This window comes from Spongiactinospora sp. TRM90649, from assembly GCF_029382225.1.
Lineage (GTDB): Bacteria > Actinomycetota > Actinomycetes > Streptosporangiales > Streptosporangiaceae > Spongiactinospora.
In genome coordinates this window covers 1-112,629 of the sequence record NZ_JARLTC010000031.1, presented here as the reverse complement: position 1 = coordinate 112,629, position 112,629 = coordinate 1, and the positions used below count along the sequence as shown (strand labels likewise).

Annotated in this window: 104 protein-coding genes and 1 pseudogene; 55 read left to right on the top strand and 50 right to left on the bottom strand. The window is 73.0% G+C overall.

What is annotated here, in order from left to right; all coding sequences use genetic code 11:
- Positions 1-2,167: 2,167 nt before the first annotated feature.
- On the bottom strand, positions 2,168-2,923 hold the full coding sequence (locus tag P3X83_RS31415; protein WP_277308916.1) for a DUF72 domain-containing protein: 756 nt from the start codon (positions 2,921-2,923) through the stop codon (positions 2,168-2,170).
- Between the two features lie 125 nt (positions 2,924-3,048).
- Here P3X83_RS31415 and P3X83_RS31410 point away from each other — a divergent pair, with 125 nt between their 5' ends.
- The gene (locus tag P3X83_RS31410; RefSeq protein WP_277308915.1) at positions 3,049-3,222 is read left to right on the top strand and encodes a hypothetical protein; all 174 of its coding nucleotides are present in this window, start codon (positions 3,049-3,051) and stop codon (positions 3,220-3,222) included.
- 17 nt (positions 3,223-3,239) lie between these two features.
- On the opposite strand, the gene P3X83_RS31405 is transcribed toward P3X83_RS31410, so the two are convergent.
- The 12 genes from P3X83_RS31405 to P3X83_RS31350 form a co-directional block, all read right to left on the bottom strand.
- On the bottom strand, positions 3,240-4,166 hold the full coding sequence (locus P3X83_RS31405) for a Ppx/GppA phosphatase family protein (RefSeq protein WP_277308914.1): 927 nt from the start codon (positions 4,164-4,166) through the stop codon (positions 3,240-3,242).
- 37 nt (positions 4,167-4,203) lie between these two features.
- A complete protein-coding gene (gene soxR / locus P3X83_RS31400) occupies positions 4,204-4,719 on the bottom strand; it encodes a redox-sensitive transcriptional activator SoxR (RefSeq protein ID WP_277308913.1) in 516 nt (171 codons plus the stop codon).
- A 56-nt stretch (positions 4,720-4,775) separates the two neighbouring features.
- A complete protein-coding gene (pgm, locus tag P3X83_RS31395) occupies positions 4,776-6,425 on the bottom strand; it encodes a phosphoglucomutase (alpha-D-glucose-1,6-bisphosphate-dependent) (RefSeq protein ID WP_277308912.1) in 1,650 nt (549 codons plus the stop codon).
- 63 nt (positions 6,426-6,488) lie between these two features.
- Positions 6,489-7,034, bottom strand: coding sequence for an NUDIX hydrolase (locus tag P3X83_RS31390; protein ID WP_277308911.1), 546 nt, complete (start codon positions 7,032-7,034; stop codon positions 6,489-6,491).
- A gap of 11 nt (positions 7,035-7,045) precedes the next feature.
- Positions 7,046-8,236, bottom strand: coding sequence for a non-homologous end-joining DNA ligase (ligD, locus tag P3X83_RS31385; RefSeq protein WP_277308910.1), 1,191 nt, complete (start codon positions 8,234-8,236; stop codon positions 7,046-7,048).
- Positions 8,237-8,240: 4 nt separating this feature from the next.
- Positions 8,241-9,614: a hypothetical protein gene (locus tag P3X83_RS31380; RefSeq protein WP_277308909.1), complete on the bottom strand. Its 1,374-nt coding sequence runs from the start codon at positions 9,612-9,614 to the stop codon at positions 8,241-8,243.
- A gap of 46 nt (positions 9,615-9,660) precedes the next feature.
- The gene (locus P3X83_RS31375; RefSeq protein WP_277308908.1) at positions 9,661-10,164 is read right to left on the bottom strand and encodes an anthrone oxygenase family protein; all 504 of its coding nucleotides are present in this window, start codon (positions 10,162-10,164) and stop codon (positions 9,661-9,663) included.
- A 114-nt stretch (positions 10,165-10,278) separates the two neighbouring features.
- Positions 10,279-12,681 (bottom strand): GMC family oxidoreductase, encoded by a 2,403-nt coding sequence (locus tag P3X83_RS31370; protein WP_277308907.1) that lies wholly within the window; start codon positions 12,679-12,681, stop codon positions 10,279-10,281.
- Between the two features lie 3 nt (positions 12,682-12,684).
- Positions 12,685-13,788 (bottom strand): alpha/beta fold hydrolase, encoded by a 1,104-nt coding sequence (locus P3X83_RS31365; RefSeq protein ID WP_277308906.1) that lies wholly within the window; start codon positions 13,786-13,788, stop codon positions 12,685-12,687.
- Positions 13,789-14,100: 312 nt separating this feature from the next.
- Positions 14,101-14,400, bottom strand: coding sequence for a hypothetical protein (locus P3X83_RS31360; RefSeq protein WP_277308905.1), 300 nt, complete (start codon positions 14,398-14,400; stop codon positions 14,101-14,103).
- Positions 14,401-14,559: 159 nt separating this feature from the next.
- Positions 14,560-14,790 (bottom strand): hypothetical protein, encoded by a 231-nt coding sequence (locus P3X83_RS31355; protein WP_277308904.1) that lies wholly within the window; start codon positions 14,788-14,790, stop codon positions 14,560-14,562.
- Between the two features lie 102 nt (positions 14,791-14,892).
- Positions 14,893-16,134 carry a helix-turn-helix transcriptional regulator gene (locus P3X83_RS31350; protein ID WP_277308903.1) on the bottom strand — a complete coding sequence of 414 codons (1,242 nt, stop codon included), beginning with the start codon at positions 16,132-16,134 and terminating at the stop codon, positions 14,893-14,895.
- Between the two features lie 431 nt (positions 16,135-16,565).
- Here P3X83_RS31350 and P3X83_RS31345 point away from each other — a divergent pair.
- Positions 16,566-16,727, top strand: a pseudogene (locus P3X83_RS31345) (transposase); the annotation flags it as partial.
- 26 nt (positions 16,728-16,753) lie between these two features.
- The gene (locus P3X83_RS31340) at positions 16,754-17,374 is read left to right on the top strand and encodes a GNAT family protein (protein ID WP_277308902.1); all 621 of its coding nucleotides are present in this window, start codon (positions 16,754-16,756) and stop codon (positions 17,372-17,374) included.
- Positions 17,375-17,685: 311 nt separating this feature from the next.
- Here the strand turns inward: P3X83_RS31340 and P3X83_RS31335 are convergent, their stop codons facing one another.
- Both P3X83_RS31335 and P3X83_RS31330 read right to left on the bottom strand, forming a co-directional pair.
- Positions 17,686-18,594 carry a transglutaminase domain-containing protein gene (locus P3X83_RS31335; RefSeq protein WP_277308901.1) on the bottom strand — a complete coding sequence of 303 codons (909 nt, stop codon included), beginning with the start codon at positions 18,592-18,594 and terminating at the stop codon, positions 17,686-17,688.
- A gap of 260 nt (positions 18,595-18,854) precedes the next feature.
- Entirely contained in the window at positions 18,855-21,710 is a 2,856-nt protein-coding gene (locus tag P3X83_RS31330; RefSeq protein ID WP_277308900.1) for a LuxR family transcriptional regulator, read from the bottom strand.
- A 154-nt stretch (positions 21,711-21,864) separates the two neighbouring features.
- Between P3X83_RS31330 and P3X83_RS31325 the strand changes: the two genes are divergently transcribed.
- The gene (locus tag P3X83_RS31325; protein WP_277308899.1) at positions 21,865-22,872 is read left to right on the top strand and encodes a sulfotransferase; all 1,008 of its coding nucleotides are present in this window, start codon (positions 21,865-21,867) and stop codon (positions 22,870-22,872) included.
- A gap of 7 nt (positions 22,873-22,879) precedes the next feature.
- On the opposite strand, the gene P3X83_RS31320 is transcribed toward P3X83_RS31325, so the two are convergent.
- Together P3X83_RS31320 and P3X83_RS31315 are read right to left on the bottom strand one after the other, a co-directional pair.
- Positions 22,880-23,791, bottom strand: coding sequence for a hypothetical protein (locus P3X83_RS31320; protein WP_277308898.1), 912 nt, complete (start codon positions 23,789-23,791; stop codon positions 22,880-22,882).
- Positions 23,792-23,923: 132 nt separating this feature from the next.
- Entirely contained in the window at positions 23,924-25,303 is a 1,380-nt protein-coding gene (locus tag P3X83_RS31315) for a lanthionine synthetase LanC family protein (RefSeq protein WP_277308897.1), read from the bottom strand.
- 240 nt (positions 25,304-25,543) lie between these two features.
- Here P3X83_RS31315 and P3X83_RS31310 point away from each other — a divergent pair, with 240 nt between their 5' ends.
- From P3X83_RS31310 to P3X83_RS31285, 6 genes are read left to right on the top strand one after another with little or no spacing between them, the layout of a single operon-like run.
- The gene (locus P3X83_RS31310; protein WP_277308896.1) at positions 25,544-27,118 is read left to right on the top strand and encodes an NAD(P)-binding domain-containing protein; all 1,575 of its coding nucleotides are present in this window, start codon (positions 25,544-25,546) and stop codon (positions 27,116-27,118) included.
- Positions 27,115-28,218, top strand: coding sequence for an alpha-hydroxy acid oxidase (locus P3X83_RS31305; protein WP_277308895.1), 1,104 nt, complete (start codon positions 27,115-27,117; stop codon positions 28,216-28,218). The genes P3X83_RS31310 and P3X83_RS31305 overlap by 4 nt, the downstream gene beginning before the upstream one ends.
- Before the next feature lie 2 nt (positions 28,219-28,220).
- Positions 28,221-28,892, top strand: a complete 672-nt coding sequence (locus P3X83_RS31300) for a sulfotransferase family protein (RefSeq protein WP_277308894.1) — start codon at positions 28,221-28,223, stop codon at positions 28,890-28,892.
- Entirely contained in the window at positions 28,889-30,232 is a 1,344-nt protein-coding gene (locus tag P3X83_RS31295) for a cytochrome P450 (RefSeq protein ID WP_277308893.1), read from the top strand. Before P3X83_RS31300 ends, P3X83_RS31295 begins: the two co-directional genes overlap by 4 nt.
- Positions 30,233-30,274: 42 nt before the next feature.
- Positions 30,275-30,736, top strand: a complete 462-nt coding sequence (locus tag P3X83_RS31290; protein ID WP_277308892.1) for a PPOX class F420-dependent oxidoreductase — start codon at positions 30,275-30,277, stop codon at positions 30,734-30,736.
- 11 nt (positions 30,737-30,747) lie between these two features.
- Complete coding sequence (locus P3X83_RS31285; protein ID WP_277308891.1) at positions 30,748-31,260, top strand: DUF2087 domain-containing protein; 513 nt, start codon at positions 30,748-30,750, stop codon at positions 31,258-31,260.
- A gap of 22 nt (positions 31,261-31,282) precedes the next feature.
- Here the strand turns inward: P3X83_RS31285 and P3X83_RS31280 are convergent, their stop codons facing one another.
- On the bottom strand, positions 31,283-31,948 hold the full coding sequence (locus P3X83_RS31280) for a GntR family transcriptional regulator (protein WP_277308890.1): 666 nt from the start codon (positions 31,946-31,948) through the stop codon (positions 31,283-31,285).
- A gap of 104 nt (positions 31,949-32,052) precedes the next feature.
- On the opposite strand from P3X83_RS31280, the gene P3X83_RS31275 reads away from it, so the two are divergent.
- Positions 32,053-33,357: a CoA transferase gene (locus P3X83_RS31275; protein ID WP_277308958.1), complete on the top strand. Its 1,305-nt coding sequence runs from the start codon at positions 32,053-32,055 to the stop codon at positions 33,355-33,357.
- Entirely contained in the window at positions 33,354-34,526 is a 1,173-nt protein-coding gene (locus tag P3X83_RS31270; RefSeq protein ID WP_277308889.1) for an acyl-CoA dehydrogenase family protein, read from the top strand. The genes P3X83_RS31275 and P3X83_RS31270 overlap by 4 nt, the downstream gene beginning before the upstream one ends.
- A gap of 45 nt (positions 34,527-34,571) precedes the next feature.
- On the opposite strand, the gene P3X83_RS31265 is transcribed toward P3X83_RS31270, so the two are convergent.
- A complete protein-coding gene (locus tag P3X83_RS31265; RefSeq protein WP_277308888.1) occupies positions 34,572-34,970 on the bottom strand; it encodes a PPOX class F420-dependent oxidoreductase in 399 nt (132 codons plus the stop codon).
- 110 nt (positions 34,971-35,080) lie between these two features.
- On the opposite strand from P3X83_RS31265, the gene P3X83_RS31260 reads away from it, so the two are divergent.
- Positions 35,081-35,641, top strand: coding sequence for a hypothetical protein (locus tag P3X83_RS31260; protein WP_277308887.1), 561 nt, complete (start codon positions 35,081-35,083; stop codon positions 35,639-35,641).
- Here the strand turns inward: P3X83_RS31260 and P3X83_RS31255 are convergent.
- A complete protein-coding gene (locus P3X83_RS31255) occupies positions 35,638-35,898 on the bottom strand; it encodes a hypothetical protein (RefSeq protein WP_277308886.1) in 261 nt (86 codons plus the stop codon). The two genes, P3X83_RS31260 and P3X83_RS31255, sit on opposite strands and share 4 nt — an antisense overlap.
- Positions 35,899-36,053: 155 nt before the next feature.
- Here P3X83_RS31255 and P3X83_RS31250 point away from each other — a divergent pair, with 155 nt between their 5' ends.
- Positions 36,054-36,365, top strand: coding sequence for a Fe-S cluster assembly protein HesB (locus tag P3X83_RS31250; protein ID WP_277308885.1), 312 nt, complete (start codon positions 36,054-36,056; stop codon positions 36,363-36,365).
- A gap of 15 nt (positions 36,366-36,380) precedes the next feature.
- On the opposite strand, the gene P3X83_RS31245 is transcribed toward P3X83_RS31250, so the two are convergent.
- Entirely contained in the window at positions 36,381-37,091 is a 711-nt protein-coding gene (locus tag P3X83_RS31245; RefSeq protein WP_277308884.1) for an HNH endonuclease family protein, read from the bottom strand.
- Between the two features lie 34 nt (positions 37,092-37,125).
- Here P3X83_RS31245 and P3X83_RS31240 point away from each other — a divergent pair, with 34 nt between their 5' ends.
- Entirely contained in the window at positions 37,126-37,257 is a 132-nt protein-coding gene (locus tag P3X83_RS31240; protein ID WP_277308883.1) for a hypothetical protein, read from the top strand.
- 14 nt (positions 37,258-37,271) lie between these two features.
- Here the strand turns inward: P3X83_RS31240 and P3X83_RS31235 are convergent, their stop codons facing one another.
- Together P3X83_RS31235 and P3X83_RS31230 are read right to left on the bottom strand one after the other, a co-directional pair.
- The gene (locus tag P3X83_RS31235) at positions 37,272-38,351 is read right to left on the bottom strand and encodes a ScyD/ScyE family protein (protein ID WP_277308882.1); all 1,080 of its coding nucleotides are present in this window, start codon (positions 38,349-38,351) and stop codon (positions 37,272-37,274) included.
- Positions 38,352-38,477: 126 nt separating this feature from the next.
- Positions 38,478-39,464, bottom strand: coding sequence for a zinc-binding dehydrogenase (locus tag P3X83_RS31230; protein WP_277308881.1), 987 nt, complete (start codon positions 39,462-39,464; stop codon positions 38,478-38,480).
- Between the two features lie 324 nt (positions 39,465-39,788).
- On the opposite strand from P3X83_RS31230, the gene tuf reads away from it, so the two are divergent.
- Positions 39,789-40,961 (top strand): elongation factor Tu, encoded by a 1,173-nt coding sequence (tuf, locus tag P3X83_RS31225; protein ID WP_277308880.1) that lies wholly within the window; start codon positions 39,789-39,791, stop codon positions 40,959-40,961.
- Between the two features lie 89 nt (positions 40,962-41,050).
- Positions 41,051-41,371, top strand: a complete 321-nt coding sequence (locus P3X83_RS31220) for a hypothetical protein (protein WP_277308879.1) — start codon at positions 41,051-41,053, stop codon at positions 41,369-41,371.
- A 208-nt stretch (positions 41,372-41,579) separates the two neighbouring features.
- Here the strand turns inward: P3X83_RS31220 and P3X83_RS31215 are convergent, their stop codons facing one another.
- The 3 genes from P3X83_RS31215 to P3X83_RS31205 form a co-directional block, all read right to left on the bottom strand.
- Positions 41,580-43,424, bottom strand: a complete 1,845-nt coding sequence (locus P3X83_RS31215) for an N-acetylmuramoyl-L-alanine amidase (protein WP_277308878.1) — start codon at positions 43,422-43,424, stop codon at positions 41,580-41,582.
- Positions 43,425-43,712: 288 nt separating this feature from the next.
- Positions 43,713-44,117 (bottom strand): TIGR03668 family PPOX class F420-dependent oxidoreductase, encoded by a 405-nt coding sequence (locus P3X83_RS31210; protein ID WP_277308877.1) that lies wholly within the window; start codon positions 44,115-44,117, stop codon positions 43,713-43,715.
- 2 nt (positions 44,118-44,119) lie between these two features.
- Positions 44,120-45,010, bottom strand: coding sequence for a TIGR03620 family F420-dependent LLM class oxidoreductase (locus tag P3X83_RS31205; RefSeq protein WP_277308876.1), 891 nt, complete (start codon positions 45,008-45,010; stop codon positions 44,120-44,122).
- A 119-nt stretch (positions 45,011-45,129) separates the two neighbouring features.
- On the opposite strand from P3X83_RS31205, the gene P3X83_RS31200 reads away from it, so the two are divergent.
- Positions 45,130-46,332, top strand: a complete 1,203-nt coding sequence (locus tag P3X83_RS31200) for a DUF5925 domain-containing protein (protein WP_277308875.1) — start codon at positions 45,130-45,132, stop codon at positions 46,330-46,332.
- 223 nt (positions 46,333-46,555) lie between these two features.
- Here P3X83_RS31200 and P3X83_RS31195 read toward each other — a convergent pair whose 3' ends face one another.
- Positions 46,556-47,461: a superoxide dismutase gene (locus P3X83_RS31195; protein WP_277308874.1), complete on the bottom strand. Its 906-nt coding sequence runs from the start codon at positions 47,459-47,461 to the stop codon at positions 46,556-46,558.
- A 147-nt stretch (positions 47,462-47,608) separates the two neighbouring features.
- On the opposite strand from P3X83_RS31195, the gene P3X83_RS31190 reads away from it, so the two are divergent.
- The gene (locus tag P3X83_RS31190; RefSeq protein WP_277308873.1) at positions 47,609-50,140 is read left to right on the top strand and encodes a LuxR C-terminal-related transcriptional regulator; all 2,532 of its coding nucleotides are present in this window, start codon (positions 47,609-47,611) and stop codon (positions 50,138-50,140) included.
- 6 nt (positions 50,141-50,146) lie between these two features.
- Here P3X83_RS31190 and P3X83_RS31185 read toward each other — a convergent pair whose 3' ends face one another.
- Positions 50,147-51,241, bottom strand: a complete 1,095-nt coding sequence (locus tag P3X83_RS31185) for an MFS transporter (protein ID WP_277308957.1) — start codon at positions 51,239-51,241, stop codon at positions 50,147-50,149.
- Between the two features lie 190 nt (positions 51,242-51,431).
- Here P3X83_RS31185 and P3X83_RS31180 point away from each other — a divergent pair, with 190 nt between their 5' ends.
- Positions 51,432-52,073 (top strand): HNH endonuclease family protein, encoded by a 642-nt coding sequence (locus P3X83_RS31180; RefSeq protein WP_277308872.1) that lies wholly within the window; start codon positions 51,432-51,434, stop codon positions 52,071-52,073.
- A gap of 16 nt (positions 52,074-52,089) precedes the next feature.
- On the opposite strand, the gene P3X83_RS31175 is transcribed toward P3X83_RS31180, so the two are convergent.
- From P3X83_RS31175 to P3X83_RS31165, 3 genes are all read right to left on the bottom strand, one after another.
- Positions 52,090-55,107: a glycoside hydrolase family 38 C-terminal domain-containing protein gene (locus tag P3X83_RS31175; protein ID WP_277308871.1), complete on the bottom strand. Its 3,018-nt coding sequence runs from the start codon at positions 55,105-55,107 to the stop codon at positions 52,090-52,092.
- Positions 55,108-55,141: 34 nt separating this feature from the next.
- A complete protein-coding gene (locus P3X83_RS31170; protein WP_277308870.1) occupies positions 55,142-56,176 on the bottom strand; it encodes an alpha/beta hydrolase-fold protein in 1,035 nt (344 codons plus the stop codon).
- Between the two features lie 100 nt (positions 56,177-56,276).
- On the bottom strand, positions 56,277-56,516 hold the full coding sequence (locus P3X83_RS31165; protein WP_277308869.1) for a hypothetical protein: 240 nt from the start codon (positions 56,514-56,516) through the stop codon (positions 56,277-56,279).
- Positions 56,517-56,863: 347 nt separating this feature from the next.
- Here P3X83_RS31165 and P3X83_RS31160 point away from each other — a divergent pair, with 347 nt between their 5' ends.
- The 12 genes from P3X83_RS31160 to P3X83_RS31105 all read left to right on the top strand — a co-directional run bounded on the left by P3X83_RS31160 (position 56,864) and on the right by P3X83_RS31105 (position 67,672).
- A complete protein-coding gene (locus P3X83_RS31160; RefSeq protein WP_277308868.1) occupies positions 56,864-57,790 on the top strand; it encodes a phosphate/phosphite/phosphonate ABC transporter substrate-binding protein in 927 nt (308 codons plus the stop codon).
- Between the two features lie 4 nt (positions 57,791-57,794).
- Positions 57,795-58,565: a phosphonate ABC transporter ATP-binding protein gene (phnC, locus tag P3X83_RS31155; protein WP_277308867.1), complete on the top strand. Its 771-nt coding sequence runs from the start codon at positions 57,795-57,797 to the stop codon at positions 58,563-58,565.
- Positions 58,562-60,208 carry a phosphonate ABC transporter, permease protein PhnE gene (gene phnE, locus P3X83_RS31150; protein ID WP_277308866.1) on the top strand — a complete coding sequence of 549 codons (1,647 nt, stop codon included), beginning with the start codon at positions 58,562-58,564 and terminating at the stop codon, positions 60,206-60,208. Before phnC ends, phnE begins: the two co-directional genes overlap by 4 nt.
- Before the next feature lie 74 nt (positions 60,209-60,282).
- The gene (locus tag P3X83_RS31145; protein WP_277308865.1) at positions 60,283-60,999 is read left to right on the top strand and encodes a GntR family transcriptional regulator; all 717 of its coding nucleotides are present in this window, start codon (positions 60,283-60,285) and stop codon (positions 60,997-60,999) included.
- Positions 60,996-61,436 carry a phosphonate C-P lyase system protein PhnG gene (locus P3X83_RS31140; protein ID WP_277308864.1) on the top strand — a complete coding sequence of 147 codons (441 nt, stop codon included), beginning with the start codon at positions 60,996-60,998 and terminating at the stop codon, positions 61,434-61,436. The genes P3X83_RS31145 and P3X83_RS31140 overlap by 4 nt, the downstream gene beginning before the upstream one ends.
- The gene (gene phnH / locus P3X83_RS31135; protein WP_277308863.1) at positions 61,433-62,047 is read left to right on the top strand and encodes a phosphonate C-P lyase system protein PhnH; all 615 of its coding nucleotides are present in this window, start codon (positions 61,433-61,435) and stop codon (positions 62,045-62,047) included. The genes P3X83_RS31140 and phnH overlap by 4 nt, the downstream gene beginning before the upstream one ends.
- Complete coding sequence (locus P3X83_RS31130) at positions 62,047-63,213, top strand: carbon-phosphorus lyase complex subunit PhnI (RefSeq protein WP_277308862.1); 1,167 nt, start codon at positions 62,047-62,049, stop codon at positions 63,211-63,213. The genes phnH and P3X83_RS31130 overlap by 1 nt, the downstream gene beginning before the upstream one ends.
- Entirely contained in the window at positions 63,210-64,091 is an 882-nt protein-coding gene (locus P3X83_RS31125) for an alpha-D-ribose 1-methylphosphonate 5-phosphate C-P-lyase PhnJ (RefSeq protein ID WP_277308861.1), read from the top strand. Before P3X83_RS31130 ends, P3X83_RS31125 begins: the two co-directional genes overlap by 4 nt.
- Positions 64,088-64,915: an ATP-binding cassette domain-containing protein gene (locus tag P3X83_RS31120; RefSeq protein ID WP_277308860.1), complete on the top strand. Its 828-nt coding sequence runs from the start codon at positions 64,088-64,090 to the stop codon at positions 64,913-64,915. Before P3X83_RS31125 ends, P3X83_RS31120 begins: the two co-directional genes overlap by 4 nt.
- Positions 64,912-65,664, top strand: coding sequence for an ATP-binding cassette domain-containing protein (locus P3X83_RS31115; protein ID WP_277308859.1), 753 nt, complete (start codon positions 64,912-64,914; stop codon positions 65,662-65,664). The genes P3X83_RS31120 and P3X83_RS31115 overlap by 4 nt, the downstream gene beginning before the upstream one ends.
- Positions 65,661-66,848: an alpha-D-ribose 1-methylphosphonate 5-triphosphate diphosphatase gene (locus tag P3X83_RS31110; protein ID WP_277308858.1), complete on the top strand. Its 1,188-nt coding sequence runs from the start codon at positions 65,661-65,663 to the stop codon at positions 66,846-66,848. The genes P3X83_RS31115 and P3X83_RS31110 overlap by 4 nt, the downstream gene beginning before the upstream one ends.
- Positions 66,842-67,672, top strand: coding sequence for an inositol monophosphatase family protein (locus P3X83_RS31105; RefSeq protein ID WP_277308857.1), 831 nt, complete (start codon positions 66,842-66,844; stop codon positions 67,670-67,672). The genes P3X83_RS31110 and P3X83_RS31105 overlap by 7 nt, the downstream gene beginning before the upstream one ends.
- A gap of 21 nt (positions 67,673-67,693) precedes the next feature.
- On the opposite strand, the gene P3X83_RS31100 is transcribed toward P3X83_RS31105, so the two are convergent.
- The gene (locus P3X83_RS31100) at positions 67,694-67,870 is read right to left on the bottom strand and encodes a hypothetical protein (protein ID WP_277308856.1); all 177 of its coding nucleotides are present in this window, start codon (positions 67,868-67,870) and stop codon (positions 67,694-67,696) included.
- A 104-nt stretch (positions 67,871-67,974) separates the two neighbouring features.
- On the opposite strand from P3X83_RS31100, the gene nfi reads away from it, so the two are divergent.
- Positions 67,975-68,646 (top strand): deoxyribonuclease V, encoded by a 672-nt coding sequence (gene nfi, locus P3X83_RS31095; RefSeq protein ID WP_277308855.1) that lies wholly within the window; start codon positions 67,975-67,977, stop codon positions 68,644-68,646.
- Here the strand turns inward: nfi and P3X83_RS31090 are convergent.
- Positions 68,629-69,210, bottom strand: coding sequence for an NADAR family protein (locus P3X83_RS31090; protein WP_277308854.1), 582 nt, complete (start codon positions 69,208-69,210; stop codon positions 68,629-68,631). The two genes, nfi and P3X83_RS31090, sit on opposite strands and share 18 nt — an antisense overlap.
- Positions 69,211-69,462: 252 nt before the next feature.
- Here P3X83_RS31090 and P3X83_RS31085 point away from each other — a divergent pair, with 252 nt between their 5' ends.
- The gene (locus P3X83_RS31085) at positions 69,463-69,837 is read left to right on the top strand and encodes a nuclear transport factor 2 family protein (protein ID WP_277308853.1); all 375 of its coding nucleotides are present in this window, start codon (positions 69,463-69,465) and stop codon (positions 69,835-69,837) included.
- 16 nt (positions 69,838-69,853) lie between these two features.
- Here the strand turns inward: P3X83_RS31085 and P3X83_RS31080 are convergent, their stop codons facing one another.
- Positions 69,854-70,261, bottom strand: coding sequence for a hypothetical protein (locus P3X83_RS31080; protein WP_277308852.1), 408 nt, complete (start codon positions 70,259-70,261; stop codon positions 69,854-69,856).
- Positions 70,262-70,367: 106 nt separating this feature from the next.
- Positions 70,368-71,582, bottom strand: coding sequence for a cytochrome P450 (locus P3X83_RS31075; RefSeq protein ID WP_277308851.1), 1,215 nt, complete (start codon positions 71,580-71,582; stop codon positions 70,368-70,370).
- Between the two features lie 366 nt (positions 71,583-71,948).
- Here P3X83_RS31075 and P3X83_RS31070 point away from each other — a divergent pair, with 366 nt between their 5' ends.
- Entirely contained in the window at positions 71,949-72,680 is a 732-nt protein-coding gene (locus P3X83_RS31070) for a GAF and ANTAR domain-containing protein (protein ID WP_277308850.1), read from the top strand.
- 151 nt (positions 72,681-72,831) lie between these two features.
- Here the strand turns inward: P3X83_RS31070 and P3X83_RS31065 are convergent, their stop codons facing one another.
- A complete protein-coding gene (locus P3X83_RS31065; RefSeq protein WP_277308849.1) occupies positions 72,832-73,206 on the bottom strand; it encodes an STAS domain-containing protein in 375 nt (124 codons plus the stop codon).
- Positions 73,207-73,382: 176 nt separating this feature from the next.
- Complete coding sequence (locus P3X83_RS31060) at positions 73,383-73,955, bottom strand: GNAT family N-acetyltransferase (RefSeq protein ID WP_277308848.1); 573 nt, start codon at positions 73,953-73,955, stop codon at positions 73,383-73,385.
- 278 nt (positions 73,956-74,233) lie between these two features.
- On the opposite strand from P3X83_RS31060, the gene P3X83_RS31055 reads away from it, so the two are divergent.
- Both P3X83_RS31055 and P3X83_RS31050 read left to right on the top strand, forming a co-directional pair.
- Entirely contained in the window at positions 74,234-75,007 is a 774-nt protein-coding gene (locus tag P3X83_RS31055; RefSeq protein WP_277308847.1) for an SDR family oxidoreductase, read from the top strand.
- A 74-nt stretch (positions 75,008-75,081) separates the two neighbouring features.
- Positions 75,082-75,702 carry a TetR/AcrR family transcriptional regulator gene (locus P3X83_RS31050; protein WP_277308846.1) on the top strand — a complete coding sequence of 207 codons (621 nt, stop codon included), beginning with the start codon at positions 75,082-75,084 and terminating at the stop codon, positions 75,700-75,702.
- A gap of 66 nt (positions 75,703-75,768) precedes the next feature.
- Here P3X83_RS31050 and P3X83_RS31045 read toward each other — a convergent pair whose 3' ends face one another.
- Complete coding sequence (locus P3X83_RS31045) at positions 75,769-76,233, bottom strand: MarR family transcriptional regulator (protein ID WP_277308845.1); 465 nt, start codon at positions 76,231-76,233, stop codon at positions 75,769-75,771.
- 163 nt (positions 76,234-76,396) lie between these two features.
- On the opposite strand from P3X83_RS31045, the gene P3X83_RS31040 reads away from it, so the two are divergent.
- Both P3X83_RS31040 and P3X83_RS31035 read left to right on the top strand, forming a co-directional pair.
- On the top strand, positions 76,397-77,110 hold the full coding sequence (locus P3X83_RS31040) for an ABC transporter ATP-binding protein (protein ID WP_277308956.1): 714 nt from the start codon (positions 76,397-76,399) through the stop codon (positions 77,108-77,110).
- 4 nt (positions 77,111-77,114) lie between these two features.
- Positions 77,115-79,703: an ABC transporter permease gene (locus tag P3X83_RS31035; protein ID WP_277308844.1), complete on the top strand. Its 2,589-nt coding sequence runs from the start codon at positions 77,115-77,117 to the stop codon at positions 79,701-79,703.
- A 48-nt stretch (positions 79,704-79,751) separates the two neighbouring features.
- Here P3X83_RS31035 and P3X83_RS31030 read toward each other — a convergent pair whose 3' ends face one another.
- Complete coding sequence (locus P3X83_RS31030; RefSeq protein ID WP_277308843.1) at positions 79,752-81,326, bottom strand: PQQ-dependent sugar dehydrogenase; 1,575 nt, start codon at positions 81,324-81,326, stop codon at positions 79,752-79,754.
- 377 nt (positions 81,327-81,703) lie between these two features.
- Between P3X83_RS31030 and P3X83_RS31025 the strand changes: the two genes are divergently transcribed.
- Positions 81,704-83,827 (top strand): hypothetical protein, encoded by a 2,124-nt coding sequence (locus tag P3X83_RS31025; protein WP_277308842.1) that lies wholly within the window; start codon positions 81,704-81,706, stop codon positions 83,825-83,827.
- Here P3X83_RS31025 and P3X83_RS31020 read toward each other — a convergent pair.
- The gene (locus P3X83_RS31020) at positions 83,815-84,363 is read right to left on the bottom strand and encodes a DUF6886 family protein (RefSeq protein ID WP_277308841.1); all 549 of its coding nucleotides are present in this window, start codon (positions 84,361-84,363) and stop codon (positions 83,815-83,817) included. The genes P3X83_RS31025 and P3X83_RS31020 overlap by 13 nt on opposite strands.
- A gap of 26 nt (positions 84,364-84,389) precedes the next feature.
- Positions 84,390-84,719 carry a helix-turn-helix transcriptional regulator gene (locus tag P3X83_RS31015; RefSeq protein WP_277308840.1) on the bottom strand — a complete coding sequence of 110 codons (330 nt, stop codon included), beginning with the start codon at positions 84,717-84,719 and terminating at the stop codon, positions 84,390-84,392.
- Positions 84,720-84,805: 86 nt separating this feature from the next.
- Between P3X83_RS31015 and P3X83_RS31010 the strand changes: the two genes are divergently transcribed.
- From P3X83_RS31010 to P3X83_RS30975, 8 genes are all read left to right on the top strand, one after another.
- Positions 84,806-85,993 (top strand): cytochrome ubiquinol oxidase subunit I, encoded by a 1,188-nt coding sequence (locus tag P3X83_RS31010; RefSeq protein ID WP_277308839.1) that lies wholly within the window; start codon positions 84,806-84,808, stop codon positions 85,991-85,993.
- 9 nt (positions 85,994-86,002) lie between these two features.
- Complete coding sequence (locus P3X83_RS31005) at positions 86,003-86,773, top strand: cytochrome d ubiquinol oxidase subunit II (protein WP_277308838.1); 771 nt, start codon at positions 86,003-86,005, stop codon at positions 86,771-86,773.
- Positions 86,774-86,819: 46 nt separating this feature from the next.
- Positions 86,820-88,499, top strand: a complete 1,680-nt coding sequence (cydD, locus tag P3X83_RS31000; RefSeq protein WP_277308837.1) for a thiol reductant ABC exporter subunit CydD — start codon at positions 86,820-86,822, stop codon at positions 88,497-88,499.
- A 25-nt stretch (positions 88,500-88,524) separates the two neighbouring features.
- Positions 88,525-90,246 (top strand): thiol reductant ABC exporter subunit CydC, encoded by a 1,722-nt coding sequence (cydC, locus tag P3X83_RS30995; RefSeq protein ID WP_277308836.1) that lies wholly within the window; start codon positions 88,525-88,527, stop codon positions 90,244-90,246.
- Positions 90,247-90,331: 85 nt separating this feature from the next.
- Complete coding sequence (locus P3X83_RS30990; RefSeq protein WP_277308835.1) at positions 90,332-90,955, top strand: hypothetical protein; 624 nt, start codon at positions 90,332-90,334, stop codon at positions 90,953-90,955.
- The gene (locus P3X83_RS30985) at positions 90,952-91,278 is read left to right on the top strand and encodes a transcriptional regulator (RefSeq protein ID WP_277308834.1); all 327 of its coding nucleotides are present in this window, start codon (positions 90,952-90,954) and stop codon (positions 91,276-91,278) included. Before P3X83_RS30990 ends, P3X83_RS30985 begins: the two co-directional genes overlap by 4 nt.
- Positions 91,275-92,192, top strand: coding sequence for an ABC transporter ATP-binding protein (locus P3X83_RS30980; protein ID WP_277308833.1), 918 nt, complete (start codon positions 91,275-91,277; stop codon positions 92,190-92,192). Before P3X83_RS30985 ends, P3X83_RS30980 begins: the two co-directional genes overlap by 4 nt.
- A gap of 31 nt (positions 92,193-92,223) precedes the next feature.
- On the top strand, positions 92,224-92,961 hold the full coding sequence (locus tag P3X83_RS30975; RefSeq protein ID WP_277308832.1) for an ABC transporter permease: 738 nt from the start codon (positions 92,224-92,226) through the stop codon (positions 92,959-92,961).
- Positions 92,962-93,038: 77 nt separating this feature from the next.
- On the opposite strand, the gene P3X83_RS30970 is transcribed toward P3X83_RS30975, so the two are convergent.
- The 3 genes from P3X83_RS30970 to P3X83_RS30960 all read right to left on the bottom strand — a co-directional run bounded on the left by P3X83_RS30970 (position 93,039) and on the right by P3X83_RS30960 (position 97,101).
- Complete coding sequence (locus P3X83_RS30970; RefSeq protein ID WP_277308831.1) at positions 93,039-94,406, bottom strand: trypsin-like peptidase domain-containing protein; 1,368 nt, start codon at positions 94,404-94,406, stop codon at positions 93,039-93,041.
- A 139-nt stretch (positions 94,407-94,545) separates the two neighbouring features.
- On the bottom strand, positions 94,546-96,072 hold the full coding sequence (locus P3X83_RS30965; RefSeq protein ID WP_277308830.1) for an AMP-binding protein: 1,527 nt from the start codon (positions 96,070-96,072) through the stop codon (positions 94,546-94,548).
- A gap of 36 nt (positions 96,073-96,108) precedes the next feature.
- Complete coding sequence (locus tag P3X83_RS30960; protein ID WP_277308829.1) at positions 96,109-97,101, bottom strand: YbaK/EbsC family protein; 993 nt, start codon at positions 97,099-97,101, stop codon at positions 96,109-96,111.
- A 215-nt stretch (positions 97,102-97,316) separates the two neighbouring features.
- On the opposite strand from P3X83_RS30960, the gene P3X83_RS30955 reads away from it, so the two are divergent.
- Complete coding sequence (locus tag P3X83_RS30955; protein WP_277308828.1) at positions 97,317-100,055, top strand: LuxR family transcriptional regulator; 2,739 nt, start codon at positions 97,317-97,319, stop codon at positions 100,053-100,055.
- A 38-nt stretch (positions 100,056-100,093) separates the two neighbouring features.
- Here P3X83_RS30955 and P3X83_RS30950 read toward each other — a convergent pair whose 3' ends face one another.
- The 4 genes from P3X83_RS30950 to P3X83_RS30935 all read right to left on the bottom strand — a co-directional run bounded on the left by P3X83_RS30950 (position 100,094) and on the right by P3X83_RS30935 (position 104,003).
- Positions 100,094-100,690 (bottom strand): hypothetical protein, encoded by a 597-nt coding sequence (locus P3X83_RS30950; RefSeq protein WP_277308827.1) that lies wholly within the window; start codon positions 100,688-100,690, stop codon positions 100,094-100,096.
- A 187-nt stretch (positions 100,691-100,877) separates the two neighbouring features.
- Positions 100,878-102,008 carry a Fic family protein gene (locus tag P3X83_RS30945; RefSeq protein WP_277308826.1) on the bottom strand — a complete coding sequence of 377 codons (1,131 nt, stop codon included), beginning with the start codon at positions 102,006-102,008 and terminating at the stop codon, positions 100,878-100,880.
- Between the two features lie 67 nt (positions 102,009-102,075).
- Positions 102,076-103,092: an alcohol dehydrogenase catalytic domain-containing protein gene (locus tag P3X83_RS30940; protein WP_277308825.1), complete on the bottom strand. Its 1,017-nt coding sequence runs from the start codon at positions 103,090-103,092 to the stop codon at positions 102,076-102,078.
- Positions 103,089-104,003: a dihydrodipicolinate synthase family protein gene (locus P3X83_RS30935; protein ID WP_277308824.1), complete on the bottom strand. Its 915-nt coding sequence runs from the start codon at positions 104,001-104,003 to the stop codon at positions 103,089-103,091. The genes P3X83_RS30940 and P3X83_RS30935 overlap by 4 nt, the downstream gene beginning before the upstream one ends.
- A gap of 123 nt (positions 104,004-104,126) precedes the next feature.
- Here P3X83_RS30935 and P3X83_RS30930 point away from each other — a divergent pair, with 123 nt between their 5' ends.
- From P3X83_RS30930 to P3X83_RS30915, 4 genes are all read left to right on the top strand, one after another.
- Positions 104,127-104,912: an IclR family transcriptional regulator gene (locus P3X83_RS30930; protein WP_277308823.1), complete on the top strand. Its 786-nt coding sequence runs from the start codon at positions 104,127-104,129 to the stop codon at positions 104,910-104,912.
- A gap of 97 nt (positions 104,913-105,009) precedes the next feature.
- Positions 105,010-106,197 (top strand): mandelate racemase/muconate lactonizing enzyme family protein, encoded by a 1,188-nt coding sequence (locus tag P3X83_RS30925; protein WP_277308822.1) that lies wholly within the window; start codon positions 105,010-105,012, stop codon positions 106,195-106,197.
- A complete protein-coding gene (locus tag P3X83_RS30920) occupies positions 106,194-107,033 on the top strand; it encodes an amidohydrolase family protein (protein ID WP_277308821.1) in 840 nt (279 codons plus the stop codon). Before P3X83_RS30925 ends, P3X83_RS30920 begins: the two co-directional genes overlap by 4 nt.
- Positions 107,034-107,068: 35 nt before the next feature.
- On the top strand, positions 107,069-108,388 hold the full coding sequence (locus tag P3X83_RS30915; protein WP_277308820.1) for an MFS transporter: 1,320 nt from the start codon (positions 107,069-107,071) through the stop codon (positions 108,386-108,388).
- Positions 108,389-108,449: 61 nt separating this feature from the next.
- Here the strand turns inward: P3X83_RS30915 and lon are convergent, their stop codons facing one another.
- A complete protein-coding gene (gene lon / locus P3X83_RS30910) occupies positions 108,450-110,822 on the bottom strand; it encodes an endopeptidase La (protein WP_277308819.1) in 2,373 nt (790 codons plus the stop codon).
- Positions 110,823-111,086: 264 nt separating this feature from the next.
- Between lon and P3X83_RS30905 the strand changes: the two genes are divergently transcribed.
- Positions 111,087-111,722 (top strand): biliverdin-producing heme oxygenase, encoded by a 636-nt coding sequence (locus P3X83_RS30905; RefSeq protein WP_277308818.1) that lies wholly within the window; start codon positions 111,087-111,089, stop codon positions 111,720-111,722.
- Between the two features lie 48 nt (positions 111,723-111,770).
- Positions 111,771-112,367, top strand: a complete 597-nt coding sequence (locus tag P3X83_RS30900; protein ID WP_277308817.1) for a TetR/AcrR family transcriptional regulator — start codon at positions 111,771-111,773, stop codon at positions 112,365-112,367.
- Positions 112,368-112,376: 9 nt separating this feature from the next.
- On the opposite strand, the gene P3X83_RS30895 is transcribed toward P3X83_RS30900, so the two are convergent.
- Positions 112,377-112,629 (bottom strand): hypothetical protein (locus P3X83_RS30895; protein ID WP_277308816.1); only part of this gene is annotated, 253 nt, incomplete at its 5' end.

Below are 112,629 nucleotides of genomic sequence, written 5' to 3'. Positions count from 1 at the left end.
CCTGGCCGCCGTCGCGGGCCCCCGCTGAGGCGTCACCACGCCCGGCGCCCTCCGGGGCTCCCCCACGGTCGGCCTGGTCGGCGTCGCCCACCGGGGCCACGCTCTCCGAGCCCTGCTCGGCCTCCGGGGACGTCCGGGGGCGGCCCGCCGTCCCGGACGCCCGCCCACGCGCCGCACTCCCCCCGCTCCGCCGACGCCCTTGCACAGGCCCCCCGGCAACGTCCACAACGCCCCCTGACGAGCCCCCCTCGTCATCGCCATCGCCCCCAGCGCCCCTACGCGCCCGAGCAGGCCCCTTCTCCCCGGCACCCGAGCCCGGACGGCCAGCGGCAGAATCCCCGCGCACCACGGTCTCCCCGGCCTGACCGCTCTGATCGAGTGCGACCGCATCGGATTCTCCCGAGGCAGCCGCAGGCCGTCCCTCATCGGGGCCGCCGGCAGCAGCCACGGCTCGCCCGTTCCGACGGGGCCGAGCGGGCTTCGCGGGCGCGTCGGCGTCCGGCGACGCCATGGCGGTTTCGCCGGTACGGCGTCCGCTCGCTCGGCGAGTCCGCGCGGGGCTTTCGGCCGTGTCGGCGGCCTTGGCGGCCTCGGGTCGCTTTGCCGTCCTGGCCCGCCGCGCGGGCGCTGCGGGTTCGCGAGATTCCCCCGTTTCGGACGGGCTCTCGCCGGACGGCTGCGGCGCGGCATCCTCGGCTACCGGGATCGGGATCGATGCCACACCCACGCCGTCGCCGACAGAGACGCGCATCGCCACGGCGGCACGACGCGGCTTCCGTGGTGCCGGATGGGCCTTTCCGGGCTCGGCATTCTGGGACGCGACCGGTGCCACTGCGGCGGGATTCGCCTCGCTCGGGGGCGAGTCCTGCGCCGCCGAGCCGGGGTCCTCGTCGTCCGGCGCGGTCCGCCTGGTCCGTACGGCCTGGCGGGTGCCACGCGCGGACCGGGCCGGCTCACCTTCGCCGCCAGTGGCACGGGTACGGCGTGCGCCCTGCTGCCCGGCACCCGCCGGAGTACGACCAGTGGTGGCCGTCTTCCTCGGCGCGGCCTTACGCGGCGGGCTCTTCCGGGGCCGCCGTTCCTCGTCAGCGCCCTCCCTGGGATCGTTCCCACCTGGGACCGCCGCGTCCTCGACCGGCACGGGGCGAGGAATCGGGCCCCCAGGCGCGGGAATCCGGAACACGCGGGTGGCGTTCGGATCCTCCGCCTCGGGCGCCTCGGAGGGGACATCGTCACGCGCGTCACTGAGCACAATCGGCGCGAACACCACGGTATCCGTCATATCCGGAGAATCACCCGGTCGCGCCTCCTGAGCCGAAACACCCCCACGGGCGATCGACCCAGCAGCAGGGGCGGCCTGCACGGCCTCCCGGCTGGACTCACCTGTGAGCTCCGATGCGGCGGCAGATCCCACCGCCTCTTCCGCCTCGCGATCCATGTCGCCCTCGGTGCCTGCGGGGAGGGAGGCAGGGTGCGGTGAAGCGGACGCTGCCACGGGCTGCGGGGCCCCCGCCGTCCTGGTTTCAGATGAGCCGACGGGTATGGACGGCATGGCGGAATCCGCCGTCGTTTCCGCGGCTGCGACCTCGGGGGTGGACGCGGGCTTCACTGTCGCCGTCGGCTCGTCGGTGCGGGTGGCCGCCGACGGGGCGGCATGCGCTTCCTGCGGGATGCGGAGGGAGCGGAGGGACTCGTGGTCGAGGTGGATGGACGGGGCGCTCTGGAGGACGGGGAAGCGCAGGCGGCCGTCGTCGGTCGAGGACTCCTCGGACGTGGCCGGGTGCGAGGCGGGGGCAAGGGTCCGGGGGGAGCGGCCGAAGCGTTTGGGGCGGAGGAGGCCAGGGTTCTCCAGGCCGCCGGTGGTCTTGGCGAGCAGGCCGAGTACCGCCAGGGTGATCACGGAGATGATCACCATGGCGACCGGGATCAGCGCCAGCACCAGGGCCAACGAGATGGCTATCCCCACCAATTGCCACATCATCGTCGACACCCTCCCTCGCCCGCTCGAACGACGATGTTGCCCGTTTTAGCCACCATTACACGGCACAAACACATTATTGAGTGTTACAAGCACCTAACCAGGCACCCCCCGCTCGATACGTATAATCCCAGCTCACGCGGCCCGCATGGCAAAGTCCACCTCATCCATACCCCTGCCTGTGCCCGGTCATCCGAGGATGTGTCCCTCTCTCCGGGCAAGGCGCGCAAAACGGTTCGCGTCTCGGACGGCGGCGCCGCCGGGGTCGTTGTTGAAGTAGACGTAGACGATGGCCTCATCGTTCCACGTCTCACCCAGTCGCCGGACCCATGCGGCGAGGGCCGCGTCGCCGTACGACGGCCATGGGTTCGCGGCCCCCTCGTGCAGGCGCAGATAGCCCCAGGGCGCGGTGCGCCACAGCGGGATGATCGGGCGGCTGGCACGGTCGGCCCAGCACAGGGCGGCGCCATGCGCGGCGAGGGCGTCGCGGACCCGTTCGGCGTGCTCCTCCTCCCACCACGACTCGTGGCGCGGCTCGACCGCCACCCGCACGCTAGGCGGGAAGCACTCCAGGCACTCGGCGAGGAGGGCGGTGTCGCGGCGCAGCGTGGGCGGGAGCTGGAGCAGGACGGGGCCGAGCCGGTCACCGAGGCCCGAGGCGGCGCGCATCAGGCGTTCCACCGGCTCGCGCGGCTCCTTGAGCCGCTTGACGTGGGTCAGGTACCGGCTGGCCTTGACGGCCATCACGAACCCCTCGGGAGTGCGCTCGCGCCAGGCGGCGAAGGTGTGCTCCTCGGGGAGGCGGTAGAACGCGTTGTTGTTCTCCACGGTGTCGAACGACTCGGCGTATCTCTCCAGCCAGAGCCGCTGGGGCAGGTCCACCGGGTACAGCACGCCGCGCCAGTCGGCGTACTGCCAGCCGGAGGTCCCCAGGTAGATGCGCACGCCCCTCCCCTACCCCGCACCCGGAGTTCACGCCGTCACCCGCCGCCCCAGGGTTACCCTGACTTGTCCCTGACTTCGGCCCGCGACGCCCGCACAGATCGGGCAAGCCGCCTACCGTGGGATCCATGGGACGAATTTTGCTGGGCATAGCGGTGGTCATCGTCGGTTTCATTCTGCTGGGCTGGGTGATCGGACTTCTCGGCACACTGCTGAAGTGGGCCCTCATCATCGGCGTGATCGCCGTCGTCGCCGGGGTGGTGATGCGCCTCGTGCGGGCCAACCGCGGCAGCGACGCCTGACCGGGGCCGTCGATGGCTCAGGGCATCACGTCGAGCCGTCGCAGGATCACGCCCTCGCGCAACGCCCACGGGCAGACGTCGAGCTCGGCGAGCTCGAACAGGTCCAGCACGGCGTCGGCGACGATCGCCCCCGCGGCGAGTTGCGGGGCTCGCCCCTCCGACACACCGGGCAGCCGGGCGCGTTCGGCGGCGGGCATCTCGCCCAGCCGTCCGGCCAGCTCGGGCAGGGCCGCGCGCGGCAGCGCGCGCCTGGCGTAGAGGCCCTCGCCGGAGTCGGCGGCCCCGGCGATCCTGGCGAGCTGGCGGAACGTCTTGGACGTGGCCACCGCGCGGTCGGGCCCGCCGTACCTGATCACGTCGCCCACCGATCGGGCGATCTCCGCGCGCACGTGCTTGCGCAGCTTGCGGATCTCATCCGAGGACGGCGGGTCGGCCGGCAGCCAGTCGCGCGTCAGCCGCCCGGCCCCCAGCGGCAGCGAGACCGCCACGTCGGGCTCCTCGTCGATGCCCGAGGCGATCTCCAGCGAGCCGCCGCCGATGTCGAAGACGAGCAGCCGCCCCGAGGACCATCCGAACCAGCGGCGCACCGCGAGGAAGGTCAGGCGGGCCTCGTCCTCGCCGGTCAGCACCTGGACCGAGACCCCGGTGCGATCCTTGATCGCCGCGAGGACCTCCTCGCCGTTCACCGCCTCGCGGACCGCGGAGGTCGCGAAGGCCATGAAGTCCTCGACCCCCTTGTCCTCGGCGACCTGGCGGGCCTCCTCGACGAAGTCGCCGAGGCGGTCGGCCCCGCTCTGCGAGAGCCGTCCGCCCTTCTCCAGGTGCTCGGCCAGGCGGAGTTCGAGCTTGTGGGAGAAGGCGGGCAGCGGTTTGGCGCCTCGGTGCGCGTCCACGACGAGCAGGTGCACGGTGTTGGAGCCGATGTCGAGGACTCCGAGTCTCATGAGGCGCGTCCGCCGATCGTCCGTTCGCGCGGTGCCGTCACGACGCCTCGCCGGCGCAGGCGGCCGTGGCCTGGCACACCTGCGGCGAGCGGGCGGGCTTCGCGGACAGCAGGCGGCGCGGGCCCGGTCCCTCGTCGCCGAGGCGGTCGTGCGGGTTGGCCAGCAGGCAGCGGTCGAGCGACAGGCAGCCGCAGCCGATGCAGTCGGTGAGGTCGTCGCGCAGTTGCAGCAGCCGCTCGATCCGGCCGTCCAGCTCGGCCCGCCAGGTCTCCGACAGTTTCGCCCAGTCTTCCCTGGTCGGCGTCCGGCCGGCGGGCAACTGGTCGAGCGCGTCCTTGATCTCGGTGAGCGGGATGCCGACCCGCTGCGACAGCCGGATGAACGACACCCGGCGCAGGGTGTCGCGGGAGTAGCGGCGCTGGTTGCCCGCCGTGCGACGGCTCTCGATCAGCCCTTTGGCCTCGTAGAAGTGCAGCGTGGACACGGCCACGCCGGTACGCTCGGCGAGCTGACCCACGGCTAGTTCACGTACGTTGAGTGGTACCTGTGCCACGAACTCACCATATCTGGCTTACCGTATCCGCCCATAACGCCGGTGTACCCGGAAGATCAGCCGCCCAGCGTCGTGGTGACGAGCGCGCGCGCCTCCTCCTGCACCCGCGCCAGGTGCTCGGGTCCCTTGAAGGACTCGGCGTAGATCTTGTAGACGTCCTCGGTGCCGGAGGGCCGGGCGGCGAACCAGGCGCTGCCGGTGACCACCTTGACCCCGCCGATGGAGGCGCCGTTGCCGGGCGCCGCGGTGAGCACGTCGGTGACCGGCTCGCCCGCGAGGGTGGTCGCGGTCACGTCGTCGGCCGAGAGCGCGCCGAGCCTGGCCTTCTCCTCGCGGGTGGCGGGGGCGTCGATGCGGGCATAGGCCGGGTCGCCGAACCGGGCGGTCAGCTCGCCGTACAGCTCGCTCGGGGTGCGTCCGGTGACGGCGGTGATCTCGGCGGCCAGCAGGGCCAGCGTGAGGCCGTCCTTGTCGGTGGTCCACACCGAGCCGTCCCTGCGCAGGAACGAGGCCCCGGCGCTCTCCTCGCCGCCGAAGCCCAGGGAGCCGTCGAGCAGCCCGGGGACGAACCACTTGAACCCGACGGGGACCTCGACCAGGCGCCGCCCGAGGTCGCCGGCCACCCGGTCGATCATGCCGCTGCTCACCAGCGTCTTGCCCACGCCCGCCGCGCCGGGCCAGCCGGGGCGGTTGCGGTAGAGGTAGGAGATCGCGACGGCCAGGTAGTGGTTGGGGTTCATCAGCCCGCCATCGGGGGTGACGATGCCGTGCCGGTCGGCGTCGGCGTCGTTGCCGGTGGAGATCTGGTAGGCGTCGCGGTTCGCGATCAGCGAGGCCATCGCGTACGGCGAGCTGCAGTCCATCCGGATCTTGCCGTCCCAGTCGAGCGTCATGAACCGCCAGGTGGGATCGACGTCGGGGTTGACCACGGTGAGGTCGAGCCGGTGCCGGTCGGCGATCTCGCCCCAGTACTCCACGCTCGCCCCGCCCAGCGGGTCGGCCCCGACGCGCACCCCGGCTCCCCTGATCGCGTCGAGGTCGAGCACGGACGGCAGGTCGTCCACGTAGGCGGCCAGGAAGTCGTAGCGGCCGGTCGTGTCGGCGGCGAGGGCCCGCTCGTAGGGGATCCGGCGGACCTCCTTCAGCCCGCCCGCGATCAGCGCGTTGGCGCGGTCCTGGATCCAGGAGGTGGCCTCGGACCCGGCGGGGCCGCCGCTCGGCGGGTTGTACTTGAAGCCGCCGTCGGAGGGCGGGTTGTGCGAGGGGGTGACCACGACGCCGTCGGCCCTGCCGGGGCCGCCGTCGCCGAGGCCGCGGTTGTGCGTGAGGATGGCGTGGGAGACGGCGGGCGTCGGCGTGTAGCCGTCCCTGGCGTCCATCAGCACGCGCACGCCGTTCGCCGCGAAGACCTCCACCGCCGACACGCGGGCGGGCTCGGACAGGGCGTGGCTGTCGATGCCCAGGAACAGCGGGCCCTCGACGCCCTGGCTCGCCCGGTATTCGCAGATGGCCTGGCTGGTGGCCAGGATGTGGTCCTCGTTGAAGGCGGTGGCGAGGGAGGAGCCGCGATGCCCCGACGTGCCGAACGCCACGCGCTGCCCGGGCGCCCCGGGATCGGGGTGGCGCGCGTAGTAGGCCGTCACCAGCCGGGCCACGTCCACGAGATCGGCCGGCGCGGCCGGTTCACCCGCGCGTTCGTGCACCATGTCGACAACTCCCTGGGTCGCGGATGGGGATGTCTGGCTCCTATTACCCACCGCCGGGCGAACTCACCCGGCGGCCCTCTCGTGCAGCGACAGCAGCGCGTACGCGGCCACCGAGCACCCGTCGCGGATCTCGCCGCCGCGGACCATCTCCTCGAAACGGGCACGCTTGACGTGGCGCTGGATCATGTCCTGCTCCTCGCGCTCACGTCGCGGCGGGCCCGGGGTCAGGCCGGTGGCCAGATAGACGTGGAAGCGCTGGGCCAGCGTGCCGTGGGCGTTGTCCAGGACGCCGAGCAGGAGCAGCTTCTCGGCCCGCAGCCCGGTCTCCTCGGCCAGCTCGGTCGCCGCCATCGCCTCGGGCCCGGCTCCGGCCACGGTGCCCTGCGGGAAGCCCCACTCGCGCCGCCCCACGGGATAGCGGTATTCCTCCACCAGGTGGAATCCGTCATCGTCCATCGGGATGACCAGTGCGAAGTCGGGTTTGTCCACCACGCCGTAGATGCCACGGGATCCGTCGGGACGCTCGACGCCGTCCTCCCGCACGCTCATCCAGGCGTTCGCGTACACGACCTTGGATGACACCTGCCTGACGATCCCGTCTGGGGTCATGACGGTGGATACTACCCGTCGCCCTCGCGCTGGCGGGCCCAGGGGTCGTAGTCGACCTCCAGCGGCTCCTGGCCGGGCCGCTCGGGCTCGGGGACGTCGGTCAGGTTGACGCGGATCCGGTACCAGACGGAGCTACGGCCGCGCATGCCGTCCACCAGTACGTCGGCCGGGCGCAGCCGGGCCGCCACCTCCGGATGGCGGGCCTTCCAGCGTTCGAATCCGGCCATCGCCTCGTCCCTGGTGCGGGCCCTGGCGATCTCGATGACCGGGATCTCGCCCTTCTGCGACGGGTGCGGCGGCAGCGACTCGGCGAAGTCCAGCAGCGCGGCGAGCGACCCGGCCGTGCCGCCGATGCCCGCCCACGGGTCGCCGATCTCGGCGACCCTCGCCGGGACGGTGGCCAGCGTGAACTCCTCGGGCCTGCGTTCGCGGACCTCGTCCCAGGCGAGCGGGGTGGAGACCCGCGCGTCGGGGGTGGGGCGCACGGAGTAGGCGGAGGCCACGGTGCGGTCGCGGGCGTTCTGGTTGTAGTCCACGAAGACGCCGTGGCGCTCCTCCTTCCACCAGCGGCTGGTGGCCAGGCCGGGGGCGCGGTTCTCCACCTCGCGGGCGACGGCCTCCGCCGCCTGGCGGACCTGCGGGAAGGTCCAGCGCGGCTCGACCCGGGCGTAGACGTGGAAGCCCCGCGAGCCGGAGGTCTTGGGCCAGGCGGTCAGCCCGAAGTCCTCAAGCACCTCCTTGGCGACCAGCGCGACGTCCACGATCTGCGGCCACTCCACCCCGGGGACGGGGTCAAGGTCGATCCGCAGCTCGTCCGGGTGGTCGAGGTCGCCGGCCCGTACCGGGTGCGGGTTGAGGTCCACGCACCCCAGGTTGACGATCCAGGCGAGCTGGGCGGCGTCGCGCACCACGACCTCGTCGGCGGTACGGCCGGACGGGTAGCGCAGCCCGGCGACCTCGATCCAGTCCGGGCGCTTGTCCGGGGCGCGCTTCTGGAAGAACGCCTCGGCCCCGATGCCGCGCACGAACCGCTTGAGGATCATCGGCCGGCCGTCCACGCCGCGCAGTGCGCCCTCGGCGACGTCGAGGTAGTAGCGGACGAGGTCGAGCTTGGTGTGGCCGGGGCCGGGGAACACGATCTTGTCCGGGCTGGTGATCCGCACCTGCCGCCCGGCGACCTCCACTACCAGTGCGTTTGCCATGAGGTCACGATACGTCCGGCCTGCCCGCCTCGACCGGCAGCAGCGCCGCCACCGGCTCGCCCCTGGCGATCGCCTCCGCCACGAAGACGACATCGGCCCGCGCGCCGTCCCAGCCCACCAGGACCCGCTGGCGCAGCGGGTCCTCGTAGGCGTAGCCGGCGTCGCGCAGGATCCGGTGGATCGCCGGGACCAGCGCGCACACGGCCGGGGCGGCGTGCGGGCACTGGTACTCGCACGGCGCCTGCCCGGCCGCCCACCCGGCGGCGACGGTCTCGGCCACCCGGCGTGGGGGCGCGTCGCCCGGCATCCCGAGCAGCGTCCGGACCTCGCCGAGGCGGCCGTCCAGATGCGCGTCCCACACCCGTTCCGGGACGCCGCGCAGCGACCCGGCGTTGGCCAGGTCCCGGCCCGCCGACAGCCACCAGCGCAGGTGGTGGCGGGCGAACCTGGCCTCGACGGAGCCCGGCAGGCCGTCGCGCAGGCCCGGCAGGCCCCGCTCGCCGGGCGCGGGCGGTCCGGGCAGCGCGGACAGGTCGAGGCCCAGGGCGCGCAGCCGGGCCGCGCCGACCTGATCGGCGGCGATGCGGGCGCGCATCCGGAGCCAGCCGCGCTCGGCCAGGAAGTCGTTGCGGATCTTCCAGCGCCAGCCCGCGTACAGGTCGAGGGGGAAGCCGTCCAGGGCGGTGGCGGCGGGCGTGCCGTACCGGTCGGTGAACCACAGGAACGTGTTGGTCAGCACCTGGGCGCGCACCAGCGTCAGCGCCGCCGTCTCGCGGCCCACGACCCTGGCGCACGCGGCGTCGGCACGTTCCAGGAGCGCGAGCGCCAGGGCCGACGCGCGGGCGGGCGGACCAGGGTGGGTCACCCACAGGGTGTACACGGCGTCGGCCAGCCGGGAGCGGCGCTCGCGCAGCAGCGCCAGCTCGCGCGCCACCATGGAGCGCAGCTCCACCGGGCTCATCTCGGTGAGGTACGGCAGGCCGATCCACAGCTCGCCGCGCAGCGGCCCCGTACGGACGGCCTTGGCGTCGGCCTCGGCCGTCGCCAGGACACGGCGCGGGGCGCGCACCCCCACCTCCGCCGCGACCTCGCGCACCAGCGCGTACAGCTCGGCGTGCTCGGGCCCGAGCGGATGCAGGTGCTCGGGGGGCCGGTGGGCCAGCGCGAAGGCCAGCCCCGCCAGCGAACCGACGAGCGCCGCGCAGGCCAGCTCGCCTGCGGTGACCGGCGACCGGAACCACAGGACGGCGGCGGCCGCGGCGACGGCCGACGCCGCGATGGCGCCCTCGACGGCCCGGAACAGCGGCCCCGCCCACGGCGGGAACAACAGGCGCGGGGAACGCCCGAGCACCAGCCAGAACGCCCGCGGCCGTGACAAGCCCCCCGGCAGACCGCCCAAATCGCCCCCTCCCCCGGGAAGAACGCTAGCCGACCGCCGCGCCCCACAGGTACAGGCCCACCCCGGCCGCCAGCAGGCTGAGCGCGCACGCCACGGCCCGCAACGTGTTCCAGCGGGTCCAGCGCGGGGAGTAGCCCGCCCACAGGGCGGCGGCGGCCTCGGCCTCGCCGGGGACCTCCGCCCTGGCCAGCGCCTCGTTCATCGGCACGTTGATCGCCACCGTCGGCAGGAACGCGCCGGCCGCGTAGATCCCGGCGGCCACGAAGAAGGCGACGGCGGGGTCGGTACGGCCGAGCCCCAGCAGCAGCACGCCCGTCACCACCGCGACGATCGGCGTGCCCACGAACGTGCTCAGGAAGAGCGGGTTGAGGATCCTGCGGTTGACGCTGCGCATCGCCCTCGCCGCCTCCCGCGCGTCGATGTCGTCGAGCCCGCGCATCACGGACACCGAGAAGGCGTAGAAGACCCCCGTCATCGCGCCTGCCATCACGAGGGTGACGTACGCGAGCAGTGCCGTCAAGATCGCCATTGCGCCTCCCTGGGTGGGTTTCGTCCGGTGCGAACGTACCGGGAAACCGGGGGCCGATACATCGGCCCCCGGTACCTGGTGAACTCCACTCCCGGACTTCCCGGCATCCCCCCGTCAGCCGGGTCCGTACACGTCCCAGAGGTTGCCCGCGAAGAACCTGGCGAAGCGGTCGAGAGCGGCCGCGCCGCCGGGCCCCTCGGTCCGGAACGACGTGAGCTGGCGGATGAAGTCGCCCAGCTCGATGTGGAGCGTCCCCGCGCCGGCGATCGTCGCGGAGTCGTCGAGACCATCGGCGACGTGACCTTCCAGCAGCCGGAAGTACAGCGTCGTGGTCGCCGGCCAGATGTCGGTCGGCGGGCCGTGGAACACGTTCTTCCAGCCGATGAGGGTGCGGGGCCGGTCCCTGTCGTCGGTGAAGTACAGCCGGTAGCGCATCAGCCGCCGGTCCGGCGCGCCACCGGGCGCGAACAGGTTGAACCAGCCCCGCTCGACCAGACGCCGGCCCCCGCAAGCGGCGGCGTCTATCCATCCCTCTGCCTCGGCCAGATGCTCCTGGTCGTCCAGGAAGGCGTCCACGTCGTCGATGGTGATCGTGAGCCGGAAGGCGAAGCGGTCGCCCGGCACGCCGGGGTTGCGCACGCCCTCACGGTAGAAGCCCTTCATGTCCTCGGTGAACGACAGCGACGTGCGATCCTCACGGTTCGCCTGGCCCGCACCGCCGGCGGTGCCGGTCAGATCGCACGCCGCGCCGTTCCCACCCCCTGCCGCCATGCCGGCGCTCACCGGTCCTCCCCCTGGCGGCGTGCTCGTGGCCGTCCCTTCCAGCCCTTCCAGCAGGCGTGTGCACATGCGATCGGCCATCGCGGCGATCGTGAGGGACGGGTTGGTGCCCACCGGGCCCGGCATCGCCGCTCCGTCGGCGATGTAAAGCCCGGGAAAGCCGAATACCTCTCCATAGGAGTCACAGACCCCTTCGCCGGGGTGGCGGCCCATCGGGGCGCCGCCGACCGGGTGAACGGTGACGATCCGCTTACGGAACCAGACCGGATTGTCGGCGTACTCGGCTCCGAGCACGTCGGCGATCCGCTGCATGGTCTTGCGGACCCTTTCGAAGTACGCCTCGCTGGTGGCGGTGGTCCACGTGGCGTCGAGCCGCCCGCCGTCGAGGTGCAGGACACCGTCGGGGACGTCGCGGCCCATGCCGAGCAGGGGCAGCGAGCTGACCGACAGCGCGCCGGAACCGACCAGCTCCGAGAGTTCCGCCGACAGGTTGGTGTCGGGGGCCTGGTCGAAGAAGGCCAGGAAACGCTCGTAGAGGAACCTGGCCGCCCGCGCGATGACGTCGGACAGGTCGGCCTCCTCGAGCATCCAGTCCACGAAGCCCGGGTAGCCGCCGTCCTCGATGTAGGCGCCGCGGCCGGAGCCGGGCACGCCGTCCAGGTCGTCGGGCAGGCGGATGGCGCTGGTGATGACGGGGCCCCTGCTGGCGTCCAGGGGCCGGATCCGGCCGCGGTCGGTGGCCCGCAGCAGGAACGTGAGCAGGTCGCCGTTGCCGCAGAAGCGGGTGCCGATGGCGTCGCTGAGGCCGGGGAGGTCGGCGCGGGCGCGCAGCAGCAACAGCGCGGTGCCGTACGTGCCGGCGCCCAGCACCAGCCGGTCGCAGGTCATCGTGGTGACCGGGCGGGTACGGCGCGGCGCGCGGTCCGGATCGTCGGTGTCGGGTGAGTGGACGAGGTAGTCCACCTCGTACCCGCCGCCCGGCCTCGGCCGGATCGCCCGCACCTCGTGCAGCACGCGCAGGTCGGCGCCGTGGTGGGCGGCGGCGGCCAGATAGTTGTGGTCCAGGGTGTTCTTCGCGCCGTCGTTGCAGCCGATGTCGCACTCGCCGCACAGCCGGCAGGTCCTGCGCATCGTCGTCTTGTGCAGACTCGGGTAGGGGCCGGGCCGGATGGGCAGCCCGATCCCCGGCTCCGCGCCGGGCGCGGGCGCGAAGCTCACGCCCAGCGGCGCGAGCCGCCAGTCCAGGCCCAGTTCGGCGGAGGCGTCCTGCATCGCGCGGGTCTTCTCCGCGACCGTGAACGCCGGATGGCGCAGCGGGTACGGCGAGACGCCGATCATCTTCTCCACGGCGTCGTAGTGCGGGTCGAGGTCGGCGCGGGTGAGCGGCCAGTTCTCGTACCCGCCGCCGGGAAGCGGCTCGTCCTTGACGAACCACTCCTCGTCCTTGCGCAGCAGCACGTTGGCGTAGATCAGCGAGCCGCCGCCGAGCCCGCTGGCGACGACCGAGTCGAAGCCGCGGAACCCCCACACGTCGAACATGCCGTACAGGCCCTCGCCCGGATCCCAGAAGGCCCTGCTCATCTGGGCCGGGGTGCGCGCGAAGCCGCCCGGCTCATAGGCGCGGCCCCGCTCCAGCACGACCACGGACTGCCCGGCCTCGGCGAGCCGGTAGGCCGCCACCGCGCCCCCGAACCCGGAGCCGACCACGATCGCATCGACGTGCTCGTACCGCGACATCGCTCAACCCGCCTGACGCTTGATGAAGGCGGCCATCCTCGGGAACACGTCCACGTGCGCGTTCTTGCCGATGATGGGGTCGATGTGCCCGTACCCGCGCAGGATCTCCAGCTCGTGACGGCCGGGCGCGGCCTTCTCCAGGATCCGGTGGCAGACGATGTTGGAGTCGGTGAACACGTGGTTGCGGTCGCCGGTGAGGAACAGGATCGGCGTGGTCACCTCGGCGGCCCGCTCCAGGTAGTCGAGGGGTAGTTCGGCGTGCCGAGGATCGGCCGCGTCGCACTTCACCGCCCGGCCCGCCCTGACCATCTTGTCGATGTGCCGGTAGTAGTGCACGCCCGAGGCCCCGTTGAGGTCGGCCAGCCGTTCGTGGGTGTGCGTCTCCGGCGCCAGGTTGTGGTGCGCGTACATCGCGGGCCTGCCGCTCCCCCACATGAAGCTCTGCATGTGACAGGCGGGCTCGCGGCACTCCGGGTGGAGCGCCGACACCGCGCGAGCCAGCAGCCACCTGCGGGTGAGCGGCGGCGCGTCGGAGAACCTCGGGTCGATGTACGGCAGGCCCAGCAGGTACTCGAACATGGTCGCCCCGAAGCGGAGCTTGGCCCTGGACCAGCGGTGCACCCTCGGCGTCAGCGCCACGCTGTTGCACACCAGGCTCGCGATGTCGCCGACCGCCCCGCCGAACAGGCTCATCGTGAACGACACCGACCCCAGGCAGTGCGCGATCACGTGGATCCGCCGGTCCCCCACTTTCCGGCGGATCTCCGCGAGCGCGGGCGGGTAGTCGTAGTGCGCGATGTCGTCGAGCGTGTGCCTGCGCGTCTCGACGTCATAGGGGAAGTGGCTGCTCATCCTGAAGTCGAGGGTCCAGACGTCACCGAACCCGTTGTCGAGCAGGTAGGTGGCCAGGTTCTTGATCTCCGGCATGATGAAGATGTCACTGGATGACGTCAGCCCGTGCAGCAGCAACACCACATCGCCGTCGCCGTCCCCCCGGCGAAACCTGGTCAGCTTCAGCCCCAGCTCGTCCTCGGTGGCGAACGGGTGCACGGTTATCTCCGCCCCCGGTACCCCGTCGAGTGTGAAGCGTGGGATTCGGTGCTCCATCTCCCCGTCCCTCCGATGCGTCCGCGCCCACGATTCCAAAAGACCGCCCCCCGGCGGCATCGTGGAAAACACGTACATTGGACTGCCCACGCGACGGAAAAGTTCGGACCCCCCGATGACCTGCCCCTTCACGATCACGCACCAGCGCCCGTCCGCGCCCGAGCACGGGGGCCACCGGGCCCCGTGCGCGGCGGTGTGGCCACCGCGCCTCCTGGAGGGTCTTGGACGGCGCGGGCGGATGGCATGCGCCGACCGGGGCGTTCGCCCGTGCCGTTCGGCGTGGCAGCGGCCCCGCCTCGCCGTCGCGCCCGCTCACTGGTCGAGGTCCCACGCGTCACCCGATACGGTCGTCGTCACCGCGTCACGGCGGTGCGCGGTCAGCACCGTCGCGCCGTACCGGTAATCCGCGCCGGACATGGACGGCATGAGCCGCGCGACGCGCACCCGTCCACGCCCGTTCGGGAAAGTGGCCAGCGCCGCCAGCATGTCCGTCGCCGCGACGGCCGCCGAGCCGGTCACGCCACCCGAACCTCTCCTTCCCGCATCGACCTCCCACGAGGCGAGTAGGTCATCATCTTGATCGGCCAAATCGGTAATGCCGGATTCCGGCATAGCAGGGTTAAGATCTCCCACGGGTCGCACCTCCACTGTGCGATCAAGGGGTCCGTCCGGCGTTCGCGCGCCTGCGGGCCCCGCTCTATCCGTCGCGATGAGCCTGTCGCGCAACGTCTGTGCGCAAGCTCATCTCCACGCTTCACCGGCAGTCGGCGGTTACGCCATCGGTATGGTGTGCGGTCGCCCTGCTCGCGCCATCCGGGTAGCCGCAGGCGGTCTCCCACGGCGCGGCGCGACGCGTACCTGGCCATGCCCGATCGGGAACTCGCCCAAGGCGTCGAGCCCGGCGACCTTTCGATCGGTCACGCCGCCGACGCGCTGGTCTCCGGCCTCCGCCTTCCGCACCATGACGAGATCGCCGTCGAGGGCGATGACGTCCTGCGCCATGGGCTTCACATGACGCTTGGGTCGTCCGCTCGGGAAGCATGGCGACGAACATAGGTAACACACAGCAACACCGAGGGCGCAAATCGTACCCCTTTGTTTCGGTCAGGCCAGAAGGCCGATACGGTCCGCCAACTCATGTGCCTGCGGACGCAACTCATTCGGACCGGCCTCGGCGAGCTCCCACACCAGCCGCCACGCGTAGCCGTTGTACCGGACCGTCTCCGGCGCGGTTCGCTGAGCGAGTTGGAGAGTGCCGAGCACAGCGGCCTGATCGTGGCGAAGCTGGTGAGCGCGGGCGACTTCGATGAGATGCCGCCCTCGCCGAGGCATCGAAGGGATCGGAACCGACTCGGCGCGGTTGGCCTGCCGCGCGGCCTCCCCGCTTTGGTGGAGTTCCACGGCGAGCGTCACCGCGTGCGGCTTCATGATGATCTGAGAGAATGACGTCCAGGGCTGGTAGTAATCGGCGGGCAGGCGCGCGGCGACCCGCTTCGCCTCGTCCCAGTAACCCCACGCCTCCGCCGCGTCCCCGGTCCGCGCCGACGTGAACGCCAACTCGAAATTCAGCGCGCCCCACATCGCGAGAAGGTCGGTGCCGGGGTCGTCCATGTGCGGCTGGATCGCCAGCATCCCCTGCTCGTTGATGTCACGAGCGGCGTCGAAGTCGTTCGCGTCGCGGTGCGCCTGAGCCAGGAACCACACGCCACACGACAGCGCAAGCGGATCCTCCGACTCCTGGGCGGCCGTGAGCGCCCGGTCCGCGACCCGCCATAGCAGGTCCTGCGCCGGCTGGTAGGCCACGAACATCTGTGTGAGCCCGTAGGTCTCGGCGAGCATGGCCTGGCACCGTCGCCGCGTCTCGCCTCGGTACATGTGCGCGGCGAGCTGAGCGTCGCGGATCAGGTCAGGTAGCAGTTCGCCGAGAGCGGTCCGGTGATCGGGCGAGGAGTGCCGGATCCGCCACGCCCTGTCCAGCCGTGCACGCAAAACGTCGAGCGGCTGCACGGTGCCGCCGGCGGCTTGGAACGGCAGTGCGTTGACGGCCGCACGGACCGCGGCGAGTGCGGGATGACCCGGGCCGGTGAACATGCGTACGGGCACGGACTGATCGCCGGTGATCTCCGACAGGTCGCGGACACGGAGCGCCTCCGCGAGCTGTAGCAGTATCGGCAGGCGGGGATTCTGCTGCAGCCGCCCCTTTTCCACTGCTTTCAACCACGACTCGCTTTTCCCGACGAGACCGGCCAGGACCTCGCGGGTCATCCCGCGGCGTTCACGTAGGTATTGGATGCGCTGCCCCAGAGTGAGTACCGGCGCGCCGGAGTCGTTGGTGCCGTCATTCAAGCCCCTGCCACCCTTCCCTGATTCTCGACGACTTCAGGCTAGGCACGCAGGGTTTACTCATACCAGCGATCCGGCGACCTTCCGTCCGCTGAAACCTATGACGACCGCACCGGCGCTAACTGACGGCCGCTGCGCTCCACCGCGCCTCAGCAGACGGGGCCGTGCCGTCCGGCATCTGGACCTCGGCTCGGAATACCGAGTGGTGGCCATCATTGGCAGAGTGACCGAGGTAGACCATCGACTTGAACGTGGCCGCTTCGCAGGAGATCGCCACGCCTTCGAGCTCAGAGAGCGCATCCGCGCCTTCCGGGCCGGGTCGCTACAGCACAAGTCCATTGAGGCGCCAAAAGCAGACGCGATGATTACGGCTACGAGCCACGCGAGGAGCTTGAAGCCCTGCGACGGGCACGGGAGCGCCAAGCACCGACGAATGGCAGCGACGCCATGCCCACAGGGCAGGCGTGGAAGGCACCATCACCCAAGGCGTCAAACCCTTCGGTCTGTGCAGATCCCGCTACCGCGGGACAGCAAAGACCCACCTCCAGCACCTCCTCATCGCCGCGGCGATTGACCCCACCAGGCTCGACGCATGGCTCACCGGAACGCCGCCGGAGTTCGATTGATCGAGCACTCCGAAATTCGTTGGACGTCGATCAGACATTCTGCGAATATCCGCACGGTGACAGATGAAGCCGATCGTCAGATGTCGTTTCCCACCAGTACGAAGCATGTGCGCTTTGTCGAGTTGTCGAGCGCCGCGATGTCCGCTCTGCTCGATGGGGATCTGCCCGCAGCCAGCAATACGGCTGGGGTCGCTCTGACCGAGTACTTTGTGACAGAGGAAGCACGGTGGCTGTGGCGGTTTCGGCTCGACCAGATGGCCGCCGATCCCCGCCATGCGCAGTGGATGGTGCGGCAGGTGGCGACCGGGCCTGAAGGTGTCGTCATCGGTCATGCCGGGTTTCACGGACCGCCCGATGAGGCGGGCATGGTAGAGATCGGCTACGCGGTTGTCCCCGACTTCCGTCGCCAGGGGTACGGCCGAGCCATCCTGATCGAGTTGCTGCGTCGGGCGGCGGCCGAACCGGCAGTCAAGACCGTACGGGCGACGATTAGTCCCGATAATGTGGCCTCCCTGGCCACGATTGCCGGCTTCGGCTTCGTCAAGGTCGGCGAAGACTGGGATGAAAAGGACGGCCTCGGACTCATCTTTGAAGTCCCCGCCAACCGCAGCCGCTAGGCGCGACCAACGGTCACAGTATTCGCGACCAAGGGCCGGCGTTCGGTGCCGCCTGCGGTACATACGTCCGTGGCCGACCCGGCAGGAGGCCCGCACGCCGTGACGATCGCCGGGATGCGCGGAAGATTCCGGGCGTCTCCAGGGCCCGTTCAAGGCCGTTTCCGTCCGTGTCGGGTCAGCTGATTCTTATCCGGGTGCGTCCGCAGTGGGCGCAGCGTTCTGTTCTCACTCGGCCGATGGTCTCGATGATCAGCCAGCGGTGCAGGAGTCGGCAGGGCACGCTTCCCTCCCTGCCCGCCGAACGTGCGAGGTCACGTGTCGACTAACGCCGCCCGGTGGCGCATGACGCAGTCCACCGGGACGCGGATCGGGAGACACAAGGTCTGCCCGTGCTCGTCGAACAGGGCGTCGCGGGAGGCGAAGTGGCCCAGGTCGGCAAGGACATGGCCTGACAAATCGCAGGAGGAGCAGGTCACGCCGTCCCAGTCGATCGCGGTGCGGGCGATCGCGTCGAAGAGGGTCTCGCCGCCCGTGTTGGTGAAGGGGGACGCCGACCGGAGGTCGCGCAGGTCGCCGAAGAGTTCCGAGGCGGGGACCCAGCGGTCGTGAAGGCGGAATTCCGGCCACGCCAGCACCACGCGGCGGGGAATCAGTCGCCGCAGGCGTGGGAAGCGGGGATTCCAGAAGCGTCCGTCCACCAGCAGCCCTCGGACCCGGGTGGGGGTTCCGAGGCCGCGGGCCACGGCCTCCAGCAGGGCCAGGCGCTGGCTGCAGGAGCCTCGGCCGAGGGCCAGCGTCATGGAGACGGGCTGCCGTTCGTTCATGGCGTAGACCGGGCGCACGCGGGTGGCGATGAGGCGGTGGGCCGTGGCCAGGAGAGCCAGGATGTCCAGGTCGGCCACGGTGCCCCGGTCCGCGACGTCGCCGCCGGTCGGGGCATCGACCCTGCTCGCGGCCCCGACCCTGGTCACGGCCTCGTCTGTCGCCGGGCCACTGTCCAGCGCCTCCCCCGGCGCGGCGGTGGGGATCGCGGGCTCGCCGCTCGCCGGGCCGGCGTCCCGCGGTTCGCCGGGCTCGGCGGTCGCCTTGCCGGTGCCCGGCGCGGGGGGCAGGGTGCGGACCTCGGAGATGAGGGTGAGCACGCGGGGATGGCGCCGGTTGAGGATGGGGGTGGCCGCCAGGCTTCCCTTGGCCCGCGGGGGCGGGGGGATCGGCTTCACGGGGTGATCATAACTGCGATATCCCCGCCACAAAGCATTTCTGGAATATTTACGGCGGATGTCCGGATGCTCTACCGGATTGGGTCTGGCGTGCTACCGGAACGCACGTTACCTTCATCTCGCTGCGGCCGTCACCCCCCGTAAAACTGCCGGCAAGGGAGCCGCGTGGCCAGGGTGTATGGGCTGACATCCAGGTCACGCGGCTCCGCAGGGGGTTACGTCTCGTGTGGAAACGACACGCCTCGCATGGAAACGAAGGGTCAATCGTCGCGTCGGGTAAGGGCGGTGACGACGCCGACGCGTGATGAAACGCCGAGTTTGCCGAAGACCCTCGACAAATGGGTTTCGACCGTGCGGACGCTGAGGTAGAGCTTCTCGGCGATCTGCTGGTTGGTCTGGCCCTGGGAGACCAGTTCGGCGATCTCCATCTCTCTCGGTGACAGGCCGAGGGTGGTGCCCTGGCGGGAGCCGCGGGGGGTGGTGCCGACGCGGACGCCCAGGCGGCGTTGTTCGCGGAGGGTCTGGGCGTGCAGGTTGCGCGCGCCGCAGGCGGTGAAGACGTCGGCGGCCTCGCGCAGGCGTTCGCGGGCGGTCTCGCGTTCGCCCGCCTCGCCGTAGGCGAGGCCCGCGGTGAGCAAGGCGCGGCCGGAGTCGATGCGGCGTTCGTCGCCGAGCAGTTCGGCGGCCTCGACAGCCGAGCGGGCCGCCGTGGACGGGTCGCCCGCACGGAGGGCGTGCGCACGCGCCAGCCGGGCCAGGCCCGCGAAGACGGGCAGCTCCGGGCGGGCCAGGGCGTCGGCCCGCTTCGCCCAGACCTGGGCCTCGTCGGCCTGGCCCGCCGCCCCCAGCGCGTACGCCAGGGTCTCGCAGCACCACAGCAGCGTGCCCCGGTCGAGGCGCGGCGAGCGGAACCGGTCGCACGCCTCCAGTACGGCCTGCGCCCCCTCCTCCGGCCGCCCCGCGTTGATCAGGGCCAGCCCCCTGGCGTGCCCGGCCATCGCCCCCCAGACCTCGCCCCCGCCGACCCCGGCGCTGACCGCCTCCTCCCCCGCCCGCAGCGCCTCGTCGTCCTCACCCGACCAGGAGGCCGCCAGGCACTGCTGGGTGAGCGCGAAGACGAGCTGCTGCCCGGAGCCGAGCAGCCTGGCGTCTTCCACGGACTCCTCGGCCGTGGTGCGCGCCTCGGCCAGCCGGCCGACCATCGCGAGGGTTCTGGCCTGCCCGGCGAGCAGGTTGGTCAGGATGTACGCCTGGCCGGTGGAGCGGGCGATGGACGCGGCCCGTTCGAAGTGGCGCAGCGCCCCGGCGTGGTGGCCCATGCTCCACTGGGTCCAGCACAGCCAGGCGACGGCGTCGAGCCATTCGGCCAGGTGCTCGTCGGGGGCGGCGTCGAGCCGGTGCTGGGCGGCCTCGACGTAGGCGATGGCCTCGGTGACGCGCCCGGCGGCGAAGGCGGGCATGGGCCGCATCGCGGCGACGCCGGTGGCCAGGCCGGGCGCCCAGTCGTCGGCGCCGTCGGGCATCAGGTCGAGCACGGCCTGCGCGGCGCGGAAGTCGACGCGCATCAGGCTCTCGGCGACCAGCCGCATGCGCAGCGGCACCGCCTCGGGCGCGCGCGGGTCGGGCATCTGGCGCAGTTCATCGAGCAGCAGCGCCCGCGCCTCGTGCGGGCGGTCGAGCTGGCGCTCCATCAGCGCGCACAGGCGCGCGGCGCGGGCCCGCCGGGCGTAGTCGCCGGCGGGCAGCAGGCGCAGCAGTTCGCGGGCGGTGTCGCGGCCTTCCGCGAGCCTGCCGCTGACGCTCTGCACGTGGGCCAGTTCGAGCAGCAGTTCCAGCCGCTCGGCGGTCTCGGGCAGCAGCCGCAGCGCGGACTCCAGCCAGTGCGCGGCGGTCACCGGCGCCCGCGCGGCGACGGTGCGGGCGGCCTCGACGAGGGTGTCGACCGCCCGCCGGTCGCCGAAGCTGCCGGAGCGCTGCACGTGGTGGGCCCGCGCGGTGGCGGGCGCGCCCAGCCCGTGGAGGTGGTCGGCGAGCCGGGCGTGGGCGGCGTACCGCCAGCCGGGCGCGGCGGCGGCGTAGGCGGCGCTGCGCACCAGCGGGTGGCGGAACCGGAACCTGGCCGCCCCGGCCGGGCGGACGACGTCGCGGGCGACCATCTCGTTCAGCGCCCCCAGGACCTCGTCCTCGGCCATCTCGGCGGCGACCGCGACCAGCGCGGGCTCGAACTCGTCGGCGGTCACGGCTGCGGCGTGGGCGGCCTGCCTAGCGGGCGGGGAGAGGCCGCTCAGCTCGACGTCGAGGGCCGCGCCCGCGCCGGGCGGCAGCTCGGCCTTGCCGTCCTCGACGGTGGCCAGGCCGCCGCTGAGCCGGGCCAGGGCGTCGAGGTAGAAGGGGTTTCCGCCGCTGGCCTCGTACAGCGCGCGGCGCACCGGCAGGCTGACGTCGGGGCCGAGCAGTTCCTCGGTCTGCTCGCGGGTGAGCGGGCCGATCTCGACACGGACGCCTTCGCCCGCCACGGCGGCCAGGCGCGGTACGGCCTGCGCCGGCCGGTAGCCCACGGCGAGCAGCACGCTGCCCCTTGGCGGATGGCGGACCAGGTGGTCGAGCAGTTCGATGGTGGTGACGTCGGCCCAGTGGACGTCGTCGAGGATCAGTGCCAGCCCGTCGGGCGCGGCCAGTTCTTCCAGGAGCAGTCGCACCGCGCGGTAGAGGCGGTAGCGGCCAAGGCCGCTCTGGTCGCCCGCCATCGGCGCGGCGGCGCCGGGCAGCAGGTCGGCGAGGGCCGGGATCGCGGCGGTGAGCAGATGCATCTGCGCGGCGGGCAGGCGCTCGGCGAGGTCGGTGGCGCGCGATTCGAGGTGGTCGTCCAGCGCGTCGATGAGCGGGCTGAGCGGCAGTTCCTGTTCGAACTCCGAGGCCCGCCCGGTGAGCGTGGCCAGCCCGCGCCGCCTGGTGAGGTCGGCGAGCACCCCGAGGAGCCGGCTCTTGCCGACCCCAGGGTCGCCGACCACGGCGACGAATCGGAACTCTCCCGCCCACGACTCCTCCACCGTGTGCGCGAGCGTGCGCAGGGCGTCATCCCGCCCGACGAGGACGGCGCCGACGCGAGGCTGCATGGGGGGCGTCCTTTCCGTGGGCGCGTGCTTCGCGGCCGATGCTTCATCATCGCGCGTCGGCGGGGATTCCGTCAGCCCATTGCCGAGCGGTCACGAGGGAGTATATTGCTGTAAAAGAAGTAGGTTTTCAGGGTTTTTTCCCCAAGGACGGCCCATGCCCCTCCCTGACTTCCTCGTCGCCGGCGCCCCAAAGGCCGGGACGACGGCGTTGCACACCGCGCTCGCAAACCACCCGTCGCTCTACCTGTCGCCGGTCAAGGAACCCAAGTTCTTCCTCACCGACGGCCCGCCGCCCACCAAGGGCGGACCGGGCGACGCCCGGACGTACCGCGAACACGTCTGGCGACGCGCGGACTACCTCGACCTGTTCCGCGACGCCCCGCCGGGCGCGCTGCGGGGCGAGTCGACGCCTTTCTACCTCTACGACCGCGACGCCCAGCGGCGCATCCACGCCGAGATACCGGACGCGAAACTCATCGTGGTGCTGCGCGACCCCGTGGAGCGCGCCCACTCCAACTGGACCCACCTGTGGTCGGCGGGCCTGGAGCCGCTGGACGACGTCGTGCGGGCCTGCGCTCAGGAGCCGCGCAGGATCGCGGCGGGCTGGGCGCCGTTCTGGCATTACGTCTCCCTGGGAAGGTACGGCGAGCAGCTTCGGCACCTGTACACATTGTTCCCCCGCGAGCGGGTCCACGTGTTCCGCTATCGCGACCTGGTGGACCAGCCCGCCGAGACGCTCGACCGGATCTGCGACTTCCTCGGCGTGCCCACCGGCGTCATCTCCACGGTGCCACGTGAGAACGTGACGGCCCATCCCGACGCCACCCTCACCCACCGGGTGCTGTCACGGTCGCTGCGCGCCGGGGCGGCCCTGCTGCCCGGCCGCCTCGGCGGCTCGCTGGCTGAGTCGCTGGAGGGCAGGCTGCAACAGCGGGCCAGGCCCCGGCGTCCGCTCACGTGGGAGCAGCGCAGCGCACTGCTCCCGCTGTTCGCCGGGGACATCGCGCTGCTCCAGGAGGTGACCGGAGAGGACTTCGGCGACTGGCTGCTCCCCCGGGAGCGGTCGGGCGGACTGGTGGGCACCCGGCCCGAGGGCCAGCGCCAGGCCCGCAACGGCCGTCCGCGTCGCGCGGAGCCCGGCACCGCGGGCACCGGGGGGTGAGGGCCGCTCAGCGCAGTTCGGTGCGCAGCTCGTGCGCGCCGTCGGCGCGAGTGTACTCGTAGTAGAGCCGCCGCCCGCCTCTGGGCAGCTCGACGACGTCGAGGTAGCGCAGGCCGCCCCCGCCGTACGGCGAGACGGCCGCCGGGAGGGGGGCGAGCGGCACCAGCGCGGCCGGGTCGGTGCCGGTCGCCACGCCGGTGCGCTCCTCGTAGTTCTCCCCGGCCGAGGCGCGGCCGTCGTAGCTGGCGATCACCGCGTCGCCCGCGAAGGTGACCGCGGTGATCCGCGCGCCTCTGGAGTCCCAGGTGCCGGGGACGCCGGACAGCGCGGTGCCGTGCCAGGTCCAGTCGAGACCGTCGGCGCTGGTGGCGTAGTCGGAGACCATCCGGTCGGCCTGCTCGGGGTCGGCCAGGGGGTGGCAGGAGGCCCACAGGTGCCACACGTCGCCGCGCCGCACGATGACCGGGTCCTTGACGCCCGTCTTAGGGTCGCCGGGCAGCACCACGCGGCGCCACCTGGGGTCGAAGCGGGCGGGGTCGTCCGCCTCCAGGACCTCCACGCGCCAGTGCTTGGTGCCCGGCGTGGCGCAGCTCAGGTAGAGCCGCCAGCGCCCGTCGGGCAGCGCGACGAGCGCGGGGCGCTCCAGGGAGTCGGCGTCCATCTCGTGGCTGGAGATGGTCAGCAGGGTCTCGAACCGCACGCCGTCGGCGGACCTGGCCAGCGCCACGGCGTGGCCGCGGCCCAGGCCGATCGGCCGGCGCAGGCGGTACGCGAGGTAGACGTGGCCGCCCGCGGCCACCGCGCTGGCCGCGCCCGCCCAGTATCCGGCCTCCGCGCGCTCGGGCGCGACGGCCACCACCGAATGCCCCGGGTCGGGGACCATGGCGTGGACCCTCGGGTCGTTATCTCCGATCAACACGGCCCCGACAGTAGACGCCCCTACCGGTTCGCTCATGAAGATTCACCAATCGTGGTCTCGGCTTCGCCCGGCCTTGGACCACATACCCTACTTTATCAGTCGGTTTGATTGGCAATATCGCGGGCGACCCGCTCAGGCGCGGGAGGCGGGCAGCGCGATGGCGGGGAACGGGTTGTCCGGGAGCAGGACCAGCCGGGCGGTCTCACCCGGCGCCTCGGCGGCGTGCAGGTGCAGCAGGGCCGAGCCGATGCCCGCCGCGCCCACCATGTAGCCGGTGTCGGCGGTGACCTCCCAGGGCCGCAGCCGCCGGTACGCCTGGTACCAGCGGTAGCCCGCGCCGTCGTGGCCGGTGGCCCGGTCGATCAGGTGGCCGGCGACGTCACGGGCGAAGGCCAGGTAGGCCTCGCGCCCGGTCGCCGTCCACAGCCCGGTGAACAGTTCGAGCAGCCCGGCGCCGCCGCAGCACTGGCAGGAGACGTTCCAGTAGCCGGGCGACTGGCGGTACGGCGCCCCGCTCTGCACGATTCCGCCCGCCATGCGCTCGACCCAGTCGAGGTCGCCCTGGTCGCCGGTGACCCGGTACAGCTCGTAGAACATCCGCGCCACCCCGGCGGAGCCCGAGCAGAACCCCAGGTAGTGCAGCGCGCGGCCGTGCGGCACGTGGTGCGGGACCAGCGCGCACCGTTCGGAGACCGTGCTGACCGCGCGGACGAACTCGGCGCCCCTGCGGGCGGCCTGGAGGAAGACGGGACGGCCGGTCACGCCGTACAGGCGGGCCATGAGGAAGGCGGTGCCCGCCGTGCCGGACAGGAAGCCGGGGGTGACGGCGTCGGCCGGCAGCCCGGCGCAGCCCTCCTCGCCGAACCTGTGGCCGGGCACGACCAGTTCGGCGATCCGGGCCGCCGCCTCGATCGCGACCTCCTCGTAGGCCGAGACCCCGTGGATGCCGGCCGCGTGCAGCAGCGCGAGCACGATGCCGCCGTCGCCGCTCTGCGCGGGGTCGCCGGTCCAGCCGGGGCCGCCGCGGAAGGAGCGCACGCCGCGCACGATGCGGTCGACGGCCGCGCGGGAGGCGGCCTCGAAGCGCTCCTCGCCGGTCACCCAGCCGGCCTCGGCCAGCGCGAAGGCGATGCCCGCGAGCCCGTGGTAGAGGGTGAGGTCGTGGCCCGAGACGGAGACGGACCGCTCCATCGCCATCGAGGCCAGGTGCCGCGCGCCCGCGCCGGCGTCGTCGAGGTAGGATCCGTCGCCGGTCGCCGCGGCGAGTTCGAGGAAGAACAGCACGATGCCCGCCGACCCCGCGTAGAGCGAGTGCGAGGGCCCCGCCGCCGCGGACTGGCCGCCGGGGTCGGGGTTGCCACGCCAGACGCGCCCGGCGGACTCCCACCGGGTGGTGCCGCTCAGAATGCGCGCCGGTTCATCGACGGCGGCCGAGCGGATCCACCGCCCGGCGAGCACGGCGGCTTCCAGCGGAGTGCTCCCGCCCGGCCATGTCGGCCCGTCCGGAGTCATGTCCCCTCCCGCCACCGAGTAATACCTACTTACAATGTAGGGAATACAGGTTTGGACGTCAACGCCGAGCCACCACCGGCGTATGGGACCACCATACGCCGGAAAGCCGCCCTTCAGGGCGGCGATCGCGGATGTCCCACGGTTATCCGGTCGATGAATCCAGCGCGGGGGGCCGCGCCGTATTACCCGTGCGCGCACGCGGCGCGGCATCGATCGGAGAGTCGGGAACGGGAGACCCCCATGGACCTGGACTACCTGGTGATCGGAGCGGGACCCGCCGGGCTGCAGCTCGGCTACTTCCTGCACCGCGCCGGCCGCGCCTACCTCATCCTGGAGGCCGGTTCCACCCCCGGGACGTTCTACCGGACGTTCCCCCGCCATCGCCGGATGATCTCTATCAACAAGCCAAACACCGGCTGGAACGACCCTGAGCTCGACCTGCGCATGGACTGGAACTCCCTGCTCAGCGACGATCCGGAGCTGCTGTTCACCCGCTACACCGAGCGCTACTTCCCGGACGCCGACGACTACGTCCGTTACCTGGACGACTTCGCGCGGGCGCACGAGCTGCGGGCCGTCTACGACTGCCGGGTCGTCCGCCTGACGCGGGAGGACGACGGGTTCACCGCGCACGACGCGGGCGGCCGGGTCTTCCGGGCCAGGCGCGTGGTGGTGGCGACCGGCTTCGGCAGGCCGTACCTGCCGCCGATCCCCGGGATCGAGCACACCGAGCAGTACGCCACGGTCCCGACCGACCCCGAGGAGTTCACCGGACGGCGGGTGCTGATCATCGGCAAGGGCAACTCTGCGTTCGAGACCGCCGACAACCTCGTGGAGAAGGCCGCGGTGATCCACCTGGCCGCGCCGAACTCGATCAGGTTCGCCTGGCGTACCCACTTCATCGGCCACCTGCGCGCGATCAACAACAACTTCCTGGACACCTACCAGCTCAAGACCCAGAACATGGTGCTGGACGCCACCATCGAGGGCATCGAGCGCCGCGACGGCGAGTTCCTCGTGACGATGGCCTACTCCCGCCGGGACAAGAAGGTCCGCCTCGCCTACGACCGGGTGATCACATGCACCGGCTTCGGCATGGACGACTCGCCGTTCGCCCCCGGCTGCCGCCCCGAGACCACGATCAACGGCAGGTTCCCCCTGCTCACCCACGAGTGGGAGTCGGTCAACGTGCCCGGCCTGTACTTCGCCGGGACGCTCACCCAGGTCCGCGACTTCAAGAAGTACACCAGCGCGTTCATCCACGGCTTCCGGTACGGCGTGCGCGCGCTGACCCGCATGTTCGACCAGCGCTATGAGGGGATCCCCTGGCCCTCCACCGAGCTGCCCGCCGACGCCGGCAAGCTCACCGACGCCGTCATCGAACGTCTCGCCCGCACCTCGGCCCTGTGGAGCCAGTACACCTTCATGTGCGACCTGATCGTGCCGGACCCGGGCGCGGCGGGGACCGTCCGCTACCTGGAGGAGATGCCGGTCGACCACGCCAGGGCCAGGCGGGACGGCGACTGCCTCACCCTCACCCTGGAGTACGGCACGGGCCACGACGCGATCGACCCCTTCGACGTGCCCGCGGGCCGGGCCTGGGAGGCCGACCCCGGCCACGACGAGGACCGTTACCTGCATCCGGTGATCCGTCACTACCGCGAGGGCGAGCCGGTCGCCGCGCTGCACCTGGCCGAGGAACTGTGCAACGACTGGACGAGCGAGGAGGAGCACCGCGCTCCCCTGCGCGCCTTCATCGGCGGCTTCCTGGGCGAGGCGGCGGGCCGGGCCACGGCCACGTCCGCGAACGCGTGAGCGCGCCGGCGGGGTCCGGCGCACCGGGCGCGCCGGTCAACGTGCGCGAGTTCGAGCACGCCGCGCGGGCGGTGCTCGACCCGGTCCACGGCGACTACTTCGCGGGCGGGGCGCAGGACGAGGTCACCGTGCGCGCCAACGAGTCGGCGTTCGCCTCGCTCCGCCTGGTCCCCAGGGTGCTGCGGGGCGCGGGCGAGCCGTCGCTCGCCACCCGGGCGCTCGGCGCCGAGGCGTCCATGCCCGTCATGATCGCCCCCACCGCGTTCCACCGGCTGGCCCACCCCGAGGCCGAGCGCGCGACCGCGCGGGCCGCCGCACGGGCGGGGGTGGTGATGATCGCGGCGATGCTGTCCACGGTGGCGATCGAGGACATCGCCGCCGAGGCCCGCAAGGCGGCCACGGACCCCTGCCTGTGGTTCCAGCTCTATCCGCAGCCCGATCTCGGCTTCACTCGCGCCCTCGTTCAGCGAGCCGAGGCGGCCGGGTGCCGCGCCCTGGTCGTCACCGCCGACTCCCCCGCCCTGGGCCGCGCCGAGCGCAACGACCGCAACGACTTCCACGACCTGCCGCCGGGGATGCGCTGCGAGAACCTGCGCGAGCTGCGCGGCGGCGAACCCGGGCACGTCCGCCAGGTCGTGCTCTCCCCCGGCATCTCCTGGCGGCACGTCGAATGGCTGCGCGAGACCACCGCCCTGCCCATCGTGATCAAGGGCGTGCTGCACCCCGCCGACGCCGTGCTCGCGGCCGAGCGCGGCGTCGACGGCATCGTGGTGTCCAACCACGGCGGGCGGCAGCTCGACACGACGCCCGCCACCATCGCGCAGCTCCCCCGGATCACCGGGGCGGTGGACGGCCGCCTGCCGGTCTACCTGGACGGCGGGGTGCGCAGGGGCACCGACGTGGTCAAGGCGCTCGCGCTCGGCGCGGACGCGGTGGCGGTCGGCCGTCCGGTGGTCTGGGGCCTGGCCGTGGACGGCGAGCACGGCGTGACCGCCGTCCTTGAGATGTTCCGGCGCGAACTGGCCAACGCGCTCACCCTGTGCGGCTGCGCCTCGCCTGGCGCGGTCACGCGCGATCTGGTGCTACGGGAAGGGGACTGACGATGAGGGTGATCGGGGCGGGGATCGGGCGGACCGGGACCCTGTCGCTGAAGGCCGCGCTGGAACGCCTGGGCTTCGGCCCCTGCTTCCACGGCAGGCACGTGCTTGACCACCCCGACCGGCTGGCCATGTGGCAGGACGCGGCGGACGGCCGGGCCGTGGACTGGCGGGCCCTGTTCGCCGGATACGACTCCAGCATGGACTGGCCGGGGGCGGCGTTCTGGCGGGAGCTGGCCGCGACCTTCCCCGAAGCCGGGGTGATCCTCACCGTGCGCGACCCCCAGGCCTGGTACGACAGCGTGGCCCGGACGATCTACCCGATGTTCGGCGCGTCCTCCGATCCAAGGGCGAAGGAGGCGCTTCGGGTGGTGCCCGGCCTGGACGTCATGACCGCCTTCACCCGGCGGCTGATCTGGGACGGGCCGTTCTTCGGCGGCCGGTTCGAGGACCGCGACCACGCGATCGCGGTCTTCGAGACGCACAACGCCGCCGTCCGCGCGGAGATCCCGCCCGAGCGGCTGCTCGTGGTGGAGCCGGGCTCGGGCTGGGAGCCGCTGTGCGCGTTCCTCGGCGTCCAGGTGCCGGACGAGCCGTTTCCGCACCTGAACGACCCGGAGAAGTTCTGGGGGCGGGTGGCGGCCAGGATGGCCGAGGCGAGGGGCGGCGGGGCGTGATCTGGTGGGCGCTCGGCGCGGCAGTGGTGCTCAGCCTGCCCTACTGGCTGCCCCGGGTGGTGGTCGCGCTGCGCGTGCGGATCTTCACGGCCGTCAACGGCTCGCAGGGCGTGCCCATCCCGGGTGACCTGGTCGGCATCACCCGGTTCCGCGAGGTGTACTCGCATCCGGCGGCCGACGGGCGCAGCCGGGGCGCCCCGCTGTCCGACCTGTTCTGGTACTGGCTGGCTCCCGGCTCGCACGTGCATCAGGAGCACCTTGAGCCGGGCGAGCGGTACGAGGAGGTCGCGCGTGCCACGCGGGGCATGCTGTCGATGCCGACCGCCGACGTCGAGGCGCTGGCGGCGCGCTGCGCGGCCGGGGCCGCCGCCCGCGTGCGCCGGCCGTCGATGGTCCGGTTGCGCGACCTGATGATGCCGGTGTGGGCGGAGTTCTTCTACGAGGTCGTCTTCGGTGAGCGCTGCCCGCCCGAGGCGCGGGACATCATCGTGGGTCACGCAGACGACGTGGTCACCTCGCTCAAGTGCTGCGGGCTGCGGCACATGGAGCGGCGGCACCGCCTGACCGAGTACCTGCTCGGGTCCCTCGACCGGGTGCCGCACCGCCTGCCGGACGGCATGTCGCGCGAGGAGCTCGCCTACTACCTGCAGGGCACGTTCTTCAACACCGCCGTGGTGCAGCAGGCCGAGGCCACCGCCCACCTGTTCATGGTGCTGGCCGAGCATCCCGGGGCCCAGGCGCGGCTGGCCGCCGCCGCGCCCGGCGACAACCGGCCGTTCGACCACGTGATCGCCGAGGCCATGCGCCTGTACCCGCTGTTCGGGGTGGCGCACCGGATCACCTCGGCCGACATCGAGGTGGACGACCGGACCACGCTGCCCGCCGGCTCGGTGCTGTGCTTCAACTACCCGGAGTTCCACCGCGCCGGGTTCGACGATCCCGAGCGGTTCGACCCGGATCGCTGGGCGGCGCTGTCCGCCAGGGACGTCAACCACATCCCGTTCGGGATCGCGGCCAACCGCCCGTGCCCGGCCTGGCACCTGGCCCCGGCCGCGCTGCGGGGCGCCGCCCGCGAGCTGCTGCGCACGCTGGCCTTCCACACCTCGGCGCAGCACACCCGTTCGCTGCCCAACCGGGGCCCCTGCGTGGTCACGGCGCGGGGGGCGCGCCCGCCCGCCGGGGCGCTGGCGTGGCTGCGGCTGCGGGACCGGTGGGAGGACGTCTGGCGCAGCACCGCGCAGCTCGTGCTCGGCACCTACATGGTGCTCGACGCGCGCCGTTCCGCGCTGTGCACCCGCCACTTCGCCGGTACGGCGGGCGAGGGGGCGAACCGGGGGTAATTGCCGCGACGGCACGACCGGACCGGTCATAGGGTTTGGCACATGAGTCCAAGAATCGCCACTTCCGACACCGTCACCCGGGAGGAGTTGCTCGGTTTCGCCCGCGAGCGGAACCGGGCGCTGCTGATCACCACCCGCCGTGACGGCGGGCCGCAGGCGTCCCCGGTGACCTACGGGGTGGACACCGCCGGGCGGATCGTGGTGTCCACCTACCCCGAGCGCGCCAAGACCGCCAACGCCAGGCGCGACACCCGGGCGAGCGTGGTGCTCCTCTCCGACGACTTCGACGGGCCGTGGGTGCAGATCGACGGCGAGATCGAGGTCCTCGACCTGCCGGAGGCGCTGGAGCCGCTGGTCGAGTACTACCGGGTGATCGCCGGTGAGCACCCCGACTGGGCCGAGTACCGCGCGGCGATGACCCGGCAGGGCAAGTCGCTGCTGCGCCTGACCCCGGTCAGGTGGGGGCCGGTCGCCACGGGCGGCTTCCCGGCCCGGCTCGCGTGAGCGCGGGCGGGATGGACGGCGAGACCCGGCGCGTGCTCGGCCTGCTGTCCCAGGACGACACCCTGCGGGTGCTGGCCGCGCTCGTGCTGACCGGCGACGCCGGGACGGCCGGGCTCGGCGAGCAGCCCGTGGAGCGGGCGCTCGACCGGTTGCGGCGCGGCGGCCTCGCAGAGCCGGACGGCGACGGCTGGCGGGCCCGCCCCGAGCGGTTCGCCGAACTGCTGCGCGCCACGGCGGGCGACGCGTCCGGGCCGCTGTCGCCGGAGGAGCGGGTGCTGCGCAACTTCCTCGTCGACGGGCGGCTGCGGGAGATCCCCTCGCGGCGCGAGAAGCGGCTGGTGATCCTGCACCACATCGTCACCCTCTTCGAACCGGGCCGGCGTTACCCCGAGAAAGAGGTGAACGTCTACCTCCGGGCGTTCCACCATGACCACGCCGCCCTGCGGCGCTACCTGATCGACGAGGGCCTGCTCAGCCGCGAGGACGCCGTCTACTGGCGCAGCGGCGGGCCTGTGGAGGTGTAGGCGCCCGCGAAGTCCGCCACGCTCAGCCCTCGCGGCGGGTCTGGAACTCGCTGAAGGCCCCGATGGTGCCGGTGCGGTGGTCGTCCAGGCGGCGGACGAGGGCGTCGGCGTCGCGGGCGCGGACCGCCTCGATGATGCCCCGGTGCTCGTGGTCGACGCGGTCGCGGTTGGCCTCGTCGCCGTAGTAGAGCGAGCGGTAGACGTCGGTGGCGTCCCACAGGATGGTGAGGAACCGGCGCAGTCTCGGCATGCCGGAGGCGTCGATCAGGATGAAGTGGAACCGCCGGTTGGCCGCGGCCATGGCGGGTATCTCCGCCGTCCGACCGGCCTCGACCACCTCGGCGTGGGCCTCTTCCAGCCGCCGGACGTCGTCGTCGGTCATCCGGTCGACGGCCTGCCGTACCGCCTCCTCCTCCAGGATCTGCCGCAGGCGGTAGACCTCCAGGAAGTCTTCCAGTGCCAGTTCGGCGACCATGTACCCGCGGCGCGGCCGGTAGAGCACCTGGCCCTCGCCCTCCAGGATCTTCAGCGCCTCGCGCAGCGGCACCCGGCTCACCCCGAGCTGCTCGGCCAGGGCGTCCTGCCTGATCGGGCTGCCGGGCGCGAGCCGTCCCGTGAGAATGGCCCGCCGCAGGTGGTCCAGCACGTACTGCTGGGTGGTCTGCGGGGGCCGCGGGTCGAGGTTCATCGGGGTCGTGCTCCCCCTTCGGGTCCTGCCGTACACCTGTGCGCTAACATGCATATTGGATCCAAAATAAAGTCTACACTGTGGCTCGCACGCCGCCGCGCGACCTGGAGGGGACCATCAGCCGACCATCCGACAACGGGGACCGTCCCGCCGAGGCGGGAGCGCCGCTCGCGGGGGTGCGCGTGGCCGACTTCTCGCGGGTGCTGGCCGGGCCGTACGCGACCATGCTGCTCGCCGACATGGGAGCCGACGTGGTCAAGGTCGAGCACCCCGAGCACGGCGACGAGACCCGCGCCTGGGGGCCTCCCGAGGTGGGCGGCGAGGCCGCCTACTACCTGTCGGTCAACCGCAACAAGCGCGACATAGCGCTCGACCTCAAGCATCCGGAGGGGCGCGCGATCGCCCGGCGGCTGTGCGAGGGCGCCGACGTGGTCATCGAGAACTTCCGTCCAGGCGTGGCCGAGCGGCTGGGCATCGGCTACGAGTCGGTGCGCGAGACCAACCCCGGCGTCGTCTACTGCTCCATCAGCGGCTTCGGCACCGATGACCGTCCCGGCTTCGACGCCGTGGTGCAGGCCGAGAGCGGCCTGATGCACATCACCGGCCAGACGCCGACCAAGGTCGGCGTGGCCATCGCCGACGTCCTGGCCGGGCTCAACGCAGCCGTGGCCATCCTGGGGCCGCTCTACCGGCGGGCGGTCACCGGCACCGGCGCCCGCGTGCAGGTGTCGCTGCTGCACGCGGCCCTGTCCGGGCTGACCAACGTGGCGCAGAGCGCCCTGATCACCGGCCGAGAGGCCGGGCGGTACGGCAACGCGCACCCGACCGTCGTGCCGTACCAGACCTTCCAGGCCGCCGACGGCGAGGTCACCGTCGCGGCGGGCAACGACGCCCTGCACCGCGCGCTGTGCCGCGCGATCGGCCGCCCCGACCTCGCCGAGGACCCGCGGTTCCGCACGAACCAGCTCAGGATCGTCAACCGCGACGCGCTGATCCCCGAGTTGGAGGCGATCTTCCGCACCCGCCCGGCCGCCGAGTGGACGCGGCTGCTCACCGAAGGCGGCATACCGGTGGGCAAGATCCGCGGCGTGCTGGAGGCCATCCGAGCCGCCGCCGACGCCGCGACCTTCACCGTGGACCACCCCACCGCCGGGCCGCTCGAACTCATGCGGGCCGGTTTCACCATGGCTGGGTACACCGCGCGGAGCGAACCGCCGCCGCTGCACGGCCAGCACACCGGAGAGGTGCTGGCCGAACTCGGCCTCACCGACGAGGAGATCGGCGACCTGAGGGCCCGCGGAGTGGTCCGCCAGGCGACGATCGGCCCCACCGGCGAACCGTCCGGCGACTCACCTGACCAGCCTCTTTCCCGATCCGCCGCCACTCCCGCGCCCAAGGAGAACCCATGAACACGCCCGACCCGCACGACTTCCTCGCCGTGGACCGCGACCTGTCAGACGAGGAGCGGGCGATCCGCGACACCGTCCGCGACTTCGGACGCACCGAACTGCTGCCCCACGTCGCCGACTGGTTCGACGAGGGCACCATCCCCGACCCGCGCGGCCTGGCCAAGCGGTTCGGCGCGCTCGGCGTCTTCGGCATGCACCTGACCGGCTACGGCTGCGCGGGCACCAGCGCGGTCGGCTACGGCGTGGCCTGCCGCGAGCTGGAGGCCGTGGACAGCGGCCTGCGCAGCTTCGTCTCCGTGCAGGGCTCGCTGGCCATGACCGCGATCCACCGCTACGGCAGCGAGGAGCAGCGCCGGCGCTGGCTGCCCGCGATGGCCGCCGGCGACGCCATCGGCTGCTTCGGCCTCACCGAGCCCGACTCCGGCAGCGACCCCGGCTCGATGCGCACCCGGGCCAGGCGCGACGGCTCGGACTGGGTGCTCAACGGCACCAAGATGTGGATCACCAACGGGTCGGTGGCCGACGTGGCGGTCGTCTGGGCGGCGACCGACGACGGCATCCGCGGATTCCTGGTGCCGCGCGGCACCCCCGGCTTCTCTGCCAACGTGATCCACAAGAAGCTGTCGCTGCGCGCCTCCATCACCTCCGAGCTGGTCCTTGAGGACGTCCGGCTCCCCGGTGACGCCAGGCTCCCCGAGGCCGAGGGCCTGAAGGCCCCGCTGTCGTGCCTGTCCGAGGCCAGGTACGGGATCGTGTGGGGCGCGACCGGGGCCGCCCGCGCGTGCTACGAGGCCGCGCTGGACTACTCGCGCAGCCGGGTGCAGTTCGGCCGCCCGATCAGCGGCTTCCAGCTCACCCAGCGCAAGCTGGCCGACATGCTCGTGGACGTCAACCAGTCGATGCTCACCGCATTGCGGATCGGGCGGCTGAAGGACGCGGGCGAGGCCCACCACACCCACGTGAGCTTCGGCAAGATGGCCAACGTCCGCGCCGCCCAGCGGGTCGCCGCGCTGGCCAGGGGCGTGCACGGGGCCAACGGCATCACGCTGGAGTACCCGGTCATGCGGCACATGCTCAACCTGGAGTCGGTCGCCACCTACGAGGGCACCGAAGAAGTCCACGCGCTCACCCTCGGCAACGCGATCACCGGCACTCCGGCCTTCCGCTGAGCGCCCGGGGTTCCGGCCCGCGTTCCGGGCCGGAACCCTCAGGCGTCAGCGGCCCGCGTTGAAGATGACCTCTTCGGGCCGCACGCGCACGTTGACGCGGCGCTCCTCCGCCTTCCTGAAGGGGTAGGAGTCCACGCCGAGGTACTTCTTGGCGAGCGCGTCTATCGTGGCGTCGGCGCCCTCCTCGTCAAGCCGGGCGGTGCCCGAGACGCTGACGAGGTGGTAGGCGTTCTCCGGGTCGAGCACGCTCAGCGACACCCGGGGATCCCTGCGCAGGTGACGTTCCTTGGCACGGCCGATGGCGGTGTTGAACACGATCTCGTCGCCGTCGACGTCCGCCCACACGACCGTGCTGTGCAGCGAGCCGTCGGCGCGAACGGTGGTCACCCACGCGTGCACCGGCCTGCTGATCAACGCTTTCGCCTCTTCGGTGAGCTTGGCCACCGTGACCTCCATGGATTGGGTTCGCGACCGGGGTGAGGCCGGTCTGATCGGATCGAACAGCGTCGTCACCGGATCAATTCCGGCGACGGCCTCGGCTAGGGTGGCCTGCGATGGGCGAGCACACGATCACCGCTGAGTGGCACGAGATCCCGGCCGACGCCGACCCCGCCTCCGTGACGGGCTCTGTGAGCGGCGGAGCCTACTTGGTGTACCGCTGCGACTGCGGAGCACCGCTCGACGACCGCACGGCCGCCCAGTTGCACGCCATGGAGCACGACAAGTGCTCCGCGTGCCTGGGCTCGGCCTCCGAGCAGCCGACGCCCGGCTTCCGGCGGCCCTGCACGGCGTGCGCGGGCACCGGGTCCCGGGGGCACGAGCTGGTCTGGCAGGCCGCCCACGCCGAGGCCGAACAAGTGATCACCCTCGGCCTCGTCCGCCGGGTGACGCGCGGCCTTCCCGAGACGTTCTCGCTGTCCCAGGCGGCCGACGAGGTGCGGGCGCTGCTGGCGGTGCCAGCGGGCCGCCTCCCGGTCGGCCCCAGAGTGCGCGATCTGCTGCTGCGCCTGGAGAAGGACGGCGAGATCATCCTGGCCTCGGCCCCCGACGAACTGCTGCACGGCACCGACGTGGTGCTCTACCGCGACCCGCTGTGGCGGCGGCTCTCCGGCTAGCCGGGCATCCGCAGCAGGCCGAGCGAGTTCTGCTCGCCGCGCTCGCGGATCACGTCGTTGACCGCCTCAGTCAGCTCCGCCCTGGTGTACGGGCCTATCGGCAGCTCGTTGAGGTGGGCCAGGATGTCGGCGGGCAGGTGCAGGTGCTCTGAGGCCCTGCCGTACACCTCCCGTCTGGTCACCCGCTCCCGGTCGCGGAAGACCTCGTCCAGCACCATCTCCAGTTCCGAGAGCCCGATGTGCTCGCGTTCGGTCATCTGAGTGCCCCCTCTCGTGCGGTTCACCCGAAGCCCGCCGTACCCGGGATCACCGCAGGTATCCGCACCAGGCGCCGATTTGGCCTGGGGATGGGTTTGGCGGGAGGTACCAGGGAAAGTCGGACCCTCAGGACCGCCGAGACGAGGAGCATGCCGTGCTTGCACTGACGGACACGGCCGTCACCGCGATAAGGGACCTGATGGTCGGCGAGGATCTGCCCGACGAGGCCGGCCTGCGGATCACGCTGAAGTCCGACGCCGACAGCTCGCTGGAACTGTCGCTCGCCAGCGCGCCCCGGCCGGGCGACCAGGTGATCGAGAAGTCGCACGCCCGGGTCTTCCTCGATCCGTCCGCCGCCGACCTGCTCAGCGACCGGGCGCTGGACGCCGACGTGCCGCCGACCGGCCATCCGGTCTTCCGGCTGCCGCGCCGTTCCGGCGAATACGGGAGGCACGAGGGCGAATAGCGGCGCCGGAGGGCGTCAGCGGCACTGGGCGAGCATGACCGCGCGGTCGCGCCGGGAGACGGGCAGGCCGTACTTCACGGTCACCTGTGCGAAACGGGTCACGTAGGCGCAGCGCACGTGCCGCCACGGGGGCAGCCAGGCGGCCGGTCCCCGGCCGCCCTTGTCCGCGTTGGCCCGGCCGTCCACGGGCAGCAGGTTCAGCGGGTCGTTGGCGAAACGCAGCCGCTTGGCCTCGGGCCAGCGCGCCGCGCCCATCCGCCAGGCGTAGGACAGCGGCACGACGTGGTCCACCTGCACCTCACCTGAGCGGGCGCGGCTCCACTTGACCGTCCGGCCGGTATAGGGGTCGCGCAGCGACATCGCCTGGACCACGCACCGGGAGCCCTTGGCGTACTCGATCGCCTTGCCGTCGCGGGCCAGCATGTCGTCGCGGGTGCCGCAGCCGTTGCCGGACAGCGGCACGCCCTGGACGGAGTCGGTCCACTCCTGGCCGTAGCGCTCGCGAGAGTAACCCGTCTTGGGGCCCCGGCGCGCGACCGGGAGCCGCCGGATGAGCCGGGCGGCCGTGTCGCGGTCGGCCCGGGTACCGCCGGTGGGCAGGCCGGGCAGCAGGCCGTCCGGGTTGGCCGCCGGGACGGCGGCCTCGCGCCCGCGCAGCGCGTGGCAGCCCGACGTCACCGCGACCGCCCCCACGGCGAGCAGCGCGGCCACCGCCCGCGCGCTCACGACCTGTCCCCCATCCGGCGCACACTATCGGCGAATGCCGCCGAACATCCCGATCAACACGGACATCTGCCCAGGTCAGAACCCCGAGCATGAGGGCATCCCGGTCACCCTGGAGCTCACCATGAACCGGGTCTTCGTCTGCACCGCCACGGGCGCCATCACCTGACCGGGCCGCGGAGGTCACGGATCGATGCGGACGATCTCTCCCCCGGCGGGCAGGGTGGCCTTGTTGGAGACGTAGTAGCGGCCGTCGGGGCCGACCGCGACGGACGCCGGGGTGACCAGGCCGTCGCGGGCCACGAGGGTGCGCGTGCCGTCGCGGGCCACGCGGTGCAGCGCGCCCGTGGTGTCGCCGGAGGTCAGGCCCTCGGCGAACATCTCCAGCACGAGCAGGCGGCCCCTGGCGTCGAAGGCGATGTCGGCGATCGCGCTGAACCCGCCCGCGTACACCTCGGGAGCCCTGCCCGGGACCAGCCGCCACACCTTCGCCTCGCCCTTGGGGAAGGGGAAGCCGGTGAGCCGGCCGACGTAGAACGCGCCGTCCGGGCCCTGGGCGATCGCGGTGGGCACCGGCTGCATGGTCACCTCGCCGCCCGGACCGGGGACCTGCCGAGTGTCGAACACCGCGACCGCGCCGATCCGGCCGTCGCGCCGCGCGTGCAGCACGTCGTTGCCGCCCGCGTCGACCACCAGCGCGCCGTCGCGCCAGGCCAGCACCGCGTACGGCTGGCTGTCGGTCGTCGTGCCCGGCTGCCCCCCGTCGGGGTCGGCGGTGCTCTCGTAGGCCCCGAGGTCGGCCACCCGCCGCCACGCGCCGGAGGAGTCCGCCCGCACCAGCCCGGCCAGCGCGGATCCGGCCGGGCCGAGCGCGGCCCGCCTGGCCGGATCGGTGCCCAGCCCCACCGGGATGAGCAGGCCGCCGCCCGACGCCGCCACGTCGTGGGGGCCGAACACCTCGCCGAGCCCTTCGGTGGCGAGGGACGGCAGGCCCGTCACGACGCGCCGCTGACGGCCGTTCGCCACGGCGGTGACCGCGCCGGTAGCGCCCAGGCAGAACCGCTGGTTCCCCGCCCCGGTCAGGCAGGGCCCGGCGCCGCCCGTACCGGCCTCGGCGACATAGAGCACGCCGCCCGGGCCGAACGTCAGGCCGCGCGGATTCGCCAGGCCCTTCGCGACCGTCACGGGGGCGGCCTGGGCCTGGGTCTGACCGCCCATCAGCAAGGTCAGCACCGAGACGAGCACGACGGCGAGCACCCGCATTCGCGGCCTCCTCCGGCACCTGGGGCAACGGCTTCTCCATGGGTAACACGCTCCGGCGCGCGACGCCAGACACCGGGCCGAAGAAGATCACACGGCTGGGCCGATCATGCGGCGATCAAGGCGGCGTCACGGCACCAGGACGACCTTTCCCATCGTCGCGCGGCCCTCCAGGGCGGCGTGGGCCTCGGCGGCGTCCTTCAGCGCGAACGGCTGCACGAGCGGGGTCAGTTCACCGGTCGCGGCGGCGGCCATGGCGCGTTCCTCCAGCTCACGGATGGCGCCCGGCCGTCCCAGGAAGCGCGGGCCGATCGGGACGCCCGCGGTCAGGCCGCGCGAGTAGAGGTCGGCCGTGGTGATCTGGAGGGGACCGCCCGCCGCGTCCGACCAGCCGAACAGCAGCAGCCGGCCGCCCGGTCCGAGCAGGTCCATCGCGGCCTGCCCGGCCTGGCCTCCTACGCCGTCCAGGGCCACGGTGGCGGGGCGTCCGTCCAGTGCCCGCCGCACCTCGTCGGGCCAGCCGGGGACGGTGTAGTCCACGGCGACGTCGGCGCCCAGGTCGCGCACCCTGGCGACCTTGGCGGGGCCGCCCGCCAGGCCGACGACGGTCGCGCCCGCCCGCCGTCCGGCCTGCACCAGCAGTGCGCCGATGCCGCCGGCCGCGGCGGTCACCACGGCCACGTCCCCGGCTCCGAGCCGGGCGTCCTCCAGGATGGCCATCGTGGTACGGCCCGTGCCGATCATCGCCACCGCCGCGTCGAAGCCCAGCCCGTCCGGCAGTTCGTGCACCGCCGCCACGTCACGGACCGCCAGCTCGGCGTAACCGCCGGGGACCATGCCCAGGTGCGCCACGACCCGCCTGCCCAGCCAGGAATCCGGCACGCCCTCGCCGAGCGCGTCCACGACGCCCGCGACCTCACGGCCGGGGATGGTGGGCAGCTCCGGCTCGGCGAACGGCCCGCCGAACTGCCCGGCCCTGATCGTGGTGTCGACCAGATGGACACCGGCCGCGCGGACCGCGATCCGCACCTGGCCGGGGCCGGGCTCCGGATCGGGGGCCTCCTCGTAACGGAGGTTCTCGGGGGGCCCGAAGGCGTGCAACAGGATGGCGCGCATCACCACTCCTCGTCATCGGTGGCGGCCACGCGTCTGTCACGGCCGCGCGTCCCACGATGCAACCTCAAGTCCGGTCGAGGTCAACCGCGCGGGAAAACCCGTTGCCCCGGTGGCACGGGGTGCCCCAGCATGGGGGGCATGTTCCGGTACGCGCTGCTCGCGACGCCCGCCATCGCGGGCGTCCCTGCGCGTGCCCCGATGCCCGCGACACCGCCCGGCGGCGTCGAGCGCTGACCCTTTCCCGGTCGTCCAGGTGACCCGGCGGGGAAGGGTCGTGCGCACGCGCGGGTCGCCGCACCCGGAACGGCATCGAAGGCAACGAACATGACCAAGCGCGCCTACACGCGCACCAAGCCGCATCTCAACATCGGCACCATGGGGCACGTGGACCACGGCAAGACCACGCTCACCGCGGCGATCACGAAGGTGCTCAGCGAGCACGGCGGGGCCGACTACGTCCCGTTCGAGCGGATCGACCGCACCCCCGAGGAGGCCGTGCGCGGCATCACCATCAACATCTCCCACGTGGAGTACGAGACGGCCACCCGTCACTACGCCCACGTGGACATGCCAGGACACGCCGACTACGTGAAGAACATGATCACGGGGGCGGCGCAGCTCGACGGGGCGATCCTCGTCGTGTCCGCGCGGGACGGCATCATGCCGCAGACGCGCGAGCACGTGCTGCTCGCGCGCCGGGTCGGCGTGGACCACGTCGTGGTCGCGCTCAACAAGGCCGACGGCGCCGACCCCGAGCTGCTCGACCTGGTCGAGCTGGAGCTGACCGAGCTCCTGGCCGAGCACGGCTACCACGACGTGCCGATGATCCGCGTCTCCGGGCTGCGGGCGCTGGCCGGGGACCCGGAGTGGGTGGAGTCGGTGGAGGCCCTGCTGCGCGCGGTGGACGAGCACGTACCGGTGCCGGAGCGCTACACCGGCGCGCCGTTCCTGATGCCGGTGGAGAACGTGCTCACCGTCACCGGGCGGGGCACCGTCGTGACCGGCGCCATCGAGCGCGGCACGGTGCGGGTCGGCGACGCCGTCGAGGTGGTCGGCCTCACCGAGGGGTTCGGCGCGGTGGTCACGGGCGTGGAGACGTTCGGCAAGACCATGGAGCGGAGCGAGGCGGGCGACAACGCCGCCGTGCTGCTCCGCGGCGTACGCCGTGAGCAGGTGCGCCGCGGCCAGGTGCTCGCCGCGCCGGGCTCGCTGCGCGCCCGCGACCGCTTCACCGCGCGGATCTACCTGCTGACCGCGGCCGAGGGCGGCAGGAGCACCGCCGTCGCGACCGGGTACCGGCCGCAGTTCTACCTGCGGACCACCGACGTGCCCGGCCGCGTGGACCTCGGCCCGGCGGAACTCGCCCTGCCCGGCGACACCGTCGAGGCCACCGTGGAACTCGGCAAGGCGGTGGCGCTGGAGCCGGGCCTCGGGTTCGCCGTCCGCGAGGGCGGCCTGACCGTGGGCGCGGGCACGGTACTCGACCTGCTCACCTGACCCGTCCCTCCTCATCCCCTCACGAGGGGATGAGGAGGGATATGACCACGCCGGCCCAGGCGGTCGGTATGCCGGAGCACTAACGCCGGATGCTCGTGGACTGGTCCACCCCGGCCGAGCTGGAACAGCCCCACAACGAAGGCCCGGCCAGGCACCGGCCACACGACCTGCGCCGCACCTTCATCTCCAGCGTGCTGCCGGTGGTCGACGCGGTCCGCCGCACCCACTCCGGCCGCCGCGAGCGCCAGCACCGTTTGCAGATCATCCGCCTCTTGGATGACCTCGGGACGAACTGCGAGGGCCCCGCACAGCCGTTCGATCTGCCCGGCCAGCCCCGGCCCTCGCTCTTTCCTCAGTTGAACGAACCTGTGACGAGCGACCCAGCGCGGAAGGTCTGCCCCGTCTTGTGACAGCGAAGCGTGCTCGCCGGTCGAACGGGGGCGAGGCGGTCGGTGTCCAGCGCCATGTGCGCCCAGGCGTCCCCCTCGGGAAGCCGCGCGGGGCCAGATGCGACACAACGGTCGGATCACCGGAAACACGGACCTGACGAATCTGATGGTCCGGACGGAGGTCGCGACGCGCTGATCCTGGACGGTGGCCGCCACCGTCGCGTGCCGCTCACGTCTGGGTCACCACGACATCCTCGCTCTTGACGAACATCACGCGGTGGCCGAACTGTATCTGGTGGTACTCATGAGTGCCTCGGACCACTCGATGCAACGTGGTGTCGAAGGTCGTCGCCTTGTAATACTCACCGGTCGTGGTGAGGCCGACCGTGTACGACTGGCCGGCGGGGAAGGTGTACTGCAGCGGGGTCAGCGCCTGCACCTCCACGTCCGCCGGGTAGGCCGCGGGTTCCGGGCACGGACGCCCGTACACGGAGACCGATTCCAGGCCGGGCCGGGGCGTCGCGATCCGGGTACGGCTGGGCACCGCCACGGGTGCGGAGCCCGGGTCGTGGAACCACGCCTTCTGACCCAGGTACCAGATGGCCGTCCAGTCGGGCCGCCGTTCGGCGACGACGAAACGCTGCCCGGTGGAGACGCGGGCGGCGTGGTCGTACACGCTGAAGGTCGAATCACCCGTGGGGTGCTTGCCGATGTCCTTGACCAGGGGCGACTCCTCATGCGGCTCGGTGTGCAGCCAGACCGAGGCCGACCCGTGCGCAGGGCAGGTGGCGTCGGGGTGGTCCGAGTCACAGCCGGTGTAGACCGGGCGGTTGCGGTCGTAGTCCGGCAGGATCATGACCGTGGCCGTGCCGGAATCGCCGTCGGCGTGGAGGGGGGCGCCCATCAGGTCGAAGAAGTGGGCCCAGTCCCAGTACGGCCCCGGATCCTCGTGCATCTTCTGGACCTTCTCCGGCAGCAGGGCAGGCACGTTGTCATGGCCGAGGATGTGGGCGCGGTCCAGCGGGATGCCGAACCGGCCGGCCAGATAACGCACGAGCTCGGCGGACGTGCGGTACATCGCCTCGGTGTACCAGGTGCCGCCGGTGGCCAGGAAGCCCTCGTGTTCCAGGCCTATGGCCTTGCTGTTCACATAGGAGTTGCCGGCGTGCCAGGCCACGTCCCTGGTGCGCACGTGCTGGGCGAGGTGGCCGTCGTGCGAGCGCAGCGTGTAGTGCCAGCTCGCCTTGACGGCCGGGTTGCTTACGAGGCCGAGCGTCGTGTCGTACAGCTCCTCCGTGTCGTGGATGACGATGTAGTGGATCGTCTGACTGGTGGGACGGTCGGCGAAGTCGTAGTTGCCGTACGTGCCCTCCGGCACTCTCCTGTAGAGCGCGGGGATCCACTCGCAGGCGATCGAGTCCGGACACTCCACAGCGTCCGCGCCGTCCAGGCGGGACAGCCCCAGCCCGGTCAGCCAGGAGCGGGACGGGTACACCTCAGGAGAAGGCGGCAGTGTCACCTCCGTTCCGGTGTCGGTCACCCGGGTGGCACCCGCGCGGATGACCTCGTACACCCCGTCGGCGAACTTCGCGGCGATCTCCTCGTTCGTGGCGCTCGAGTAACGCGCCACCGCGCCGTACCAGTCGGCGGGGTCCGCGCTCGGCGGGGCGCCCAGGGCCCGCTGGTAGTCGGCCAGCAGCGCCGCGCCGCCGTCGATGTTGGCCGCCGGGTCCGCACGCAGGCGTTCGACGCTCTCGCCGGTCAGTTCCGCGGCACGCTCCAGGGTGTGCCGGGACCCGGGCAGGTCGTTGTGCCGTCCAATCGGCTCGGCGGGATACGGCGGCGGGTAGGAGCCGTCGCCGCGGGGGTCCTCGCCATCGTCGAGGTGGTGGTGCCGCCACCTGCCCCGCGCGGCTCCGTCGGTGAGATGCATGGGGCCGAAGCCGGCGGCGGTGCTCGGATCGCCACCGTTGCAGTCCCAGCGCGACTCCATGTAGGACACGGCGAGCAGAACGCTCTCCGGTACGCCGTACCTCCTCGCGGCCTCGGCGAACGCTTCCTGCATCGTGGCCATCACAACCACCTCCACCTGCACCGTCGCATGACCCGCCGCCCAGCTGGAGGCGAAATAGCAGGACTTTCCGCCTTCATGTGGAAATGTGAATTGATCGCCCGCCGGGTCGAGCTCGGCGTCGAGGAGCACCCGGCGGGCGCCGTTCCAGTCAGTAGCGCGGCGTACGGGCCTGGGTCGCTGTAGCGGGACTGGCGCGTGTAGCGGCCGGGCATGGCCTGATCCTTTCGCCGGGGCCGGGGGTCCGCCGCACATCCTTCCCCGGTCCGGGTCACCGGCGCAGTATGAATGTCAGCGCGCGGCCGTCCATCCGGACCAGCGGCCGACCTCGACGAGCACGGCCGGGCCCGCGGGGGGCCGCTCGCGGTACTGGGCGTACTTCTCCACCAGCCACGACCTCTCCTCGGCCGCGCCCTCGACCACCCGGGCCGGCCCGTCGGCGCGCGCCCACCACAGACGCTCCCAGTCGTCGTCGTAGTGGTCGGCCAGCAGGCAGACCCGGGGGTTCGCCGCGATGTCGGCGAGCCTGCCGAGCGCGGTCGTGGTCTTCGGCTTGTGGTCGACCGCGGTCACGATCACGTCGCCGCGTACCGCGAAGGTCACCGGCACGAGCCGGGGCGTGCCGTCGGGGCGTACGGTGGCCAGCCGCGCCACCCGCGCCCCGGCGAACAGCGCCCGGGCCCGGCCGGGGTCCACGCTCAGCCCCGGGGGGTCAGCCCGAGCGCAGGGGCCAGCTCGGCGAGCTGCGCGGTGGCGCGGCTCACGTCGCCGGGCAGCGCCTGGACCGCGACGTGGTCGGCTCCGGCGTCGAGGTGCGCGTGGATCCGGGTGGCGACGGTCTCGGCGTCGCCCCAGGCGACGATGGAGTCGACCAGCCGGTCGCTGCCGCCGTCGGACAGGTCGTCCTCGTCGAATCCGAGCTCCCGCAGCGCGTTGACGTAGTTGGGCAGCCCCAGGTAGATCTCCATGTGGGCGCGCGCGGTCCGCCTCGCGGCCGACGGGTCGGTCTCGATGACGATCGCCTGCTCGGGCGCCAGCAGCTTGCCGGGGCCGAGGACCGCCCTGGCCCGCGCGGTGTGCTCGGGCGGGACGAAGTAGCTGTGCGCCCCGGCGGTGAGGTCTCTGGCCAGTTCGAGCATCCGGGTGCGCAGCGCGGCCAGCACCGTGGGCACCGGAGGGTCGGCGTGGACGTCGAGGTTCTCCCGGGCCTTGCTCATCGCCTCCAGGTATCCGGCGGTCACCGTCAGGGGGCGGGTGTAGTCGTGGCCGCGCCAGGAGGCCAGGAGCGCGTGGCTCACCCCGACGCCGAGGACGAACCGGCCGGGGTACGCCTCGCCCAGCCCTTCCGCCCCCGCGGCCATGGCGGTGGCGTCACGGGCCCACAGGTTGGCGATCCCCGTCGCCACCGTGACGTGCTCGGTGGCCCCCAGCATGATGGCCGCGTTGCTGAACGCCTCCCTGCCGGTCGGCGACTCGCCGGCCCACAGCGTGCTGTAGCCGAGCCGCTCGATCTCCGCACTGGCCCGGCGTACGGCGGGCGCCGAGGCCGACGCGAAGGCCTGCCACGCCCCGATGCGTCCGATGTTCATCTGTCCCCCTTTGCGGGCGCACGCACGCGCCCCATCAGAATCTATCCCGCGCGCCATCGACACAGACGGCCCTGGAAAACCTTTCGACACAGGGCCCGCCGCCTCAGATCATTGAACGCATGTCGGCGAACCTTTCTCAGACGGACGCGCACTGGCCGGACGACAGGGGTTCGGTCGTGAAGGACGTCCGCTTCACCCGGCCGTCCGGTGACGGCAAGCCCGCGCAGGCCGCTCCCGGCCTGCCCATGAACCTGTGGCTGGACGACGGCGACTCCCCCCTCGACGTGATCGACGCGCTCGCGCTGTCCCCGTTCGCCACGGGTAGCGAGCCCTGGTCGCGCACGGCCACGGTGGAACGCGTGCGGCCCGACGCTCCGCTGATGCCCGAGAGCGGGCAGGTGGTGCGTGCGGCCCGCGAGGAGGACGGCCGCGACTCCCGCCTGATCCAGGGCGAGGGCTGGACGCTCCGGGTGGTCCGCTGGCGCGACCGCTCGGCCACCGTCCACGTGTCCGCGGTCAGCGACGAGCTGGCCCAGGCCGTGATCGCCGAGACCGTCCGCGACGCGGCGGCCCCCGGCATCGAGTCGGCCCACGTGGAGATGGGCTTCTGGTGGCGCACCGAACGCGGCGGGCGACGCCGGGAGCGTCAGATCACGGCGATGCCGTGGGCGGACATCTCCCGCAACTACAACCGCGCGGCGAGCGGCGGGATCGACCGGCTGATGCGCCTGACCCGCGACGACGTGAACGGCCGCCTGCTGTTGCTGCACGGCGAGCCGGGCACCGGCAAGACCACCCTGCTGCGCAGCCTGGCCCGCGAGTGGCGGGAGTGGTGCCAGGTCGACTGTGTGCTCGACCCGGAGCGGCTGTTCCACGACCCGGGCTACCTGATGGAGGTCGCCGTCGGCTTCGACACACCCGACGCGGCCGACGCGGCCGGCGACGAGCGGGGGCGCTGGCGGCTGCTGGTGCTGGAGGACTGTGACGAGCTGATCCGGGCGGGGGCCAAGGAGGCGAGCGGCCAGGGCCTGTCCCGGCTGCTCAACCTGACCGACGGCCTGCTCGGGCAGGGCCGCGACGTGCTCGTGGCGATCACCACGAACGAGGACCTGTCGAGTCTGCACCCGGCCGTGGTCCGCCCGGGCCGCTGCCTGGCCAGGATCGAGGTCGGCCCGCTGTCCCGCGACGAGGCGAGGGCCTGGCTGGGCTCCGGCAACGGCATCGGCCACGACGGCGCGACCCTCGCCGAGCTGTACGCCCTGCGCGCCGGCCGCGCCCTGCCCGCGGCGCAGAGCCAGGAGTCCACCGGGCTCTATCTGTGAGCCGCGCGGTCCCCGGGTTCGTGCTCGTGGGGCGGGCGCGGACCCGGGGCCCGCGCCCGCACTTGATGGATTCCTCTGGCGGGGATGTCGTCTCACTGGGCATGGCCGGTCAGGTCACGCGGGTACCGCGCATGTGCTTTCTCCTCGTTCGTCGGGTATCAGCCCGTTGGTGTCACCAGCGCGAACGAGCGTACGGACCGGCTCTTGCGTTCCTCTCACAAGCTCAGCGCGGTATACCGACCACCGTGTAAGTCGTGGTGGGCGTGGGCGGGGTGGAGAAGCGGGCGTTGGGCAGGTAGAGCAGCTTGCCGTAGGCGGCCACGGTGGTCGGGACGTCGAACCGGGGGTCGGTGCGCCGCTCCACGAGCTTGGCGGCCCTGCCGTCCCTGGCCACGGTGAAGACGGCCACGGTGTTGAGGCGGTTCTGCACCGCGTAGAGGGTGCGGCCGGACAGCAGCAGGCCGTCCCCGGCGGTCAGCGCCTCGCCACCGAGATCGACCGCGGTGGCGGCGCCGGTCGCCGGATCGACCCGGAACAGTTTGGCGGTGTTGGACTGCACGACCAGCAGCGCCCGGCCGTCGGGTGTCGGGGTGATTCCGTTGGCGTTGAACCCGGGCCCGTAGACGATGTCGCCGGACAGCGGGATCCGCACCGGGGCCGCGGGCAGTTCGCCCTTGCGGCCGAGCGGCAGCTTGTACAGCGCGGGGTTGGTGGAGTCGGTGAAGTAGGCCGCGTCACGGGTGACCAGCACGTCGTTGATCATCGCAGGGCCCTCGACCAGGCGGTAGCTCGCCAGCAGGCGGCCGGTGGCCGTTTCGTAGACCTTGCCGTCGGCCCCGGGTCCACCGGCCACGAAGAGGCGGCCCCGGTGGTCGGTCTTCATGCCGAGCGACGACGTGCCCGTTCCCTGGGCGATGACGCTCCCTTCGCCGGTCCTGAGATCGGCGCGGTAGATGGCGCCGGTGGCCCGCGACCCGAAGTAGGCCACCGGCCCCGGACCCGCCGCGATGCCCTCCGGCTGGAACCCGGGGGGCAGTTCGAAGGACGTCACGGGACCCGCCTGCGCGTGCGCGGGTACCGCGATGACGCCGAGCAGCAGTGCGAACAGCAGGATGAGAAGACGTCTCATGGCTTTACTGTGTCTCTTCACTGCGAGTCACGGAAGACCCATATACACCATCTGTCGGAGACTATCCCTCACGATTCAGATGACACAGCGCGATCCACGCCGGTCACACCCTCGCACGATGTCGGCTACTCACATAGCCTTTCAACCGTGGTGAACCCGTGGCCGTTCACCGGCCGTACCGAGGCGCTGGCGCAAATCGGGTCGGCGGAGGCCGGGCTTGTCCTGGCGGGTCCGCCGGGCGTGGGCAAGAGCCGGGTGGTGACCCGCGCCCTGCGCGGCCTGTCCGGCGTGGCCAGGGTGCGCGGCTGCCACGCCGCCTCGCGCATCCCGCTCGGGGCCTTCGCCCATCTGCTGCCGGCCGCGCAGCCCCCCGTCGGCAACCCGCTGGGCTGGGCCGCCGCCACCATCAAGGCGCCGGTGCTCGTCGTGGACGACGCGCACCTGCTCGACCCGGCCTCGGCCGCGCTGGTGCGCACGATCGCGGCGAGCCGCACGGCGCGGGTGATCGTGACGGTCGCCTCCGCCGACGGCCCGCCCGACGCCGTCCGCTCGCTGTGGAAGGACGGCCTGTTCCCGCTCCTGGAGTTACCCCCGCTGCCGCACACCGAGGCGATGCCGCTGCTGGCGCGCGGGCTTGGCGGCGCGATCGAGCCCGCCACCGCCGCGCTGCTGCTGCGCGCGGCCCAGGGCAACCCGCTGCACCTGCGCGAGCTGGCCAGGTCGGAGGCGCTGTCGCGGGTGCGCGGCGTGTGGAGCTGGCACGGCCCCCCTCCGGCCGCCTCACTGCGCGACGCCGTCGCGGCCCGGGTCGCGGCCCTGTCCCCCGGCGAGCGGGCCGCGCTGGAACTGCTGGCCTTCGGCGAGCCGCTGAGCGTGGCGCTGCTGGCCGCGCTGACCAGCACGCCCGCCGTCCGGACACTCCGTGAACGCGGCATGGTCACGGTCCGCTCCGAGGGCGGCAGGGAACAGGCGCGCGTGGCGCATCCCCTGTACGGCGAGATGGTCAGGTCCGGGTGCGCGCCGCCCCGGGCGCGGCAGCGCGCCCGGACCCTCGCCGAGGCCGTCACGGTGCTCGGCGCCAGGCGCCGCGAAGACCTGCTGCGCGTCGCCGTGTGGCGGATGGACGGCGAAGCCCCCGGCGACCCGCACCTGCTGCTCGCCGCGTGCGACATGGCCAGGTCCCTGCACGACCTCGACCTCGCCGAGCGCCTGGCGCGCGCGGCCGTGGACGCCGGAGCGGTCCGGGCGCTGCCCAAGCTGGGCGCGGTGCTCGCCTACAGCGACCGCCACCAGGAGGCCGAGGAGGTCTACGCCGCCGCCTGGGAACGTGACCTCGACGACTCCACCCGCGCCGACTGCGGCCTGATGCGGGCGCTCAACCTGATGTGGGGCATCGGCCGGGTCGATCAGGCGCGGGCGCTGCTCCGCGAGATCCCGCTGCCGCCGGGCGACGTCGACGCCCACCAGAACGTGATGTCGATGCGGGCCACGGTGGAGAGCGCCGCCGGTGACGTGCGCGCCGCCCGCGCGCTGCTGAGCCGGGCGCGGGAGCTGGGCCCGCTCGGCCCCAGGGCGCTGTACGGCAACGGCACGACCGAGGCCGCGGTGCTGCTCGGCGAGGGGCGGGCCACGGCGTGCCTGGCCGTCGTGGACGCCACGCTGGCCGTGCTCGCCGAGGAGCCCGACTCCCGCGACGGCGTGACCTCCGCGCTGGTCGACACGGCGGTGCAGGCCGCCCTGCTCACCGGCGACCTGGCCGCCGCCGAACGGCTCGCCGTGGACGGCCGCGCCGAGGCCGACGCCGGGCGCGGCGGGTGGAAACGCCCCCTGCCGCAGTTCGGCTCGCGGCGGGCGCAGATCCTGCGGCTGCGCGGGCGCGTCGCCGACGCCGTCGACGCCTCCGGCCAGGCCGCCGCCGGTCTGCCGCCGCGCGGCCTGCTGGCCGGGCAGTGCATGAGCGAGCTGGCGCACGCGCACGCCCTGCTCGGCGACGCCGACGCGGCCGAGGAGACCCTTGAGCGGGCCGAGCGGATCACCCTGCCGATCGGCCCGCACGTGGTGTTCCCGCTGCGCTCTGCCCGGGTGTGGACCCGCGCCGCCAGGGGCGACGTGCCCGGGGCGGTCGCGACCGCGCTCCGGCTCGCCGAGTCCACCCTGCGGTGCTACGCCCCGTTCGCGCTGCACGACGTGGTGCGGCTCGGGCACGGCGGGCTGGTGGCGGCGAAGCTGGCCGCGCTCGACGTGGACGGCCCGCTCGTCGCCCTGTTCGTGCGCCACGCCGCCGCCGAGACCGGCGGCGAACTCGACGACGTGTCCGACTCCTTCGAGGAGCTGGGCATGCTGCTGCACGCGGCCGAGGCGGCGGCCCAGGCCGCGTCCCGGCACCGGGAGGCGGGCAGGCCCCGCCTGGCGCGGGCCGCCGCGACCCGGGCGAGCGCGCTGGCCCGGCGCTGCCAGGGCGCCCGCACTCCCGCGATCATCGGCCTGGAGCTTCCCGAGCTGACACCCCGCCAGCGCCAGGTGGCGATGCTCGCCGCGCAGGGCCTGACCAACCGGGCCATCGCCGAGCGGCTGGTGGTGTCGGTCAGGACGGTCGCCAACACGCTCTGCGCGGTCTACGACCGCACCGGCGTCAACGACCGCGCGGCCCTCGCGGAGGCCCTCGGCTTCGACGAGTGAGCCCGCTCATCGGGTCCTCCGCAGGGCGAGGGCGATCGGCAGGTACGCCACGGCCGCCACCAGGAAGATCTCCCACGGCCGCGCCCAGGCCGAGGCCAGGCCGTAGAGGCCGAAGACCAGCACCGCCACCACCTCCGCGCCGAACCCGGCCATGGAGGTGACGGTCGCCCGGGACCGGTCGCGGACCCGTTCCTGGAGCCGCGCGTCGGCCGCCGCCATCGACCAGTGGAAGACGCCGAAGGCCACGCCGACGAGCACGAACCCGGGCGTACCGGCCGCCGCCCCGGCCGCCAGGCACACCGCGCCCAGGGCCAGGACCGGCACGAGCCTGCGCACGCCCCGACCCGCCAGCCAGCCGCCCACGACCGCGCCCACGTCGGTCAGCAGCACCAGCAGGGGCACCGCCGCGAGCGCGATCCCGGTTCCCTCGGCCAGCATCGGCAGATACTCGTCGATGGCGGTGACGCCGGTGAGCAGTGCGACGACCACGAGCACGGTGCGCAGGCGGGGTGCGCCGCGGACCTCGGCGAGGCCGTCGCGCAGCACCGCCAGGAAGCCGCCCTCCGCCTCTTCCTCGTCATCGTCGCCGCCGCCAGGACCACCTCTGGTCTCCGGCAGGGTCAGGGCCACCAGCGCGCACAGGACGCACACGGCGACGCTGGCCACGCCCAGCGCGAGGTAGCCGCCGCCCATGGCGAGCACCGGTGAGGCCAGCAGGCTGGCCACGAGGGACGCCGTGCCGCCCAGGGCCTTGGAGCGGCCGATGACGCGGGCGTAGGAGGCCGAGGCCCCCACCCGCGCCAGCTCCTCGTAGACCAGCGCCTCCCAGGCCCCCGAGCGCAGCGCGCCGCCCATCCCCCACAGCATGAATCCGGCCGCGAAGGCCAGGTAGCCGGGCTGGAAGGTCCACAGGGCGTAGCCCGCGCCGGTGACCAGCGGAGCGGCGACGATCAGCAGCTTGCGCGAGACCACGTCGGCCAGCAGCCCCGAGGGCACCTCCAGCGCGAAGGACGCCAGGGACCAGATCACGAACAGCGTCGAGATCTGCGCGGCCGACAACCCGGTCTGCCCGAACAGCAATGAATAGACCGGATAGAGCAGGATGAGGTCTTCAAGAAACGCGCAGGCGTAGAGCCTGAGCGTGAGTCGTTTCTCCGGTGAAGATCAATGTCGCCAGGTCATGCCTGTCACTGTAACCCATCCGCACGTCGCCAAGTCGCGGCAATATCCCGGTAGGGCGGCGGAGTGGAGGATCGGGCGCGCGGTGTGACGATCTCTACCGTCAGCGCGGGTGAAGCAGACCACGACGCTCGTCCTGAGCGCGACCGCGACCGCGACCGCACTGACCCTTCTCACCGCCCCGCTCTCCGCGCGGGCCGCCGCCGCGCCACCGCCTCCGCCGCCCGCCTCCGTCGTCCAGGCGCAGCTCGAAGCCCTCGTGGTCGAGCCCTCGGGCGACGCGAGCGGCTACGACCGCGCCCTGTTCCCGCACTGGATCACGGTCTCCGGGACGTGCGACACCCGCGAGACCGTGCTCCGGCGCGACGGCGCGGACGTGGTCACCGACGCCGCCTGCCGCGCCACCTCAGGGCGCTGGTTCTCCCCCTACGACGGCGTGACCTGGACGCGCGCCTCCGACATCGACATCGACCACATGGTCCCGCTGTCTGAGGCGTGGAAGTCGGGCGCGTCGCGGTGGAGCGTCGAGCGGCGCCGGGCGTTCGCCAACGACCTGGACTCCAGCCAGCTCTGGGCGGTCACCGACAACGTCAACCAGGGCAAGGGCGACAAGGACCCGGCCGTGTGGCGCCCGCCGCTGGAGAGCTTCCAGTGCACCTACGCCCGCTCGTGGATCGAGGTCAAGTACCGGTGGGCGCTGTCGGTGGACGAGGCGGAGAAGGCCGCGCTGCGGGAGATGCTCGCCTTCTGCTGACCCGGCCCGCGTCCGCTCATCCCTCGCCGGCGGGGCCCCGGCGCAGCCGGAGCGTGACGATCTCGAACGGCCGCAACCGCAGCCGGATCTCCGCCGGGGCCGGCCGGCGGCCCTCGGGCAGCGGCCGTTCGAGCAGATCGGTCTCGATCACCTCGGCGACCGGCACGGCGCTGGTCAGCGTCGCCTCGGCGCGCCCGCCGAGGCACTCGTAGAGCCGCACCACCAGGTCGCCGGAGCGGTCGTCGGCCAGTTTGACCGCCTCGGCGACCACTCCGGAGCCCTCCACGGCGACCAGGGGAGGCACATCGCGATCCCCCGCGACCTCGCGGAGCGGGAGGTTCATGTCGTAGCCCTCGCGGACGGCGTCGGCGATCGACGCGCCGGGCGCGACGGCGTAGCGGAGCACGTGGCGTCCCTGGTCGGTGCGCGGGTCGGGGAACCGGGGGGCGCGCAGCAGGGAGAGGCGCACCGTGCTGGAGGTGCCGCCGCCCGGCCTGGCGTGGCGGGTGACGTCGTGCCCGTAGGTGGAGTCGTTGACGACCGCGACGCCGTAGCCGGGCTCGCCCACGTGCACCCACCGGTGGGCGCAGATCTCGAACCGCGCCGCGTCCCAGGAGGTGTTGACGTGGCTGGGCCGGTGGACGTGGCCGTACTGGATCTCCGAGGTGGACCGGTCGGTGTGCACGTCGATCGGGAAGGCGGCCTTGAGGATCTTCTCCGTCTCCCGCCAGTCGACGTCGGCCTCGACGTCGAGGCGGCGCGATCCCGGGCGCAGCCGCAGGGTCTGGCGGATCCGCGAGGCGCCGAAGGCGCGCACCACGCGCACCGCGTCCGGGCCTTCGGCGGCGACCTCCTCGGCGGCCGTCAGGTCGGTCACCGTGTTGCGGTAGAAGCCGTCCACGTCCCAGGCGTCCCACATGTTGGGCAGGTCGGGGTGGAGCTGGAGCAGGTTGCCGCGCGTCCCTGGGGGCAGCATTTGACGGCCCGCCGTCAGGTCCACCAGGGAGGCGATCAGCCCGTCCATGTCTATCTCGGCCCGCAGCAGGCCGTTGTCCAGGACGAACGTGCCGTCGTCGCGGGCCGTGCGGATGCCGCTGCCCGGCTCCGCCGGGCCCGCCGCCGCGCCGAACGCCGGTACGCCCCGCCTGGGGTACGGCGAGCCGTTGAAGACCACGGCCCGGTCGCCCTCGCCTGCCAGCGCCCGCTGCGCCGCCGCGACCAGGTCGTCCAGCTCCGCCGTGATCTCCGCGTACGCCTCCTCGGCCTCACGGTGCACCCACGCGATCGAGCTGCCGGGCAGGATGTCGTGGAACTGGTGCAGCAGCACCCGCTTCCAGATCCGGTCGAGGTCGTCGTAGGGGTAGTCCGCGAGCCCGGCCACGGCCGCGCTCGCGCACCACAGCTCGGCCTCGCGCAGCAGGTGCTCGCTGCGCCGGTTGCCCTGCTTGGTGCGGGCCTGGCTGGTGTAGGTGCCCCGGTGCAGCTCCAGGTACAGCTCCCCGGCCCACACCGGCGGGTCGGGGTACTCCGCCTCGGCGGCGGCGAAGAACTCTCCGGGCGACTCCACCCGGACCTTCGGCGAGCCCTCCAGGTCGCGCGTGCGGCGGGCGCGCGCCAGCATCTCCCTGGTCGGCCCGCCGCCGCCGTCGCCGTGCCCGAAGGGCGCCAGCGACCGGGTGCCCCGGCCCTTCTCCGCGTAGTTGCGCGCGGCCCTGGCCAGCTCCGCGCCGGACAGCTCGGAGTTGTAGGTGTCGATCGGCGGGAAGTGGGTGAACACGCGGCTGCCGTCGATGCCCTCCCACCAGAAGGTGTGGTGCGGGAACCGGTTGGTCTGGTTCCACGAGATCTTCTGGGTGAGGAACCACCGCGACCCGGACAGTTTGATGATCTGCGGCAGCGCCGCCGAGTAGCCGAAGGAGTCGGGCAGCCAGACGTCCCGGGTGTCGATCCCGAACTCCTCGGCGAAGAACCGCTTGCCGTGCGTGAACTGGCGGGCCAGGGCCTCGCCGCCCGGCATGTTGGTGTCGGACTCCACCCACATCCCGCCGGTGGGGATGAACCGCCCGGCGGCGACCTGCCGCTTGACCCGCTCGTAGACCGGCGGGTGGTGCTCCTTGATCCAGGCGAGCTGCTGGGCCTGGGACATGGCGAACCGCAGGCCGGGGTCGTCGGTCATCAGGTGGGTGACGTTGGCGGCGGTGCGGGCGACCTTGCGGACGGTCTCGCGCTGCGGCCACAGCCAGGCCGAGTCGATGTGGGCGTGCCCGACGGCGGAGATCCGGTGCGCGGCGGCGTGCGCGGGAGCGGCCAGCACCGCGCCCAGGCGGTCGCGCACGGCGGTGGCCGTTCCGGATACGTCTTGGAGGTCCAGCGCGTCCAGGGCTCGCTCGGCCGCGCGCAGGATCTCGTGCCGCCGCGGCTCGTGCTCGCCGAGCGTGCGCATCAGCCCGTCGAGGACCTCAAGGTCCTGCACCAGCTCCCAGACCTCCCGGTCGAAGACGGCGAGGTCCGCGCGGGCGAGCCGGTAGAGCGGGGCGGTGCCCGCGGTGGCCTTGTCGCCGAGCGGGGTGGGGCCGCCGATCATCCCGATCAGCGGGTTGGCCGCCGCCTCCACCAGGAACAGCACCTCCTCGCCGCCCAGGGCCTCGGCGGCGACCGGCAGCCAGGCGTTGCGCGGGTGGAGCCCCTTCACCGGCTCGCCGTCGGCGGTGTGGCCCAGGCCCTCGCACTGGAAGCCGGGCAGCCCGGCGTCGAACCCGAGGTCCACGACCGCCTCGACGGTCTTCCCCGCCCACTCGGCGGGCACCCGTCCGGTCAGCCGGAACCAGCTCGTGCCCCAGGGCGGCCCCCACGCGTCGCCGACGGCGGCCGGCGCGTAGTCCTGCCCGGCCGCGTGCGCGAAGGGGACGGGCTCGCCCGGCGCGTGCCACACCGAGACGCCGAGCGGGACGGCCCGCGCGTGCACGGCGGGGCGGACCCGCTCCCGCAGCGCGCGCTCCAGCCGCGCCTCGACGAGCGCGCGGTCGTCGTGCATGCCGTACCTCCTCAACCTCCTCGTGACCGCCGGGTCAGCCGGACAGCCGCTCGGTGAGCCAGGCCAGGGCCAGGGGGTAGCGGTACTCGATGGCGCCGTGCCCGGCGTCGAACAGCTCGTAGTGGATCCGCTCGCCCGGCACCCCGGCCGCCTCGGCGGCGCGGCGGAAGGCGAGCGCGCCGAAGTCGAGGTGGTACTCGTCGCGGCTGCCCGCGTCGATCCACACCGCGCGCATCGACCGCAGCGCCTCGGCGTACCGCGGCCGGGCGGCCATCAGCACCGGGTCGCGGTCGAGCCAGCGCTGCCACACCTCGGGCACGACCGCCCCGGTGTCGTCGAAGGGTATCCGCACGGTGCCGTCGGCGTCGGCGGAGTAGGCGGCGGCGTAGGCGTAGATCTCCATCAGCTCGATGTCGCCGGGCACGGTGCCGGCGACCCTGCCCCGGAAACCGGCCAGGAACTTGTCGAAGGAGCCGTCGTGGTGGTCGCGCAGCAGCCGCGCCCTGGCTGGGAACTCCGGCCGGTAGGCGACCTCGAAGAGCGCGTCGCCCGCGTGGGTGGCCAGGGCCCCGAAGACGTCGGGGCGGAGCATGGCGGTGACCATCGCCGCGTAGCCGCCGCTGGACTTCCCGGTGATCGCCCGGTGGTCGCGGCCGGGCAGGGTGCGGTAGCGGGCGTCGACCCACGGCACGATCTCGTCGCACAGGTAGGAGTGGTAGCGCCCGGTCCCCGGGGAGTCGAGGTACTGGCTGCCGCCGTAGGCGGTCCAGCCGTCGACGTAGACGACGATCGCGGGAGGGGCCTGCCGTCCGGCGAAGAGCGCGTCGGCCAGTTCCGGGTACGAACGGCGGAACGGCACCCGGTTCAGCCACATGCCGACCTGCCCGGTGTAGCCGTGAGTGACGTAGACCACCGGGTAACGCCTGCCCGGCTCGTCGTCGTAGCCGGGCGGCACGTACACGAGCAGTGACCGCCGGTGCGGGTCGCCGAGCGGGTTGCCGCGCAGCAGCGCGCTGTCGAAGAGGTGGTGGTCGAGGCGTCCCGCCAGGTCGGCCGGCCAGGGCAGCATCGTGCTTCCTCCCGTTCGGGATGGGACAGCGGGCGGCGAAGAACGACTTACCCCCTAACCGTGCCCGATCTCCGCCCGTGAGGAAAGCGGCGGCGCATCCTCACCACTCCTCGACCGGCAGTTCGAGCTCGTTGCCCGGGTCGAACACCACCACCCCGTCGTGCAGCCGCACGACGTGCACGTTGCGCGCGAGCCCCCGGCCGTGGGCACGGCGGGCGGCCTCGCGCGCCCAGTCGGCGAAGTGGTAGGAGTCGCTCTCGACGCCTCCGCCGGGTATCTCCCAGCGCACCTCGAAGCGGTTCGGCGGCCAGGCCGGCGCCAAAGGCGGGTGCTGCGGCATGTGGTTCATCCCCCTGTGCTGTGCCGCCTTCCGTCGCCTGTGGGGCGGGCGAGGAAGGTGGGACCCCGAATGATTGGAAGTCGAGGCTAGCCTCCCCGTATTCCGGCTGACCAGAACCCCCGTGCGATTGCCCCGCGAGCCGGGCGAGCAGACATGATCTACCTAAAGGACAGCTTCTGTCCTTTAGGGCACGTCACCAGGAATTAACCGGCCCGTTCGTGCCAGGTCAGCTTCCCCTGACGGTCTCCTCCACTTGGGCCTGCACGGTTGAACACGTCCACGGTGACAAATCCGATTCCCCTTCATAAATGAGACAAATCTCACCCAAGCACGTATCGGAGCATGACATGTCACGTCGCACACTGACCGCCGCGTCGGTGGGCCTCGCCCTCGCCGCCCTGTCCGCCTGCTCCTCTTCCACCGCGGGGGCGTCGAGCGGCGACGAGCTGACGTTCGCCGCGATCCCCGCCGAGCAGAACGCCGACCCGCTCGTCGACTACGGCAACATCATCAAGCTGATCGAGAAGAACACCGGCAAGAAGGTGAGGTTCGTCCGCTCCACCGACTACAACGCGGTCATCGAGGGCACCGTGTCAGGCAAGATCGACATCGCCGAGTTCGGCCCGCTGTCGTACGTGCTCGCCAAGAACAACGGCGCGAAGGTCACCCCGATCGCCTCGACCGTCTCCCAGGGCCGGCCGCCGACCTACCAGAGCTACGCCGTGGTCAAGGCCGACAGCCCGATCACCGGCCTCGCCGGGCTCAAGGGGAAGAAGGTCTGCTTCGTGGACCCGGGTTCCACCTCCGGCTACCTGTTCCCGGCCGCGGCCCTGATGTCGGCGGGGATCGACCCCAAGACGGGCGTCTCCCCGGTGATGGCGGGCGGCCACGACAACAGCGTCACCTCGGTCACCGCGGGCACGTGCGACGCCGGGTTCGCCTACGACCAGATGGTCGACAAGCTCCTGGTGGACAAGGGCAAGATCAAGCAGGGCGACGTGAAGGTGATCTGGAAGTCCCGGCCCATCCCCAACTCCCCGATCGCCATCCGCGACGGCCTGCCCGAGGACGTCAGGCGCAAGCTCACCGACACCTTCGTCAAGGACGCCAACAAGGACCGCATGGTCGCCCTCGGCGTCTGCGCCGACGTGGCCACCTGCAAGGCCACCTCCGACGGAACGGTATGGGGCTTCGGCGCGGTGGACGACGCCACTTTCGACCCCATCCGCGAGGTGTGCGCGACGACCAAGCATGACAAGTGCTCGGAGGCGTGACGCGATGACCCGGATCGTGCAGATCGAGTCCCTGGCGAAGGCGTACGGCGAGGTCCGCGCCTGCGACGGGATCAGTCTCACCGTGGACGCCGGAGAGCTGGTCGCCCTGGTCGGGCAGTCCGGGTCCGGCAAGTCCACGCTGCTCCGCCACCTCAACGGCCTCGCCCGCCCCGACTCCGGCGCCGTCCGCGTGCTCGAGGTGGACGTCCCGCAGGCGCGCGGACGTGCCCTGCGCGCCCTGCGCCGCCGCGTCGGCATGGTGTTCCAGCAGTTCAACCTGGTCGGCCGGCTCACCGTGCTGGAGAACGTGCTGACTGGCGCGCTCGGCCGCGACCCGCTGCCCAGATACGGCATCATCACCTGGCCGAAGGCCGACCGCGAGCAGGCCATCGCCCAGCTCGACCGGGTAGGCCTGGCCGACCGCGCCTACCAGCGCGCCGACAGCCTCTCCGGCGGCCAGCAGCAGCGCGTGGCCATCGCCCGGATGCTCATGCAGCGGCCCGAGCTGGTCCTCGCCGACGAGCCGGTCGCCTCCCTGGACCCCGAGTCCGCGGCCCAGGTCATGGACCTGCTGTTCCGGATCTGCCTGGAGGACCGGCTGACCGTGCTGTGCAGCCTGCACCAGATCGACCTGGCGCTGTCCTGGACGCGCAGGGTCGTCGGGCTGCGCGACGGGCGGGTGGTGCTCGACCAGCCCGCCGCCGAACTGGACCGCGAACGGCTGCGCCGGGTCTACGTGCCGGGGACTCCGGTCACCGCCGGCGCCCGGGCATGACGCATGGCACGCTCGCCGGCGGGCTGCGGCCCTCCGGCGGGCAGGCCCCGCCGTCGCCTCCGCTGAGCCGCCGCCGGGTCGCCGCCTGGGCCTTCCCGGTGGCCTTCGCCGTGCTGGGCGTGATCGCCCTGCGGCAGGTGGGGATCGGCCTCGGGGCGCTCATCGAGGGCGGCGACGCGATGGCCGCGCTGCTCGCCCGCTCCTGGACGCCCACGCTGAGCACGCGGGGCACCACCTTCGTCCACGTCCTGGACACGCTGTCGATGACCGTGGCCGGGACGGCGCTGGCCGTGGCGGCGGCGGCCGTGCTCGCCGTGCTGGCCGCCCGCAACACCACGCCCGGCCCGGCGGCGCGCGCCTTCGCCCTGTCGGTGATCGTCGGCTGCCGGGCGATTCCCGACATCGTCTTCGCCATCTTCTTCGTGGCGGCCCTGGGCATCGGGCCGCTGCCCGGCGTGCTCGCGCTCGGCCTGCACTCCATCGGCATGGTGGGCAAGCTGTTCACCGAGGCCGTGGAGGCCGCCGACGACGGCATCGCCGAGGCGGTGGCCGCCACCGGCGCGGGGCCGATCCGCCGGCTGCTGGCGGGCGTGCTGCCGCAGGCCGTGCCGTCCATGGTGGCCGTCACGCTCTACCGGATCGACATCAACTTCCGCACCTCGGTGCTGCTCGGCGCGGTCGGCGCGGGCGGCATCGGCATGGACCTGCGGACGGCCTTCGGGTTCACCGACTACCGCGAGGCGCTGGGCATCTCCTGCGTCGTGGTGGCCGTGGTGATCGCGGTCGAGGCCGTCTCGCTGGGGCTGCGCGGCCTGCTGATCGGCGGCGGCAGGCCGTCGCGGCTGCCCCCGGTGCGCGGCACGCGGGTGCCCTGGACGGGCGGGCGCGCCATCACACACCTCGCGGCGTGGGGCGGGCTGCTGATCGTCGTGGTGTCCCTGTGGCGCTCCGGGGCGACGCCCGGCGCGATCCCGGCGGCCGTGGGAGGGTCGCTGTCCGCGCTCACCGAGTTCTTCCCTCCCGACTTCGGGCCCGTCCTCTCCATCCTCGGGCCCGGCCTGGCCGAGATCTGCGCGATCGCCATGGCGGCCACCTTCCTGGGCGTGCTCGGCGGGCTGGCGCTCGGCCTGCTCGCCGCGCGCACGGTCGCGCCGCACCCGGCGGTCCGCGCGCTGGCCCGCGCCGCCCTGGCCTTCCTGCGCTCGGTCCCCGACCTGCTGCTCGTGCTGCTGTTCGTCGCGGCGTTCGGCATCGCCGAGGGCCCGGTGGCCGGGACGTGCGCGCTGGCCCTGTTCACCGTCTCCTTCGTCGGCAAGCTGGTCGCCGACGCCGCCGAGGAGATCCGCCCGGGCCCGAGGGAGGCCGTCGTGTCCTCCGGGGCGACCCGGGTGCAGACCCTGCTCGTGGCGGTGCTCGGCCAGCTCACCCCGCGCCTGACCGCGAACGCCCTGTACGCGCTCGACGTCAACCTGCGCTCGTTCTTCGTGCTGGGCATCGTGGGCGCGGGCGAGATCGGCTTCGCGCTCAGCCAGCACATGCGGGCGCTGGAGTACGGCGTGGTCACCGCGATCGTGCTGCCCGTCTTCGCGATCGTGCTGGTCGTGGAGCTGGCGTCGGCCTGGTTGCGCGGAGCGTTGCGTTGACGGTGACCCCCCGGCGGGTGCCGCTTCACCCGCCGAACCCCTCCGGTTCACCTGCGGCGGACAGCCTGCTTGTCATGACAAGCTCCCACCGCTACCTGGAGATGGCCGAGGAGCTGGAGTCGGAACTCCAGCACATCCCGGTCGGCTCCCGGGTGCCGAGCGAGCACGCACTGGCCAGCCGGTTCGGCGTGAGCCGTCCCACGGCCCGCGCCGCCCTGCAGGAGCTGGAACGCCGCCTGCTGGTGCAGCGCGTGCAGGGCCGTGGAACGTTCCGGAGGGGCCGCCTCGACTACGTCATCAGCCCGGCATGGCCGCCCTCGTTCAGCGAGACGCTGCGCCGCGCGGGCGGCGTGCCGGGCGTGCGGATGCTCTCGGTCACGGTACGGCGGGCCGTCGAGCAGGAGTGCCGCAGGCTCTCCCTGCCCGCCGCCAGCGCCGTGTGGGCGGTGGAGCGGATCTTCACGGTGAACGGGGAGGTCGCCGCGTACGCGACCAGCGTCCTCCCACACCGCCTGCTGCCCGGCCTGGACGCCGCGCTGACGGGTGAGCCGTCGCTGGCCACCGCGCTGCGCAGGCGATACGGCATCGCCGTCCAGCGGATGAGATACCGGATCAGCCTGGCCAGCCCGCCGCAGGCGGTCGCCGACCAGCTGACCGTGGACCGCACGCCGATCTGGCTCGCCGAGAGCGTCAACCGGTGCGCCGGGGGGCCGCCCGTCGAGACCGCCCGCACCTACATGCGCGCGGACGTGCTCGACATCAGTTTCGAGATGGAGGAACGAACACTGTGACCGCGAAGCTCACGACCGAGCGCCGCGCCGAACTGCTGTCCGCCGCCACCCGCGGCGAACTCGTGCCGCTGGCCGAGCGCCTGCTGGCGCAGGGCGCGCTCGGCGAGCCTGCCCTCCTGGTCCCCCCGGAGGTGGGGATGGTGATGACGCAGGTGCGCGAGCCCGTCGCCGGGGAGCGCTTCTACCTGGGCGAGGTGCTGGTGACCCGCTGCGGCGCCGAGGTCGCCGGGACCGCCGGCTGGTCCATGCGCGGCGGCGACGACCGGATCGCCGCGCTGGCGGCGGCGCTGCTCGACGCCGTCTGCGCCGCCGGGCTGCCCGAGTCCGCCGAGGTCGAGGACCTCTGCGCCGCCGTCGAGGCGCGCAGGCGGCGCGAGATCGACGAGGAGTGGGCCCGCGTCGCGCCCACCCTGGTGACCTTCGAGGAACTGCCGTGACCGCGCCGACCGCCGCGCCGCGCGGGGTCAGGCGCGACCCCGGACGCTCCCAGCGCGACTTCCGCACGCTGCTCGACGTGCTGTCCCGCCCGGGCCGCGTCGGCCGCCTTGAGGTGGACGGCGAGGCCCCTGCCGCGACGATCCCGGTGGCCGCGCTCGCGGACGTGGAGGTGCCGCTGGCCGTACTGGCCGGGGCCGGGCAGGAGCGATGGGAGCACGCGCTGCGGGTCGCGACCGGCGCTCCCCCGGCCGAGCCGGGATCGGCCCGGATGGTCCTGGCCCTGCGCCCGCTCACCGCGGCCGAGATCGCCGCGCTGCCCAGGGGCGACGCCTCGCATCCCGAACTCGGCGCCCGCCTGGTGGCCGCCGTGGACGCGCTGCTGCCCGGCCCCGCGGCCGGGCCGGGCGACACCATGCTCACGCTGCGCGGCCCGGGCGTGGACGGCGAGGCGACGCTCGCCGTGCGCGGCCTGGACGAGCAGGCCGCCCGCGCGCTCGCCACCGCCAACGCGGACTTCCCCGCCGGGATCGACACCTTCCTGGTCGCGCCGGACGGCGCCGTGGCCGGGCTGCCGCGCAGCACGCGCATCACGTTGAGGGGAGAGCGCTGATGGGATTCTCGAACGCGCGCGGCGGCACCGAGGCGATCCTCGCCGCCGAGCGGCTGGTACGGCGCAGCGGCGAGGAGGCCGGCAGCGACCGGATCACCCTGGCCCAGCTCACCGAGCGGATGGGCCTGGCCGTGGACCGCGTGATGGGCGAGGGTGGCCTGTGGGCCCCCGAGCTGGCCGCGCGGGCGCTGCGCCAGGCCGAGGGCGACGTTATGGAGGCCGCGCAACTGCTGCGCGCCCACCGCTCCTCGATCCCCCGCCTGGCCTACTCCGAGGTCGCCTCCACCGACGACCTGCGGGTCGTCCGGCGCATCTCCTCGGCCTTCCGCAATCCACCGGGCCGTCAGCTCCTCGGCCGGACCACCGATTATGTCGGCCGTCTGCTGGACCTGATGCCCGAGGACGAGCCCGGCGAAGGCGCGGCCCCGGAGTCGCACGCCCACGGGCACGACCATGCCCACGACCGCGATCATGCCCGCGATCATGACCATGCGCATCCGCACGTGCACGACGAGCCGGTCACGACCGGCGCCGACGCACTGCGCCACCCGCCCCGGCTGGCCGGGCTGCTGCGCGAGATGGACTTGGTCGTCGACCGGCGGCCCGGCCCGGACGACGCCGACCCCGAGCCGTTCGACATCACCCGCGCCCCCGCGCGGCCGGGCGCGCCGCGCTCGGCCGTGCTGGCGAGCATGGCCAGAGCCGAGACCGGCGCGCTGGTGAACCTCTGGTACGCCTACACCTTCAGCACCGTCAAGCACGGCCACGAGATCCCCGGCGAGGTGCGCCACGGCTGGCTGCCGGTCAAGGTCGCCCACCCCGCCACCGGCGAACCGGTGACGGTCGCCGAGATCCGGGTCACCGAGGTGGAGACCATCGACGACCTGGACCGTCCCGAGGAGGACCGCACCAGGCTCGACCTCGGCTACGGCCTCTGCTTCGGCCACAACGAGCGCAAGGCCATCGCGATGGCGGGGCTCGACCTGCTCGTCCACCGCGACGGCGGCAGGACCGAGCTTGAGCAGCGGGTGCTGATCACGCTCGACGGGATCGAGGCGTGCGGGTTCCTGGAACACCTCAAGCTCCCCCACTACGTCGACTTCCGATCGCTCCTCGACCGCAAGCGCGCGGTCAGGAACACGTCCGCCGATGGAGGACCCAGATGACCACCACCCTGCGCCCCGGCGCCGCCCTGCGCGGGCTCGCCGGGGACGCGGACCCCACCGGCATCTTCGACGAGCTGTCCAGGCGCGAGGTGCGGCGTGCCGTCCTCACCGCCGTCGCCGTGCCCGGCTACCAGGTGCCGTTCGGCTCCAGGGAGATGCCCGTGGCGCGCGGCTGGGGGTCCGGCGGCCTGCAGGTGACCCTCGCCCTGGCGGGACCGGACGACCGGCTCAAGGTGATCGACCAGGGCGAGGACGCGGGCGTCAACGCCGCGAACCTGCGCAGGCTGGTCTGCGGGCAGGTCGGGTGCCGGGAGGTCACCGACACCCGCGAGGCCACGCTGGTGCAGTCCAGGCACCGGATCCCGGAGACCCCGCTGACCAAAGGCCAGGTCCTGGTCCTCCAGGTGCCGGTCCCCGAGCCGCTGCGCGGCGTGGTGTCCGACATGCGCGAGCAGCGGCGCATGCACGCCGAGGCCGACTACGCCAAGATGTGGGTCAGCCTGTACGAGGACATCGTCCGCAACGGCGTGGTGACCAGGGCGGCGGGCTACCCGTGCCTGGTCAACGGCCGCTACGTGATCTCCCCCACCCCGATCCCCCGCTTCGACGTGCCCGGGCTCGACCGCTCGGCGCACCTGACCCTGTTCGGGGCGGGGCGCGAGAAGCGCATCTACGCCGTCCCGCCGCACACGCCCGTCGAACCGCTCACCTTCGAGGACGTGCCGTTCGAGGTCGAGCACACCCCCGGCGCGGCCTGCCGCCTCTGCGGGGCGTCCGCCTCCTACCTGGTGGAGGAGCCCGCCCGCGACGGAACGCTGGCGTGGGTGTGCAGCGACACCGACTTCTGTTCCCGCAACCGCCCGGAGGAGGACCGATGACCGCGCTCCGGGTGAACGGGCTCGGCAAGATCTACGGCGACCCCGGCCCGGAGTCCCTGGTGGGCACCGGCCCCGCGCACGGCACCGCGCTGTCGCCGCGCACCGGCGCCATGGTCGCCTGCTGGGACGTGTCCTTCGAGGTCGCGCCGGGCGAGGCGCTCGGCGTGGTGGGCGAGAGCGGCTCGGGCAAGTCCACCGTACTGCGCTGCATCGCCGGTGACGACCGGGCCACCGCCGGGCACGTGGAGATCGGCGGGATGCCCGGGACGAACCTGCTGACCCTCGACGACGCGGCCCGCCGCGCGCTGCGCGTGGAACGGATCTCCGTGGTGTACCAGGACCCGGCGGCCGGGCTCGACCTGCGGGTCAGCGCCGGGGGCAACATCGCCGACCGGCTTACCGCCGCCGGGTGGCGGCACTTCGGCAGGATCAGCGGCCGGGCGGCCGAACTGCTGGAGCGCACCGAGGTGCCGCTGTCGCGGATGAACCACGTGGTGGAGACATTCTCCGGCGGCATGCGGCAGCGCGTGCAGATCGCCAAGGCGCTGGCCAACCGGCCGGCCGTGCTGCTCCTGGACGAGCCGACCACCGGCCTGGACGCATCCGTCGCGGCCGGGGTGCTCGACCTGCTGCGCGGGCTGCTGGAGGAGATGAACGTGGCGGCGGTGGTGGTGTCGCACGACTTCGGCGTCATCGAGGCGCTGACCCGCCGGGTCGTGGTCATGAGGCACGGCCGGATCGTGGAGGCCGGGCTCACCGACCAGTTGCTGGAGGACCCGCAGGATCCCTACAGCCAGCGGCTGGTGTCGGCGGCGAGGGGATGACGGAGATGCTGTCGATCAGGAATCTGACCAAGACGTTCACCCTGCACACGGTGGACGGGCGCGTGGTGCCCGCGCTGGAGGGCGTCGACCTGGACGTCTCTGCCGGTGAGCACGTGGCGCTCGCGGGGCCGTCCGGCGCGGGCAAGTCCTCGCTGCTGCGCTGCGTCTACCGCACCTACGTGCCCGGCTCCGGCGAGATCCGCTTCACGACCGCCTCAGGGCGGCAGGTGGATCTGGCCGCGCTGCCCGACGCCGAGGTCGCCGACCTGCGCGGCCGGGAGATCGGCTACGTCTCGCAGTTCCTGCGGGGCGAGCCCCGGCGCGGCGTGCTCGACCTGGTGGCCAGGGCGGGGGTGCGCCGGGGCATGGACGCCGGGCAGGCCCGCGAGGCCGCCGCCGCCGCGCTGCGGCGCCTGGGCATCGACGAACGCCTGTGGGCCATGCACACGACCGTGCTGTCCGGCGGGCAGAAGCAACGCGTCAACCTGGCCGCGGGGACCATCTCCCCGCCCCGCCTCCTGCTGCTCGACGAGCCGGTGTCCGCCCTGGACCCGGTGAACCGCGAGGCGGTGCTCGACATGATCGGCGACCTGAGCGGCGGGGGCACCGCCGTCCTGTCGGTCTTCCACGACCTTCAGGCGATCGAACGGCTCGCCACCCGCGTCGCCGTACTGGAAGCGGGCCGCATCGCCCTTTCCGGACCTCCCGCACAGACCCTTCGCCACGGCACCCTGGAGGTGGCCAGATGACCCGCGTGTACGCGCACGCCAGAGCGGTCCTGCCGGACCGCGTGATCGAGGACGCCCTGGTGGTGACCGAGGACGGCGTGATCACCGACGTCGCCGAGGCGCGGCCGGGCGCCGTGCCCGCAGAAGCGACCGACCTGCGCGGCGCGCTGCTGCTGCCCGGCCTGGTCGACACCCACAGCGACGGGCTGGAGAAGGAGCTGAACCCCCGGCCCAACGCCGAGTTCGACGTGGACTTCGCGGTGGCCAGCTTCGAGGGCCGGGTGCGCGCCGCCGGGGTGACCACGATCTTCCACGGCGTCGGCTACCAGAGCGCGCCGCGCAAGGGCCGCGACCTGGGCCGCGCGGTGGCCATCACCGAGGCGATCCGGCGGCGGGCCGGGCAGGACCCGATGGTCGACCACCGGTTCCTGTTCCGCCTGGACGCCCGCGACCCCGAGGCGCTGGCCGCCCTCGGGCCGCGCCTCGCCGATCTGAAGGCGGACGTGCCGCCGCTGGTCTCCTACGAGGACCACACCCCCGGCCAGGGGCAGTACCGCGACCCCGCCTACTACCGGGGCTGGCTGGAGGGCAGCCAGGGCGTCTCACGGGAGCAGGCCCAGTCCATGATGGACGCGCTGGTCGCCGAGCGGAACACCCGCGCCTGGCACCGTCCCGTGGCCCTCGGCTGGCTGGCCGAGCAGGCCAGGCTGGGGCACGCGCGGGTGCTCGCGCACGACCCGGTGACGGCGGCCGAGGTCGCCGACGCGTACTCCAACGGGGTCCGCGTGGCCGAGTTCCCGACGACCGTCGAGGCCGCGCGGGCCGCGCGCGAGCTGGGGATGGACATCGTCGCGGGCGCCCCCAACGTGCTGCGCGGCGGCTCCCACTCCGGCAACGTCGCCGCTGTGGAGCTGATCTCCGCCGACCTGGCCGACGCGCTGTCCAGCGACTACATGCCCTCCGCGATGCTGGCCGCGGCGCTGCGCCTGGCGGGCGACGGCGTGGTCCCGCTGCCGCGCGCCGTCGCGCTGGTGACCTCCGGCCCGGCCAGGGTGGCGGGTCTGGACGACCGGGGCTTCATCGCGCCGGGGGCGCGCGCCGACCTGGTCGCGGTCACGATCAGCGGCGGCTGGCCCACGGTCCGGCTGGTGCACCGCGCCGCCGACCACCTCCCTGCCCATCGGGCGCTGGAGCCGTCGTGGTGACCTCCGCCGCCGCGCTCGGGGCGCTGCCCGCCGAGACGCACCCCGCCCTGCGCACCGCCGCGACCGCCGCCCTGGCCGCGTACGGCGAGGCCCGAGCCGGGCGCTCCCGCGCCGAACTGGCCGAGACCGTGGCCGACGGCGCCGACGGCACGCCCACCATGCTCGTGGACGTCCTGGTCGAGTCGGCCATCCTCACCGCGCTCGCCGATGCCGAGGTGAACGTGCTCAGCGAGGAGACCGGGTTCGTGGATCGCAGGTCCGCCGTCACCCTGGTCATGGACCCGCTGGACGGCTCGGCCAACGCGGCGGCCGGGGTGCCGCTCACCGCGTTCGGCGGGGCCGTCGCGGTGGACGGCGAGTTCACCGAGGGCCTGATCGTGTGGCTGGACACGGGCCGTACCTGGTGGGCCGCCCGCGACCGGCCCACCCCGCTGCGCACCTCCGGGCGCAAGGCCCTGTCCGGCGCGGCCGTCTCGCTGCTGCGTCCCCGGTTCGACGTGCCGGGGGCCGCCGAGGCGTGGCGGGCGGTCGCCGAGCGGGCGGGCCGGGTGCGGATCCTGTCCTCCTCCTGCCTGGAGGCGGCGCTCGTCGCCGACGGCTCGACCGACGCGTTCGCCGACGCCGGGGGCGACGTGCACCGGCTGGTGGACGTCGCCGCCTCGGTCGTGCTGGCCGAGGCGGCGGGCGGCGCCGTCCGCGACGTGCGAGGCCGGCCGATCGAGTGCGACACCGACCTGACCCGCAGGTGGAGCGGCGTCGTGGCGGCCACGCCCGACCTCGCCGACGAGATCGCCGAGACCGTGCGGGCGGCGGCCGGGCTCTGACCTCGGCGTCCCGGGCGGCCGTCAGTCGGTGGCGCTCAGCGGCCTGGCGATCGCCTCCAGGCCCTTGTTCTCCGCCTTCACCCCGAGGAACGCCTCGACCAGCCCGGCCAGGATCATCCAATGCCACCGGGACCAGGGGAGGCGGTCGAGCCTGGCGGGCACCTTCGTGGTCACGGTGCCTAGTCGGACGTCGCTCATACCGGTCACCTGTCACCCGGGTCATCTCAAGGAAGTCCCTCCGAAGTCACGGACTGCACGCGTATTCGGAGTGGCGTGTGGCCGTCCGGCGGTAGCCTCACCGCGTGCACTCCGCGACGACCTTCTGGCCCGCGACGGCCACCGAGGCCGAGGCCCTCCAGGAGCGGCTGCGCCCGCTGACCGATCTGACCGGCCCCGGCCCGGACCCCGCCGCGGTGCGGCTCGTGGCCGGGCTCGACGTGGCGTACCCGCCAGGCGGCGACGAGGTCACCGCCGCCGTGGTGGTGCTGCGCGCCGGCACGCTGGAGGTCGCCGACCGGGCCGTGGTCCGCGAACGCGCCCGGTTCCCCTACGTGCCGGGGCTGTTCGCGTTCCGCGAGTTGCCGCCGCTGCTGGCCGCGCTCGACCGGCTCACCCTCACCCCCGACCTGCTGGTGTGCGACGGGCACGGCCTGGCCCACCCGCGCCGGTTCGGACTGGCCTGCCATCTGGGGGTGCTCACCGGGCTGCCCGCGATCGGCGTGGCCAAGACCCCGTTCGTCGGCGCCCACGACGACCCCGCCCCCCGGCGCGGCTCATGGAGCCCCGTCACGCTGGACGGCGAGGTGGTCGGGCGGGCGCTGCGCACGCGCGACGGCGTGCGGCCGGTCTACGTCTCCCAGGGACACCGGGTCAGTCTCGGCAACGCCTGCGAGCACGTGCTGCGGCTGACCCCGGCCTACCGGCTGCCCGAGCCGATCCGGCACGCCGACCGGCTGTCACGCTCCCCCTGGTAGCCCGGTCCGCAGGTGGTCGCGGGCGGCCATCAGCGCGAACCCGAGCAGGTTGTGGCCCTCCCACTCGGCGGGCCGCTCGGCTCTGACGTCGGTCGCGGCCATACCGATCCCCCACACCGGGTCGGTCGGGCTCGCCTCGACCAGCACCCGGTCGCCCGTGCCCACCAGGTAGTCGCGCAGGCCCGGGTCGGACCCGAACTTGGCGACGTTCCCGCGCACGGCGACGGCCGGCCGGTGCTCCGACCAGGTCTCCTCGTCGAACCCGCGCACCACCCGCCCCAGCAGCTTGGCGTCTCTCGGATGCTCCGCGGCGACGATCGCGCCGGCGATCTCGTCGTCGCCGAACAACCGCGCCTTGGCCGCCATCAGATAGTGCTCGGCGGTCCGGTAGGCGACGTCGTCCACCTCGAAGACGGACGGCCACCACTGCGACAGGCACCACGGCCCCACCCCGCCGGGCGGCGGCGGCGTATGCCCCCAGAAGAACAGGAACCTCACCCGATCGCCCCGCTCCATGGCCTCCGCCACGGCCGTCCGATCACGAACGCCCTCATCCGTCGACATCGACGACTTCCCCTCCCAGGTATCCAAAGATCGCGCCCAATCCCCCGGCGGACAGGGCGGATTCGGGGGTCAGCCGCCGGGGCCGACGTGGTTGTCGGGGGCGCCGTCGCCCGTGGTTGGCAGGTCGCCGCGGACCACCGGGGTGGACGTGCGCGGTCGGCGCCCATCGGGGTCTCCTCATCGTGGACTCGCGAGTCTCCCGCATCATGACAGGACGCGCCGACAGTCTCAGGCGCGCGAGAATGGCGTCCCATGGAGACGAGGAAGGCCGCCCGGCGTTTCGCCGACACGTGGCGGTCGGGCTGGGCCGGGCACGACGTCGAGGCGATCCTCGCGCTGTACGCCGAGGACGCGGTGCACCGGAGCATGCCGTTCCGGCCGGAGCACCGGGGCAGGGCGGCGATCGGCGAATACGTGCGCTGGTCGTTCGCCGAGGAGACGGTGGTACGGGTCGACTTCGGCACGCCGATGGTGGACGGCGACACCGCCGTCGCGGAGTTCCGGGTCCACTCGCTGGAGAACGGCGAGCCGATCACGCTGGCCGGGTGCGTGATCGCCCGGTTCGACGCGAACGGTCTCGCCGTGGAGACCCGCGACTACTGGCACACCGCGCCGGGGCACCTCTGACGCAAGCCGCGGCGCGTCAGGAGGGCACCCGCGAAGGGTAGGTCACCTGCGGGTGCTGCGGCTGCGGGTGCTGCGGAGGCGCCGGGTAGTGCGGCGCCGCGAGCGGCTGGGCCCCCACCGGCTGCCGCGTCTCCTGCGGAGCGGCCGGCATCGGCGGCTGCATCTGCTGCATCGAGTGCATCTGCCCCATGGACTGCATCGGCTGCACGGGCTGCGGCATCGGCGGCTGCGGACGCCCGGGCAGCGTATGCGGAACCTGCTGCTGGTGTTGCTGGGCCACGGCGGTGGCCTGGCGCTCGGCGCACCCGCCCTCGCAGTAGCCGTTGGAAACGATCAGGCGCCCCCGCGCCGTGGTGTAAGCGTCCGAGCCGGATGCGGGTAGCACCCCCGTACACACAGGGCACAGAATCGAGTCGATCCCCACGTGTCCTTCCTTTCCCGCGCTGTAGGCCGAGAGCAAGCGTAAGGCGACACGCCACGGACCAGGTTGCATTTCGACAATGTGTCAAGTACGTCGTCATATGTCCTGGTCACCAGACCAGGTGAACCGCCTCGGGTCTGCGCAGATCGAGGACCGGAACGTAGGTGATCGGCTCGGCGAGCCGCATGCCGGGCAAGCGGGAGGTGAGGGTTTCGAGTGTGACCCGCATCTGCATGCGGGCGAGCCCGGCGCCGACGCAGAAGTGCGTGCCCCGGCCGAAGGACAGGTGCCGGTTGGGCCGCCTGCCGACGTCGAACTCGGCCGCGCGCTCGAACCTGGCCGGGTCCCGGTTGGCCGAGGTGTAGCGCAGCAGCACGCGGTCCCCCTCGGGCAGGGCGACGCCGCCGAGTTCGGTGGGGGCGGTGGTGACGCGGTAGAGGCCGCTGGCGGGCGTGCCGTACCGGAGGATCTCCTCGACGGCGGCGGGGATCAGGTCCGGGTCGGCGCACAGCCGCCGCCACTGGTCCTCGTGGGTGAGCAGTTCGGCGATCGCCATGCCGGACAGCGGGACGGTCGTGATGTGCCCGGCGATGACGAGCTGGATCAGGTTCGCCACGACCTGCGCCTCGTCCTCGTACGACAGCGGGCCGGTGCCGGGCACGCTGGCCGCGACCACCTCGCTGATGGCGTCGTCGCCCGGCTCGGCCCTGCGCTCCCGCACCAGTCGGCCGATCAGCTCCTGCAGTTCCACCCATCCGCGCGCGGCGTCCAGTTCCCGCTCCGGCTCCAGGTGGGTCGCGCCGAGCACGATGAAGGCGTCCAGCGACTCGTATGCCAGCCGGGCCTGCGCCGCGTCGAAGCCGCACAGCCGACCGATCGTACGGCAGGGCAGCGGCACGGCGTAGCGCTCCATGAACTCCACGCGCCCGTCCGCCGCGAACGAGTCGACGAGTTCGGCGGCCTGCGCGCGGACGAACGGCTCCAGGGCGGCGACCCGGTCGGGCTTGAGCACCTCGGCGATCGGGGCGCGGAGCCTGGCGTGCAGCTCGCCGTCCGACTGGATCAGGTCGGGCCGCACCGGATAGCCCCGGCCCAGTTCGGCCAGCGTGGCCTCGCGGAGCGGGATGGCGTGGGTGAAGGGGTCGGCCGACGAGTAGAGCACCGGGTCGCGCAGGACGTCGGCGACGTCGGAGTAGCGCGTGACCACCCAGGCGCCCATCACCGGGGAGTAGAACACCGGCTCCTCTCGCCGCGCCCGGTCGTACACCGGGTAGGGGTCGCGCAGGTGCGCGCCGAGCGGGTCGTACAGTTCCCCGACGGACATGGTCCTCCCTGGGTTCGGCACCGGTTGAGTATCACACGTGTCCAAAGATTCGCCCAGACATATCCGTCTATTGCGCACTCAATTCCTGAGCCGCATCCGGGGCCGCTCCGGCGCACGTCGGCGCGGCACCCGGCCCGATCCGAATTTCGGTCCGTCCGCATCTATGGCCGGATGTCTTCCGGGTTTGCCGTTGCCAGTCCCTCCCGCAAAGATGGGCCTACGGGCCACACTTCGCGCCCGCCCGTCACCGGCGCCTCCAGGTTCCTGCCGGTGGTGATGCGTCCCAGCAAGAACGGAGTCCACTCCTCCGGTGACGCGAGGTGCCATGCCATGCGCACCCGGGGGGTGCGAGGAGATGAGCCCACCGTGGAGAAGGAAGACCGGTTGGTGACGACGTTCGTCGCCCTGGCCGACACCCTCGTGGCGGACTTCGACGTGGGCGAATACCTGCGGATGATGACCGAGCGCTGCGCGGACGCCCTGGAGGTCGAGCAGGCCGGGCTGATCGTCGCCACCCCGCAGGGCGAGCTAGAGGTGGTGGCCGCCTCCTCCGAGCAGGTCCGGCTGCTGCTGCTCATGCAGTTGGAGAACGGCGAGGGCCCCTCCCTCGACGCCTACACCGGGACCGGGCGCGTCACCTGCGGCGATCTGCGCCTGGAGACCGACCGCTGGCCGATCTTCGCGCCGGCCGCGCTGGCGTCGGGCGTCGTCTCCGTGCTGGCCATCCCGATGCGGCTGCGCGACCAGGTGATCGGCGCGATCACGCTGTTCTCCCCCCTGCCCGGCGAACCCGCCGAGCCCCGCGTGCGCCTCGGCCAGGCGATCGTGGACGTCGCCACCATCGGCCTGCTGCACCAGCGCACAATGCAGGAGCGTCAGGCGCTGGTCGAGCAGTTGCAGACCGCGCTGACCAGCCGCATCCTCATCGAGCAGGCCAAGGGCGTGATCGCGGAACGCTCCAGGGTGGGCATGGAGGAGGCGTTCCGCACGCTGCGCGGCTACGCGAGGTCGCACCGCAGGAAGCTGGCCGAGGTGGCCCAGGCCGTGATCGAGGGTTCCCCCAGCGTGGCGGACCTCTTCACCCGCCCGCCCCGCTGACCGAGCCGGTGGGCCCGCGTCGCGGGCCCACGGCCGCCGGAGCGGGCCGCGGGCGACCTGGAAGGCGCCCGCACGAACCAAGCCTGGCACTGCGGGCGGTTTTCGGACATCGGAGGGCGGTTCCGGATGTCATCCGCCCGTCGCCCGGATGTCACCCGGGCGTCTGGACTTCCCGCGCAGCGGGCAAGCCGCGCGTTTCCGGCAGAGCGCAGAAGGCCGTGTCGAGCCCGACCAGGCCCAGCATGGAGCGGATCCTCGGGCGGATGCCCACCACCCGCAGCGGGATACGCGACTCGGCCGCCATCGCCCGCGCGGCGACCAGCACCGAGATGCCCCGGGCGTCCATGAACGTGGTCTCGCTGAGGTCGAGCACGACCCCCGCGCCCGTTCCGCCCCCGGATCTCGTTCCGGCGAACGCCTCCTGCAGACGGGCCCGCAGGAACGCCTCCGCCCCGAGGTCTACCTCGCCCGTCACCGCCACGACCGCACAGCCGTCAATCCACGATGTGTCAACGGCGAACCCCATCACGGCCACCCGGATCCCATCACTTCTCGACTTCAGGGGTGCCGCAGTGGTCCAGGCGGCCGATCGGCTACTAGATGTAGCCGATCGGTAGCGTACAGGATCAAACGCCTTCTCCGCACGGGGCTTACGAAGAGCGTAGTGGATCGGTACCACCAGGATGAAGTGCCGCCATCCCGTCAGGGATTCCCTTCTACCCGGACCTTCTCCCACCCGGTCTTCGCGGTCGGCAGCCAGAACCGCAGCCGGTCCTCCACCGTGTCGCCGAGCCGCCCGCCGTTCGCCTCGATGACGCGCCGGGAGGCGGCATTGTCCGACTGGCACATCAGCAGCACCGGGCCCATGCCCATGGCCCCCGCGTGCTCCAGCACGGCGCGCAGCATCGCGGTCGCGTGCCCCCGCCGCCGGGCGCTGGGGCGTACGTCGTAGCCGATGTGCCCTCCGTACTCGCGCAGCCGGTCGTCGAGCCGATGCCGCAGCGCGATCCGGCCGAGGAAGTCCTCGCCCTCGATCCACCACCAGGTGGTGAACGGCACCAGGTCCGCGGAGCGGGGCGTCTCCCGCTCGCGCAGCAGCGCCTCGACATACGCGGCGAACCCCTCGGCGGTGTGCCAGGAATCGGCGAACGCGCGCAGGTCACGCCCGATCATCGACTCGTCGTCGTGACCGCCCCTGCCCTCGGCGGCGAACTCCGCCATGGCGGCCAGGAAGGAGGAGCGGACGGCGACGGTCGGCAGGACGAGGCGCGGCATGCCGATCATTGAAGCCCGCTCCACCCGGCGGGACAAGACCACCCGGCACCGCCCGGACGGACGGCGGGCGTTACGGTCGAGGTGTCGGCGGTCCACCGGCCCTTCCCCCAAGTGGCCGGCCGCCTCGGCGAATCGCCGTGCACGGCGTCGAAAGGAAGCAGTATGTCGCGAGATTCCCTGGCGTCCCCGCGCGCGGAACGCCCGTACGGGCCCGTGCCCGGCCAGGCGGGCCGCACCGCCCCGCTCGACCGCTCCGGCGGGCGGACGGGGGTCCGCTGATGGATCTCGGGCTGAAGGGGCGCAACGCGCTCGTCTGCGCGTCCACGAGCGGCCTGGGCGAGGCCACCGCCCGCGCGCTGGCCGCGGAGGGCGCCAATGTCGTCGTGTCCGGGCGGCGCGCCGAGCGCGCCCGCCGGATCGCCGCAGAACTGCCGGGCGCGGTGGCCGTCGAGGCCGACCTGCTGGCCGAGGACGGCGCGGACCTGCTGCACGCCGCGGCCGTCGAGGCGGTCGGCCCGATCGACGTGCTGGTGCTGAACGGGCCGGGCCCGAAGCCGGGCGGCGCGGCGGAGATGTCGTCCGCCGACGTACGCCAGGCCGTCGAGTCGCTGGTGGTGCCGCAGCAGCGTCTCGTCTCCCTCGTGCTACCCGGCATGCGCACGCGCGGCTGGGGGCGGATCCTGTCCATCGCCTCCAGCGGCGTGGTGGCCCCGCTGGCCCATCTGGCCCTGTCCAACCTGGGCAGGGCGGCGCTCGCCGGATATCTCAAGACGCTCGCGGGCGAGGTCGCCGGGGACGGCGTCACGGTCAACCTGCTGCTGCCCGGACGGATCGCCACCGACCGCCTGGCCCAGCTCGACGAGGCGACGGCGAGCCGTACCGGCGCGTCGCGGGAGGAGATCGAGGAGCAGGGCCGGGCGTCCATCCCGGCGCGCAGGTACGGCAGGCCCGAGGAGTTCGGCGCGGTCGCGGCCTTCCTGTGCGGCGAACCGGCGTCCTATGTGACCGGCACCGCCCTGCGCTGCGACGGCGGTGACCTCAGAAGCCTGTGACAACCGGAAGCGACACCCGGTCATCGTCTAAAGTGGCGGCGACGGATCACCCGCACGGACGGCCGCAGCGACAGATGACCACCACCGCGTACGAGCGCGCCCAACGGATCGGCCAGGAGGCGGTCAGGACCGCGATCCTGGACGAGGCGATCGCGTTGCTGACCGGCGAAGGCCCCGGCGCGCTGACCGTGCGCCGGATCGCCACCGAGGCCGGCTGCTCCACCAAGGTCATCTACACGCTGTTCAGCGGCAAGGACGGCCTGGTGGAGGCGCTGTGGGTGGAGGGGTTCGCTCGTTTCGCCCGGGCGCTCGGGCGCGTGCCGAGCGGCCCCGACCCGATCGTGAACCTGATGACGATGGGCGTGGCCTACCGCGAGTACGCCCATGCCGAGCCGTCCTACTACAAGATCATGTTCGAGAACGCGATCCCGGGTTTCACCCCGAGCGCGGAGGCACGCAAGGTCGCCATGGCGGCGTTCACCCTCCTGGAGTCCACGTGCGCCGCAGCCGTGGAGACGGGGGCGCTGGCCGGCGACCCCCGCGAGATCGCCGACCAGATCTGGATGGCCGTGCACGGCGCGGTCAGCCTGGAACTGTCCGGCTTCTTCGACCGCGCCCGGGCCGACGTCCTGTTCCCCGAACTCTGCCGGTCCATGGCCAGATCCTTCGCGCCGCCCCGCCCCCCGGAACGCTGACACACCCGCCACCCCGGAGGGCGCCGGCCCGGGCTAACCGAGGTGCCGCTCTCCGGCCGTGACCGGCTATTCGTGCTCGGCCAGACGTCGTAGCAGGTCGATGAGGTGGCGGCGGTCGGGATCGCTCAGCCGGCCGAAGGTCTGCCGGCCCACGTCCTCGGCCGCCCGCCGCGCCTCGGACAGGATCTGCTCGCCGCGGCGGGTCAACACGATGGCGTAGGCACGCCGGTCCTGTGGTGTCCGCTCGCGGGCGACCAGGCCGCCGTCCTCCAGTTCGTCGATGATCCGCACCATCGTGGACTTGTCGATGCCCAAATGGTCGATCAGGTGGCGCTGGCTGATCGGGCCGTACATCGGGAGCGCGAGCAGTACGGCGAAGCCGCGGACGTTGATGCCCAGGGGGCGCAGGGCGAGATTCATCCGTTCGCGTATCCGGTTGTGGGTCTCCGCCATGAGCATGCCGAGCCCTATCTGGTCGGAGGCCGGTCCGCCCTCCCCAGATAGGAGCCGTTCGAGCAAGTTGTGGAGCATGCACCCACTTTAGTAGCGCTTGATATAGTCTCAGATGAGATTATCTTAAATGATGCTATCGATCGGGAGATCTCATGTCTGAGCCAACGCTCCACCACGCGCGGAATCTCGGAGGGCAGCGGTGATCGAGACCTTGCCCGGCGACCGCGTGTCCCACCGGGTCATGGTCGCCACGGACGTGGTCAAGACCTACGGGGACGGCGACGGTGCCGTGCACGCGTTGCGCGGGGTCTCGGCGGCGTTCGGCCGGGGCGAGTTCACCGCGATCATGGGGCCGTCGGGCTCGGGTAAGTCCACCTTTCTGCACTGCCTGGCCGGGCTGGACACCGTCACGTCGGGCAGCATCGTCGTCGGCGATGTGGACATCACCGGGCTGTCCCGCGCCCGGCTCGCCGAGGTGCGCCGGGACCGGATGGGCTTCGTGTTCCAGTCGTTCAACCTCCTGCCGATGTTGACCGCCGAGGAGAACATCCGGCTCACCGGACGGCTGGCAGGCCGCCGCGTGGAGCCCGGCTGGTACGACACGGTCGTGGACGCGCTGGGCCTGCGCGCCCGGCTGGATCACCGGCCCGCCGAGATGTCCGGCGGGCAGCAACAGCGGGTGGCCGTCGCCCGGGCGCTGCTGACCCGGCCGGAGGTGCTGTTCGCCGACGAGCCGACCGGGAACCTGGACTCCCGTTCCGGCGCCGAGGTGCTGGGCTTCCTGCGCACGGCCGTCGACGCCTACCGGCAGACCGTGGTCATGGTGACGCACGATCCGGTGGCCGCCGCGCGGGCCGACCGGGTCCTGTTCCTGGCCGACGGGACGATCTTGGACGAACTGGCCGCGCCCACCACCGACGCCGTGCACGCCATCATGCGCAAGATCGAGGGCTGACGCCGTGGGGAACCCGTTATGGCTCATCGCACGCCGCTCCTTCGCCGACGGCTGGTTGCGGCTCACCGCCACGCTGCTGGCGGCGCTGGGTTCGATCGCGCTCATCGCGGGCTCGCTGCAGTTCGCGTTGCGCGCCCAGGAAGCGGTGGCCGGCAGCAACGCCAGCGAGTACTTCCGCGCCGACGTGCTGGTGCAGGGCGGGACGGTCGACCCGGACGACCCGTACGCGGCGCCCGACGGCCGGATCCCGCTCGACCGGCTCGCGTCCCGGCCCGGGGTGGTGGCCGCCGCCGGCGACGCCACAGTGGTGGTGACGGCCGCCCGGACCGACGGCCAGGCGATCACGGCGGCGGCCGAAGGCCGTACGCTGCTGCGTCCCTGGGTGCCCGACCCGCGGCTGAACCCCTACCGGCTGGAGGCCGGGCGCGCCCCCGCCGCCGACGATGAGGTGGCGGTCGTCCGGCACCTGTCGCGCGCCGGGAGACTCCAGGTCGGCGACACCATGACGCTGACGCTGCCCCGCCAGGCGCGCCAGGTGCGGATCGCCGGGATCGTCAGTGTCGAGGGCCGCGACGCGGTGGCCGCGGGTGACCTGGTGCTCGCCCCGCCCGAGACCGTACGGCGTGCCGCGGCGCTCCCGCCGGGCGGTTGGCAGAGCGTCTGGCTCAAGGCCGCCCCGGGCGTGCCCGCCGACCGGCTGCGCGGCGAGCTGGCCGGCGAACTGGGCGGCGCGGCGACGATCCGCACCGCGGCGTCCGTACGGCACGCGCAGACCACCGCCGCGTCGAGCGAGGGCGCCTCGATCGCCGGCATCGTCGGCATGCTCGCCTCCGTAGCGATCTTCGTCGGACTGTTCGTGGTGGCCAACACCTTCGGCACCCTCGTCCGGCAGCGCACCCGGCGGCTCGCGCTGCTCGGCGCGATCGGCGCGACGCCCCGGCAGATCGGCCGGCTGATCCGGCTGGAGGCGCTGGTACTGGGCGCGGTCGCCTCGGTGGGCGGCCTGGCCGCGGGCTTCCCGGTGGCCGAACTGGTCATCCGGCTCTTCGCCCAGGACGGCTTCGACGTCTCCGCCACCGCCCCCCAGTTCGGCTGGGTCGCGCTGACGCTCCCGCTCACGGCCGGGATTCTGGTGACCCAGGCCGCCGCGTGGCAGGCGGCGTACCGCGCGGCGGGCGTCTCCCCCGTGCAGGCTCTGCGCAGCACGGTCACCGAACCCCGGGCGCGTCACCGTGCACGGCTGTTGTCCGCGGCCGTGATCTTCGTCGGCGCGGGCTTCTGGTACGCGGTGGCGGTGGTGGTCCGGCTCGGTCAGACACCCGGCCTGGACCGCACGTTCGTGGTCAGCCTGATGATCCTTTTCGGGTCGCTGCTGACGGTGACCGGGCTGGCCGTCCTGGCCCCGTTCTTCGTCGGGCCGCTGGGCGGGCTGGTGGCCCGGCTCGGGCCGCGGATCAGCGGGGAGACCGGACGGCTGGCGCACGCCACCGTCACCCGCAGCCCGCGCCGGATCTCGTCGGCCGCCTCGTCGCTGATGCTCGGCGTCGCACTCGTCGCCTCCGTGGGACTGGTCACGCTGTCGGTGCACGATCGCTTCCGGGAGGCGGGAGGGCAGGTGATGGCGGCCGAGCACGCGATCGCCTCGGCCGCCAGGACGGCCGAGGGCGCTCCCGCGCCGCTGGCCAGGGACATCGCGAGACTGGCGACGCGCGTGCCAGGGGTCTCCCGGGCGGCCGTCCTGACACAGACCAAGATCAGGGTGCTGTCACCCGCGCCCGCCGGCCGCGGCGCGAGACCCAGACCGTTTCTGGTCAGCGGCGCCGAGCAGACCAGGCTGCGTGAGGTCCTGCGGCTGGGCGGTCGCCCGCCCGCGCTGCGCCCCGGGGAGATCGCGCTGGCGTCGGCCGTCATGAAGGCACACGGCCTCCGGCGCGGCCAGCGGATCGTCGTGCGTGGCGCGCAGGGCCGCGCCACGCTCACCGTGGCGGGCGCGTACCACGACCCCTCGCACCTGTTCGCCGATCAGGCGCTGGTGGCCCCGCCGACGATGGACCGGCTCGACGCCAACGCCGCCACCCGGGTGGTGCTGGTGCGGGGCGGCTCGCCCACGGCGCTCGCGAGAGCCGTCGCGGAGGTTCCCGGTGTGCGGGTACTCGACCGTGAGGCGTACGTGGACGCGGCGTCGCGGTCGCACACCCGGGCCCTGCGCGCGACGTACACGTTCGTCGGCATGGCGCTGCTGCTGGCGCTGTTCGGGATGGCGACCACGGTGTCGATGAGCGTCGCCGAACGCACCCGGGAGTTCGGCCTGCTGGGGGCGGTGGGCGCGACCAGGGGGCAGATCCGTTCGATCGTCCGCTGGGAGGGAGCCACCGTGGTCGTCCTCGGCACCGTCCTCGGCCTCGCGATCACGGTGGGCACGCTGGCGATGCTGCACGTGACGAGCGGCAGCTCGTTCCTGCGCCCGGTTCCTCCCTGGTGGCTGTTCCCGATGGTCGCCACCGGTGCGCTGGTGGCGACGGCGGCGACCACGGCGCTGCCCTCGCGCCGGGCCGCGGCCGTCCCCATCCTGGAGGCCGCCAGGGCGGAGTGAATGACCGCGGGCGCCCGGATGGGCGGGCGCCCGCGAGTGCGGCGCGGGTCAGGTGGCGGTGCAGGTGAGGGCGGTCGGGGTGCCGTTCGTGCCGGTCCAGGTGCCGTTGAAGCCGGGAACCACGGTCGCGTCCGGGGCCAGTTCGCCGTTCCAGGGCTCGTTTCTGACCGTGACCTGGGCGCCCGTCTGGGTGAAGCGGGCGTTCCACATCTGGTTGACGCGCTGCCCGTTCGGGAAGGCGAAGGTCACCGTCCAGGAGGTGGTGCGGCGCGCGCTCGTGTTGCGCACGGTCAGTTCGCCCTGGAAGCCTCCCGCCCACTGGTTGGTCACCCGGTAGGTGGCCGAGCAGGACGGCGTGCCGGAGGTGGGCGTCCCCGTAGGTGTCACAGTCGGTGTCACAGTCGGGGTCACCGTGGGAGTAACGGTGGGGGTGACCGTGGGGGTGACCGTGGGGGTGACCGTGGGGGTGACCGTGGGGGTGACGGTCGGCGTCACGGTGGGGGTCACCGTGGGGGTGACGGTCGGCGTGATGGTGGGGGTCGGGCCGGTCTGTGGAGGGACGCGGATGATCCGGTCGTCGTCGGCGGTCGGGCTGCCGCGGCCGTCGCGGTTGCTGGTGGCGACCCACAGCCAGCCGTCCGGGCCGACCGCCACCGTGCGCAGGCGTCCGTACCTCCCCGCGAACTCGGGCACGGGCGTGCCCGCCCCGCCCGAGGCGGTGACCGGTACCGTCCACAGCCGGGTGCCGCGCAGCGCCGCTGCGAACAGCGTGCTGTTGGCGTAGGCCAGCCCGCTGGGCGAGGCCTCCGAGGTGGACCAGATAACGATGGGATCACGGAAGGAGGCGTTGCCGCACCTGCCCTCGCAGGTCGGCCAGCCGTAGTTGCCGCCCGCGACGATCTGGTTGATCTCGTCGTAGGTGTTCTGGCCGAACTCGCTGGCGAAGAGCCTGCCGCGCTCGTCCCAGGCGAGGCCCTGCACGTTGCGGTGGCCGTAGCTGTAGACCAGCGAGTTGCCGAACGGGTTGTCCGGCGGCACGCCGCCCGTGGGGGTCATCCGCAGGATCTTGCCGGCGGGCGTGTTCAGGTTCTGCGCGTTGCTCGACATGCCCGCGTCGCCGGTGGCGACGTAGAGCCGGCCGTCGGGACCGAAGGCGATCCTGCCGCCGTCGTGGTAGGTCGCCCGGGGCACGCCGGACAGCAGCACCTGCTGGGTCTGCGGCGCGCTGAGCCGGAATCTGACGAGCCGATTGTCGGTGGTGGTGGTGAAGTACGCGTAGACCCACTGGTCCTGCGCGTACGTCGGGGAGACGGCGAGGCCGAGCAGGCCGCTCTCCCCCGAGGCCGAAACACCTGGCACCGTGGCCACGGCGACGGGGGCGGCACCCGGGCGTACCCGCATGACGCGGGCGGTGTTCCGCTCGGCCACCAGCGCGTCGCCGTCGGGCAGGAAGGCGAGCCCCCATGGGGCCTGCAGGCCGGTCACGGAGATCTGGGCACGGGAGAAGTCGAAGCCGCCGATGAGCTGTGCGCCCGCGGCGGGTGGGCTGATCAGGGCTATCAGTACGGCGACCGCAGTCGCGCACGCGGCGGCGAGCAGGACGGGAACCGAGCGTCTGGGCATCACTCACTCCTGGGCGGGAGGACCATCTCCAGCGCCCCGGAACGTACGCCCGCCTCAACATCTGGTCAACATAACGTGCAAACGTACGCCCGTATTCACCCATACCCACCTGGGGCGCGGCGGACGAGCGTCCGAAAATCCGTCTCTCTCACCGGTGAAGCACGCGGTCAACCGTTGTCCTCCCCGTCCACCTGCCGCCGCGAACCGCCCGGAGCGGATCTCCGCGGTCCGCTCGTAACGCCGGATCCGGTCCTCCGGGGGCGGCGGGTGTGAGCCCCGGAATCCTTGATCCGCCCCGGCGCGTGAGAAGTGATCGACACGGCACCACGAGGGCTCCACACTTGAGTGGTCTCCCCGAGGAGCGGAGGACGGACCACGTGCACAGTTGGCTCAGGCTCGGCGCGCGTCTCCCCGGCGGCCTCAAGTACCGCCGCCGTCTCGCCGCACTGGCCGAGAACGGCGACGAGGCGGCGCTGCTGGCCATGATCGGCCACGTCCGGCGCGGCCACTTCCGCGAGTGGCTCGCCGACCTGTGGGTGCGGACGCGCGACGAGCGGCTGCGCGCGCTGGTGATCGAGACCGGGGCGGTCGGCTCGTACGGCAGGAACCTGCAGATCACCCAGGCGCTGCACGGGCGCCTCCCGGACCGGGTGGACTACCAGGCCGCGCTGAACGTCGCGGTGTGCGTGGAGGATCCCGACGACGCGGTCCGCTCCTACGCGCTGACGGTCTGCGCGACGGCCGGCGAGAACCTCCTGGACATGCTGTGGCGTGCCGCCGCCGGAAGGCCCGCGCTGCGCGACGCGCTGCTGGCCAATCCGGCGCCGCTGACCGGCGTCGCCCTGGGCTGGGCCTGGCGGTCCTGGCTCGACCGGCCGGACGACGCGCTGTGGGAGCGGCTCGCCGGGCAGGGCGAGCCGTCGCCGCGTCCGGACTCCGCCTTCTCCTTCGAGAGCGAGCAGTACGCGCGGACCTACGCCCAGAGCATGGTCGCCCTGGGGCTCGCGCCGCCCGACCGGCTGGCCGCCGCGGCCGTGTCCGGCGAGATCCCCGAGCATCTGCGCGAGCGCGCCGCGCGGATCTGCCGGGAGCGCGAGCCGCTTCCGGCCCAGCCGGTCAGGGCCGCCGTGTTCCACCTGCTCACCGGGGCGCCCGAGCGGTATCAGGAGGTCGATCCCGACGGCTCGCTGCTCGCCACCGGCTATGCCAGGACGCGCGGGCCGCTGCGCGCCCGGCTGCGGGAGGCGATGCTCGGCGCGCAGGGCCTGGACCTGGTGCGCGCGATGACCGGGGAGCGCCGGGGGCGGCTCACCCCGGACGAGCGGGCCTACCTGGTCAGGGAGCTGGCCATCTCCGGGTCGTGGGCGGAGCTGTGGCGGCTGTTACCGGTGCTGCCGTTCGACGAGGCGCTGGCGGCGGTCCGGCGGATCCGTGACTGGCGGCCGGACGACGAGCGCGAGGCGGCGCTGTTCGACAGGCTCACCGCCCCCTCCCCCGCCCTGGCCCCGCTGGTGATCGAGGTCGGCGACCGGGAGGTGCGGCTCGCGTTCACGGCGGGAGGCGCGCGGCTGTACGTCGCCGACGCCGAGACGGACGTGCGCGACGGCGTGCGGGCCGATGTCTATTCCATGTGGCGGCGCGGGCGGGTGCGTACGGCCACGTGGCGCGGGGCCAGGGTGCGGGGCCGGATACTCGCGATGGCCGCGAGCGGGGCGGGTTTCGCCGCGCTCACCTCCCGCGATCATCTGCTGTTGGCTCACCGGGAGCTGCGCGAGGTGCCGTTGCAGCCCTTGACCGGAGACTCCGACCACATCGCGCTTGCGGCGCATCGCCGCACCGGACGGCTGGCCGTGCTGGGACACCGTCTCGCCGTGCTGGAGCGCGACGCGGACCGGGTCGTGACGGCGGGCGAGCGCGTCCTGCGGGAGAGGGACGCCGGGCAGGTGGCGTTCCTGCGCGCGCAGGGCATGGCGGTCGCCACGCGTGCCGGGATGCTCGCCATGAACATGGGCGACGTGGAGCCGCGCGAGGTGCGCGTGCCGTTCCTGTCGGGGCCGGCCGCGCCCGAGGCCCTGGTCTCCTACGACGGCGGCGCCAGGCTCGCCGCGAGCTCCGGCGGCCGGATCGTGTTCGCCGCCCTGGACCTCGTCTCCGGCGAGGGCGACCAGGTGGAGGAGCCGAGGCTGCGCCTGCCCGCCGAGCGGGTGAGCGGGGTGTGGAGTTCGCCCGGCGGGGAGTATCTGGCCCTGCGCACGGGGAACGCGATCGAGGTGCACGGGCCGTTCTTCGACGAGGGCGACGCCATGCTGCGGCGGCCCCTGGCCGAGCTGTCGCGTGAGCATCTCGCCGAGGCCGCGCGGATGCACGCCCGGCTGGGGCACGACTGCCTGCCCGGCTGGCGGTTCGGCCTGCTGGTGGCGTGCCTGGAGCACACGTACGGCGGCGACGCCGCGCCGCCGCGCGGGCGGGCACGGGCGCGGGCCGGGGCTCAGCGCCCCTGAACGGCCCTCGGCCTGGCGTTGCCCATCCGGATCCCGCTGAACCGCAGGGTGCTGGCGATGACGGCGTCCCAGAAACCGTGCAGCGCGGGCAGCACCCGGAGCTGGATCCCGGCCTCCTCGTGCAGGCGGAAGAGGTCGCCGACGGGCTCGGGCGGGCCGAGTGGGACCACCGGTTGGGTGGCGACCACCGCGTGCGGGACGGGCTCCCCGAACGGCCGGAACGGCCCGGCGGGCAGCCGGTAGGCGTACAGGCGGACGTCGCGGATGCGGTCGAGCCAGGCGTATTCCACGGCGTGGACCCGATCGCCGCCGCCGGGGCCGATCAGGTGCAGCCGGTCGTCCTCCGTCGTCTCGGGGCCCGCCCAGGCCAGCGCTCTCGGGCACTGGCGCGGAAACCAGTAGTCGGGAGAGCGGGCGTCGTCGACCGCCCAGACGTAGGCCTCGGGCTGCCTTGCGGTGGCGGCCACGTGCGGATGGAACGCCTTGATGGTGGGGTCCTCTGAGAAGTGCAGCACCTGCCCGGGCTCCGGTCGCATGGGGCAACCGTACGGGCTGCCGACCGCTAGCGCGCGGTGCGCGGTTCGATCACGCTGCCGATGGCGTCGGTGAACGCCTGCCAGGCCGTCCGCTCGCCGGCCAGCGCCTTGCGGCCGGAGCTGGTGAGGCGGTAGGTCCTGCGCTTCCGGCCGCCGACGGTGGCCCATTCGCTGCTGAGGTGACCGACCCGTTCCAGACGGCGCAGCGCGGGGTAGAGCGTGCCGGTCGGTACCGCCAGCGCGCCGCCGCTGCGCTCCTGCAACGCCTCGATGATGGCGTATCCGTGCAACGGCTCGTGTTCCAGCACGGACAGCAGCAGGGCGTCCATGTGCCCTCTGAGCGCGTCGGTGTTCACGTCGCAACCATATCCCGGTTCGTCATATAGCGAGTCTACATGTAGGCTCTCTACATGTAGACAGACACAACCAGGGAGTCGCAGCGATGGACGTGCTCGACCTCGCCCGGGCCCAGTTCGCCGTTACGGGAAGCCTGCACTTCCTGTTCGTCGTGCTCACCCTGGGCATGGCCCCCCTTGTGGCGATCATGCAGACCCGGCACGCCATCACCGGCAAGCCGGTGTTCGAGCGGATGACCCGGTTCTGGGGGCAGATCTATGTCATCAACTACGCCCTCGGCGTGCTCACCGGGCTCGTGATGGAGTTCCAGTTCGGGCTGAGCTGGAGCGGGCTCTCGCACTACGCGGGCGACGTCTTCGGCGCCCCGCTGGCCATCGAGACCCTGGTGGCCTTCTTCCTGGAGTCCACCTTCCTGGCCCTGTGGATCTTCGGCTGGCACCGGCTGCCCCGGTGGCTGCACCTGGCCTGCATCTGGCTGGTCGCGATCACCGCGTACGCCTCGGCGTTCTGGATCATGGTGGCCAACTCGTTCCTGCAGAACCCGGCGGGCGCCGAGGTGCGCGGCGGGCGGCTGGCCCTGACCGACCCGGGGGCGCTGCTGTCCAACCCCTCGTTCGTGTTCGCCTTCCCCCACGTCATCGGGGCCGGGCTGCTCACCGGCGGCCTGGTGGTCGCCTCGGCCAGCGCCTACCACCTGATGCGCCGGCACCCCGAGTACGAGTTCTTCGCGAGCTCGCTGCGCACGGGCGTGCTGTGCGCCTCGGTCGGCGTGTTCGTCGCGGTGGGGTTCGGCTTCGCCCAGTTCGGCGCGATCGGCGACATGCAGCCGGGCAAGTTCGCGGGCAACCCGCTCACCGGCCTGTCCCTGGCCCTCATGCTGATGATCGGCGAACTGCTGCTGCTCGCCATCATGTTCTTCCTGCTCCCGACGTTCTGGTGGCTGCCCCGGTGGCGGTGGACCCACCCGATCCTGATGCTGATGGCCCCCGCCCCCTTCCTGGCCGCGATCCTCGGCTGGCTCGCCCGCGAGGTCGGCCGTCAGCCCTGGATGATCAACGGCAGGCTGCGGGTCGAGGACGCCATGTCGCCCGGGCTCACCCCCGGCATGATCGGCATGTCGTTCGCCGCCTTCGCCGGCCTGCTCCTGCTCCTCGCGGTCGTCGACTACGTGCTCATCGCGCGCACCGTGCTGAGCGGCCCGGCCGCCACCTTCCTCGGCGCGACCGCCGAGCCGGGCTCCCCCGACCGCTCCTCCCCCGCGCTGACCTACTAGGAGGCGGCCATGGAAATCTTCTGGCTCGGCGCCCTCGCCCTGCTGCTCGCCGGATACTTCGCCCTTGAGGGCTTCGACATCGGGGTCGGCATGCTGCTGCCCGTGCTCGGCCGCGACCAAGCCGCGCGCGACCGGCTGGTGGGGGCGATCGCCCCCTTCGTGCTCGCCAACGAGGTCTGGCTCGTCGCCACCGCCGGTGTGCTGTTCGGCGCGTTCCCCTCCCTGGAGGGCGACGTGCTGTTCGCGATGTATCCGCTGATCGTGGCGCTGCTGTTCACCTGGATCCTGCGGGACGCGGCGCTGTGGTTCCGCCGCCGCGTGGACGGCCCCCGCTGGCGGCGGCTCTGGGACGGGGTGCTCTGCGCGAGCTCCTGGGGCCTGGCACTGACCTGGGGATTCATCCTCGCCCGGCTGATCGGCGGGCTGGCGGGGCCGATGAACGTCCTGCTCGGGGCGGTGCTGGCGCTGGTGGTCGCCGCGCTCTTCGCCGCCCATGGCAGGGCCTTCGCCGCCTGGCGGCTGCCCGAGGAGCATCGCGGCGGCCCGTGGGGCGGGCGCGGGCTCGTGCTGACGGCCCTGCTCGCCGCTCTCCCGGCCGCGCTCCCGCCGCTGGTGGCGGCGCCCTCCGTGCTCGGCCACGCCGCCCCGGACGCCACACTGGCCGTGCTCAGCCTTATGGTGGTTCCATTCCTGCCGGTGATGGTGGGTGCGCAAGTTTGGGTGTGGAGGACTTTCGGCCCGCGCAGGTCGGCCGGCTCGCGCGTGCCGTCGTTCTTCTAGATCGCGCTTCTAGCGGGACTGGACGCGCCGCTCATAAAAGGGAGCCATGCACAAGGACCTGCTCCGGCTCGTCCGCGCCGAACGCGCCATAGGCCGGCATCTCGCGGTCTGCCTGACCGCGGCGGTGCTGGCCGGGCTGCTCGTGATCGCGCAGGCCGAGGTGCTGGCGGGCGTGCTGTCCGGGAGGTTCGCGCTCGGGGCCCTGTGGGTCCTCGCCTGCGTGGTGGCGGGCCGCGCGCTGCTCGGATGGCTGCAGGGCGTGGCGGCGGGCCGTACGGCCGGCGCGGTCAAGTCCACCCTCCGGCACCGCCTGCTGGCCAGGCTGCAACGGCTCGGCCCCGCGAAGATCACCTCGCACCGGTCGGGTGAGCTGGTCACCCTCACCGGCCGGGGACTCGACGCCCTCGACCCCTACCTGACCGGATACCTCCCCGCCGTCGCCGTCGCCGGTTTCGTGCCGATCGCCGTGCTCGTCCGGCTGTTCGCCGCCGACTGGGCCAGCGCCGTCATCGTGCTGGTCACGCTCCCGCTCATCCCGATCTTCGGCGCCCTGGTCGGCTGGCACACCAAGGCCGTCACCGAGCGCCAGTGGCGGGCGCTGTCACAGCTCGGCGGCCACTTCCTGGACGTGGTGCGCGGCCTGCCCACGCTGCGCGCGTTCGGCCGGGCACGCCACCAGGCGAACGTGATCAGGGAGGTCGCCGACGCGCACCGGGGCGCGACCATGCGGACCCTGCGGGTGGCGTTCCTGTCCTCGCTGGTGCTGGAGCTGGCCGCCTCGCTGTCGCTGGCGCTGGTCGCGGTGCCCGTCGGCCTGCGGCTGCTGTCCGGCTCGCTCGACCTCGACACCGCGCTGCTGGTGCTGCTGCTGGCCCCGGAGGCGTATCTCCCGCTGCGCGCCATGGGCACCAAGTTCCACGCCTCCATGGAGGGCGTGGCGGCGGCCGACCAGGCGTTCGCCGTCCTCGACGGCGAGGCCGAAGCCGAGGCGGCCCCGCGCGGGGCCCGCACCGGCGAGGACATCCCGGAGATCCGCCTGGAGGGCGTCACCGTCCGCTATCCCGGGCGCGACGACGCGGCCCTCGACGACGTGTCGCTGGTCATCGCCCCCGGCGAACGCGTCGCCGTGATCGGCGAGAGCGGCGCGGGCAAGAGCACCCTGCTGCACCTGCTGCTCGGCTTCATCACCCCCGAGCGGGGGCGGGTCACCGTCGGCGGCGCGGACCTGACCACGCTCGACCTCGACGCCTGGCGGGCCCGCCTGGCCTTCGTGCCGCAGCGCGCCCACCTGTTCGCCGCCTCGGTGAGCGACAACATCCTGCTCGGCGGCTCGCCCGCGAACGCGGCGGCCGACGTGCGCGCCGCCGCCGCGCAGGCCCACGCCGCCGAGTTCGTCGAGGCGCTCCCGCAGGGCTACGCCACGGTGCTGGGCGAGCGCGGCGCCGACCTCTCCGCCGGGCAGCGCCAGCGGATCGCGCTGGCCCGCGCCTTCTGCCGTCCCGAAGCCGCCGTGCTGCTGCTCGACGAGCCCACTGCCCGCCTCGACGGCCGCAGCGAGGCCGCCGTCGTGTCGGCGACCCGAACCCTGGCCGAGGGCCGTACGGCGGTGATCGTGGCGCACCGCCCCGCCATGATCGACCTCGCCGACCGGGTGATCCGCATCACCGACGGCCGCGTGGTGTCGGACGAGCCCGCCAGGGCCGCGACCGTCGGAGACCCCTCGTGACCGCCGCACCGACCGGAGGACGACCATGAGCGCGACCCGCGCGTCGATGATCGGCTGGGGCGGCGGGCGGCGGCTCGTGGTCGCCGCGCTCGCCGGGACGGCCGCCGACCTGGCCGGGCTCGGGCTGATCGCGTCGGCGGCGTGGCTGATCACCCGCGCCGCGCAGCAGCCGTCGCTGGCCGCGCTGAGCGTGGCGATCGTCGCGGTCCGCGCGTTCGCCACGACCCGGGGCGTGTTCCGTTACGCCGAGCGGCTGTCGGGCCACGACGTGGCGCTGCGCGCCCAGGCGACGACCAGGGAACGCCTCTACGCCGCGCTGATCCCGGCCCGCCCCCTCTCGCACGGCGGGGCCGACCTGCTGAGCCGCATGGTGGACGACACCGACGCGGTCCAGGACATGCTGGTCCGGTGCCTGCTCCCGGCCGTGGCCGCGCTGGCCACCGGGGCGGCGGCGGTCGTCATCGCGGTCTTCCTGCTGCCCGCCGCCGCGCTCGTGCTGCTGGCCGGGCTGGCGGTGGCCGGGGTGCTGCTGCCGGCGATCACGGCCACGGCCGCGCGGCGCGGGTCGGCCAGGATCGCCCCGGCCAGGGCCGATCTCGCCGCCCGCGTGGCCGACCTGGTCCACGGAGCCGCCGACCTGGCGGCCTACGGCGCGGGTGACCGGGCCCTCGCGGCGGCGTACGCCGCGGACGAGCGGCTGGCCGCGCTGGAGCGGCGGCAGGCCAGGACGAACGCGATGGCCCTCGCGGCGGGCGTGCTGATTCAGGGCCTGACCGTCGCCGGGGTCGTGCTCGCCGCCCAGGCGGCGGCGCTCGGCCAGGTCCCGACCGCGGTGCTGGCCCTCAGCGCGCTGGTCGCCTTCGAGCCGGTGCTGCCGCTGGCCTCGGCCGGGGAGCGGCTGGCGGGCATCACCGCCGCGCTGCGCCGCCTGCGCGAGGTGCGCGCCACCCCGCCGGCGGTGGCCGAGCCGTCCGCACCCGTCCCGGCGCCCGCCGGGCCGCTCACCGTCGAGATCAGCGATCTGGTGGTGCGCCACGGCGAGGGCCGCGCGCCCGCCCTGGACGGCGTGACGCTCACCCTGACGCCGGGCCGGCGGATCGCCCTGGTCGGCCCGAGCGGCGCGGGCAAGAGCACGCTGCTGTCCGTGCTGATGCGACTGGTCGATCCGGAGTCCGGGGACGTGCGCTTGACCGGCGATGGCGGGCGCGCGGCCGAGATCCGCGACCTGGCCCCCGAGGCGGTCCGCGAACGGATCACCGGCCTCACCCAGGACCCTTACGTCTTCCAGGCGTCGCTGCGCGACAACCTGCGGCTGGCCGGGCCCGAGGCCGGAGACGACGAGCTGGCCTCAGCCGTGCGCCGGGCGCGCCTTTCCCGCTGGGTCGAGCGGACCGGCTGGGACACCCCGCTCGGCGAGGACGCCCGCACGGTCTCCGGCGGGCAGCTCCAGCGCCTCGCGCTGGCCAGGGCCCTGCTCTACGACCCCGAGGTGCTGCTGCTCGACGAACCGGCCGAGGCCCTGGACGAGACCACCGCCGACGCCCTGATGGCCGACCTGCTGGACGCCACCCACGGCCGGACCACGCTGATCGTCACGCACCGGCTGCGCGGCCTCGACCAGGTGGACGAGATCGTCGTGCTTGAGGAGGGCCGCGTCACGCAGCGGGGCCGCCACGACGAGCTGCTCGCCGTGCCCGGCTACTACCGCGACCTGTGGCAGTCCGAGGCGCTCGTCGCGCGTTCCTGACCTCGGAGCCCCGATCCGCGCTCTCCGCTTTGAGTTCGCGGCGCCATCAGGTTTATGATGCAAACCTGTTTGATGGGGAGACTACATGGATCACGAGCAGGAACTGACGCCCGGCGAGAGCCTGCGGCTCATCGAGACGCAGCAGGCGGCGGCCCAGGCCAGGATCGATTCGAACCCGCGCCACTACTACCTGCCGTGGGGGGTGAGCCTCATGGTGGGGTTCACCACGATGTTCCTCTACTACGGGCCGTCCCCGGGGCGGCCGATCCTGCACATGCCGCCGTGGCTGGCGCTGGGCGTGCTCTTCACCGCGCTGATCGCGGCCGGAGTGATCAGCGTCGGCCTGGAGATCCGCAACCGGGTCGAGGTCCAGGGCGGCAGCGCCGACCGAGGGATGATGTACGGCTTCGCCTGGCTGGTCGGCCAGGCGGGCAGCACGGCGATCTCGGTCCACTTCCAGTCGTACCTGCCGGGCGAGCAGCGCGGGCTGTTGTGGGCGACCCTCTCGCTCGCGATGGTCTCCGTGCTCTACGTGGCGGGCGCGGCGGTATGGCGGCAGTGGAGCATGTTCGCGCTCGGCCTCGGCGTCGGCGTGGTCAACGTGCTCGGCATGCAGGCGGGCCCCGGCTGGCACGCGCTGCTGGTCGCGGTGCTGTGCGGCGGTGGGTTCCTGCTGGCCGGCGCCCTCGCGGGCAAGGGCGCCCGGTGAGCGGCGGGCCGTTCGAGCTCGACCCCGTCATCCACGCCCAGGCGCGCCTGCGCGTGGTGGCCACCCTCAACACCCTCCCCGACGGGGACCGGATCGCCTTTCCCGGGCTGCGCGACCTGCTCGGAATGACGGCGGGCAACCTGTCGGTGCATCTCAGCAAGCTCGAAGAGGCCGGCTACGTGGCGATCGTCAAGACGCACAAGGGCCGTACGCCGGTCACCTACGCCGCGCTGACCCACCGGGGCCGCTCGGCCTTCGAGGATTACACGGCCGCCATCCGCAGACTGCTGGAGGCGGCGGAAACGGGGAACGAAAGACCATGACACACGATAACCCGACCGGCGGCCGGGGACCTCTCGCCCGCGCCGTCGAGGTCACCCGCCGCTTCGGCGAGGTGACCGCGCTCGACGGGGTCTCACTGGACATCCACGCCGGCGAGCTGGTGGGACTTCTCGGCCCGAACGGGGCGGGCAAGTCCACGCTGATCAACCTGTTCGTCGGCCTGCGCGCGCCCGGCTCGGGGCGGATGGAGCTGTTCGGGGGCACGCCCCGCGACCCGGTGCGGCGCAGGTCGGTCGGCGTCACACCGCAGGAGAGCGGGCTGCCGCAGACCCTGCGGGTGGGCGAGTGCGTCGACTTCGTGAGCAAGCACTACCCCTCGGCGGTGCCGCGCGGCGAGCTGCTCGACCGGTTCGGCCTGGCCGGCCTCGAACGCCGGCAGATCGGCGGCCTCTCCGGCGGGCAGAAGCGCCGCCTGGCCGTCGCGCTGGCCTTCGCCGGCGACCCCCGGCTGGTCTTCCTGGACGAACCGACCACCGGGCTCGACGTCGAGGCCAGGAGGGCGCTGTGGGACGGCATCCGCCGCTTCCACGGCGAGGGCGGCACGGTCCTCGTGACCAGCCACTACCTGGAGGAGATCGAGGCGCTGGCCCAGCGGGTCGTGGTCATCGGCCAGGGGCGGGTGCTCGCCGACGACAGCCTCACGGCGGTCCGCGCGATGGTGGGAGCAATGCGGGTCAGCCTGAACGCCACCGGCCAGGACGGCCTTTCCGCGCTGCCGGGGGTCCTCGCCGTCGAGCGTGAGGGCGAGCGCACCCACCTGGTCACCACCGACGCCGACGAGCTGCTGCGCGCGCTGATCCGCGCGGAGATCCCCTTCTCCGGGATCGAGGTGCGCCAGACCTCCCTGGAGGAGGCGTTCCTGGCCCTCACCTCCCGCCCCTCCGCCCGCGTGTGAGCGCGGACCCCATCACCACCCTGGAGACCTCATGGCGCTCACGCTGACGCACGCCCGCTACCAGTTGCTGGAGACCGTCCGCGTCCCGATCGCGATCATCGGGAGCACGTTCTTCCCCGCCGCGGCGATGCTCTTCTTCGTCGTTCCCTTCACCGGCGAGGACCCGATGATGGCCACCCTGGCCACGGCGTCGATGATGACGTTCGCGGTCATGTCCACGTCGCTGTTCACCTACGGCACCGGCGTCGCCGACGACCGGGCCCAGCCGTGGGACCCCTACCTGCGCACGCTGCCCGCCGGGGCCTTTCCCCGGCTGGGGGGGCGCGTGCTGGCCGGGCTCGCGATGATCGGCCTGTCCGTCGTGCCGGTGCTGCTGATCGCGGCCTTCCTCACCGACGCGACCATCACGCCGGGCAGGCTGCTGCTCGCCCTGGGCGCGCTCGCGCTGGGCTCCATCCCGTTCACGCTGATCGGGATGCTCATCGGCTACACCCTGCCGCCGAAGGGCGCGGTCGCGCTGACGCAGGTGGTGTTCTTCCCGATGGCGGTCGGGGGCGGGCTGTTCGGGCCGCCCAGGGGCGGGCCCGAGTTCATCGAGACGGTCGCGCCGTACCTGCCGAGCCGGGGCGCCGTCGAGCTGGTGTGGGCGGCGGCGGGCGGCCCGCCCGCGACGACCACCGCGATCGTGATGCTGGTGGTGTGGACCGCCGTGGCGGCGATCGGCGCCGTCTGGGCCTACCGCCGCGACGAGGGCGCGCGCTTCTCCTGACGCCGTCGTACCAACGCCGGACATACGAGCGCGCCGCCGGTCTCCCGGCGGCGCGCTCGCCCTGGTGGCCTCCCCGGCTACTCGGTCTTCTCGGCGAGCGTGACTCGCGCGGTCTGTGTCTGGCCGTCACGCTGGTAGGTGATGGTGACGGTCTGGTTCGGGCTGAACCCCCGGATCGCGCCGACCAGCGCGTCCGAGCCCTCGATGGCCCTGTCGTCGATCTTGGTGATCACGTCGCCCTGCCGCAGGCCCGCCTTGGCGGCCGGGGACCCCTCGGCGACCGAGCCGACCAGCGCGCCCGCCGCACCGGAGGTGGCGTCCTGGACGCTCACGCCGAGCTGGGCGTGCTTGACGGCACGGCCCGCGATCAGCTCGTCGGCGACCTTCTTGGCGGTGTTGATCGGGATGGCGAAGCCGACCCCGATGTTGCCGTCGCCGCCCGCCGTCAGGATCGCGGTGTTGATCCCGACGACCTGGCCCCTGGCGTTGACCAGGGCGCCGCCCGAGTTGCCGTGGTTGATCGCGGCGTCGGTCTGGATCGCGCCGCCGATGCTCGTGGGCGCGCTCGGCGACCGCTGCTGCTGCCGCTCCCGGCCCCAGCCGGGCGGGAACTCCTGCGGCGACTGCTGCTCGCCGTTCACGGTGACCGTGCGGTTCAGCGCGCTGACGATGCCCGCCGTGACCGATCCGGCCAGCCCGAGCGGGCTGCCGATGGCCAGCACCGAGTCGCCGACCTTGAGGGCGTCGCTGTTGCCCAGCGAGGCCGCGGTCAGCCCGGACACGCCCTCGGCCTGGAGCACCGCGAGGTCGGTGGTGAGGTCGGTGCCCTTCACCGTGGCCTTCGCGCTCTTGCCGTCGTTGAACTTGACCCGCAGGTCGCCCGAGGAGGCCAGCTCGGCCACGTGGTCGTTGGTGAGGATCAGGCCGTCGGCGCTGAGGATCACGCCGGAGCCGCCGCCCTGCCCGGCCTCGACCGAGACCACCGAGGGCTGGACGGCCGCCGCCACGCCCGCGATGGTGTTCGCGCCGGTGTCGGCCGCGGCGTCCAGCACGGGGCTGGTGGCGACGACCTGGCGCTCCCCGCCGACGGCGGTGGCCGCCAGCGCGCCGGTGATCCCGCCGCCGATGGCGACCGCGGCCAGCGCGAGCCCGGCGAGGGCCTTCTGTCTTCCGGTGAACCCGGTCCTGGTCTTGGCGGGCGGGGGCGGGCCGCCGCCGAGGAAGGCGGGCGAGGCGAAGGCCGCGGTCCGCGTGGCGTCCTGGCCTTGCGTCTCCCGCGCCCCCTCCTGCCCGGGCTCACGAGCCTCGGCCTGTGCCTGCCCCTGGGCGGGATCCTTTGCCACGGGCTTGCCGGGGAATTCCCCCGCCTTCGGGGGAACCGGCCCGAACTGGCTCCACCCGCCCGGACGCTCCTGTCCCTGCTCGCTGGGTTCGTTCGTGCTCATCAGGCTTCCCCCACTGTCATGGCGACCGCCCTCTGGGGTCGACCGTTACCCATCAACAGTGACAAACTCCATGTAAAACCGTCCTAAGCAGGGGAAAGACAAGATCCACCGGTGCTGACAGCCGCCTTATCCGGCGTGCTCACGGGTGGTACTCGTCGCGCAGAATTCGCTTGTGCAGTTTTCCCGTGGGGTGGCGCGGCAGGCTGTCGCGGAAGTCCACGGAGCGCGGGCACTTGTAGTGGGCCAGGCGCGCGCGGCAGTACTCGATCAGTTCGGCGGCCAGGGCCGGGCCGGCGTCCTCCGGCCTGGTGGGCACGACGACGGCCTTGACCTGCTCGCCCATCTCGTCGTCCGGCACGCCGAGCACCGCCACGTCGGCCACGGCCGGATGCGGAAGCAGGACGTTCTCGGCCTCCTGCGGATAGATGTTCACCCCGCCGGAGATGATCGTGTGGGCGCGGCGGTCGGTCAGGTAGAGGAAACCGTCGGCGTCTAGGTGGCCGATGTCGCCCAGGGTGGTCCAGCCGCGGCCGAGCGGGTCGCGCGTGGCCGCGGTGCCCTCCGGGTCGTCGTGGTACTCGAAGGCCGCCGACCCGGAGAAGTAGACGACGCCCCGCTCCCCCGCGGGCAGCTCCGCTCCGTCGTCGTCGCACACGTGGATCCGCCCGAGCAGGGACCTGCCGACCGTTCCCGGGTGGGCCGACCAGTCGGCGGGGCTCGCGTAGACGAAGCAGTTGCCCTCGGTGCCCGCGTAGTACTCGTGCAGGATCGGCCCCCACCATTCCATCATCCGCTCCTTGACCGGCACCGGGCACGGGGCGGCGGCGTGTACGGCGCAGCGCAGCGAGGCCGGCGAGTACCGCTCCCGGACCTCGGGCGGCAGCTTGAGCATCCGGGCGAACATCGCGGGCACCCACTGGGAGTGCGTCACCCCGTGGGCCTCGATCAGGGCCAGCGCGCGCTCGGCGTCGAACCGCTCCATCACCACGATGGTCGCGCCGAGCCGCAGGAAGTTCATGCAGTAGCGCAGCGGGGCCGCGTGGTAGAGGGGCGCGGGCGACAGGTAGATCGAGTCGGCGGAGGCGTCGAACAGGTGGCGGATCAGCTCGGTCAGCGCGCCCGGTTCGTCGAGCGGGGCCCCGCGCAGCGGCGGTTTCACCCCCTTGGGGCGTCCCGTGGTGCCGGAGGAGTAGAGCATGTCGGCGCCCTGGGTCTCGCCGGGCACGGGGGTGGCGGGCTGGGCGGCGACGGCGTCCTCGTAGGCCAGGAAGCCGGGGGCGGTGCCGTCCAGCATGAGCCGGAGCCGGACCCCGGTGGCGGCCCCGGCGACGGCCGTGGCGGGGCCGGCGAGCGCGGCCGATGAGATGAACGCCCGGGCCCCGCAGTTGCCCACGACGTAGGCCAGCTCACCGGCGTGCAGGTGCGTGCTGATCGGGGTGTAGTAGAGGCCCGAGCGGTGCGCGGCCCAGGCGACCGCCAGGAACAGCGGGTGGTTCTCCAGCATCAGCGCGATGTGGTCGCCGGGCCGCAGGCCGTGGGCCCGCAGCAGGTGGGCCAGGCGGTTGGACTGCTCGTCCAGCTCGCGGTAGGTGACGATCCGCCCGGACCCGGCCATGATCACCGCGGGTTCGTCCGGAGTGCGTGCCGCGACGGCTCCGGGGTGCATGGTCGAACGCTACGCGGCCCGTCGCTGACAGGGAAGTCACCGCACCGTTATGGGCCCGGTCGTGGCGCCGGTCACCCGGATCAGGTCGGCCGGGTCCAGCTCCAGTTCCAGGCCGTGCCGCCCGCTGGAGACGTACACCGAGGGGAGGCCGCCGACCGCCTCGTCCACCACGGACGGCAGGTACGGCAGCGCCAGCGGGCTCACCACCTCGCTCGCCGTGGCCCAGCCCAGCCTGCTCACCTCGGCGGGCGCGGCCAGCCGGATCGCCCGGCCGCCCGCCGCCCGCGCGAGCGCCGGGAGGTCGATGTCCAGGACGGCGGGCGCCACGGCCGCCACGGGCCTGCCGTCCACGTTCGCGATCACCGCCTTCAGCACGCGGGGCACCGGCACGCCCAGCTCCGCCGCCAACCGCCTGCGGGATTTCGCCCTGCCCGGATCATGCTTATGTTGATGGGCCGTAAATGGCACCCGGCATTTGCGGAGCAACTTCATGGCGGGCGTCTCACGAATGGGTGCGCCCCGGACCGCGAGCGGCCCGCGCCGTGCCCGAAATGCGGCATATCTGCGATTAACCAGATAAAGGTGATCGAGTAACGCCTCCGCCAGCACGATCGCGTCCTCGGCGTCCTCCCGCTCGACCGGCCTGCCGCTGATGTGGGCGGCCTCGTTGCCGACCTCCCGCAGCTCCTCGGCCCACGCGGCGAGCCGTCCCTCCACCAGCCCGCGCCCGCGCAGCACCCGCAGGGCCCGGTACAGCGGACGCTCGCCGATCCCGTGGTCGGCGCACACGCCCTCCAGCAGCCTGCGCACGTTGACCAGCGCCATCGCGTACGCGCCCACCCGAACGCACGCCTCGGCCTCGGCCAGCTCCCTGGCCAGCGCGGGCGGTACAGCCGGTACGGCCGGGCCGCGCGGGCGCTCCCCCGGCGGCCACAGCACCCGCGCCTCGCGCGGCGGCAGAGCGTCCGGATCGCCGTCCGGATCCGCGCCCGCGTCACCCGTCGCGTCACCGATCGCCAGGAACAACACCTGCCCGCACATCTGGCACACGGCCGTGGCGAACGGCTCCAGCTCCGGCGGCAGGAATGCGCGGTGCGGCCCATCGGGCTCACGCGCGAGAGAGCGATTCGCGCAGCCAGGGCAATCGATGATGAATTTCGCCGCCCAGCGCCTCACAAAGGGACAATAAGGGATCACCAAATTGCCCACAAGAGCGTAATATCCAAGCTTGGTGGGAGGGGCACATGAAGACCTGGCCGTTCGCGGGGCGTCGACAAGAACTGGAAACGCTGATCGGTTTCGCGCGCGACCGCGCGGCCGGCGGCGTGGTGATCGTGGGAGCGGCAGGGGTGGGCAAGTCCCGGCTGGCCGCCGAGGTGCTGAGACGATTCGCCGATGACCGCTTCACCGTCCTGCGCGTCCGCGCGACCAAGGCGACCAGCGGCATCCCCAACGGGGCGCTGGCCGACCTGCTGCCCAGGCAGGCCCCGGAGGGCAACACGCTGCGCTGGGCGGCCGAGGAGATCGTCGCCCACGCCGGAGGGCGGCGGCTGGTACTGGGCGTGGACGACGCGCACCTGCTCGACGGCCACTCGGCCGGGGTGATCCGCTCGCTGGTCGCCACCGGGCGCGCCAGGGTGGTCGCCACCCTGCGCAGCGGCGAGCCCGCCCCGGACGGCGTGACCGCGCTGTGGCGCGACCACCTGGCCCGGCGCGCCGACATCGGCCCGCTCGGCGACGACGACATCCGGCTGCTGCTGACCGCCGCCCTGGCGGGCCGCCCCGACGAGGCGACCGTGCTGCGCCTGTGCCGGGTGACCGAGGGGAACGCGCTGTTCCTGCACGAGATCGTGGACTCCGCCCTCGCCTCGGGAACGCTCCAGCTCGTCCGCGGCATGTGGCAGCTCACCCGTGACGCGGCGGACGGCGACCTCGCGGCCGGGGCGGCGCGTCACGCGCCGCTGGCGCCCCGGCTGGTGGAGCTGATCCGCGAGCGGATCGGCACGCTGTCGGCCCCGCTGGCCGCCGTACTGGAGTTCACCGCGTTCGCCGAGCCGATCGGCGCCCGCACGCTCAGCACCCTGGTCTCGGAGCAGGCGGTGCTGCTGGCGGAGGAGCGCGGGCTGATCCGCGTGGTGGTCGAGGGCAGCAGGGAGGTCGCCCGGCTGGGGCACCCGCTTTACGGCGAGGTGGCCCGCGAGCGCTGCCCGGGGCTGCGCCGCCGCCGGCGGCACGCCGATCTGGTGCGGGTCGTCGAGGCCGCCGGGTTACGCCGCAGGGAAGACCTTTTGCGCAGCACCGTCTGGCGGCTGGAGAGCGGGCTGGGCGCGGACCCCGAGCCGCTGATCGCGGCCTGCCGGCTGGCCTGGGGGGTGCACGACTATCCGCTGGCCGTACGGCTCGCGGAGGCTGCGCTCGCGGCGGGCGGGGGCATCGACGCGGCGATCCTGCTGGCCAACCTGCTGGACTACGCCCAGTTGCCGGACCGGGCGCGTGCCGTCCTCGACGCCACCCCCGAGCCCGCCGACGAGACCACCAGGGCGCAGCTCGCCCTGGCGCGGGCCAGCAACCTGGCCTGGGGCATGGACCGGCTGCCCGAGGCGATGGCCCTGCTGGAACGCACCGAGGGCACCGTCCGCGACCGGTCGTGGCGGGGCGAGCTGGCGGTGCGCCGCATCACCCTGGCGGCCTCGGCCGCCGACCCGCGCACGGCACTCGATTGGAGCGCTCCGCTCCTCGTAGACGCGACGGACGAAGACGCCGGGGCGCTGCCGCGCGGGCCGCTGCGGGCGCAGGCACTGAACGCGCACGCGCTGGCCCTTTGCTACGCCGGGCGCACGGCCGAGGCCCGCGAGCGCGTCGCCGAGGCGCTGGCCGACGCGTCGGCCTGGCGCGACACGATTCCGGCGCTGGTCTCGCCGCTGCACTCCACGTGGTCGCTGTGCGGCCTGTTCAGCGGGGACCTGACGGCGATGGGCGAGGCGACCGCGTCCATGGCGGGCGCGGTGTCCGGGCAGCGCGGCTGGTCGCGCGGGGAGGGCAGCCTGGCGCTGGCCAGGGGGCACGCCGCGATCCTGCGCGGCGACCTCGACACGGCACTCGCCGTGCTGCACGCCCCCGCGCACCACGAGACCGCCGTCACGGTCGGCGGCTGCATGGGCGCCTACGCCCTGGCCCAGGCCCTGTGCGGGGAGGGCAGGGCGGCGCAGGAGACCCTGGACGCCGCGCTGGCCCGCAACCGGGCCTCGTGGACCGGCTTCGGCCGGTGGGTGACCCTGACCAGGGTGTGGATCGCCGCCGCGCTGGGCGAGACCACCGGGGCCGCCGACCTCGCGCTGCGGGCCGCCGCCGAGTGCCGCGCCGCCGGGCTGCCCGGCTTCGAGTTCGTGGCGCTGCACGACGCGGTCCGTCTCGGCCGCGCCGCCGCGCCCGTCGTGGCGCGGCTGGCCGAGCTGGCGCGCGTCCACGACGGCGAGCGGGTACGGCTGGCCGCGCGGCACGCAGCCGCGCTGTCGGACGGCGACGGCGCCGGGCTGATGGCGGCGGCGAACGGCTTCGAGCGCCTGGGCCTGATGCTGCACGCGGCCGAGGCGGCGGCCCAGGCGACCGGCACGCTGCGCAGGGCGGGCGACGAGCGCGGCGCGCGCCGGGCCGCCGCCGAGGCGTGGTCGCTGGCCGCCGCGTGCCCCCGGGCCGGCACTCCGGCACTGCGCTTCCTGGCCGCCCCCGACCTGACCGACCGGGAGCTGGAGGTGGCCCAGCTCGGCGCGGCGGGACGCAGCCACCGAGAGGTGGCCGAGAGCCTGCACATCTCCCTGCGCACCGCGCAGAACCATCGCAACCAGGCCTATCAGAAGCTCGGTGTGAACAGCGCCGCCGAACTGGCCGGGATCTTCGCCCGGTTCAACGGCGGGCCGCTCGTCGCCGGAGGCGACGACGCCGAAGCCGCCGACCCCCGGATCGGGGATCGGCGGCCTCGTTAGCGACGCCGGTCGGCGGACTCAGATGGCCCCTGTGTCCGTCAGACCGCGCTGTAGATCTGGTTCCAGCCGCCGAACCTGCCCTTGGGCGAGTGGAAGTTGCCACGGCTCACCTGCACGAAGATCTGCTTGGCGTCCTTGCCCTCGAAGGTGTACTCCTTCGGGAACTTGTGGCAGTTACGGAACGACTCGAAGTAGGACGAGCCGTCGAACTTGACGACCTTGAAGGTCTCCCACCCACAGCGGTAACGCGAGGGTCCCCAGGTCTTGTGGTTGCTGAGCGTGCTGTCCACGGTGAAGTAGTAGTTGTGGACCCACTTGACGTGCTTGGTCCACCAGACCTTCTTCACGGGCTTGCACAGCTTCTTGCCGTGCTGCCACCAGCACTTCTTGACCCACTTGACGTGCTTCTTCTTGTAATAGACCTTGCTGCTCTTCTTCTCCACGCTGACCTCGCCCTTGGCCTTGGCCTTGTGGTCTGCGGAGAAGTACGGGCCCCACTGGGTCGTGGTGGGGGTGGCGCTGGCGGAGACCGGCGCCGAGGCGGGCGCCACGGCGGCTCCGGCGGCGGCGGGAGCGGCCACCGCGAACGCGGTCGCGGCGCCGACGCCCACGAGGATTCGAGTGACGAATCGCACCTTGGGTCCTCTCGGGATATGAGGGTGTGTCTGACTGCCCTCTACAGGTACGCCGGGGTCGTTGACAGACGCTTACATCCCGCTTAAATCGCCTGGCCAATGCACTGATCGGGAAGACCTTCTTTCCGAATTCGAAGTCTTAGGGGCCCAAATGGCGAATTCAATCGAGCCACATGAGTAACACGCGTCACTTCTGATAAGGATCTTTGATCGGTTCCGCGCGGTCGTCGAATTCGCTTCTCAGCGCGTTGATGCGGGGGCCGGGCCCGTAGTGGCGGGCCTTGGTCTCGCCGTACGGGGTGAGCCAGCCGCGCCTGGTCAGCTCGCGCAGGTCGCGGGCCGACTGCCCGGGGCTCAGCGACTCGTCCGCCTGGTAGGTGCCGCGCCGCACCCGCGTGGCGGCGAACACCTGATACAGCGCGGCGGCGCACCGGGCGGGCAGCCCCTCGGCGCGGACCGTCTCCTCAAGCATCGTCCAGACCCGCTCCGCCTCGGCGAGGCGGCGGCCGAGCCGCTGGGCCTGCATGTGCTGGCAGCGCAGCACGAACCGCACCCAGGGCAGGGTGGCCCCGTGCGGGCTCCAGCCCTGGCCCCGCACCCCCGCCAGGGCGTCGTGGTAGTCGTAGGCGGCGCGGCCCGCGCCCACCCATTCGTCGATCAGGCCGAACTCCGGGGGCACCAGCCCGTCGCGGCCGAGCACCAGGGCCTGCAGCGCCCGTGCCATGCGGCCGTTGCCCTCGCGCCAGGGCCGGATCGCCGCGAGGTTCAGATGGGCGACGGCCGCGCGGACGTGGGCCGGGGCGTCGAGGTCGCCGTCGTTCAGCCAGTCGGCCAGCTCACGGGCGAGGCCAGGCACCCGGTCGGCGCGCGGCGCCTCGTACACGACCGCGCCGGTGACCTGGTCGCGGACGGACGCGCCGCCGGAGCGGAACGTGCCGGGCGCGCGGTCGGGCCGGTGGCCGGTCATCATGAAGTTGAGCGCCGCGAGCAGCCCCACCTCGTAGCGGAACGCGCGGGTTCGGCAGAGCAGCCCGACGTAGGTCAGCGCCTGCCGGTGACCGGCGATCGCGCGGGCGGCCGGGGCGGACGCCTCCGGCGGCGGCTCGCCCGCCACGATCGACTCGACCTCGCCGGGCGGGGGCCGGTATCCGCCGAGGACGGCGGACCCGGCGATGGCCCGGGCGGTGAGGTGCCGGACGAACAGCGGCTCCCAGCGCCGCGGGCCGGCCGTACGGCGACGCAGGTCGCGCCGCATCGCGTCGATCCCGGCCAGCACCCGCAGGTCGGCGGGCGCGAGGTCGGGCGTGCCGTACAGCATGCGGCCATGACAGCACGCGCCCCGTCCCGTACGACAGCGACTTAATGATTCATCCGGCTAAGTGGCTTTACAGCAGCACGAGAACCTTGCCCGCCCCGCCGCGCCCGGCGGCCATGGCGGTGAACTCGGCCGGGGCCTCCGCCAGGCTCACCCTGCGCTCGACCAGCCCCGCGAGCAGCGACGGCGAATCGCCCGCCCACGCGGCGGCGTCGGCGAACTCGGCCGCCGAGTAGGAGAACGAGCCGACCAGCGAGCGCTCCTCGGTGCTCACCGCGTAGGCGGGCAGCTCGACCCGGGGCGCGGCCATGCCGACCAGCACCACCATGCCGCCGAGCCGGGTCGCGGCCAGCGCGCCCGCGATCGTGGCGGACGCGCCGACGGCGTCGAGCGCCACATCGGCCGGTCCGCCGAGGTGGCCCGCGACCTGGGCGTCCAGGGGCTCGTCCGGTGAGAGAGGCGTCGCGCCGAGCCGTTCGCACAGCGCCGCGCGGCCCGGGTCGGGCTCGCTGACCAGGACGCGCGCGGCCCCCGCCCGCCGCGCGGCCAGGACGGCGGACTGCCCGATGGGACCGCCGCCGATCACCAGCACCCCGTCGCCCTCCCGGACGCCGCCGCGCCCGGCCGCGTGGAACCCGACGGCCAGCGGCTCGACGAGCGCGCCCAGTTCCACGGGCAGGCCCTCGGGCAGCGGGACGACGTTCCCGGCGGGCACGATCACGTACTCGCCGAAGGCGGCGGACAGGGACGGGTCCACGCCGAGCACCCGCTTGTCCGGGCAGTGGTTCTCGCGCCCGGCGCGGCAGGCGGCGCACCGCCCGCAGGACAGCACCGGGTTGACCGTGGCCGGGTCGCCCTCGGACAGGCCGGTGACGCCCGGCCCGAGGGCGGCGACGCGGCCCCCCGTCTCGTGGCCCATGACCTGGCCGGGCACCCGGCGGCCGTTCGTGCCGGTGAACCCGTGCAGGTCGGAGCCGCAGATACCGGTCGCGGCGATGCGGAGCAGCGCCTCGCCCTCGCCGGGCCGGGGGTCGGGGCGCTCCTCCACGGCCATCGTGCCGAACTCCTTGAGGACCAGGACCCTCATCGCGCGCCTCCCGTGATCGCGGCCAGCCGGTCGAACAAGCGGTCCACGAGCACGCGGGTGTGCTCGTCGAGCCGGTATGAGACGGGCCCGCGCACGTGCGCGGCCCCGAGCACGCCCTGCCTGGTCAGCAGGTACTTCTCCTGGGCGACGTACCCGTCCAGGCCGGGGATGAGGGTGAGCAGCGGGGTCAGCGCGCCGTTGATCTCGTCCGCGCGGGCCAGGTCGCCCTTCTCCAGTGCCTGCCACAGGGCGACGATCGCCCACGTCACGTCGGGGCCGGGCATGGTGCCCGCCAGGCCGCGGGCGTGGGTGTCGAGCAGCGCGATGCCGCCACTGCCCTCGAAGGCGCGGGCGTGCCCGCCGGTAGCCTCCATCAGCTCGGTCAGCCTCGGCCCGAGCGGCGCGGCCTCCGGCTTGAACAGCACCTTGTCCGGGCCGAAGCGGTCCAGCAGGCGGGACTGCAGAGCGATGCTCATCGGCGTGCCCACGTAGGCGCTGGCGTCCTGGACGATGAGAGGGAGCCCGCAGACGTCGGCGATGGCGGCGAAGTAGCCGAACTGCTCCTCGTCGCCGATGGCGGCGGTGACCGGCGGGATCGCCATCAGCGCGTCGGCCCCGGCGCGCTCGGCGTGGCGGGCCAGCCGGACGGCGAGCACCGTACTCTCCGCGCCCACGCTGATCACCACGCAGCCGCGCCCGGCGTTGCCGGCGATCACGGCCTCGGCGACCTCCTGCCGCTCGTCGTGCGTCATCCGCAGGATCTCCGAGACCATGGCCAGCGTGACGCCGTCCGCGCCCTGCCGGTACTGCCAGTCGACCAGGGCGGCCAGCGCCGCGCCGTCGACCTCGCCGTCGGCGGTGAAGGGGGTCGCCAGCACCGGAAGGACGCCGCTGGGGGAACTGCGGGCCACTCTCATCTCCTTTGTTCGGCTGTGCCGAATCAAGTTCGCATTCGCCGAATATTGACGGCTGCCCATCTACCTGTCAAGGCCGCCCGCCTTGACCCCGGCCCCGGCCGCTGGCACTCTCGTTCGGTGCCTCCGAACGAGAGTCGTTACCGTGTCCAGAGCCTCGACCGCGCTGTGGACGTCCTCGAAGCCATCGAGTCCGCCGACCGCGGCCTCACCGTCACCGAGGTGGCCGCCGCCGTGGGCGCCTCCAAGAGCGCCGTCTTCGCCACCCTGCACACCCTCGCCGAGCGCGGGCTCGTGCTGTCCCAGGGACAGGGCTCGGGCCGGGTCTACCGGCTCGGGTTCGCGCTGGCCAGGCTGGGCCAGCACGCCCTGTCGCAGGTGTCGCTGCGCGACGCGGCGATGCCGGTGCTCACCGAGCTGACCGAGCGCACCCGGATGTCGTCGCGGGTGGCCTCCCTGGAGGCCGGCCTGGCCGTGATCGTCGGCCAGGTGAACGCCCCCGGCCTGCTCCGCTTCGACCTGCGGATGGGGCACCGGGAGCTGCCGCACTGCACGGGGGTGGGCAAGGCGCTGCTGGCCCAGCTCCCGCTGTCGCGCGCCAGGGAGGTGGCGATCGCCTCCGGGATGCCGCGCCGTACCGGCAGGACCATCGTGGACATCGAGGAACTGCTGCCCGAGCTGGAGCGGACCCGCCAGCGCGGGTATGCCCTGGACAGGGAGGAGGACGCCGAGGGCATCGTGTGCGTGGGAGCCCCGGTGTGGGACCACACCGGCGCCTGCGTCGGCGCGATCAGCGCCACCGGGCTGCTGCTCGACATGGGCGAGGAGGACCTGCACGGGATCGGGGAGATCGTCCACGCGCACGCCAACCGGCTGTCGCGGCACCTGCAGGGCCATCCAGGCTGATCGGAGCCCTCTTCCCCCTTGACGGGAGGGGAGGCTGGGCCTAACCATATGGCACAGCCGAAGGCTGTTCGTTATGGCCGAACGGAGTTTTCATTCGATGTTCGCAGTCAACACGACGCGACCGACCACCGGCGCTGGACGAATCAGCCGGGTGGAGACGCTGACGCTGGGCACCCCGTGGCGCGACTTCAGCTTCGTGCGCATCAGCACGGACGAGGGCCTCACCGGCGTCGGCGAGATCACCCACCCCTTCCGTCCCCGCGAGACGTGCCTGCTGGCCCGCAACATGGCCGAGCGCCACCTGCTCGGCGCCGATCCCTTCGACACCGAGGAGATCTGGCTGCGCATGTACCAGGGCGACTACATGCGCGGCGGCGACGTCGGCGGCATCGTGGTCAGCGGCGTGGACCAGGCGCTGCACGACATCCAGGGCAGATTCCTCGGCGTGCCGGTCTACCGGCTGATCGGCGGGGCCTGCCGCGACCGGGTCAGGGTCTACGCCAACGGCTGGTACGACGGCCCGCGCGACATCGAGACCTTCGCCGCCAAGGCGGTGAAGGCCGTCGGCGTGGGCTTCACCGCGCTGAAGTTCGACCCGTTCGGCCCGGGATTCCGCGAACTGGAACGTTCCGAACGCCGGTTGGCGATCGACCTGGTGGCCGCCGTCCGCGAGGCGGTGGGGCCGGACATCGACCTGTTCGTCGAGGGCCATGCCCGGTTCGCGCCGCACGAGGCCGGGCGGATCGTGCGCCTGCTCGAACCCTTCGACGTCGGCTGGTTCGAAGAGCCCCTGCCGTGGACCGACATCGAGGACTACCACCGGCTGCGCGGCCTGACGTCCGTGCCGATCGCGGGCGGCGAGCACTTCCACAACCGCATGGAGTACAAGCCGCTCTTCGACACCGGCGCGGTGGACATCGTCCAGCCCGACCTGTGCATGGCGGGCGGGTACACCGAGCTGCGCAAGATCGCCGCCCAGGCCGACACCCGATCGATGGTGCTGGCCCCGCACAACTCCAACTCCCCGTTCTGCACCACCGCGACCGCCCACCTGGCCGCCGCGACCACCAACTTCAAGATCCTGGAGACGTTCGACGCGCTGCTGCCGCCGTACGTCTTCCAGGCCCTCGACGGCTGCCTGCCGATCCGCGACGGCCACCTGCCGCTGCCCGAGCGGCCCGGCATCGGCGTGGACCTGGTGGACGAGGTGTTCGAGGAGCACCCGCCCACCTACGGGTTCTGGAACCTCTTCGAGGCGGGCTGGGAAAAGCGGGACCGTTCGTGATCGTCGACGTCCACTCCCACCTGTTCGGCTGCCCGGACCACTTCACGCCGGACTTCTCCGCCCAGGCGGGCCGCGCCCACGAGGGCGAGGTCGATCTGACCGTCCGGTGGGAGGAGTACGCCGCGACCGCGCCGGAGGACACCCGCACGATCGTCTTCGGCGGCAAGGCCCGGCTGTCCGGACTGTGGGTGGACGACGCCGACGTGGCCCGCTACGCCGCCGGCCACGCCGGCCGGGTCATCGGCTTCCTGTCCCTCGACCCCACCCAGCCCGGCTGGCAGGACGAACTGCGGTACGGCCACCGCGAACTCGGCCTGCGCGGCGTCAAGCTGATGCCGATGTACGCGGGCTTCGACCCCGGCGACCCCGCCTTCGACCCCCTGTGGCGCTACGCCTCCGAGCACGGCCTGCCCGTGCTCCTGCACACCGGCACGACGTTCGTCTCCCAGGCCCCGCTGGAGTACGCGCGGCCCGGCCTGGCCGACGCCGTCGCCCGCCGCTTCCCCGAACTGCGGATGATCCTCGCCCACCTCGGCCACCCCTACGAGGGCGAATGCCTGGCCGTCATCCGCAAGCACCCGAACGTCTACGCCGACGTCAGCGCCCTGCACTACCGGCCCTACCAGCTCTGGCACGCGCTGATGCTGGCCCAGGGCTACGGCGTCTGGCACAAGCTGCTCTTCGGCAGTGACTACCCCTTCACCACGGTGGCCGACTCCGTGGCCGGGCTGACCGCGCTCGCCTCGGTCGCCCCGCCGTCCGGCCTGCCCGGACTGAACCCCGACGAGATCCAACGGCTGATCCACCGCGACTCGCTCGCGCTGCTCGGCCTCTGACCCCCGGGTCGGACCGCTCTTTTGAGGACATCCGCATGACATCCCCCGACATAGCGGCACGGGTGTGCCGCAAGAACATCCGGAAGCTCGCGCCGTTCCTCGGCCTGCTCTACCTGATCGCCTACATCGACCGCAACAACGTCGGCTTCGCCAAGCTCGGCATGTCCGACGCCCTGGGCCTGAGCGCGTCCGTGTTCGGTTTCGCCGCGGGCGTGTTCTTCATCGGCTACTTCCTGTTCGAGGTGCCGAGCAACCTGGTCCTGGCCAAGGTCGGCGCGCGCAAGTGGATCGCGCGGATCATGATCACCTGGGGCCTGGTGACGGCCGCCACCGCGTTCGTGCAGGGGCCGGTGTCCTTCAGCATCGCCCGCTTCCTGCTCGGCGCGGCCGAGGCCGGGTTCTTCCCCGGGGTGCTGCTCTACCTGACCTTCTGGTTCCCCCAGCACTACCGCAGCACCGTGATCGCGGTGTTCGCGCTGTCGAACCCGCTGGCCAACGCGATCAGCGCGCCGGTGTCCGGCTGGCTGGTCGGTATCGAGGAGTTCCTCGGCCTGGCCGGCTGGCAGCTCGTGTTCGTGGTCGAGGCGATCCCGGCCGTGCTGCTGGCCTTCGTGGTCTTCTACTGGCTGCCGGACAAGCCCGCCGACGCCCGCTGGCTGAACGCCGAGGAGCGCGACTGGCTGGACACGACCCTCGCCGCGGAGGCCGCCGCCACCGAGCGGCGGCACGGGCGGCTGCGCTTCAGCGACACCCTGCGCCACCCCCGCCTGTGGGCGCTGATCGCCGTGTTCTTCGGGATCGTATTCGCCACCTACGGCCTGGGCCTGTGGCTGCCGACGATCGTGCAGGACCTTGGCGACTACTCCCCTGCCGTCACCGGCTGGCTGGTGGCGCTGCCCAACCTGGTCGCGGTGTGCGTCATGCTCCCGTGGGAACGGCGGGCGCGCAGGCGCGGCGACATGACGCGCCAGATCGGCGTCACGCTGCTGATCGGCTCGGGGGCGTTGCTGGTCGCCGTCCTCGGGGCCGGTACGCCGTGGGTGGCGATGGCCGCGCTGTGCGTCGGCATCTCGGCGATGTACGCGGCCACGCCGCTGTTCTGGTCCACGCCCTCGACGTTCCTGACGGGGGTGGCGATCGCCACGGGGCTGGCGTTCATCAACTCGGTGGGCAACCTGGCCGGGTTCGCCGGGCCGTACGCGATCGGGTGGCTGACCGACGCGACCGGCTCACCGTCCTGGGGGCTCGTGCTGATCAGCGTGCTCACCGCGGTGAGCGCGACGGTGGCCTTCGTCCTCGCCCGGCGGGAGACGCCCGCCCCCGCCCCGGCCGCGCAGGGGAACACGACGGCCTGAGACGCGGACGGCTCCCGCCCCGGTCGAGAGGGGCGGGAGCCGTCGCGGCCCGTGACCGCCGTCAGGCGGCGGCGGCCTCGGCCACGTGGGCCGGGCTCAGCGCGATGTCGAGCACCTCGCGCACGTCGCTCACCGCGTGCACGGTCAGCTCGGCGCGCACCTCCTCGGGCACGTCGTCGAGGTCGGGCTCGTTGCGCGCCGGGATCAGCACCGTCGAGATGCCGGCCCGGTGGGCGGCGAGCAGCTTCTGCTTGACCCCGCCGATCGGCAGCACCCGGCCGGTGAGGGAGACCTCGCCGGTCATCGCCACGTCGCCGCGCACCGGCCGCCCGGACAGCAGGGAGGCCAGCGCGGTGGTCATGGTGACCCCCGCCGACGGGCCGTCCTTGGGGATGGCCCCCGCCGGCACGTGGACGTGAACCGACCGGTCCTTCAGGGACCCGACCGGGAGTTCCAGCTCGGCCCCGCGCGACCGCAGGTAGGACAGCGCGATCTGCGCGGACTCCTTCATCACGTCGCCGAGCTGCCCGGTGAGCGTGACGCCGGTCGAACCGGTCTCCGGATCGGCCAGCGACGCCTCCACGTAGAGCACGTCGCCGCCCGCCCCGGTGACCGCCAGGCCGGTGGCCACGCCGGGGACCGAGGTGCGCTGGCGCGCCTCGGGCAGCGAGGACTCCGGCACGTGCCGGGGCCTGCCCAGGTAGTCGACCAGGCCGTCGGACCCCACGTGCACCGGCAGCCCGGCCTCGCCGAGCGCCAGCGACGCGGTGACCTTCCGCAGGACGCGGGCGATCGAGCGCTCCAGCGAGCGCACGCCCGCCTCCCTGGTGTACTCGGCGGCCAGCCTGCGCAGCGCCGCCTCGTCCAGGGTCACCTCGCCGGCCGCCAGACCGGCCTTCTCCAACTGGCGCGGCAGCAGGTGGTCGCGGGCGATGGCGACCTTCTCGTCCTCGGTGTAGCCGTCCAGCGTGACGATCTCCATGCGGTCCAGCAGCGGGCCGGGGATCGCCTCCAGGACGTTGGCCGTGGCCAGGAACAGCACGTCGGACAGGTCGAGCTCGACCTCCAGGTAGTGGTCGCGGAACGTGTGGTTCTGCGCCGGGTCGAGCACCTCCAGCAGCGCCGCCGTCGGGTCGCCCCGGTAGTCGGCGCCCAGCTTGTCGACCTCGTCGAGCAGGACGACCGGGTTCATGCTGCCCGCTTCGCGGATCGCGCGGACCACGCGGCCCGGCAGCGCGCCGACGTAGGTGCGCCGGTGACCGCGGATCTCGGCCTCGTCGCGGACGCCGCCGAGGGCTACGCGGACGAACTTCCTGCCCATCGCGCGGGCGACGGACTCGCCCAGCGAGGTCTTGCCGACCCCGGGCGGACCGGCCAGCGCCAGGACGGCGCCGCTGCGGCGTCCGCCGATCACGCCGAGCCCCTGGTCGTGGCGCCGCTTGCGCACCGCCAGGTACTCGATGATGCGGTCCTTGACGTCGGACAGCCCGGTGTGGTCGGCGTCGAGCACCTCGCGGGCCGCGCCGATGTCGTAGGAGTCCTCGGTGCGGACGTTCCACGGGATGTCCAGGACGGTGTCGAGCCAGGTGCGGATCCAGCCGGTCTCGGGCGACTGGTCGGAGGTCCGCTCCAGCTTGTCGACCTCCTTCAGGGCGGCCTCGCGCACCTTCTCCGGGAGGTCGGCGGCCTCGATCTTGGCCCGGTAGTCGTCCTCCTCGTCGGCGGGGTCGCCGTTCAGCTCGGCCAGTTCCTTGCGGACGGCGGCGAGCTGCTGGCGCAGCAGGAACTCCCGCTGCTGCTTGTCCATGCCCTCCTGGACGTCCTTGCGGATGGTCTCCGCGACGTCGAGCTCGGCCAGGTGCTCACGGGCCAGCTCCACCAGGCGCGCCAGGCGCTCGGCCGGGTCGGCCTGGCCGAGCAGCTCGACCTTCTGCTGCGTGCTCAGCCAGGGCGCGTAGCCAGAGCTGTCGGCGAGCACCGCCGGGTCGTCTATCTGGTTGATGGCGTCGACGACCTGCCAGCCGCCGCGCTTCTGCATGATCGTGGTGGCCAGCGCCTTGTACTCGGCGGCCAGCTCGTGCGCGCGCTCCCCCGCGGGAACGGCGTCCATCGTCGCGGCCTGCACCCACAGGGCCGCGCCGGGGCCCGTGGTGCCGGTGCCGACCCGGACCCTGTCGAGCCCGCGGACGACCGCGGCGGGCTCACCGCCGGGCAACCGGCCCACCTGCTCGATGAGCGCGACCACGCCCACGGGGCCGTACTTGCCGTCGACCCGGGGGACCAGCAGCACCTGAGGCTTGTTGGAGGAGGCTGCCCGCGCCGCGTCGATCGCGGCCCTCACCTCGGTGTCCGACAGGTCGAGGGGCACGACCATGCCGGGCAGCACGACCGCGTCGTCCAGTGGGAGGACCGGGAGGATCAAGCTCTCACTCATGCGATCTCCAAAAGTTGAGTTATACCGACTCAAGTATTGAGAGCCCGCTATTGTTCCCGAGCTTGAGCCTGTTCGCTCACAGCTATCGTAAGCATGTAAGCACGGCGGCGTGGCTGCCGCTGCTCGCGGTGGTGCTGGCCGCGTTCATGCTGCCCAGATTGCGGCGACTTTTTATGACATAGTGTCGTAACGGTATTGACGTCGCGTCGGTATCTTTGTGACACTCTGTCAGATACTTTCCGCGTGCAAAAGGAACCTCCCGCGATGCCGTTCTCCACTGACCTGCGCGAAGCCACCTGGGGCGACCACGAGGAGGCGGCGGGCGGCCGCTACCTGGCGGCCCTGATGGCGGGCCGCCTCCCCCGCGAGGCCTACGGCCAGATGGTCGCCCAGCACCACTTCGCCTACCGGGCGCTCGACGACGTCGCCAGGGCGCTCGCGGACGACCCGGTCGCCGGCGGCTTCGTCTTCCCCGAGCTGTACCGGCAGGAGGCCCTGGCCCGCGACCTGACCGTGGTCTTCGGCGCGGACTGGGCGCGGCGGATCGAGCCGACCCCGGCCACCCGCGAGCTGGTCGCCAGGATCGAGGACACCGCCGGCTGGCCGGGCGGTTACATCGCCCACCACTACACCCGCTACCTCGGCGACATGTCGGGCGGCCAGTTCATCGGGGCCGAGCTGCGCAAGGTCTACGGCTTCGGCCCCGACGGCGGCGTCGACTTCTACCGCTTCGAGGCGGTCCCGAGCCTGCCCAGGTTCAAGGCCGAATACCGCCGCCGCCTGGACGCGCTGTCCCTTGACGAGGCCGAGCGCAAGCGGATCATCCGCGAGACCCGGCTCGCCTACCGGCTCAACACCGACGTGCTGAACGGCCTGGACCACCTCGTGCCCGCCGCCTGAACGGCCGTTGCACCGGACCCGCGCGGCCGGTTGTGGGACCATGGAGGCATGCCCCGGATATCGGCCGCGACGATCGGTGAGCACCGCGCGCAGACCCGTGACCGCATCCTTGAGGCGGTCTCAAGGCTAAGCAGGGCGCAAGGCATCGACGAGATGTCCATGACCGAGGTGGCGGGCGAGGCCGGCATCACCCGCACCGCGCTCTACAACTACTTCCCCGACAAGGCCGCGCTGCTGCTCGCCTTCACCGAGCGCGTCACCGGCTACTTCATCGAGAGTTACGAGCGGGAGCTGCCGCCGGAGGCGAGCCCGGCGGAGAAGCTGCGGGCGTTCGTGCGCCTGCAGCTCGCCGGGCTGGTCGCCCATCCGCATCCCGGGCCAGCCGACCTGTCGGCTGCCCTCGGCCCCGACGCCTACCAGCGGCTGGCCGACCACGTCGCGCCGATGCAGGACATCCTGGTCGGCATCATCGAGGGCGGCACCGCCTCCGGTGACTTCCGCGCGGGGCCGGCGGGCGACACCGCCCGCATGATCCTCGCGGTGATCGGGGCCGAGCGGGTGCCGTTGCTGAGCGGCGAGGTCACCGTCGAGCAGGCCGAGGAGACGATCAGCGGCTTCGTGCTGCGCGCCCTCGGCTCGGCCTGAGGCCGGGCCTCACCGCGCCCGCGCCAATGGTCCGGGACGGCTCGCCAGGACGCGCCGTCCACCGCGCAGATCGCGATGGGCCGCCAACAGCAGCGGCACCGGCACGGCCAGCGCGACCAGCCAGCCCCGGTGGACCGCAGTCCAGGTCTCGTCGCCGGGCCACGGCCACGGCCACGCGTCGCCCGACAGGAACAACGACGCCACCGCGAGCGCGCCGACCGCCGCCGCGCCCGCCAGCGCGGCCGGGCGGCCGGGCGCGCGC

Bases quoted from the DNA above. Each gene is read 5' to 3' on its own strand.
- P3X83_RS31020 (WP_277308841.1), bottom strand. From the start codon at position 84,363: ATGCGACCGGAGCCCGGGCAGGTGCTGCACTTCTCAGAGGACCCCACC.
- lon (WP_277308819.1), bottom strand. From the start codon at position 110,822: ATGAGTGAGAGCTTGATCCTCCCGGTCCTCCCACTGGACGACGCGGTC.
- P3X83_RS31215 (WP_277308878.1), bottom strand. From the start codon at position 43,424: ATGGCCACGATGCAGGAAGCGTTCGCCGAGGCCGCGAGGAGGTACGGC.
- ligD (WP_277308910.1), bottom strand. From the start codon at position 8,236: ATGGCAAACGCACTGGTAGTGGAGGTCGCCGGGCGGCAGGTGCGGATC.
- P3X83_RS30955 (WP_277308828.1), top strand. From the start codon at position 97,317: ATGAAGACCTGGCCGTTCGCGGGGCGTCGACAAGAACTGGAAACGCTG.
- P3X83_RS31315 (WP_277308897.1), bottom strand. From the start codon at position 25,303: ATGACTCCGGACGGGCCGACATGGCCGGGCGGGAGCACTCCGCTGGAA.
- tuf (WP_277308880.1), top strand. From the start codon at position 39,789: ATGACCAAGCGCGCCTACACGCGCACCAAGCCGCATCTCAACATCGGC.
- P3X83_RS31280 (WP_277308890.1), bottom strand. From the start codon at position 31,948: ATGAACCTCGACCCGCGGCCCCCGCAGACCACCCAGCAGTACGTGCTG.
- P3X83_RS31125 (WP_277308861.1), top strand. From the start codon at position 63,210: ATGACCACCACCCTGCGCCCCGGCGCCGCCCTGCGCGGGCTCGCCGGG.
- P3X83_RS31165 (WP_277308869.1), bottom strand. From the start codon at position 56,516: ATGCCGCAGCACCCGCCTTTGGCGCCGGCCTGGCCGCCGAACCGCTTC.
- P3X83_RS31040 (WP_277308956.1), top strand. From the start codon at position 76,397: ATGGTCGCCACGGACGTGGTCAAGACCTACGGGGACGGCGACGGTGCC.
- P3X83_RS31260 (WP_277308887.1), top strand. From the start codon at position 35,081: ATGGGCGAGCACACGATCACCGCTGAGTGGCACGAGATCCCGGCCGAC.
- P3X83_RS31195 (WP_277308874.1), bottom strand. From the start codon at position 47,461: ATGAGACGTCTTCTCATCCTGCTGTTCGCACTGCTGCTCGGCGTCATC.
- P3X83_RS31010 (WP_277308839.1), top strand. From the start codon at position 84,806: ATGGACGTGCTCGACCTCGCCCGGGCCCAGTTCGCCGTTACGGGAAGC.
- P3X83_RS31270 (WP_277308889.1), top strand. From the start codon at position 33,354: ATGAACACGCCCGACCCGCACGACTTCCTCGCCGTGGACCGCGACCTG.
- P3X83_RS30990 (WP_277308835.1), top strand. From the start codon at position 90,332: ATGGATCACGAGCAGGAACTGACGCCCGGCGAGAGCCTGCGGCTCATC.
- P3X83_RS30915 (WP_277308820.1), top strand. From the start codon at position 107,069: ATGACATCCCCCGACATAGCGGCACGGGTGTGCCGCAAGAACATCCGG.
- P3X83_RS31235 (WP_277308882.1), bottom strand. From the start codon at position 38,351: ATGCGGGTGCTCGCCGTCGTGCTCGTCTCGGTGCTGACCTTGCTGATG.
- P3X83_RS31205 (WP_277308876.1), bottom strand. From the start codon at position 45,010: ATGAACATCGGACGCATCGGGGCGTGGCAGGCCTTCGCGTCGGCCTCG.
- P3X83_RS31060 (WP_277308848.1), bottom strand. From the start codon at position 73,955: ATGCCGCGCCTCGTCCTGCCGACCGTCGCCGTCCGCTCCTCCTTCCTG.
- P3X83_RS31220 (WP_277308879.1), top strand. From the start codon at position 41,051: ATGCTCGTGGACTGGTCCACCCCGGCCGAGCTGGAACAGCCCCACAAC.
- P3X83_RS30945 (WP_277308826.1), bottom strand. From the start codon at position 102,008: ATGCTGTACGGCACGCCCGACCTCGCGCCCGCCGACCTGCGGGTGCTG.
- P3X83_RS31240 (WP_277308883.1), top strand. From the start codon at position 37,126: ATGCCGCCGAACATCCCGATCAACACGGACATCTGCCCAGGTCAGAAC.
- P3X83_RS31370 (WP_277308907.1), bottom strand. From the start codon at position 12,681: ATGTCGCGGTACGAGCACGTCGATGCGATCGTGGTCGGCTCCGGGTTC.
- P3X83_RS31230 (WP_277308881.1), bottom strand. From the start codon at position 39,464: ATGCGCGCCATCCTGTTGCACGCCTTCGGGCCCCCCGAGAACCTCCGT.
- P3X83_RS31075 (WP_277308851.1), bottom strand. From the start codon at position 71,582: ATGTCCGTCGGGGAACTGTACGACCCGCTCGGCGCGCACCTGCGCGAC.
- P3X83_RS31050 (WP_277308846.1), top strand. From the start codon at position 75,082: ATGACCACCACCGCGTACGAGCGCGCCCAACGGATCGGCCAGGAGGCG.
- P3X83_RS31085 (WP_277308853.1), top strand. From the start codon at position 69,463: ATGGAGACGAGGAAGGCCGCCCGGCGTTTCGCCGACACGTGGCGGTCG.
- P3X83_RS30970 (WP_277308831.1), bottom strand. From the start codon at position 94,406: ATGAGCACGAACGAACCCAGCGAGCAGGGACAGGAGCGTCCGGGCGGG.
- cydD (WP_277308837.1), top strand. From the start codon at position 86,820: ATGCACAAGGACCTGCTCCGGCTCGTCCGCGCCGAACGCGCCATAGGC.
- P3X83_RS31375 (WP_277308908.1), bottom strand. From the start codon at position 10,164: ATGGCGATCTTGACGGCACTGCTCGCGTACGTCACCCTCGTGATGGCA.
- P3X83_RS31390 (WP_277308911.1), bottom strand. From the start codon at position 7,034: ATGACCCCAGACGGGATCGTCAGGCAGGTGTCATCCAAGGTCGTGTAC.
- P3X83_RS31330 (WP_277308900.1), bottom strand. From the start codon at position 21,710: ATGCAGCCTCGCGTCGGCGCCGTCCTCGTCGGGCGGGATGACGCCCTG.
- P3X83_RS30900 (WP_277308817.1), top strand. From the start codon at position 111,771: ATGCCCCGGATATCGGCCGCGACGATCGGTGAGCACCGCGCGCAGACC.
- P3X83_RS30980 (WP_277308833.1), top strand. From the start codon at position 91,275: ATGACACACGATAACCCGACCGGCGGCCGGGGACCTCTCGCCCGCGCC.
- P3X83_RS31110 (WP_277308858.1), top strand. From the start codon at position 65,661: ATGACCCGCGTGTACGCGCACGCCAGAGCGGTCCTGCCGGACCGCGTG.
- P3X83_RS30940 (WP_277308825.1), bottom strand. From the start codon at position 103,092: ATGAGGGTCCTGGTCCTCAAGGAGTTCGGCACGATGGCCGTGGAGGAG.
- phnC (WP_277308867.1), top strand. From the start codon at position 57,795: ATGACCCGGATCGTGCAGATCGAGTCCCTGGCGAAGGCGTACGGCGAG.
- P3X83_RS31030 (WP_277308843.1), bottom strand. From the start codon at position 81,326: ATGCCCAGACGCTCGGTTCCCGTCCTGCTCGCCGCCGCGTGCGCGACT.
- P3X83_RS31145 (WP_277308865.1), top strand. From the start codon at position 60,283: ATGACAAGCTCCCACCGCTACCTGGAGATGGCCGAGGAGCTGGAGTCG.
- P3X83_RS31005 (WP_277308838.1), top strand. From the start codon at position 86,003: ATGGAAATCTTCTGGCTCGGCGCCCTCGCCCTGCTGCTCGCCGGATAC.
- P3X83_RS31045 (WP_277308845.1), bottom strand. From the start codon at position 76,233: ATGCTCCACAACTTGCTCGAACGGCTCCTATCTGGGGAGGGCGGACCG.
- P3X83_RS31355 (WP_277308904.1), bottom strand. From the start codon at position 14,790: ATGGCGCAGGACGTCATCGCCCTCGACGGCGATCTCGTCATGGTGCGG.
- P3X83_RS31325 (WP_277308899.1), top strand. From the start codon at position 21,865: ATGCCCCTCCCTGACTTCCTCGTCGCCGGCGCCCCAAAGGCCGGGACG.
- P3X83_RS31365 (WP_277308906.1), bottom strand. From the start codon at position 13,788: ATGGAGCACCGAATCCCACGCTTCACACTCGACGGGGTACCGGGGGCG.
- P3X83_RS31300 (WP_277308894.1), top strand. From the start codon at position 28,221: ATGAGGGTGATCGGGGCGGGGATCGGGCGGACCGGGACCCTGTCGCTG.
- P3X83_RS31115 (WP_277308859.1), top strand. From the start codon at position 64,912: ATGACGGAGATGCTGTCGATCAGGAATCTGACCAAGACGTTCACCCTG.
- P3X83_RS31310 (WP_277308896.1), top strand. From the start codon at position 25,544: ATGGACCTGGACTACCTGGTGATCGGAGCGGGACCCGCCGGGCTGCAG.
- P3X83_RS31290 (WP_277308892.1), top strand. From the start codon at position 30,275: ATGAGTCCAAGAATCGCCACTTCCGACACCGTCACCCGGGAGGAGTTG.
- P3X83_RS31405 (WP_277308914.1), bottom strand. From the start codon at position 4,166: ATGAGACTCGGAGTCCTCGACATCGGCTCCAACACCGTGCACCTGCTC.
- phnE (WP_277308866.1), top strand. From the start codon at position 58,562: ATGACGCATGGCACGCTCGCCGGCGGGCTGCGGCCCTCCGGCGGGCAG.
- P3X83_RS31065 (WP_277308849.1), bottom strand. From the start codon at position 73,206: ATGGGGTTCGCCGTTGACACATCGTGGATTGACGGCTGTGCGGTCGTG.
- P3X83_RS31160 (WP_277308868.1), top strand. From the start codon at position 56,864: ATGTCACGTCGCACACTGACCGCCGCGTCGGTGGGCCTCGCCCTCGCC.
- P3X83_RS30965 (WP_277308830.1), bottom strand. From the start codon at position 96,072: ATGCACCCCGGAGCCGTCGCGGCACGCACTCCGGACGAACCCGCGGTG.
- P3X83_RS31175 (WP_277308871.1), bottom strand. From the start codon at position 55,107: ATGCACGACGACCGCGCGCTCGTCGAGGCGCGGCTGGAGCGCGCGCTG.
- P3X83_RS31055 (WP_277308847.1), top strand. From the start codon at position 74,234: ATGGATCTCGGGCTGAAGGGGCGCAACGCGCTCGTCTGCGCGTCCACG.
- pgm (WP_277308912.1), bottom strand. From the start codon at position 6,425: ATGGTGCACGAACGCGCGGGTGAACCGGCCGCGCCGGCCGATCTCGTG.
- P3X83_RS31120 (WP_277308860.1), top strand. From the start codon at position 64,088: ATGACCGCGCTCCGGGTGAACGGGCTCGGCAAGATCTACGGCGACCCC.
- P3X83_RS31285 (WP_277308891.1), top strand. From the start codon at position 30,748: ATGGACGGCGAGACCCGGCGCGTGCTCGGCCTGCTGTCCCAGGACGAC.
- P3X83_RS30925 (WP_277308822.1), top strand. From the start codon at position 105,010: ATGTTCGCAGTCAACACGACGCGACCGACCACCGGCGCTGGACGAATC.
- P3X83_RS31100 (WP_277308856.1), bottom strand. From the start codon at position 67,870: ATGAGCGACGTCCGACTAGGCACCGTGACCACGAAGGTGCCCGCCAGG.
- P3X83_RS31200 (WP_277308875.1), top strand. From the start codon at position 45,130: ATGTCGGCGAACCTTTCTCAGACGGACGCGCACTGGCCGGACGACAGG.
- P3X83_RS31255 (WP_277308886.1), bottom strand. From the start codon at position 35,898: ATGACCGAACGCGAGCACATCGGGCTCTCGGAACTGGAGATGGTGCTG.
- P3X83_RS30975 (WP_277308832.1), top strand. From the start codon at position 92,224: ATGGCGCTCACGCTGACGCACGCCCGCTACCAGTTGCTGGAGACCGTC.
- P3X83_RS31090 (WP_277308854.1), bottom strand. From the start codon at position 69,210: ATGTCGACGGATGAGGGCGTTCGTGATCGGACGGCCGTGGCGGAGGCC.
- P3X83_RS31410 (WP_277308915.1), top strand. From the start codon at position 3,049: ATGGGACGAATTTTGCTGGGCATAGCGGTGGTCATCGTCGGTTTCATT.
- P3X83_RS31130 (WP_277308862.1), top strand. From the start codon at position 62,047: ATGGGATTCTCGAACGCGCGCGGCGGCACCGAGGCGATCCTCGCCGCC.
- cydC (WP_277308836.1), top strand. From the start codon at position 88,525: ATGAGCGCGACCCGCGCGTCGATGATCGGCTGGGGCGGCGGGCGGCGG.
- P3X83_RS31170 (WP_277308870.1), bottom strand. From the start codon at position 56,176: ATGCTGCCCTGGCCGGCCGACCTGGCGGGACGCCTCGACCACCACCTC.
- P3X83_RS31360 (WP_277308905.1), bottom strand. From the start codon at position 14,400: ATGCCGGAATCCGGCATTACCGATTTGGCCGATCAAGATGATGACCTA.
- P3X83_RS30905 (WP_277308818.1), top strand. From the start codon at position 111,087: ATGCCGTTCTCCACTGACCTGCGCGAAGCCACCTGGGGCGACCACGAG.